The following is a 112,531-nucleotide window of genomic DNA, read 5'->3' as shown; positions in this document are numbered from 1 at the left end:
CCGTGGCCGAAGCGCCACCACGGACCAGGGACTCGCTCATCCCCGAGCTGACGGTACGGGCCGCCGCGCCGCACGTCCCCGACCATGTCGCGCTGGCCGCCGCCCGGTCCTTCGAGCCGGCCCAGGAGGCGCGGCTGGACCGGCAGTGGCGCGGGCTGTTCTCCTGGGCGCTGCTGCGTGCTCTCCACCGCCGTGGTGCCGCGGCCGGCTACCGCGACCTCATCGCGGCGGCGCAGACCGACGTGGAGCGCCGCTCCGGCCGGCAGGTGCCGCAGTTGCGTCCGCTCGCCTCGCCGCTGGCCGACCACGCGTTCCTGAACAGCACCCTGGCCCGGCCGGGCGCACCGATGCGGATGCGCTGGGTCCGGGACTCGTGGGAGATCGACGCCGGCGCGGTGCACGGTCTCCCGGTCGGCGACGGCGTCCGGGTCGGCGTCCGGGACAGCTCCCCGGCGCGCGAGGCGGAGGTGATCGAGGTGCACCCCGAGCGCAGCCTGGTCGTACCGCTGCACGGCTGGTCGCCCTCGGTGGACGACCAGTTCCCGGTGGTTCTGACCGCCGTCCCGCTGCCGCCCGTGGCGGTGGCTGTCACCGGCGATCCAGCCGGGGTGGCGAGCCTGCTCACGGCGGTCCGCACCGCGGGTCCCGGGCGGCAGTCGTCGCTGCACGTCCGGGCCCTCGCGGACAGCGACACCGGCGCGCACCAGGGCCTGCACGCCATGGTCGACCGCGACGGCGCGATGACGCTCACCGACCGCGACGGTGAGCAGATGGGCCGGCGGATTCCCGACGTCCGGGGCGCCGGTGCTCGCCGGGCCGTCGCCGTCCTCGAGCACATCGCCTGCTGGCAGCACGTGCTGGACCTGGAGAACGACGTGTCCCGGCTGGCCGGAGCGGTACGGATCGAGATCGTGGACGCCGAGCCGGGAGACATCCGGGCGCCGGCCATGCGCCCCGGGCGGCGACCGGACCGGGACGGCCGGCACCACCTGCGCTACCGCCGCACCGCCGGCGGATGGGAGCCGCCGGAGATCTTCGTCCGCCTGCACAACACCAGCGACCGGCGGTTGTACTGCGTCCTGCTCGACCTGAACTCACGTTTCCGCGTGGACCACAGCCTGTTCCCCGGCGACTTCATCGGGCCCGGCCGGCACGGCGCGGCCGTCAGCGGTCGGCGGATCCGGGCGGCACTGCCGGACGGCATGCGGCCCGAGCCGGGGATCCGGGTGCGGGACCGGCTGAAGCTCATCGTCGCCGAGAGGCAGTTCAGCGCCCAGCCGTTCCGCCTGCCCGCGTTGGGCGCCGGTCCGGAGCGTGCGGCGTTCGACGCTCCGGACTTGGCGGAGCGCCTCGGTGCCGTGGCGGCCTTCCGGGATCTCGTGGACGCCGGTGCCGGCGACGGCACGTACGACTGGACCACCGACACCGTCTCGCTGGTCACCGAGGTGCCCCTCAGTCGTCACCCGCACTGAGGATGGCTCGCACGGCCGCGACGATCCGGTCCTGGGTGGCCCGGTCGGCCAGCGCGCCGCCGGACGCGCCGGCGGCGGCCCCGAAGAGGTCGTGCACGACGTCGGCGACGACATCCCCGGGTTCCGCACCGGCGGCGAGCCCGCTGCTGATCGAGCTGACGGCAGCGGCCGCCAGCTGCCGCATCTCACCCTCCAGCCGGGCGTACGGATCCTGCACTGTGAGTGGCACAACGGCCTCCCCGGCATCTCGTCCACCGGCGGCCTCGCCACCGGAGCTGCTTCGCGTGGTGAAGCCTCGCGGAATCCTCCTCCCGGCGCGATGGCGCGAACGCGTGAAAACCTCGCTGCCGGCCGGATCGGAGGTCAGCCGGGTGCCCTGTCGTGCCGGTCGGCCAGCCGCACCATCACCCGCACCAGCGCCTCCCCGCTGGGCAGCGGCCGGCCGGCGGGCCGCCCCGCCGTGTAGCCGTCCATCGCCTCGTCCAGCAGACGCCGGGCGGCCGGTCGATCTCCGTCCGCGAGGGCCAGGACCGCGAGCGTGACGACACAGTTGGCCGCCCCTGGCAGGTCGTCGGCGTTGCGGTAGGTGGTCCGCAGCGACTCCATGTCGGCCCGCAGCTCGGCCGGGGCGGGCCGGCCCCGCAGCAGGGCGGCCAGCGACAGCAGCAGCGCCCGGTGCTGGCGGATCAGGGCCAGCCGGTTGCCGTTGCGGGCCAGCCCCGCGGCCCGGCGGCCCAGCGAGGCCGCGGCCCGGCACAGCAGGCCGAGCGCCGGCCGGCACCCGGCCGGCGCGAGGGAGGCCATCTGCTCCAGTAGGCGCAGCGAGGTCTGCTGCAGCGCCCGGTACGCGTCCCCCGCCTCCTCCGGCTGCCGGCGGCCGTTGCGCGTAGCCAGCAGCACCTGGGCGGGCCGGGCGTACGCCGCCAGGAGATCGGCCACGACGCGTACGCTGCCGGCGTGCCGTACCGCCCGGCCGCGCGCCACGTCGCCGAGCCGCAGCAGGCAGTGCAGCCGGGTGGAGGCGTCCGGGGTGCTCGCGGCCACCTCGCGGAACATGCCGGCGGCACGGTCGCGGTCGTCGTCGCGGGCCCGGGTGTAGAGGATCTCGGCGTGTCGTAGGTGGGCCCCGGGCGCGCCGGCCGGCAGGGCGCGGAACATGGCCTCGGCGGTGTCCAGGTCGCCCAGGTCCGCGAGCAGCCAGGCCCAGGACTGGGCGGTCAGCTCCGGCGGGTGGGCCGCGTGGAGCTCGCTCCGCCACCGGGTGAAGAGCTCGGCGAATCCGTCACCGGGCAGGGGCACGGCCGGCCACGGCGGCGGGCTGCCGAGCAGCGTGCGCAGCGCTGTGACAGCCAGTCCGTCCGGATCGCCCAGCACCAGCTCGATCCCGTGGGCGGCGGCGTCGGCCGGCACCGAGGAGCCCACCGGCAGGGACAGGCAGCACCAGCGTGCGGACGTGCGCAGGGCCGCGGTCAGCAGCGGGCCGTACACGTCGGGGTCACCGCCCGAATAGCCGGTGACGAGCAGACTCGTCGCGTCGCCGAGACCGGCCACCGCCGTGGCCCGGTCCGCGGTCAGCTGGGAGAGCTCCTCGATGTCGACCACGACGACGTCGGCCAGGCCGGTCTGGTCCCGGTCGAGCCCACCGTGCACCTTGAGCAGCGCGGCGGGCCGGCCGGCCCGCTCCCACCGGGCGAACTCCTCGTGGCGTGACACGGTCAGCAGCGGGGGTGGATCGGCCGGGGCGAGCGCCCGCCAGGCCGGCAGCGCGTCATGGTAGGCCCGCGGCGCGTCCGGCGGCAGGCCGGCCCGGCCGGTGATCAGGTCGTAGGCCAGTTCGATGCCCACATCGAAGTTCACGGTCACGTGCGTGCCGCCCGCCAGCAGATGCAGGGCCGCCAGCAGGTGCGCCTCACCGGGTACGCGCAGGCGCAGGGCGAGGACGCACTTCAGCGCGTCCGGGCCGACCGTGCCCCACAACCGTCCGAGCACGACCTCGAGCTTGTTCCCGGACTTCAGCAGTTCCTCGAGCTGGCTGCCGGAGACCAGGGTGCCCAGGCACGCGGCGGCCGCTTCGTGCATCGTGCCGAGTACGGCGTCCCGCAGTCCGAAGCCCCGCGGCAGCGCGGCGGGCTGGTCACCGCTGATCCCGGCACCGGTGAAGACGGCGACGGCGGGCCCCGGAGTCACGGGCGGCCGGCGGGCAGCGTCGAGCGCCAGATCTCCTCGAACTGCTCGAGCCAGTACCGGTACCACTGCCCGTCGTCGCGGGTCAGGCGGATGTGCATGCGAGAGCCGATCGCGTCGTTGCGGAAGCCGTGGAACTCGACGTTGGCGTACCCGTCGGGCGACTGCGGGTTGACCGCCACGATGCTGAAGCCGGGGTTGAAGGCGATCTCGCCGTACCCGAAGGTGCCCTTGACCTGCCACCGGGCCATCGCCCGCAGCCGGCCGAGGGTCTCCCGCAGGGAGGTCGCGGCGGTCTGCACGGGATGGTCGAGCAGCGCGTCGAGCTGGGCCGAGATCGGGTCCCCGGGGTCGAACGCCCGCAGCACGACGACCCGCACCGAGCCGTCGTCCCGGGCGAGCGGCCCCCGGCGCAGCAGGTCACAGCGTTCGTCGGTGAGCAGGTTCGTCCCCACCGGCGCGAAGATCCACACGTCCTTCGCGGCCAGCAGATCCTCGGTGATCGGGTGGCGGTCGTAGGCGCTGCGGTCGAGGAACCGCTCCTCGGTGTGGCCGGCCAGCGCGATCCGGAGCAGCAGGAACCCGAGGGCGGCGAACAGCAGCGACCAGCGGACGCTGTCCGGCAGGTCGGCGCCGACCACGAGCAGGGCGGCGAAGACGAACGCGACCGCCGTGGTGGCGTACAGGTCGAGAAAACGCCGCTGCCGGAAGTCCTCGAGAATCTGCCGGAGAAACCGCCGCACCCCGCCCCCGATCACCGCCGATCCCGTCCGCTCATGATGGCGTCCTATGTGTCCGGACGCGTTCCCCCGTTCGGATGACGCGGCGGTCGGGCCGGATAGGCTGGCGCCTCACCGTCGTGCGGGGGAACCACATGTTGATGGGCCAGGTCGACATCCCGGCCGAGCTTCTCGAGGCCCACGCGGCGGGCCGCCTGCTGCTGTTCGTCGGCGCGGGCGCCTCGGTGGATCCGCCCTCCGGGCTCCCCCTGTTCGACAAGCTGGCCGAGACGATCGCCGAAGAGGCGCATCAGGCTCCCGTGGCCGGTGATCGGCCTGACCGGCTCCTGGGCCGGATCGACGACCACAAGGTCGACGTTCATCTGCGCGTCCAGCAGATCGTGGGCGGAGTCGACTCCCGGCCCAACCGGCTGCACCGGGCCATCGTCGCCCTCGCGATGGCCCAGTCCCCGCTGCGCATCGTGACCACGAACTACGACAAGCACCTGTCGACCGTGCTCACCGCGCAGGGCGCGACGTTCGAGGAGTACGCGGGGCCGGCCGTGCCTCCCGGCGACGACATCGAGGGCGTCGTCCACCTCCACGGCCGCTTGGGTCAGTCGCCGAAGTACCTGATCGCGACGGACCGGGACTTCGGCCAGGCGTACCTGCGATCGGCCTGGGCCGCCCGGTTCCTGGAACAGATGTTCGCCGAGTACACGGTGCTCTTCATCGGCTACAGCCACACAGACGTCGTCATGACGTTCTTCGCCCGGGCACTCACCGCGAATCGCCGGCGCTACGTGCTGACCGACAAGCCCGACGATCCCGACTGGGAGGGCTACGGCGTCACGCCGATCCCGTACGTGTCGGTGGGCATCGACCACAGCGCCCTGTCCGAGGCGATCGAGAAGTGGGCCGCGCAGGCCGCCATGGGTCTGCTCGACCACCGCCAGCGGATCAAGGACCTGGTGACCGGAGCACCTTCCCTCGAGCCCGAGGACATGTCCTACCTGGAGAGCGTCCTGGCCGATCCGCTGCGGGTGGAGCTGTTCACCGAGCTGGCTGATGGCACGGAGTGGTTGCGGTGGGCGACCAACCGGCCCGAGTTCCAGCAGACGCTGGCTCCCCAACCGGCGTCTTCACCGAGCACCGAGCCCCTGGCCCGCTGGTTCGTCCGGAACTTCGTCCTGACCGAGCAGCACAACGACGAAGCGCTGCGGGTCGTGCAGCAGGCCGGTGGCCGGTTGAGCCCGGCGGTGGCCGCCGCGCTGGTGAACCGTCTCTACGGACTACCGACGCCCCTGCCGCCCTGGTTGGCGTTATGGGTGATCCTGCTGATGGACACGCCCACCGCCGCCGCCCACCGGCCCCTCGGTCACCTGCTGAACAAGTGCACGTGGCCGCGTGACCGCGACCTGGCCCTGCTGCTGTTCGACCACCTGGCCGAGCCGGTGCCCGTGCTGCGCGGCGGCTTCGGCGCCTATCTCGACCCCGAACCCCGCGGTGACCGGTGGTCGCTCGCCGAAGCCTGGAAACGGGTGTTCCGGCCCCATCTGAGCGAGGCGGCCGAGCCGGTCCTCGCTGTCGTCGAGCGACAGCTGCACCGCGCCTTCGTGCTGCTGCGGGCCGACGGATCAGCCGGCGAGAGGGGCGACCCCGTGTCGTCCCGCCGGGCGGCCATCCCGGCGCACGCGCAGGACACGATGCCCAAGGCCATGGACACTCTGATCGATGCCGCACGCGACTGCCTGGAGGCTCTCCTGGCCACTCCGGGTCCAGCCGACCGGGCCCGGCTGGACCGGTGGGCCGCCGCGGAGACCACGCTGCTGCGCCGGCTGGCGGTCCACGGCTGGACCGTCCGCACCGACGTGGACGCGACAGCCAAGATCAGATGGCTCCGGGAGAGGCAGTGGCTGTACGCCCATGAACTGCGCTTCGAGGTCTTCGCCCTGATCGAGGCCGCCCTCGCCGACGCCGAGCCGGCGGTCGCGGACGCCCTGGTCGCCGAGGCCGCTGCCGGTCCGGGCCGCACCGACCGGGAGAGCCTCGCCGGGTACGTGACCTTCAACGCGCTCGCCTGGATCACGCGCTGCGCGCCCGCTCTCGTCTCCGCGGCCGAGGCGTTCGCGGCCGTACGCGCGACCCACCCCACCTTCGTAGTCCGTGAGCACCCCGAGCTGCTGCGTACCTGGAGCTTCTCGGCCGCCGGCACACCGCCGGCACTCAGCGCGGCCGAACTGCACGAGGACATCTCCGCGGACGCGACGGCAGCACTGGGCCGGCTGCGAGCGGCGGCCGCCGAGGAGGACGAATTCTCCGCCGGCGTGCACGACGTCCTCACCGAGGCCGTCCGCGAGCGTCCGGAGGACGGCTTCGCGATCCTGGACGCCCATGCGGCGCCTGACCAATGGATCATCGACGCGGTCGTCGCCGGCTGGTCCGGCGCGACCATTCCCGAGAGCGGGATGGACACCGTCCTCGACCGGCTCGCCTCGTTGGACGTCCCCGCGACCGTCGATGCCATCAGTCGGCTCCTGGCCGACGGCGGCCAGAGCGACCAGCACCCGACGCACTGGTACCGCCGGCCGGCCGCCCGACGCCTGGCCACCGACGCCTGGAACGCCGCCCACGCGACGCCCGGACATGACTTCGACGACTGGCTGACCCGAGCGCTCAACCAGAATGCCGGCCGCATCGCGTTGTTCTGGGTCCATGCCGTAGCCGACGATTGGCGCCGCGCGGGCGACAGCTGGACCGGACTGGACCCGGCGGTCCGCACCACGCTGGAGGAGCTTCTCTCGGCCGGTGACTCCCGGTCGGCGCCGGCCGAGACGATCCTGGCCAGCCAGGCCCGGTTCTTCTTCGGCGCCGACCGGACGTGGAGCGAGGAACACATCCTGCCGCTGCTGGACTGGAGAGATCCGGTCCGGGCCCGGCACGCCTGGGACGGCCACCTCGTCTGGGGGCGATTCGACGACCAGATGCTCGAGACCGGACTCGCCGACGACTATGTCGGAGCCGCCCGGCACATCGGCGCCTTCCCCGAGGACATGCGCCGGCAACTGCACCAACACCTGGCGGCGGTCGCCGTCGGCAGCGACCTGCCCACGATCCACGACTGGGTGCACACCCTGACCGCCGAACTCTCCGTGGCGGATCGCGTGGAGTGGCTCCAGGCGATCGCCCACGTGCTGGCCGGTCTGCCCGGTGAGGCGGTCGAGCACCAATGGTCGCGGTGGATGAGCCGCTACTGGCAGGACCGCCTGGAGAGCAACCCGCGACTGCTGGAGATCGAGGAAGCCTCGGCCATGGCCGGCTGGACGGCGTACCTGACCGACTCGGCCGCGGACGGCGTCGCCCTGGCCACCAGGCACCCGGCCCGACTGCCGGTCGACAGCGGTGTGCTGCTCGACCTCGCTGACGAGAATCGACTACGCCGGGCCCCGGCCGCGTACGGCCGGCTGATCGGCCACCTGCTGAGCCACACCGAACCGCCGTTCCGGGACGGCTACCTCGTGCCCGACATCGTGGAGCGCCTCAAGGCGAACGGCGCCGTCGAGGACCTCCCGGTGATCGTCACCGCGGCCATCAGGCTAGGTGTCCCCGGCGCAGCGGAATGGATCTGAGTGGTGATCGACCTTGAAGCGGCCTTCGAAGCCGCACTCAACCGGGCCGAACGGACGTTGACCGGCGACGTCTTCCACTACACGGGCGCCGAGCCGGCGATCTCCGGCATCCTGCGCAGCGGGACCCTACGGCTCTCGCCCTTCGAATCGACCAATGATCTTTGGGAGTCGTGGCCGCTCCGACCGGGGATCAGCAGCTCTGCCGATGCTCCGGACCGCGGGCCGGAGCGGGGTCACTGGGACGACATCGATCGCATCATCCGGCTGCACGCGAAGGTTGCCTGCCTCACCCAGGACTATGAGATCGCGGATGCCTTCGGGCGGGACGCGTTGCGCGGCTGGAACCGCCTGGCGACGTGGAACCACTACGGTGCCGGGCACTCCGGCATCTGCCTACGGTTCGACCGGCAGGCGCTCATCAGCTCGTTCACCGTCGCCCCGGTCCCCGGGGCGCTCCTTCGCTTCCATGGTCCGGTGGAATACCGCGGCATCTCCCCGGGCGTCGGGCCGTCGCTCGTGGACCTCGACCAGATCGAGGAATTCGGCCTGGACGCCGTCGCCACCGCGTACGCGCGCGACAACCATCAGCAGCTCTTCTTCCGCAAGCACCGGGACTGGGGGAACGAGCTGGAGTACCGGCTGGTGCTGATCGACCGATCGACCCTGCCCGCCGAGATCCCGATCCGCGACGCACTGACCGGCGTCTACCTGGGCGTCAACTTTCCCGAGCGGCGGCGACCGGCGGTCCTGGCCGCACTGGAGTCGTACCCCGACGTGGAGATCTTCGACGTCGTCCACCACGGCCGGAACACCTTCGCCCATCCGGTAGACCGGAGCTCGCTCGCGGAGAAGACACTCGTCGTGACATCGCGACGGTCGGGTTCCCTGGAAGAACGCCTGGCCCAGCTCGATGCCGAGAACCAGAGGGAGAAGCACCGTCACGACCGGGCAGCAGAGATCCACGACAAGCCGAACAAGGCGATCACCGTCGCGCTGAAGGAGATCGCCACGACAACGCGGGCCTGGCCCCGGACCGAGGTCGGGCTGACCGGGCGAGTGGACGCGATCCCGCCTTCCCAGCGCGTGCGGCGACCCAATGTGCCCGGTAAGCAGGTCCTCCTGCAGACGGGAGTGACCTGCGTCGTGGAGAACCTCCCCCGACAGTCGCACACACTCGTCGCCGGCCTGGCGCTGCAGACTCTGGAGGACGATCGCGTCCGGGTGCACGCCGTCATCACGATGGAACACTGGCGGCCGGACACCCATGAACGCGTGGAGTGCTGGCAGGCGTCGGAGGAAGTGCCGCCGGACGACGCATCCGCCACCGTCGAGCACCTCGCTGAACGCCTGATGACCGCCCTCGCGGACACCCGGGCCGACTTCGACCGGGCTCGTGGCGGCTGACGACAAGCCCGGACGGCCGGACGACGACGAGGCCATGGCGACCTGGCGGGCCGCGGCCGCCGCCATCGACGAGCACCGGCTGGCCGACGCGCACCGCCTGCTCAGCCCGCTGATCGACCGCGACGACCTGGCCCCTGAGACGCTTGCTCGGATCCTGCTCGACTGGGGCTGGCTGCTCGGCGCCACCCAGCGTTACCGGGAAGCCGCCGCGTCCCTCGACCGGGTGATCGCCCTGACCGCCGAGATGCCGGCCCTGCGTGCCGAAGCCCTGCTGGAGTCCGGGATCGTGGCCCGCTACGAGGGCCGCTTCGCCGACGCCGAGGCGCTGCTGGCCGAGGCGTCCGAGATGTCCACCGAGCAGCAGGACCGGCTCCGCACCGGACAGTGCCTGGCCCAGCTCGCCGCGGTCGCCCATCAACGGCACCGCTTCGCCGACGCCGCGGCCCGCCTCACCGACCTCGCCGCCGTGCTCGACCGGTGCCCGCCCGGCGACCGTACCGAGCAGTTGCGCGCCGACCTGAGCCACCGGCTGGGCGTTTCCGCGCGTATCGCCCACGACTTCGACCGGGCCCGCGAGCTGCTCGTCGAGGCCGAGGACCGGTACGCCCGCCTGGGCCGGCGGATCGGGGTCGCCAACGCCGGCCGGGAACTCGCCGCTGTCCTCGACCAGCTCGGCGACCGGCCCGGCGCGGAGCGGGCCTATCACCGGGCCTTCGCCGGTTACCTGCGAGCCGGGCGCCGGCTCGGGGCGGCGCACGTGGCCCGCCGGCTGGGCCAGCTGCGGATGGTGGACGTCGACCAGGATGATCCGGCCGCGGCCGCGTACGCCCGGCGGCGGTTCCGGCAGGCGCTGCGGCTGGGGGCCGGCGAACCGGCGAACCTCGCGTTGTGCGAACTGTTGCTGGCCCGTGTCGACCGGCTCAGCGGCGACCTCGACGCGGCCGAGGCCCGGCTCGCCGCCCTGCCGTACGGCGAAGGCCCGGACGCCGCCTGGGACCTTTCCCAGGCCGCGCTCGAGTGGGGCATGGTCGCCCGGGCCCGCGGTGACCGTCGGTCAGCGCTCGAGTTCTTCGCCCAGGCCCTGCTCCCGCTCGACGAGGACTCCGACCCGAGCGCCACGTCGATCGCGCACTACCAGCTCGCCCACGATCTGATCCTCGACGACCAGGTCGAGGCCGCCCGCGATCACGCCGTCGCTGCGTTCACCCTCAGTGAGCGGGCCGGTCGCCGGTTGCGTGACCCGTCCGACCGGGAGACGTTCTACCGCGATCAACGGCAGACGTACATCCTGGCCATGCACTGCGCCGCCCGGGCCGGTGACGGCTCCGCCGCGTTCTCCGTCGCGACCGCGGCGCGGGCGGAGGCGGTCGCCGGCTTCATCCGCTCCGGCGCCCGGTTCACCGACGAGCTGCGGGATCTGGTGGCCCAGATCAGGGTGGCCGGCACCGGGGAGTTGCCCCGGCTGTACGGCGACCTGGACCGGCTGACCTCCGTCGAGCTGCGCCGCAGCCTCACCCCCGAGCCGGCCGGTCTTGCCGAGACCCGCGCCGCGCTCCCGCCCGGTGGCCACGCGCTGCTCATCGACGTCCTCGAGGACGAGAACACCATCTGCAGCCGGATCTGGCTGCCGCCGGACGGGCCGCCACACGTCGACGAGGTGGTGCTGCCCGCCGCCGTCCGGCACTGGCTCGACCGGTATCACGCCGCGGAGGAATCGCTCGCGGCCGCCCCGCAGAACGACGAGCTCACCGCGCTGGGCGCCGCCATCATCCCGCCCGGACTGGCCGAGGCGCTCCGGGCCGGTGACGCCCCGCCGCTGGTGGTGTCGACCGGCGGGTTGCTCGGCCCGGTGCCGGTGGCCGCGGTCCGGGTCGGCTCACGGTATCTCGCGGAACTGGCCCGCGTCGTGGTCGTTCCGGCGATCACGCTGTGGACCGCGATCCGGTCCCGCCCGGTGCGGGCGGGAACGGGTTTCCTGGCGTACCTGGATCCGGAGCTGGACGGGACGCGGCGGGAGCGGACCGCGCTCGCGGCAGCCTTCCCGCAGGCCCGGCTCCTGCCCCGCGATCAGGTGCGTCCCGAGCTGGCCGGCGCGGCGGACCGCGCGGCGGTCCTGCTGAGCGTGCACGGTACGGCGGTCAGCGGGCTCGGGCAGTCCCTGATGCTGGCCCCGGACGACCCTCTGACGGCCGCCGAGCTGCTCACCTGCCGGCTGCCCGAGGCGGTGCTGATGCCCGCGTGCTGGGCCGGCCGGCTGCATCTGCGGACGGCGACCGAACCGCTCGGACTGCCGACGGCCGCGCTGCTCGCCGGGGCCCGCTGGGTGCTCGCCGGCACGGTGGACGTGAACGCCACCACGACCGCGACCCTGCTCGGCGCTTTCTACCGGCGGCTGGCGGTGGGCCGGGCGCCGATCGACGCCCTGCGGGAGGTCCAGCTCGGCTACCTGCACCGCCGGGGAGGCGCGGCGCCCCCGAGCCTGTGGGCGGGGCTGTCCATCGTCGGGGACGGCTTCGTCAGAGGTTCTTGAACCGGTCCAGGTCCAACCACTCCACGCCGTCGGTGTGCACCGCGCAGCCGGCGGTGCGCAGCCGCTGGGCGACCTGGTGCAGCCCGGTGGCGTTCGCGCCGTCGATGCGCACGGTCGCGCGACCGGTCAGCCCGGCGAAGGCCAGCACGTCGCCCACCTCGACGATGACCGTGCGATCGGGTTGCCGGGCGAGGGCCATCCCCGCCGTCACCAGCACGGCGGGCGCTGCCGCGTCGGCCGGGGTGAGCAGGACGACCGCGGCGGCGTTCGCGGCGAACGCCCGGGTGATCACCTCCGCCTCGTCCGGCGCCGCGCTGCCGGTACGGGCGATCAGTTCCTCCCATTCCAGCGGCCGCAGTCCGAGCGCCCGCAGGAAGTCGAACATCGCGGCCCGGGCCGGCTCGGCACCACCATGGATCACGAACACGTCGCGGGCCGGCGTGGCGGTCCCGGCGGCCTCGCCGCGGTCCGGCGTCGGTGTCACCGCCGCGCCCGTCCACAACCAGGCCTGCTTCCGGTACGTCTTGACCCGTACCTCGTAGGGCTGGAAGTGGGCCGGGTCCAGGCCGGGCCAGCCCTCCCCGACGACATCGGCGTGCAGCCGGTCCGAGACCAGCGCGACCAGGTCGGCGTCGGGGTGGTCGACGACGGCACGCCGCAGGACCGGGCTGTCGAGCAGCCGACCGATCTCGATGATGGTGGCGCCGGTGAAGCCGATGGCCGAGTGCGCGAACGGTCCCGCCCCGACGGACAGCCGCAGCCGGATGCGGTCGCCGGGATGCGCGGCGTTGTCGGCCACCAGCCGGAACCGCCAGCCGTGCAGCAGTGCCGGCAGCAGGCGGTGCAGCTCCAGCCCGGGCGGCAGCACGACCATCATGCCGTCGCCCGCGTCCTGCCGGTCGGTGTCGTGCACCCGCACGCCGACGTCCGTCAGGACCCGCCGCACGATCATGGCCAGCCGGCGCTGCACGTCGAACTGCTGCGGAGTGCTCCGGCTGCTGTACTCGACGACGTCGACGCCGAAGCCCAGCCGTTGCTCGACCCGGCCGTCCCGGGCGCGCACGGGTTCCGGAGGCACCGCTGTCCCGGTCACCGCCGAGGGGTCCGGTGGCGGCACCGGCACGCTGACGATCTTCAGGGTCTCGGTGGCGCGGTCGCGGACCTGCTCCAGCAGAAACCTGTCGTCGTCGAGCCGGCGGGCGACGACCTCGGCCAGGCGGACGTCGGAGGGCAGCAGGTCGGGCAGGGCAGCCGCCATGTTGTCCCGGGCGATCTCGACGGTCTGCCGCATCGTCTGCAGGGCCTGCAGCGCGCCGAGCAACGAGGCCGTCTCCGCGGTCACCGTGGCCCGCGCGCCGGCCACCTCCGCGGCGGCGGCCGGGTCACCGAGAAGCGTGACGAGCCGGTCGAGGCCGGCACCGGCGCGCTGCCGCACCCGGGCCAGACCGCCGCCGTCGCCGCGGACCCGGGACTGGTAGCGCAGTTTCGCGGCGTGCATCAGGTAGCGGCCGAGCGGGGGCAGGGCGACGCCGCCGGCGCTCCAGGTGAAGCCGCTGAGCTCGGCGTCCTGCTCCGGGTCGGCCAGCACGACGAACCGGCGGACAGCACGGTCACCGCCCGGGGTGACCTCCCAGAACGGGAAACCACCGACGGTCGTGCCGCGGGTCTGCCAGTCCGTCGCGTCGTCGTCCTGCGCCGGCAGCGCCGCCGCCACGTCGGTCCGCGGGCCGTCGACCGACTTGGCCTGGAAGACGGTCGCCTCGCCGAGCAGAGCGCCGAGGCCACCAGCGGTGATTTTGCGCCACCAGCGGGCGTACTCCCACCAACCGGGCGGGGTCGCCGCAGCGACCCCTCGACGCCGCTCGGGCGGGGCCTGCGGTGCGGCCATGACCAGCGAGAGATTCAGGATGTCGTGCTCGCGCCGGACGAGCGCCTGGAAGTTCACCGCGGGATCCTGCAGACCGGCGAGCGCCCCTTCCGGCGCGGCCCGCGGATCAGTGGGCAGCTCCCCGGTCAGCCCGGCGCCGACGATCGGCTGGGTCATCCCCAGATCGGTCCGGCACGCCTGCCACAGCTCGTCGAGCTGCCGCCGGGCCGGATCCGCGGCGGGCCCGTCGAGCGGCGCGAACACGTGGGCGACGAACTCCTGCTCACCGGGCGGGCTCGGCACCATGACCCGCCTCCGGCCCCGCGCTGTGCTCCTGGGTCAGCGCGTGCACCAACGTGTTGCGGCGTTCGAGGACCGGCTCCGGAATTCCGCGCTCGACCCGGCTGCCGATCCGCAGGGCCCGGCTCGGCGCGCTCAATTCCAGGTCGGCGACGGCCTCGGCGAGGCTCTCGAGGTCGCGCGTGGCGAGCGCCGAACCGATACGGTCCAGGATCGCTCCGACCCCCTCCCAACCTTCGGGCGGAAGCTCCCAGAACGCGAGATCCTGCACCACGTCGAGCGCGTCGCCGACGGTCTCGGTGTCCCAGTCCTGCGGCGGTCTCATCGCGACCACGATAAGACAGCCGGGCGGCGGCGGTAAGTCACCCGAACACCTGACAGGTTCCGGCTCCACACGCGACTTTCTGTCCGGTCGGGCACCCCAGCGCCGGTTACCATCGGTCGCATGCCCGATTCGGACGGTCCCCGTTCCCTGCCCCCCGAGCTGGTCGAGGACTTCCTCGCGGTCCTCGACGACACGGACAGCTGGGAGCGCGACGCGGCGTCGTGGACGGCGATCGACCAGGTCGTCCAACGGGCCCGCGCCGCTGCCCTGGCCGGGGACGCGGCTGCCTTCCAGGACGCCACCACGGAGCTCGATCTGCTGGGCGGCGGCCGGGGCAACGACGCCGGCAGCGGCGCCAAGGGCAAGCCGTCGGCCGAGCAGCGTGGGTCGACGGCCGAGCTCAAGCACACGCTGACGGCGGCGCAGCAGACCGGCGCGGGTAAGTCGAGTGGTGATTCCCGTAAGGGTCGCTGACCAGGAGCTGGTCGTCCACCTCTTCGCACCGGTCGACGGCCCGCACGCCACCGGCGCGTACGCCCAGCTCCGGCAGACGTGGCAGCACTGCCGGGAGTTGCTCGGCATGACCGCGCCGCTGCGGCGGCCGGGACCACCCCGGGACCTGCCCGGCACTCTCGCCGAGGTGCCCCGCGACCCCGGCGGACGGGACCTGCTCGTGGCCGCCCAGCGCCATCCCGGGCAGCTGCACCAGGCGATCCTCCGCCGCTTCCATGCCGTGCTGAACCTCTCGGTGATCCTCTCCCCCGGCGTCGGCCCGGACCGCCCGGCCGGAGCACCGGGCTGGATGGAGCTGGCGCGGATGTGGTCGCGGGCCGCCGGTCCCCTGCCGCACCACCTGATCGGCACGGCGTCGCTGTTCCTCGGCAAGGCCCCGGAGGATCACCTGCTCGCCACGGCCGACCCCGGCCTGGCCGAACGGTCCGCCGTGGACCTGCCGCGCGGGGACCTGCTCGGAGGGCCGGCGGACGGCTGGTGGCACGACGGCGTCGGCACGACCGGCGGCTTCGCGCTCTGGGAGACCAGCCGGCACGACCCCGACGACCGGCGCGAACGCCGCTTCCTCATCCTGGCGCGCCCGGACCGCGACGAGCAGCTCAGCGACTGGACCTGGTCCAACGGTGACCCGGTGATGCCACCGCTGGGCCGCTACCTGCTGTACGCCGCCATGCTCCGCTACCAGCTCGGAGTGTGGAGCGGGGCGGACGACCTGCGCCAGGTCCAGGCCCGGCTCGATCGCAGCAGCGCCGGAGAACTGCCCGGCATCCGGTCCGACCTCGCGGCCTGGCGGGCGTCGGTGACCGACCTCCGCGAGACGATGAAGGCCATCCGGGGCGACATGCACCAGGCGCTCGGCCCCGACCTCCCCGGGCTCACCGCGACCGGCCCGTTCGCCGACGACCTGCGCCTGCTCGCCTGGTTCCGGCGCGAACTCAAGAACGATCTCGCCCACCTGGCCACTGCCGACAGACGGGCCCGCGCCCTGAGCCGGATCCCCACCACCGCACCGCACAAGGAGAACTCGCCGATGCCCGACCCCCGTGACGTCTTCGTGATCCACGGCCGCGACGACGAGGCCCGCCGGGCGCTGTGGACGTTCCTGCAGGCCATCGATCTGCACCCGCTCGACTGGGAGGAGGTCGTGCAGCGCACCGGCACACCCACCCCGTCGATCGGCCAGATCCTGCGGAAGGCGTTCGAGCACAACCAGGCCGCGATCGTGCTGCTCACCCCGGACGACGGCGCGTCGCTGCACCCGAGCCTGCGGGGGCACGACGAGCCCGCGTACGAGACGGAGGTGACCGGTCAGGCCCGCCCGAACGTCCTGCTCGAGGCGGGCATGGCCCTCGGCCTGCAACCCGAGCGCACGGTCATCGTCGAGATCGGCAAGCTCCGCCCGGTCTCCGACATGGCCGGTCTCAACGTCGTCCGCTTCAACGGCACGGTGGAGAGCCTGAACAAGATCGCCGTCCGGCTGGCGGGTGCGGGCTGCTCGGTGAACACCCGCGGATCGGACTGGCTGAACGTGAGCCGCTTCGAGAAGCTGACGGCGTACACCCGGACCTTCAACCGGCCCTAGGTTTCGGCGCCGGTCCGCGGGCGGTTCCCGTCGCGCCCGGCGCTGGCGTACCGGATGACCTCCTCCTGGGTCAGGGGACTTTTGGGATGGTGGCTCAGGCACAGTGACGTGCGCACCTTGTCGAACGAGGTGCCCTCCAGGGCGATGTAGAACTCGCCGCCGCGCAGTTGCGAGATGCCGGGCAGGTCGCCGCCCTTGGCCCGGGCGACCTCCCGGGCCGCCTCGATCTGGACCGGCGCGTTGAGCAGGCCGAAGAACTGGGTGGCGGCGTTGCCCGGGATCTGGTTGTGCAGGCCCTTCGGCGACTGGGTCGCGAAGATCAGGCCGAGCCCGTACTTACGGGCCTGGGAAGCGAGCGACAGTGTGCTGCCGGTGCAGGCGGTCATCGCCCCGGAGGGAGCGAACGTCTGCGCCTCGTCCATGACGAACAGCCCGCCCAACGGCCGATCGCCGGCCGGGTTCCTCTTGATCCAGGCGAACAGGGCCATCTGCAGCTGGTTGACGAAGCTCTGTTTCTGATCGTCGTTCGGCAGCCCGATCAGGCTGATCACCGAGACGCGGGCGCGTTTGCCCCCCTCGGGCGTGAGCAGCTCACCGGGGTCCACCGGCTGTCCGACCCCGCCGAACAGCGGGTCGATCACGGTGGCGGCGATCAGCGACTGGCCCAGGTCGGCCGCGATCTTGGTGGCGTCGGCGCCGAATTCGCTGGCTTCGTCCGGGAGGTCGCCGAGCATGCCGATGAAACCGCGCAGTGACGTCTCCCGGTGGCGCCGGGCGTAGTACACGAGGGCCTCCTTGAGAACGGCTCGGCCCTTCTGCGCCTTGGCGGTGCTGCCGTCCACCTTCGCTCGTGGCGCCAGCGCGGCGAGGGCGGCGTCCACCGCCGCCTCGAACTCGTCGACGTCATCGATGAGCTGGCCGAAGTCCGGGAGCGGCTGGAAGGTGATCGGCCGCCCGGCCGCCCGGCGGGGCGTGTAGATCACCACGTCGGTGTGCTCCAGATACTCCCGCGCCTTGTCGGCGTCGCCCGGACGCCAGGCGGCCGGCGTCTCCGGCCACGGGTCACCGAGCCGGGCGAGGTCGTTGTTGGGGTCGAGCACGATCGTCGAGACGCCCTGCAGCGCGCATTCCTCGATGATGCGGCGCAGCAGGACGGTCTTGCCGGAACCCGAGCCGGCGAAGATCGCCGTGTGCTTCCGGAGCGCCTCGAGTTCCACCGTCACCGGCTCGGTCGTGTCGAAGGTGACGCCGAGCGAGATGGCGGGCCGGAGCGGCGTCCTGACCGGTGAGACCGACGCCGGCACCGGTTCATCGGCCGATGCCTGTCCCTCTGCCTGCGCGGGCTCATCGACCGGCGCCGGCTCGGTCGCCGGTGCGGGCACCGTCGCCGGTGCGGGTGGGGCCAGTTCGGGCGTCGGCAGGTCGCTCGCCGCGTCGGCCAGAGCTTCGCGCAGGAACGCGACCTCTCCGGTGGGTTGCCGCGCCACGAGCCAGGCGGACAGGTCCGGTGACGCCTTGGCGAGCAGATCCCGCAGCGCCCACAGGACACGGAGATCGTTGTGGCTCACCGTCAGGCGCCGGCCACCGGCCTGCTCGAAAGCGGCCACGGCCTCCCGGTTCTTGGTGCTGGTGGGCCAACCGGCGTTGCGGAGCAGGAACAACCGCCGACTCGGTACGCCGTTGGCCAGGCCCGCCTCGGTGCAAGCGGCACGAACCCGGTTGAGCACGGCATTGGCGTGATACTCGGCCGAGACACCACGGAATCCCCAGTGGGCCTCTACTTCCGCCTCGTCATCGAGCGTGCGGCGGAGCCGGGCGTGCAGCGCTGGTTTGGTGCTCGGCAGCGGGTCCTGCTCGAAGTGCCGGCCCGCGGCACCGCGCTCGCCGATCCAGGCCCTCAGCCCGGCCGACAGCAGACCGGGCAGCTCCAGGTCCTCATTGCCGGGGTCGAGCACGTCGTCGACCGTGGCTGCCGCCTTGAGCTCGGCGAAACGCTGGTCGAGCGCGCTCAGCTCGGCGTCGGGTGGCCGCACGACGACAGGGGTGTCGGTGGCGCCGGCGCGCGGCAGGCGCAACTCGGCCAGCTCGCTGACCACCCCGTCCCCGACACACGTACGGATGTGGTCGTCCACGATCTGCAGGAGCTGGCGGGGCTTGTAGTTCACCGCGTCGTCGAACGCCTGTGTCTTGATCGGCCAGGTGTCGTAGGGCGCGGTGAAACCGGCTGCCTCGTAGAAGGGTTGCAACCGTCGCGCCACCAGTTCCCGGCCGATCGTCGCGGTGGGCACCGAGCCGAGGTGCCGGCGGGCGACGAAGCGGTCCTGGACCGACGCGATCGCGTACTTCTGGATGACTTCCCAGGTCGCGTGCTGGGCGGCGATCACGGTCAGTGTCTTGTGGGTACGCTCGCGCAGGTCCATCAGCCCGTTGGCGATCTGGTCGAGCTGCAGGGAGTCCTGCCACTCGGCGTCCTGCCCGGCCTGCATCGCCTTGGCCACAGGAGCGAGCAGCCCGTCGATCTGGTCCACGGCGATCACCGACGGGCCGGTCAGCGACAGCAGCCGGGAGATCTCACTGACGACCTTCTCCGGCGGATGCACCTCGCGGGGCAGGCCCCACGGTGCTCGCTCGCCCGGCTCACATTCCTCACCGGACTGCAGGAAGTTGCTCCCCACCTCCCGGGCGCGGAAGTCACCGACGCTGGAGAGGGCGAGGGCCCGGACCGTGTGCCGGCATTCCATGGCGACCTCGGGCGCGTGCGCGTAGATGGCGTTGAGGAGCGCCTCGACGGCGGGGCGGTCCAGGGGTGTGGCGCCGATGAGCGCCTGTCGCTCCGCGAACGACACCCCGGTCAACAGGGTGAGCCGGCGCATGAACACCTGCGCCTGGGTCTCGTGTCCGTCGACCCGGCGGGCCAGACCGGTCAGCATGGAGTGCGCCACGCTGTGCCAGAAGCGGGTGCCGTCCAGCAGGCTGACCAGGAAGAAGTAGCCGTCCTGGCTCTGCACCTGCTCGCGTACCCAGCCGAGGAGATGGGTCTTGCCGGTGCCCCGCTGGCCCTGCACCACCACGCCGACCGGGCTGCCCGACGGGCGTTCCCGGGCGTCCTCGATCGCGTCGAGAATGCCTCGGGACACCTCACGGTTCAACGTGTCGACGTGGAACTCCGAGCGACGCCACACGTCGTCGGCGGTCGGGGTGACGTTGATCCGGAGGCCGGACAGCGCTTTGAGGCCGGCTTCCATCACAGTTCCTCGATCATCAGCGTGTGGTGATCCCGGCTGCCGATGACGACGGCGGCGGCCCGGTCGCGGCCGGTCAGGCCCTTCTGATTGGTCTCCTCCTCGACCAGCACCCCCGGCATCCGCGCCATCAACCGCAGCACGCCGTCGACGTCCTCCCTGGGCACGTCGCCCAGGTGAGCTCGAAGGTCGGCGAGTCCGACCCAGCTGCCGACCGGATCTGCCAGCTCCCGGTAAGCGCGGCGGACCCGCTTCTCCACCTCGTCCGCCGGCACGTGCGTGACCGCTGCCGGCATCGCGACCGCGGGGCGCTCGTCGCTCTCGATGTGTTCGCCGAGCACCTGAGCCAGGCTGCGGCCGGTCTTGTCGAGGTAGTGCTCCAGCCGGCGCAGGACGGCGTACAGAGCCTGGCCGGCCGAGCCGGAACCAGGCGGCACCTCCCGGGTCAGCTCCTCACGGCCCCACCGCCAGCCACCATCGGCCAGCGAGAAGAGAAAGGATCTCTTCTCCTTGCGGCAATCGATCAACTTCGCGTCGACCAGCTTGAGCCGGGACTTTCCCGTCAATGTCAGGCCGGGCGCGTACTTCTCCTCGATCTGTTTGTTGGAGAGCTCGGCATTCTCGGCCAGGAGAATCAACAACAGCGCGCGTTCCGGCAGAGACAGCTTCACGTCATTCATGGATCGCCCTTTCACGGTTTACGGCCCGACGCCCGTCAAGGAATTGACGAAGTTGTGACATGACCAGGTCGCGATGGTGGACGACCTGCGTATTGGTGAATCTGAGGACGGCGTAGCCGGCGAGCTGCAGCTGCACGTCACGCTGCCGGTCGTCGGCGAATCGCAGCGGTTCGCGGTGCTCGGCGCCGTCGATCTCCACGACGCATCGCTCCGCGCGCCAGAGCAGATCGACACGGACCGGATTGGTCAGCGGGTGTGCCTGGTGGATCTGGTTCCATTCCCGGCCGACTGCCCAGTCCACGCGAGCGAGAGCGTCCTCCAGCGACTGCTCGGCCCGACTGGCCGGGTGCGGCCGTCCGGCGATCGCGGGATATCCGACCACGCCTGCCGTGGGCTCATCGGGGCCGGCCTCCTCGATGGGCGCGACGCCCCCGGCCGGCGGCCGGAACGGCACGCGCGCCAGCTCGTCGATCGCACCGGGTGGGCCTCCGGCGAACCAGATCCCCATCCGGCCGTTGTCGGCGAGCCACCGCCCGGCAGACCCGAGGGCCTGCTCGTTCTCCGAGGTCAGCGGCGATGGCAGCAGGACCAGGACAGCCAGGCGCCGACGGTCGAAGCTTCGGGCGATCACCTTCGACAGTTCGGCCGCACGGACCTCCGCGGTGAAGCGTTCCGGTGCCCGGGCTGCACCGAGAGCCCGCTCGGACAGGTCGGCCAGGAACGGCCCGAAGTGGTCGCCGTCCCGGGCGGCCCGCAGCGCGATCGACCGCACGGCGACCGCTCCGGCACCGGCCGGACCGTCGAGCATGGCGGCGGCCGGCAACCAGGCCGGGAACAACTCGCGGGCCACCTGGTCCAACCGGTCCAGCAGATCGGCGATGAGGTGGTTCGCGCGGCGTGGTGCGACGGCCTCGTACGTGATGATCGCGGGCGCGCCCGCCGGCAACGGTTCTGTCGACAACGCCAACGCGGGTCCGGCCGCTCCCTCGATGACAATCGGCTGATCAAGCGGTAGATCCGTCCAGGCCTGCGCCACACCACATCCTTGCCGTACGGGTCCATGGATTGTCGTGGCACATTCAAGATCAAGGCAAGACCATTCATCCTGTCGGATACTGCCGCAGCCGGCAAAAAATTCCGCCGACCGCCCCTTCAGCGGATATGTCATTTCGGCTAAGGGACCGCGGCAGTCACGGCCATCGAGAAACCCGCATGGTCTGGCGAGCCGGCGTGGACCTTTCTAGACTGCTTGCCGTGTCTCTCACCGGGTCCGACAAAATGCGGGTGACCAGCCGCGGGCAGGACGCCGTTCGGATTCTCTTGATCATTTCTGCGAGCGCCACACCGATCCCGCCGCCCGCCGGCGATCCGGCCCTGGCCGACGTGGTGGCGGTGCTGGAGAGCCAGGTGCTGCTGCAGAAGCTCGACTTCTGGGTGCGCAACCCCGACTTCCTCGCCGACGAGCTGCTCAACGAGTACGAGCGCGGTGGCGGCGCCGAGTTCCTCGAACTGGCCGGGGACATCCTCGCCTCCGACGAGCCCGAGGTGCGGCGCTACCCGATGGTGCGGTACCTGTTCGGCGCCTTCGAGCCGCTGGACGACGCGCTGGCCGTGCTCCGCAGCGCCCACCTGGTGGTGCCGCGCAAGCGAGCCTCCGCCGCCGGCCGGATCCAGCGACACGACTATTACCTGACCCGAGCGGGACGATCAGCCGCCGACCAGATCGTGCACGAAGTACCCGAGTTCACGTACTTCGTCGACCGTACGCGGCTGGTGGCCCGTCTGGCCGACGGCCACGGCGGCAGCCGGCTGAAGGCACGGCAGTATCAACAGGACGAATATCGCGACGCGGTGATCGGTGACCGGATCGCCACGATCGCGCCGCGCGTCCAGGAGCGCTGGCGCCGGTGCGCCGACGGACGCCGGCCACCAGCGGCACCTGCCGCATGAGGTGCGCCCCGTGAACGCCGACGAGCTCACGACACGCATCGCGGTTCGCGCCGAGGTGCCGGTGCCCTTGGTGGAGCGCCTGTTCGAGGAGCACGATCTCTCGCCGGTCCTGTCCGGTGCCCTGCCCCGACCGATCCACTTGCGCCGGCTGCGCATCGCCGGTACGCGGTCGGTCGAGCCGGTGGGCCCCTTCGACCGGGTCCTGGAGTTCGGCGACGGGCTGACTGTGCTGGCGGCCGACAACCTCCGGGGCAAGACCAGCGTGCTCGAGCTGATCACCTGGTGCCTGCGCGGTTCGCCCCGCGACGGTCTTCAGGGCGTTGTCCGCGGCTGGCTGGACCGGCTCGAATGCGACGTCACGGTGGCGGGACGCCCCCTCGGGTTCCGCCTGCTCATCCGGGGCGGGCAGCTCGCCGAGGGCCGGGTCCTGTCGGCGGCTGACGAGGCGAGCCTGGCCGAGGGCGGCCCGACGGTCGTCGAACTCCTGCACACGCACCAACCGGACACGTTCGCCGCCATGGTGGGGAACCTGATGATGGAGTTGCTGGATCTGGAACGGCTGGAGGCGTCATCCAGCCGCAGCGCCTCCGGCCGCACCACGTATGGCTGGCCGGCGTACTTCGGCGCCCTCTACCTGCCGCCGGGCGGCGACTCGGCCCTGCTGGGTGACGTGGTCGTCGGTGGTCTACCTGGCCGGCTGCTGCAGGTGTTCCTGGATCTGCCGGGCGCCGCCCTGCTGACCCGGATGAGAACTGCCCGCGATCAACTGGCGGAGGCCGGTCGGGCGGCCGAGGCGGATGCCGCCCGCATCCGGAACCTGTTCGTGGACCAGCGCGCCGAGGCGGAACGCCGGTTGGCCGAAGCGCGGGCCGAACTGGCGGCCCTCGGTGAACCGGCCGGTGCCGCGTCGTTGGTCGGCGACGTCTCCCAGCTCACCACTGCGGCGGTGACGGCGGAAGGCACCCTCCGCGAGGCCCGGGAGACCTACGAACTGCTCCGCTGGCAGCGTCGGCTCGACGAGAAACGACTCGCCGATCTGAGCGAGCACGAGGCGGCGCGGCTCTTCTTCCACGCCCTCGACCCTCAGGTGTGCCCGCGCTGCGAGGCGCCGATCAGTCCAGCCCGGCGTGCGGCCGAACGGACATCCGCGATCTGCGCGGTGTGTACCGAGCCCGCCGCATCGGTGGCTCCCGACCCCGCGGAGGCCGAGGCCGTCCGGCAGGAGGTGCACTGGCGTCTGGTGGCCGGCCAGCACGCCGAGGAACTGGCCCGGCGCCACCTGGAGGACACCGCCACGTACGCCGGGGACCGCCGGCGTGCCCTGGCCGATGCCGAGGCCGCCCTGGCCAGGGCCCGGACCGGAGACACCGAGGAGCGACGGCGCGCGCTCGTCGGCCGGACAGCCCGGCTGGAGGGCGCCGTCGAGGCGTGGCAGTCGCCGCCGACACCGACGTGGCACCCGCCTGCCGATCTGCGGGCGGTGCTGGACGCGGCGGTGGCCGAGCTGACGGACCTGCAGGCGGCCGCCAGCGACACCCTGTTCGAGGAGCTCAACGCGGACATCGCGGAGCTCGTCCGCGACTTCGGCTTCCGCAACCTCGACCGGGTCGTCGCCGACCGGGCCGGACGACTTCAGGTCTACAAGAGCGGCGGTCCGCGGGAGTGGTTCAGTACGCAGTCGGCGGGTGAAAGGCTCCGGCTCCGGATCGCGGTGGTGGTCGCCCTGCTCCGGATCGGTCACCGCCACCGCGTGGCCACCCATCCGGGCCTGCTCCTCATCGACAGTCCACGGTCCGAGGAGGTGCAGGACGAGAACGCCGCCGCGCTGCTGAGCGCCCTGGAGCAACTCTGCGAAGCGACACCCGGGCTGCAGGTGCTGGTCACCACCGCGGACGAAGAACTGGTCAGAACCACCCTCACCGCGTCGACCATCATCTCTCCGCCCGGCCCCGGCCAGCCGTTGTGGTGACGGGCGGTGAGCTCGACCGGTTGCTCCTGGCGACCGGAGGGCGGCCGTCGCCTCTCGACGACCTCATCGGGCGCCTTACCGGGCCCGCGGTCGCGGAGATCGAATCGTGTGCGGCCGGTCCGTTGGCGCCGCTGCTGTGTGCCGCATTGACCGAGCAGCTGCGTGAGCGCGGTGACGCTTCCGACGACGTCGTCACCGCTGTTCTGCACGGGCTCACCGGACAGCAGAGCGCCCTGGCCCTGCTGGACGCCACCGACGAACTGCTCAGCTCGGACGTGTTCGTCGCGTCGTACGGTGTGCGCCTGCACAAAGCGTTTCTGGCCGGCGTCCGGACGCCGCGGCCAGTGGTCGCAGCGGCCTTCGCCGAAGGCGCGCTGCGTCTGGCCCTCGCCGGTTTCGGTGACGTCGCGCGAACCGTGGTGATGCTGACGCCGGACGACCCGCACGGCCTCGACCCGGACTACGTGGCGCGGCTGCCGCGGCTGCTCGGTGCGGCCCTCGACCGGTGGGGCCTGGGGCAATCCGTCGGCGGGTCGTTGCGGGACACGCTGGCGGAACTCCAGCTGATACCGGCGGCGGCCGCGGCCGCGGCTTTCGAATCCGGCTTGCACCAGATCCGCTCGGCGGCCGATCCGGGCACCGACGACCCGGTCGCGCTGCTGGTCGCGGCCCGGAAGAATTTCGCCCACGCCGAGGCCGGCGAGGAGTCCGGCAGCGATGCCGCCTTGTACGGCAGCGGAATAGACGCCGTGATGGCCTTCCGACGCGGCGACGAGCTCGCGCTCCGACAAGCGCGCCAGTCGCTGCACCGTCGGCTCGGCGATCGCGCCGACGGACTTCGGGGCGGGCATCTCCCGGCCTGGCGCCGTCCCCGCGCCGAGGCCGGCTTCGCCTGGAACCGGCTGGTGATGATCCTGACGCGGGCGCTGGACGCGGCCACTCGACCGGCATGGCTGGACGCCTGGTCGATGATCGATGCGGTCGTCGACGCGTACGTCCTGGACCGTGCCGTGGTGCCGCTGGCCGGACCAGCCGACGCGGATAGCTTCGGCCGGGTGCTCCGGCCGGTCATCACGTCGTCCCTGCACGGACGCGAGACGTTGCTCATGCAGCTGCGGGTCGCGGCGACGGACGACGCCGATCGCGTCGGCCGGCTACGGGAAGTCGTCGCACATCTCGACGCGCCGGCGGCTGTCACTTACGACGACGACAATTCCCGGCTCCTCTCGCTGGCACCGTCCATGGTGGCCGAGCTGGGGCTGCCCGACGCCGCCCGCCTCGCCCACCAGGTCGACGACGACACGCTCCGCCTGGTGGAGGGCATGGCGTACAACGCCATCGTCCGCCGCGGCAGCCTGCGCGATCCGGTCATCGCCGACCTCCTGGAGCGGCTCACCACTGATCTGCGGCCCTGCGCCGACTACACCGGGTTCGTCCGGCAGTATTTCGACGCGCTGATCGCCGAGACGGTCGCCTTTCTGGCCACCCGGCATGACCTCCAGCGTTCCGCGGCGGTCGACTATCTGTTTCCGGCCCGCCCGCCGCCCCGCGAAGTCCGCCTCCAGGACGACTTCGCCGACTGGCTGCGCCGGGGTCTGCTGGCCGGCCACATCGATGTCGAGGTACCGAACGTGGCCACCGGACGGGCCGACATCAAGGTGGGGTTCGGGGCGACGCGCTTCTTCGTCGAGGTCAAACGTGAGCTCCGGACCAGCGCCCGGGCCGAGCTGGAACGCTCGTACCTGACTCAGGCCGCCGACTATTCGGGCACGAGCGCCACGCTCGGTATGTTGCTGGTGCTCGACCTGACGTCGCATCGGGCGGGCGTGCCGCACCTGAGCGAATGCGCCTGGGTGACCCGCCGGCGACCCCCGGGAAGCGGCGTCGACCGCTATCTCGTGGTCGGCCGGGTGGTCGGCAACCGCCCGACCCCAAGCACGTACTCGCAGCCGGCGAACCATCCGGCCACCTCTGACCCGGCGACGGGAAGCTGAGCGCCCACAGCGTCACTCTTCCGGGTGATCCACCGATGCGGCGTCCGTCTCTGTCAGGCGGAGTCCGACCGTTCTCGTCCGTCAGTACATGGCGTGCCTCCCAGGACACTCGAACATCCACGATTGACGGCAACCTCCCCGGAGAGGTCATGACCCAGCGCGACAGCGATCTCAGAAGAAGTGTCTATTCCCGTACGGCGGTGGGGCGTGCCGGATATGCGGCCCGTCCGCCGTACGTGATGCCTACGTGGTTGCGCCGCCTGCTCTTGGTCCTGCTGTGCTTGCTCCTGTTGCTGCTGGCGCTGGTCGCCTGTCACGAGGAGCAGAAGCCGGAGACCCTGTCCGGTTCGACGCTGACCGGCGCGCGGCTCACCACCGGCCCGATCTGCCTGGAGGAGGCGGTCGACGTCTCCGGATCGATGCTGGAGTACACCGCGCAGCGCGAGCGGGCCGAACGTGAGCTCTTCGCCTTCGCCAAGCGCGAGCTCCAGCCGACCGACTCGCTGGCCACGGCCTTCTTCGCCGGCTCGGCGCAGGTCACCCTCCCGCCCACCGGACTGCAGTCGCTGACCACCCCGGCGCCGCCGCCGGGTCAGCTGAAGGACGACACGTTCCTGGTCCCCGCCGTGGTCGAGCTGGTGAAGGCCCGCCTGACCAACCCGCAGCCCTGCGCCTCGCGCGCCCTCGTGATGATCACGGACGGCGTGGTCAGCGACATCCCGGCCGAGCTCGAGACCGTCCTGAACGCGGCGAGCTACACCCGCATCTATGCCGTTTCGCCGACGAGCGGGCGCGGCGCTCTCAGTGGAGGTCTGCTCGACTCGGTCAGCGTCTACGAGTTCCACGGCGGTGGCACCTCGGGACGCATCGCCTCGGTGCTCAACGACGCCCGCCCGCTCGACGTGATCTTCGGCGACATCCTGGCCGATCTCACCGGCCAGCGCCTCACCAAGTCCGATCCCGACGCCTAGAGACAGTGGCCGCCCACGGCCGCGGAAAGTCAGTTTCGACATGAGCAAGAACGAGGTGGAGCGGCGCAGCCGGCGCTGGACACGCCGCTCCGAGAAGCCCATCCGGTACGGCCCCCTGGCCCGCTGCGCCGACTGGTGGTGCGCCACCCGCGACGCCCGCAAGGGCCTGCCCGAACTGCCCGAGGACGACCGCCGGACACTGGACGCGGACATCCCCACCGGTACGCCGCACATGTCGTTCCTCGGCCATCAGGGCATCGAGCGGATGGCCAAGGAGTGGATCGTCTACCAGTCCGAGGTGGCCGACCCGATGGCCCACCAGAGCGACCTGCAGGCCAAGCGGGAGGCGCTGCGGGACGAGCTGACGATCGCCACCGAGCGGTTCCAGACACTCGACCGGGGCGCGGCCGATTCCTCCCGGGTGGCCGGCGAGGAACGGACCGACGCCGGGGTCGTCGCTCAGCGTCGCGCCAAGGCCTACGCCGCCAAACGCGCGGAGGCGAAGGCGAAGGTCGACCGGCTCACCGCGGACCTCAACCGGATGACCGCGGAGATCGCCCAGATCGCCAAGCAGGTCGCGATCCGCAGGGAGATCCACGAACGCCGGGCCGACATCATCGAGGCCCACATCCGCCGCCGCCGGGCCGCCTACGAGACCCGCCTGGTCCGCAAGCACCCGCACGGCCTGTTCCTCAACCGGCTGCTCCGACCGGAATGGCCGGAGGTCCCGACGTGGGCCGCCGCCCCGGCTCGGGTGCCGCAGGCGCGGGTGGAGGACGGGGAGCACAGTCTCGCCGATCAGAGCGGAGGTAACCGATCATGAAGCGCATCCCCGGCTTCGGCCGCCGCGCGTACCAGTCCGGCAAACGGTCCCGAGCCACCTTCGCCGGCCCGCCCACCCATCCGCTCGATCTGGTGAAGCCGCCCGACTACGAGCTCGACGAGAGCTGGCGGGACACGACCCGGGCGGAGGTGAACGGCCTGATCGACTCGCTGAAGCCGAACGCGCTGGACGCCGGCACCCGCGAGGTCGTGCACAACTTCATCAACGCGCGGGTGCTCCGCTCGCTGAAGGAGATCGAGTCGCTGCGGGCCGAGCGCCGGGCGATCGCCCGGGTGCTGGTCGGCATGGCCAACGAAGAGGTCTCCCGGCGGGTGCCCGGCTACGAGGTGGACTTCGCCCGGGCGTCGCACGCCCGGACGGCGGTGGCTGACGCGTACGAGAAGCTGACCGGCCGTTCGGCCGCCGAGTTCCTCGCCGCCGCACCGGACCGGCCCGGTGGCCGCCCGCTGCACTCGACCGTCGGCGGCATCGACCTGCACCTGGACGATCCGCTGACCTGGCTGGAGAACAGTCGTGGTGAAGGCCGCAAGCGCGAGCCCCTGCGGGACCCGGACATCGATCTGCCACCCGACCCTGACATGACGCACGACGACGAGCCCGAGGGACGCCGAGATGGAAAGTAGCGCGCCGGTTCCCCCGGCTGAGAAACCGAATCGCTGGTCCTATCAGGGTGCGGCCGATGTCGGCGGGGCGCCCGTGGGCGACCTCGGGTACAAGGGCGCCCTGCTGATGGCGGCCGCGGCCGACGCGGCGGCCTTCAGCGCGGTCGTCTCGCTGATCATGGCGAAGCACCAGTGGTGGGAGATCTGGCTGATCGTCCTCGGCCTGACCGTGATCGCGCTGATGCTGGCGCACTTCGCCGGCCGGATGGCCCGCGACGACGCGGCCGCCCACGGCCGGGTGCGGTGGCCCGTCGTGCTGGTCTGCGGTATCCCGTGGCTCGCGCTCGGGGCGGCCGCCGTGTGGGTGCGGATGCGGAACGCGCCCAGCACCGGAGATCTGCTGGACGACTCCGCGAGCGCGAGCACCGACATGTTCTCCAACGCGCTGCTGTTCCTCGTCCTCTACATCGCGTCCGGGATGGTCGCGGGCGTCGGGGAGTTCCTGACCCGTAACCCGCTGCGCAGCTCCTACCGCAACCTGATGAAGGCCTACCGGAAAGCCCAGCAGAAGCTCGCGAAGACCCAGCCGCCGTTCGAGCGGGCCATGTTCGTCCGCGAGATCCATCGAGCCTCCTTCGAGGAGGACGACGAGGTGCTGCTGAACGCCAAGCTCGACCGGCTCGCCTTCGGCGAGGAGCTCAAGCAGTACGCCCAGATCACGATCGCCGCCCATCTGCAGGACCCGTCCGCGACCGACGGCATGACCGAGGGCGACTGGCGTCCGATGCGCCGCCCGCCGCGCCTGCATGTGGTGCGCGACGACCCGGAGGACCAGCAGACAACCGACGAGAAGACGACGCGGGCGCCCCGGCCGGACGGCGACGACCGTACCGCTCCGGACGAGCCGCCGGGCGCCGTCGCATGAGCCTCCCTCCCCATCACCATCGACTGCGCAAAGGTGACCTCGACATGCGTTCCTTCCTTGCCGGGCGCGCCATCACGGCCGCCATCGCAGCCGCGGGCCTGCTGGTGACCGCCGCGGCCTGCACCCGCACGCCGGAACCCGAGCCGTGCCCGACCATCGCCCAGCCCGGGGTGGCGGTCGCCGTCGGTGCCCGCGCCAACAGCCCGAAGCCGGCGATCCCGACGGCCGTGGCCGACTATCTCACCAGGATCGAGGACAAGAAGGGCATCACCGTCGTCCGCGTCGACGGCGCGCCCAGCATCTCGTGCGGGATCCGGTTCCACACCGAGGCGGTGAACGAGACGGCCAAGAAGCAGGACAAGTACGACTTCGGCAAGCGCGCCGTCAATGAGCTGCGGAAGGCCCGCGCCGCGCAGCCCGAGGCGGACACGTTGGGTGCCCTGACCCTGGCTGCCGACTCGGCCGGGCCGGGCGGCCTCGTCGTACTGGCCGACTCCGGCTTGCAGACCAAGGCGCCGCTCGACTTCCGCACCGAGGGGATCCTCTACCTCCCGCCGGACAAGATCGTCGAGCAGCTGCGATCGGACAACCTGCTGCCGGACACGAAGGGCAAACGAGTGGTGCTCTCCGGCATCGGCTACACCGCTGATCCGCAGAAGCAGCCGCACCCCGGTATCCAGCGCCGTCTCGTCGCGATCTGGACGGCCATCGCCCGGGCCGGCGGCAGCACCGACGTGCAGGTGGCCGACCAGGCCGACACCGGCGCCGCGGTCACCGACAAGCCCAAGGTCAGCACGGTCAAGCTGCCCGATCCCGACCCGGTCAGCGCCGCCTGCGGTTCGGTCATCGTACTCCCGGACGGCGGCGCGGTCGGTTTCCAGCCGGACCAGGCGGTCTACCGCGAACCGGCCCGCGCCAAGGCCACGCTGTCCACGGTGGCCGACTTCCTCGAGCAGAACTCGGGCGCGAAGGTCGAGGCCACCGGAACGATCGCCCACCACGGACCGAACGTGCAGGACGCGGGGCTGGCGCTGCACCGGGCCGAGGCGGTTCGCGACACCCTGCTGGAACTCGGCGCGAGCCAGGGTGACATCACCCCGCGCGGCGGCGGCTGGGGGCCGTACCCGGGGACGGGTGACGAGGTCGACCAGCGCAACCGGCGCGTCGTGCTGAAGATCAGCTGCTGATGGTGGCCCGACCGCCCCGCAGCATCCTGGCCCTGACCGAGGAGATCATCGAGGACCGGGCGCCGCGGGACGTGCCCATCCTGTCCGTGGTGAGCCAGGCCTTCTACGAGGTGCCGGCCGTGCGGCGGAAGATGGCCGCGACGGTGGAGGCGATCTACCGCAGACAGTCACCGACCGCGTTCGACGCGAGCGATGGATCACTCGTCCTGCAGCTCACCCTGGTCCTCCTGAACGGTGCCGCCACCGGCGCCTTCGACGACGCCACCGTCGAGCGTGGGCGTCCGGTGGCGGACTGGCTGGCTCGGCGCCGGTTGTCGTGGCGACTACGCCGGCGCCGGGCCGCCCAGGGGGCGGACACCCCGATACCGGCCCTGCCGCCGGTCCGGGCGTCCCAGATCGCCGGGCACGCGCGCCGGCTGGCCGGCCGGTGCGGTCTCACCGAGGCGGAGGCCGAGATGTACGCCGGCCGCCTGGTCAGCGTGCTGGAGGAAGCGCCGGTGTGAGGCGCGGGTCGTCGCCGGTCAGGGCGAGCATCACCGTCAGCACGGCGGGATGCCGCCGGGCGAGGGCCGCGCCGGCGCGCAGCAGGTCGCCGACCGGGCCGGGCCGCCCGGTCAGGTGCCCGACGTCGGGGGGAAGGCCGACGACCACGCGGCCCGCGGCACGGTAGAAGTCCGCGGTCAGCCGCTCGCCGCCGGTCGTCGCCACGGCCGCGAGCACCTCGGCCGTGGGACCGATCGTGAGATCGTCCTCAGCGGTGGCGAGCAGGCCCATGAGGGCCGCCTCCCGGTCCGGACGGTCGAGGGCGGCGAGAACGGGCCCATGGGCGTCCCGCTCGGCCAGGTCCAGGACGGCGGCGCCGAGGGTGTCCCGGGCCCGGACGAGCTCGCGGCAGACCGGAGCCAGCAGGTCCGCGCGTTCGGTCCGGATCAGGGCCTGCTGACCGGCCGGGCCGGCGGCGACGAACCGGTCGGCGAGTTCCCGGCCGCGACGGCCGCGATAGGCGGCGGCGATCCCACCGGCCGCGGCCGCCGCCCGCAGGTCCGCCATCTCCTGGGCCTCCTCCGGCGTCAACGCCAGCAACGCTTCGCGGACGGCGAGGTCTGCCTCCGCGGCGAGCAATCCGGGATGGGCCGCCAGGTAGTCGCCGGAGTCGACGGCGACCCACTCGGCCGCCGCGGCGAGCAGATCGACGTCCACGACCAGCCAGTCCGGTACCGGTCCGCCCCAGCCGCTGTCGAAGGCCCGCGGATCCGGCGCCCGATGCCGCCGCGCCTGCTCATGCAGCAGCGCGATGTCGGCCCGGTCGAGGCCGGGCTGTCCGGCCACGGTAGCGAGCCAGCCCGCGGCCCGTGGATCGGCGGTCCTGGCCGCCACGGAACGGCTCAGCAACGTCCGTACCGGATCCTGGGTGATCAACCGTGCCCACAGCTCCTCGACTCTCGCGCGTGCCGATGGGATCGACTCGTAGACGGTCAGCACCTCCGCCATGTCCTCGGTGCCGAGGTCGATCGATCTCTCGAGCGCCGTGGCGGCCGCGTCGGTCTCGTCGAGCCCCAGATGAGCCTGCGCGGCCACGACCAGGGCTTGGGCGAGCACCGCCTGATCCGGGCTGAGGTCCATGACCTCCCCCACCGCCGTCAGCGCCGGCCCGGGTCGGTCCGCCTGCAGGCAGGCCCAGGCGAGACGGATCAGCGCCGGCGCGACAGCCCCGGCCGGACCGAGCTCCCGGTGACGTTCGACCGCCTCGGTGGCGATGTCGATCGCCTCCGCGGGCCGGCCGAGGCCCTCGAGGTGGAGGATGGTCAGCCGGTCCAGCGCCGCGGCCAGCGACCGTAGGCCGGCCTGGCCGCGGGCGAGACGCCGTCGCACTCCGACAGCCTCCTCGAGGCTGACGGCCGCGTCTCCGAGCAGGCCTGCCTCGCGCTGAGCGACTGCCAGATTGCCCAGAGCCGCCGCCAACGTCGTCCTTCTGCCCGGCTGGGTCGCGACCAGCGCGCGCAGCAGCTCGACCGCCTTCGCCGCGGCCGGGACGGCGCTGCGGGGCCGGCCGCTCCGGCGGCGGACCGTCGCGAGTGCCGACCACGCGGCGGCCGAGGTGGGGTCGGCGCCCACGGCCCGCAGCGTCAGAGCTTCCGCATCCGGCAGGTCTCCCTCGGTGAGGCGGCACAGCGCCAGCCGCAGCAGGGCCTCGGCCAGGTCGGGTCGGCCGGGCAAGGTCTCGATCAGGTCGACGGCCTGCCGGGCGGCACTCTCGGCTGTCGCCCGGACCGTCACCGGCAAGGCGGATTCCGAGGGCGGCGGGACCAGCAGGCTCCGGGTCCAGGCGAGGTGGGCGCGCAGGAACCCATCGGCGCCGAGCCCCGGGCTCGACCGGGGATGCCCGGCGACGATCGCCCGGCCGACCTCCGGGTCGTCCGGCGCGCTGGACAGGGTGGCACTGAACAACGTGAGGGCACGGGCCCAGTGCGGCCGGAAGGAAGGCTCCCGCCCGGCCGCGACCCAGAACAGCGTCAGCGCCTCCCGCGCCGAGACGACCGCGGCGGCCTCATGCCCGAGTGCGAGCTGGGACTCGGCCAACGCGGTCAGAGCGACGGCCAGATTGGGCTGCACCGCTGTGTCCCCGTCGGTGATCGCCCGGCTGAGCCGCACCGATTCCTCCGCGGCGGCGTACGCGTCGACCGGCCGGTCCATCAGCCTCAGGCATTCGCTCAGACCGCCCAACGCGCTCGCCAGGCCGGCCTCGGGACCGCCGGCGGCACGATAGAGGGACACCGCCTCACGTACCGTCTCGAGAGCGGAACTGATCACCCCCGCCCGCCGCCGGGCGATCGCCAGATCGGTCAGGGCCATCGCGACCTCGGCGCGGTAGGCCGCATGACGTTCGGCCAGTCGCCGGTAGAGGCCGACTGCCTCGACGCCGGCGGCGACGGCCTCCCCGGCCGGCCCGGCTTCCGCCCAGCAGACAGCCAGATTGGTGAGGGCCCCGGCGAGATCGGCCAGGGAGCCGGGATCGTCGGTGAGCAGCCGCCGGAAGAGGTCGACCGCCCTGCTCGCCGCCTCGGCTCCCGGCGCCGGCCGGCCGAAGTCCCGGAGGATCACCCCCAGGCTGTCGAGCGCCGTCGCCAACGCGTGCGACTGCTCGGGCAGCGCGGAATAGAGGCGTACGGCCGCCTCCGCATGAGCGACGGCGGCGGATCTCTGCCCGGCCGACCGCAGGACCGCGGCCCGTCCGGCCTCGGCGAGCGCCACCCGGGACCGCAGCTCCGGCGCCGACGAGGCCAGGCGGTGCAGCAGGCTCATCGCCGTGTCCCCCGCGTCGATCGCGTGCCGCCAGGCGTACTCCCACAGGTAGACCGGGTCGTCGGCGGGCGTGCCACCGTCGATGATCGCGCGGTAGCGATCCAGCAGGGCGACCGCCACCGTGATCGCCCTCGCATCGCCCGGCACGAGTCGCACGTCGAGGTGCCCGGCCAGCGACTCGTGGGCGAGACGGTAGGTGGCCACGCCGGCGGTGCGGTCCTGGATCACGAGGTGGCCGAGCCGGCCGAGCAGCCAGAACACGTCGTCGCGGTCGACGGTCAGGCCGGCCGGCGCGGTGGCCGCGGCGACGACGATCCACTCCTGTTCGGGGAAGCCGGAGCCGTAGGACCAGGTGAGCGTGGCCAGCAGGTGACGGCCGAGCGCACCGGGAGTCATCCCGGGCGGCAGGGGCGCCCGGGACCCGGGTGGCTCGACGGCGGCCAGCTCGGCGGCCAGCAGAGCCCGTACGGACGTGTGCAGATCGTCACCGTCGCCGCCCCGGACATGCGCGGTCAGCCGGTGCGCGAGCAGGAACGTGGGCGCCGCGCTCATCACGAGATCGGTCAGGTGGGCGGCCTTCCCGGGCTCCAGCACCTCGACGAGTCGTCCCCGCACGTACTCCCGCAGGTCCCTCTCGGCCTCGGTGCGGTGCTCCGGATCGTCGAGGTCGAGCAGGGCGACCGGTTCGAGGACGGCGATCAGGTCGCCGGTGTCCCGGGTCCCGACGATGACGCAGGCCTCGGTGGCCAGGGGGACAAGAACCTGCTCGGCGATCGCCCGGCTGTGCTCGCCGGCCTCGTCGAGCCCGTCGAGCACGAGGACCGGACACCGGCCGAGTCCCCGCAGGTGCTGCCGGACCTGGTCGGCGGTGCGACCGCGCGCGTCGACGTATGCAGCCGCGATCTTCCTGACGACAGCGATCAGGATCGCTGTCTTGCCGGAGGCCGGGGGTCCGGTCAGGACCCGCAGACCCCGCTCCCCCGCACCGGCCCACGACCGCACGACCTCGACGGCGCCCGCGCGGCCGAGCAAAGTGAAGTCCTCGCCGGCGATGATCCGATCGACCGGGCGGGCCGGCACCCCGGATGTCGCGTCGACCCGGCGGTTCCGCAACAGGTCCGCGGACAGGCCGACCCGCGCGAAGACGACCTGTTGCACCGGCCGGTCGTCGCGGCTCGAGGGCATCGCGAGCAACATCCCGTTGCCGATCGCGTCGCCGGTGACGTAGGCGCCCGACCATGAAGGCCGCAGCGACGGGTCGGTGGGGCCCCGTTTCAGCAGCCGGCGGAGGCGACGGCCGAACAGGCCGTCCACCGCGGTCCCGTCCGGTCCGGTCGAGGCCAGCATCCCGGCCCACGGCTGGGCGCCCGGCCGCTGCTGATGGAAGACGTGCGCGGCGGCCTGCAGCGCGCTGAACGCTCCCGTGCCGGCGAAGCACACGTCGATGACGCAGAGCAGCTGGGTGGTTCCCGACGCGGCGATGGCCAGGACCAGCTCCGACAGCAGCAGTCCCGCGCCGGGATGCCCTCCGCTGTTCTCGGCCAGCAACCGGACTTCACCGTTGAAGATCCGGCCGTGTCCGCTCCAGGCGAGGATGACCGGCTGCGGATCGTCCGCCTGCCGGACCTGCTCGAGCAGCTCGCGCACCTCGTGCTCGGTGGGATCGCCGAGGACCGTGCCGTCGACCTGGTCCGCGAGCAGCTCGTGCAGCCGTTCGGTCTCCCGCCGCGCTGCCGGGAGCCGGTCGTGACCATGGCGGTAGTGCTCGACCCCGATCCCGATGAAACGGGGTCGCAGCCAGGTGGACATCCGCGCCTCCGCTGCCTCGGCGGCATCGATCGTCGCACGGGGAACGCTCGATCGAGGGACACCGCACCGGTTCTGACCGAAGGGCTGAATCGTTCCGAGCGGTCTCCCCCGGAGACTGCAAGACGCCTCGCCCCGCGTCGAAGGACGGACTCATGACTGCGAGCCGGCTCGAACCGCTCGCCCTGCCACCCGCCACGACCGGGCGGTTCCTGCTGCTCATGGCGACCGGGGTCGCGGCGTCGGTCCAGGTCTACGGGTGGTTGGTGGCCCGGCTGGCCACCGTCAGCGAAGCGCCCGCCCAATGTGTCCGCGCGGCCCGCACGATCACCGGCGCCGTCCGGCCCGACGACCTCATCGACTGGTACGCGGGGTGCGAGGTCTGGGCGAGCGTCCGCGAGGCGCGCTTCGTGGGGTTGATGATCGCCGTTTTCGTCGCGGTCACGCTGGTCATCTACCTCGCCATGCCCGTGTGGGCGCGGCGCAGCCTGGTCCCGTTGCAGCGGTACGCCGGCGACCCCGTCCTCGGCGCCACCGTCGCGAGGATCGAGCCGCTCGTCGGTCCCCGCATCCGTGTCTACGTGGCCGTCGCCGCGGGCCGCGGAGTCGACCGCGCGTTCGGGCGGATCGGCCGGTACGCGATCGTGCTCAACAGCAGTCGCCTGTCCGAAGCCGCCCGCGATCCGGATGATCCCGGGTTGCTCAGCGTGCTGCGCCACGAACTGGCGCATCTGCGCAACCGGGACATCGACCTCACCTACCTCACCGTCGCCGTGTGGTGGGGCTTTCTGGGTGCGGTCGTTGCGCTTCCCCTGGCATACGTGGCTTTCACAGCGCCGGCGGCACTGGCCGGCCTGTCCTGGCGGCTCGGCGTCCTGCTCTTCCTGTTCTGGCTGCAGCGCGCCTCGGTGCTGCGGGTCCGGGAGCTCTATGCCGACGTCGGCTCGGGCGGCGGGGAGGATCTGGTGCGGACACTCCGCGCGTCGCCGGGCCGGTACGCGGGATCACGGGTTCGCGGCTGGTTCCGCCTGCACCCGTACACGAAGGTCCGGATCGAGGTGCTGCACGGCACCGACCGGCTGTTCGAGCTTGCGCCGGGTGTCGCGGCCGCCGTAGGGGCACTCATCGGCCTGGGCTTCCCGCCGGCCCGTTACCTGGCCGGGCTGCTGTTGCCGGACTGGACCTACCTGCCCGGCTGGATCTGTGGCCTGACCTTCGGTTCGTTCGCGGCCGCCGTCCTGGCCGGCGCTGTCTGGCGGGCCGCGCTGTGGGCCGCCGCCGCGCCCGGACGGACGGTGCGCATGCTGCCGTCCGCCCTGGCCTTCACGACGGCCCTGACGGGCGGGCTGTTGCTCACGCCCGATCTGCCGGAGACCACGTCGTTCTGGCGGGTGGCCCGGGAATCGCCGCACATCGCCGTCGTGGTGAGCCTGACTCTGCTGGCGCTGGTCTGGATCTTCCTGCGCTGGACGCTGTTCTGCGCGGCCAGCCACCTGCCGGTCGCGGCCCGCCCGCGACGGGCCTACCGCTTCGGGGTGCTTCAGGCCGCACTCGTGTTCGGCGTCTGGCTGTCGGTCTGGTTCCACGTCGGCGAACTGGTGCCGAGCGTCGGTTTCAGCGCGACAGCCCTGCTGGTCGTGCACATCTCAGTCCTGTTCGACCCGCTGCTCGCGGTGTCGATGCTGTGGGTGTTCTGGTATCCGCTGGCCACCTGGCGCGCTCGTGACCGGGTCTCCGTCTGGCGCGATCCCGCCGACGACACTCCTGTTCCGGGCGTACGCACGCCCCTCGGCCTGGTCCACGTGGCCGCGGCGGGCATCCTGGCCGCGTACGGGATCGTGCTGTTCGTCTTCCGGCACCAGCTCCGCATCGCGCTGGAGGAGCGGCTGGACGACCTCACCCCGTCCGTGTCCGAACTGCTGCCGATGTTCCTGCTCGTGGTGCTGCCCGCGCTCATCACGACCGCCGCCGGGCTGTTCGGCCTGGGGCTGGTGACCGGGGGCCGGAGCGGGTTGGAACGTGCGGTGACCGCGGCCGGCGCGACGGCCCTGCCCGTCTCGACCGGCGTCGTGGTGCTGTCGCTGCTCGCCGTCAGCCTCGCCTCACCGCGGGCCCGGGATCTGCTGGAGCTGCTGGTCGGGTTGTCGCTGGGCGGCGGCTCCGCCGACATCGACCGGCCCGCCCGAGCGGCGCTGGGCCTGATGGTCCTGCTGACGTTCGGCCTGCTGCTGGTGGTCGGCCTGCCCTCGGCCGCCCTGGGGAGCCTGGTCCGCTCGCTGCGACCGGCAGCCCGGTCACGCCGCGGCCCGGCCCGACCCGGCTGGTCCGCGGTCGTCCTGCTGCTGCCGATACTGCTGCTCGGCGGCACGGTCGCCGGGTCCAGCGCGTCCGAGTGGCGGGTGCCGGACACCCTCGCCGTTCCCGAGTCGATCGACATCGGACAGGTGGAGCAGGTCCTCGCCGAGCCGTGGCCGATCGACCTCCCCCTCTCCGACGCGTGCACCAGCATGATCGGAGGCGCCGCGTCGTCCCTGGACACGATGAGCACGGCCACCGCCAGTGGTGGCTTCGACATCGTGCTCACCCGGGCGGCCGCCGGCGCCCGCTCAGCCGCCGACCCGACGCTGCGCTCGATGGGCGAGGGCGCCGTCGAGGCCCTCCGCCGCGAGCAACTGCTCCGCGCCCGGCGGGGTGTGACCGCCGCCCTGCGTTACTGCGCCACCGCCTTGACCCTCACCTGAGTTCGGCCCGGGCCTTCGTGACGGCCGCCTCGACCATCTTCTCGGTGACGGTGACGTCCGGTGAGGTCATCTGCATCAGGCTGAGCAGGACGACGAGGTTGCCGGCCCGGGCGGTGACCAGGTGGGCGTACAGAGCGGCGCCGGCTCCGGGCACGGTGGCCGTCAGGCGGTAGGCCACAGTGTCGTCGCCGACCTTGGCCACGGTCAGGTCGTCGATCGTGACCTGCATCTTGATGCCCCCGGCCATCTCGCCGTCGAACTGGTGACAGTTCTTCTTTACCGTGCGCAGCCGGTCCATCAGCGCGGCGGCCTGCGCGGTCTGGGTGACGGTGATCGTCTCCACCACGAACGGACCGACGGCGCCGCCCTGATAAACCTGGTGGGCGCTCACCGCGCTGGCGTCGCTCGAGGCCTCGGCGCAGTCGAGCAGGCTCGTGTTCATGCCGTTGGCCGGGTTGTTGCCGGCCAACGCCGGGTTGGTCGAGTAGCCGGCACCCAGTTCCGCCGGCGTCAGCAGAGCAGCGGTCACGGCACTCTTGCCCGGCGGCTTCATGCTCGCCGGTCCGGAGGAGGGAGCGGACGCCGACGCGTCGGTGGTCGGTCCCGCGGCCGTCGGCCCGGGCAGCGGCGGCGGGTCGGTGCAGGCGGTGGCGGTGGCGGTCAGACCGACCACCAGGAACAGCGTCACAATCCTCAACGCAGCGCGCAAAATACCCTCCAGGTGCCGAAGCTATGCCAAGGGTGCCAACGACCCAGCCGGACTGCATCGGACGTGTGTCCACAGCGGTGTGGCGGCCTGCTGCTGTCCGGCGCCGACCGGTCACGCTCACGGCACGCCGTGGACGATGACGGTACGGGCGTGACGGCACCCGGCGACGCACAAAATCGGCGCATGGTGGACGGCTGACCGGACCGGCGCCGTCACTCTCGATGGCCGAGGCGCACCAGGTGCTCGCGCAGGGCGGCGGCGATGCCAGCCGCGGCTTCGATCTGGGCGGGGGTGAGCGCGTCGACGAACAGCTCCCGGACGGCGCGCAGGTGGGGTGCGGTGGCTTCGCGGAAGGCCGTCCGGCCGGCCGGGGCCAGGACGATCTGGGCGCCGCGGCTGTCGGTGGCCGCCTTCTCCCGCCTGATCAACTGCCGGCGCTCCATCCGGCCCAGGTGGTGCGACAGCCGGCTGCGTTCCCAGCCGACCTGGGCGGCCAGCTCGGACGATCGCATCCGGCCGTGCTCGGTCTCGCTCAGGGCCAGCAGTACGGCGTAGTCGCCCGGCGACAGCCCGGTGTCGCTCTGCAGCCGGCCGGCGAGCACCGTACGCAGCACCTCGGTGGTCTCGATGAAGTCCCGCCACGCCCGCAGCTCGGCGCGATCGGGCAGTTGACGCGTCCGCGGCATAAGTCGGCGCCCTCCTGTGTTTGATGTGTCAATCATACTGACTGACATGTCAATTACTGGAGGACAGCACCATGAGTGAGCTCGTGCTCGGTCTCGACACCTTCGGCGACGTGCCGGTGGACGACGCCGGCGTACCCGTCTCCCACGCCGTCGCGATCCGGCAGGTCATCGACGAGGCCGTGCTGGCCGACCAGCTCGGCGTCGACGTGATCGCCCTCGGCGAGCACCACCGCCCGGAGTACTCGATCTCCACCCCGGAGACCGTGCTGGCCGGGATCGCCGCGCGCACCTCGCGGATCAAGCTCGCCTCGGGCGTCACCGTGCTCAGCTCCGACGATCCGGTCCGGGTGTTCCAGCGGTTCGCCACGGTCGACGCCATCTCGCAGGGCCGGGCCCAGGCGATCCTGGGCCGCGGGTCGTTCACCGAGTCGTTCCCGTTGTTCGGCTACGACCTGAGCGACTACGACGTGCTGTTCGAGGAGAAGCTCGAGCTGTTCGTCAAGCTGCTCGACGAGGAGCCGGTGACCTGGAGCGGCACCACCCGGGCGGCGCTGGAGAACGCCGACGTGTTCCCCAAGACGGAGTCCGGCCGCCTCGACACCTGGGTCGGCGTCGGTGGCTCCCCGCAGTCGGTGGTCCGCACCGCGCGCCACGGACTGCCGCTCATGCTGGCCGTCATCGGTGGCTCCCCGGCCCGCTTCGCGCCCTACCTGGACCTCTACCGCCGCGCCACCGAGCAGCTGGGCACGGTCGCGCACCCGGTGGGGATGCACTCCCCCGGGTTCGTGGGGGACACCGACGAGCAGGCCAAGGAGTTGTTCTACCCGGCGTACAAGGTCATCCGGGACCGGATCGGCGCCCTGCGCGGCTGGCCGCCGCTGCGCCGCTCCGAGTTCGACGACGAGGTCGCGCACGGCTCGCTGTACCTCGGCTCGCCGGAGACGGTGGCCCGCAAGATCGCCGGCGCGATAAGCACGCTGGGCGTTGGCCGCTTCGACCTGATCTACACCGCGGGTGCCCAGCCGATCAGTGCCCGCACGCGCGCCGTCGAGCTGTTCGGCGCGAAGGTGGCTCCCCTGGTCCGCGAGATTCTGGAGGGTTGAGACGTGACCACCATCGGCATTCTCGGCGCCGGCAAGGTCGGTACCGTGCTGGCCCGGCTGGCCCTGGCCGCCGGCCACCGGGTGCTCATCGCCGGCTCCGGTGACCCGGCCCGGATCGCGCTGATCGTCGAGGTCATCACGCCCGGCGCGATCGCCGTGACCGCGGCCGAGGCGGCCGCGGGCGCCGACATCGTCGTGCTGGCGCTGCCGCTCGGCAAGCACCGCGACGTGCCCGTGGACGCGCTGGGCGGCAAGCTGGTCGTCGACGCGATGAACTACTGGTGGGAGGTCGACGGGATCCGGGACGACCTGACCGACCCGCGTACCTCCTCCAGTGAGATCGTGCGGGAATTCCTGCCGGAGTCGCGGATCGTGAAGGCCTTCAACCACATGGGCTACCACGATCTCGAGAGCGGTGCCCGGCCGGCGGGCACGGCCGGGCGCAAGGCCATCGCGATCGCCGGGGACGACCCCGCCGACCTCGCCGCGGTCGAGGCTCTGGTCGACGCCCTCGGCTTCGACCCGGTCGTCGCCGGGCCGCTGGCCGAAGGCGTCCGGATGGAGCCCGGCACCGAGCTGTTCGGGGCCAACGCCGACGCCACCGAGGTACGGGCGATGCTCGACCGCTTCCCCGCCTCGGACCGCGGCCGGCTCGTCGCCGCGGCCCGTACCACCGGAGCGTGACGGTGTGCGCGGGCGGCCGGCTCCGGCAGCCCGCGCGGTGACGTAAGGTCGCAGAAGCGGAACGCTCTTCCAGAAGAGCCCGGAGCTAGGTGAGGCGTCGTGGGCGAGAACGGTGGCCGGCGCGTACGGGTCGACGCGCAGCGCAACATCGACGCGTTGCTCGACGCCGCCAAGGTGGTCTTCAGCACCTCCGGGGTGGACGCCCCGGTGCGCGAGATCGCCGCCAAGGCCGGGGTCGGGGTCGGCACCTTCTACCGGCACTTTCCCCTGCGCTCCGACCTGGTCACGGCCGTGTTCCGCCGCGAGGTCGACGCCTGCGCCGACGCCGCCCCCGCGCTGGCGGCCGAGTACGAGCCCGGCGAGGCCCTGAGCCGCTGGATCTACCGGTTCACCGACTTCATCGCCACCAAGCGTGGCCTGGCCGCGGCCCTGCACTCGGGCGATCCGGCCTTCAACGTCCTGCCGGACTACTTCCTGCAAAGGCTCGGCCCCGCCCTCGGCGGGCTGCTGGACGCCGCCACGGCGGCGGGCGCGGTGCGGGCGGAGGTCAGCCCGCAGGATCTGCTCTACGCCGTGAGCAATCTGTGCATTTCCGGCGAGGACGGCGGCAACCACGGCCGGCGCATGGTCGCGCTGCTGATCGACGGCCTCAAGTACGGCGCGATGAAAACCTCCTGACCTGCGGTACAACCCGTGCCCTCGATCACACCGCTTGCTAAACGGGACACTCCTCCATATTGTCGGTAACGGAACAACGTTCCGCTTCTGCTCTCAGCCGTCGAGGAGTCACCGCCATGTCCACCATCAGCACCCCCGTCGTCTCCCTGCGCCCGGTTGTCCTCCCGGCCCCCGGCCGCGGTGAGGATCTGCAGGTGCGCGTGTCCGCCCCGGCCACCGGCGACGCGCTGCCGATCATCGTCTTCTCCCACGGCTTCGGCTCGTCGATGACCGAGTACGAGCCGCTGGCCGGTTACTGGGCCGCCCACGGGTTCGTGGTGATCCAGCCGACGCACCTCGACTCGACGACCCTGGCCGTCACCCCGGACGACCCGCGCTACCCGGACATCTGGCGCATCCGGATCGCCGACCTCCGGCGGGTCCTCGACCAGCTCGACCACATCGAGCGGTCCGTGCCGGGCCTCGCCGGGCGGCTCGACCGCAGCCGGATCGCCGTGGCCGGTCACTCCTGGGGCGGGCAGACGGCGAGCACGCTGCTGGGCGCGCGGGTGCTGGACGCCGGCGGCGTGCCGGGCGAGGACCTGAGCGATCCGCGCATCAAGGCGGGCGTCCTGCTCGCCACCACGGGTACGGGCGGAGCCGACCTCTCGCCGTTCGCCGCGGAGCACTTCCCGTTCATGAGCCCGGATTTCGCCGCCATGACGAAGCCGGCACTGATCGTCGCGGGCGACAAGGACCAGTCCGCGCTGTCCGTACGGGGGCCGGACTGGTTCGTCGACCCGTACCTGCTCAGCCCGGGACCCAAGAGCCTGCTCACCCTGTTCGGGGCCGAGCACTCGCTCGGCGGCATCCTCGGCCGGGCCGTGACGTCCACGACGGACGAGAGCCCCGAACGGGTAGCCCTGATCCAGCAGCTCACCTGGGCGTACCTGCGCAGCGCGCTCTACCCCGCCGACCCGAGCTGGGCCGAGGCGAGCGCCGAGCTGACGACCGGCACGCACCCGCTGGGCCGGATCGAGGCGAAGTGACCAGCTTCGGCATCATGACAGCCCCGCAGCAGGTCGGCTACGGCGACATCCTGCGGGTCTGGCAGGAGGCGGACGCGATCCCGGAGATCGCCCACGCCTGGCTGTTCGACCACCTGATGCCGATCGGCGGCGACCCGGCCGGACCGGCCTTCGAGGGCTGGACCCTGCTGTCGGTCCTGGCCGCGCTGACCACCCGGCTGCACCTGGGCCTGCTGGTGACCAGCAACCGCTTCCGGCCGCCGGCGGTGCTGGCCAAGATGGCCACGACCGTGGACATCGTCTCGGGCGGGCGGCTCACCCTCGGCATCGGCGTGGGCTCCCGGCCGGGCCACCCGCTCGCCCGGCGCGAGTACGAGGCCCACGGCCTGCCCTTCCACGACACCGCGCACGCGGTGGGCAGCCTCGCCGAGTCCTGCACGGTGATCCGGCGGCTGTGGACCGGGACCGAGCCGTTCGACTTCCCCGGCGAGTACGTGCGGCTGACCGGCGCGTACGGCAACCCGAAGCCGGTCCAGCGCCCGCACCCGCCGATTCTCATCGGCGGCCGGTCCTCGGCGACGCTCCGGGTGGTCGCCGAGCACGCCGATGTCTGGAACATCCCCGGCGGCGACCTCAACGACGTGATCGCCCGCAGCGCGCTGCTCGACCGGTACTGCGCCGACATCGGCCGCGATCCCGCCTCGATCACCCGCTCGATCCACCTGCCGGTCAGCTACGACGAGCCGGCGAGCACCCGTACCGCGATCGACGAAGCCGTCGCCGCCGGCTTCGGGCACATCGTGCTCGGGCTCCCGGCGCCCTACCCGCCGGGCGTCGCCCGATGGGTCACCACCGAGCTGATTCAGCGGCGGAGCTCAGCGGACTGAAGCCGGAACAGGGTGGCCTCGGCACCGTAGAAGACGCCGTCGCGTTCGGGCCGCATACCGAGCTTCTCCAGCACGTGCCGCGAAGCGCGTTCTCATGCCGCACGACCGCAACGATGGAGGACACCCGCACCGGTCGAAGCCGTACGCCAGGCCGGCGCGGGCGGCCTCGGTGGCGTACCCCTGCCCCCAGGCCGTACGGCCGAGGTAGTAGCCGACCTCGACCTCGTCGCCACCCTCCAGCCGCTGCAGACCACAGTGGCCGATGATCTGGCCGGTGGCGGCGACCTCGGCGATCCACATGCCGAAGCCGTCCCGCTGCCACTCCTCAAGGCGATCGGCCCGGGCGCGCAGACTCGCGGCGAGCGGCCGGCGCTCATGGGCCCAGGTCACGGCGGGATCATCATCGACCGCAGCCCGATGCGGGACGAGATCCTCGGCCCGGAACTGCCGCAACCGCAACCGCGCGGTACTGATCTCAGGACCACTCATACGCGTCCCGGCAACAGCACCGTCTCGGGCAACGCCCACATCGAGGACCCGGCCTGGGTCCACAGCGGCGCGACGGTGACCGGCAACGCGGTGGTGAAGAACAACGTGCTGGTGCAGGGCGGTTTCCAGGCCGAGGTGACCGTGACGGCCGGCCCGGCCGCGATCACCGGCTGGCAGGTGGGTCAGGCCGTCGCCGCCCGGCCCCGATGCCGTCACCCGTCAGGCGCCGCCGGTCACCGAGATCACCTGGCCGGTGATGCCGGTGTTGGCGGCCGAGCCCAGATACACCACCGGGGCGGCGACCTCGGCCGCGTCCAGCAACCGCCCGAGGGGTGCCAGCGCGCTGTAGTGGTGCCCGTACTCGTCGGCCAGCGCGGTGTTGGTGTCCGTACGGGTCAGGCCGGGCATGACCACGTTGGTCAGGATGTCGCCGTCGCGGCCCAGCGAGAAGGCCGCCGAGCGGCTGAAGCCGTGCAGTGCCGCCTTGGCGGCCGCGTAATACTCCGCGCCCGCCATGCCGTCCACGGCGATGTTCGACGAGATGTGCACCAGCCGACCCCAGCGGCGTTCGCGCAGGACCGGTGCGACTGCGCGGGTCAGCCGCAAGCCGCCCTCGAGGTTGTGCCGCAGCGTGTCGATCCAGTCGGCCTCGGCGACGTCCTCGAACGGGCGGTCCGCGGGTCCGCCGGTGCTGCCCCAGTGCACCGCGTTGTTGACCAGCACGTCGATCCGGCCGGTCCAGCCCAGCACCGCTTCGACCAGTTCGCCGGCGGCGCCGGGATCCTCCATCGCGTACGGGATCAGCAGGGCCCGGTCGCCGATCTCCTTGGCCACCCGCTCGGCGTCGGACCGGTTGGTGCGGTAGGTGAGCACCACGTCGGCGTGCTCGGCGGCGAAGCCGAGGGCGAGCCGGCGCCCGATGCCGCCGGAGGCCCCGGTCACGATCACGGTACGGCCGGTCAGTCCCAGGTCCATGTCGACTCCTCGCAGGTGTGCAGCCGCCTCGTGCGGCACCGACCACGCTGGCCGGTTCCGCGCCGCCGAGGGAGACCGGGCGAAGGCTGGCCCTCGCAGGGCCACGATCGGCGGCTGCGCCGGAGGTACGCTGCACCCGGTGAGCGACAATGCGTTGAGTTCCTTCCTGCGTGGTCGCCGCGAGGCTGTCACGCCGGCCGAGGTCGGGTTGCCGTCCGGAGGCCGCCGCCGCACGCCCGGCCTGCGCCGCGCTGAGCTCGCCACCATCGCCGGCGTCAGCGTCGAATACCTCACCCGGCTCGAGCAGGGACGCGACCGCCACCCGTCGCCGCAGATCCTCGGCGCGCTCGCCGAGGCGCTGCGGCTGTCCGGGCCGGAGCGCATCCACCTGGTCATGCTGGCCAAGACCAGCGGCGGCTCGGGGCTGCCCTGCGGAGCCGTCGAGCCCCCGGCCCGCGTGGTGCGCCCGACAGTCCGGGCACTGCTCGACCGGCTCGAACCGGCGCCGGCGTACGTGGCCAACCGGCTGGGCGACGTGCTCGCCTGCACCACCGGCTACGAGCTGCTCGCCGAGCCGGTGGGCCTGCTGGACGGCGACCCGCCGAACCTGCTCCGGTTCGTGTTCACCGACCCGCGGGCCCGTACGGCGTACCCGCAGTGGGAACGCGTCGCGAGCGAGCGGGTGGCGAGCCTGCCCGTCGCCACCCGGCAGGCCGACCCCCACCTGGCCGCGCTCGTGGACGAGCTGACCGTGACCGGCGGGGCGACGTTCGCGGAGCTGGTGAAGGCGGCGCACCCCCCACAGCCGACCGGGGTCGAACGGCTGGCCCATCCCGGCGTCGGCGAGCTCCGGCTCGCGTACGAGACGCTGGAGCTGGCCGACGCGGACGACCAGCGGCTGGTCGTCCTCCTGCCGGCGGACGAGGCCACCTCGGCCGCGCTGGCCCGCCTCGCCTGAGCAGCACGGCTAAGATCGGCACCGTCCGATCCGGAACAGAGTCGACCCGATGGAGGCTGGATGACGCCGGCCCGACCGGCGCCCCCGGTCCACGCCACGCTCGCCGACGCGGCCACCGCGCGGCTCCACGAGGCGATCCTCGTCGGGGAGCTCGCGGGCGGTGCCGCCCTGCGCCTCACCGACCTGGCGACCAGCATGGGCATGAGCATGATGCCGGTGCGCGAGGCGATCCGCCGGCTGGAGGCGCTCGGCCTGGTCGAGGTGATCCCGCACCGGGGCGCCTGGGTGCGCGAGCTGAGCATCGAGGACGCCCACGACACCCACGACATGCGGATGCTGCTGGAGGTCACCGCGATCGAACGGGCGGCAGCGCGGTTCACCGACCAGGACGCCGAGCGGGCCCGGGCCTTCCTGCAGCGGAACATCCAGGCGCTGGAGCTCGGCGACCAGGCCGCGGCCCGGCAGGCCCACACCGACTACCACTTCGCGATGTACGCCGCGGCCCGGTCACGCTGGCTGCTGCGCGCGCTGGAGCCGGTCTGGCAGAACGGCGAGAGGTACCGCTTCGCGGGCACCCGCTCCCCCGGCGCCCGGGCGCAGATCATGCGGGAACACGAGGCGATCCTCGCGGCCTGCGTGGCGCACGACCCGGCTGCCGCGGCGACCGCGCTGCGCGGGCACATCGACAACGCCCACGCCCGGGTCATTGAGAAGATGACCCCCGGCGACGGCGATCGCCCGGCGTGAAGGGCGCTCAGCTCACCGCGAGATAGATCAGGGCGCCGATCGCGACGACGAACACCACGAGCAGCCCGCCGACGAGCACCATCTCACGCCCGGCGCCCCGATCCTCGTCCTCTGTCATCCCGCCGCCTCCACGAAGATTTGATATTTGATAAGACGACCGATCATAGAGCGGGACATCGACAGGAACGACGGCACCGTCCCCTTTCGGGTGATGACCACGCACCGGAGCCGGACGCTGACGGGGAGCTTGCTCAGCGGCGGTGGCCCTTGACAGGCGGGTGACCGCGTTGTAAATCAGAAGTAAGTTGAGTCGTAGGGACTCAACCCCGGGAGCAGTCCCGGACCGGGAGCTTTGGTGAAGGAGCACCAAGGAGGACGACCATGCTCATGCGTACCGACCCCTTCCGCGACATCGACCGCATGTTCGAGCAGATCACCGGGACCGCGAGCCGGCCCGGCGTCATGCACGTCGACGCCGAACGCGACGGTGACTGGTTCCACGTCTATTTCGACCTCCCCGGCGTCGACCCCGAGTCGATCGACCTCACCGTGGAACGCAACGTCCTGTCGGTCAAGGCCGAACGCCGGCGTCAGAACAAGGACGGTGTGGAAAGCGTCATCGCCGAACGGCCGATGGGCGTGTTCAGCCGCCAGCTGTTCCTCGGCGACACCCTCGACACCGACAACCTGCAGGCCACGTACGACAACGGCGTGCTGGCCCTGCGCATCCCGGTGTCCGAGCAGGCCAAGCCCCGCAAGATCAGCGTCGGGGCCGGTCCCGGCCGCAAGCAGATCAAGGGCTGACCTCACCACTGACCTCGTTCCTGGTCACCTCCGAAGCGGCCCGGCGCTCCCGCCCGGAGCGCCGGGCCGTGACCCACGTCCCGCAGCGATGGGAGGACACGATGAGCCTGTCTGTGCTTCGACCCGCCCTCTTCGGCAACGACACGACCGAAACCGACGACGCCTACCTCGTCGACATCGAGGTGCCCGGGGTGCGCCGCAGAGACCTCACCGTCGAGGTCACCGGCGGGGAACTGCGCGTCAGCGGCGAGATCGTGGAGAAGGAGAAGATCGGCTGGCTGCGGCACCGCACCCGCCGCACCGGCCGGTTCGCCTACCGCAGGAGCCTGCCCGCCGGTATCGACACCGAGCACATCAGCGCCGACCTGACCGACGGCGTCCTGACCGTACGCGTACCCAAGACCGAGGCCGCCCGCCGGCGCCGTATCACCGTTCAGGCCGCCCACTCGCCGGCGCGCTGATCGACCCCCACCGGTTCCGCGCACTCCACCCTGTAGGCAATGGTGGCGGCGGCCATCACGGCGACGATGGGCAGGCGCCGGCGTAGGTCCGCAGCCGGGAGGGCCGCCCGGCCCGCCGGCCCGGTCGCCCGCGCGGGGCCGGTGCAACTGCGCCGGCGGCGGGCGCACCGCGCGATGCGGCACCCGAGCGTCCGGCGCACCACCCGTCTCCTGCCCGCCACCACCCAGCAGACGACCGGCGGCGACACCCGCACCTAACGCGCGAGCGGGGGCCGGACCCGGAACGAGGCGTCGGCCCGGAACGCCGGGCTGCCGTCGGACTGGTCCACCCAGATCTGGCCCTCGCGGTGGCGGACGAACCAGCCGGGGTAGTTCGAGGACTCCAGCGTCACCGAATCCGGGGCCGTCCCGGGGCGCGGGCAGAAGGTGGCGTCCCCGCGGAACAGTTCGGTCCCCTGATTGGGGCTCAGTTGCACCCGCCACGAGGCGTGGCGCAGGTAGCGGCCGTCGGAGTACCGGAACGAGAAGCAATTGATGTCCGCGAGCCCTTCGATCGCGGAGAACGTGGTCCGGGCCCGGGTGGCGCCGTCGGCGCCCGCGCCGGCCGGGACGAGGACACCGAGGCCGTCCTCGGTCGCGACGTATCGGCCGGCGGAGTTCCGCGACTCGAACGACAGCGGACCGAGATTCACCGTGGCGGTGCTGGTCACGCTCGGCCGGGCGGTCGTCGGTGTGGCCGGCACCGGTACGGCCGTTGTCGGCGCGGCGGTGGACCCACCCGGCGTGGCTGTGGTCCGGACCGGTCCCGCGATGACCCGTGGCGATGGTGGAGGCGCGGGCGGCGGCACGAGCTGCACCGTCGTGACGGTCGCACCGGCTGCCAGCGTTCCGGCGGCGACCGTGGAGAGGACCGGGTGCAGGGTGGCCGTCTGGATCAGCTGGCTGAGCACCCCGGCCTTGGCTCCGGCGGTGCCCGTCAGCGCCGCCGGTGCGACCGTGCCGATCGCGGCGCCGTCGAGCGCGAACTTGCCGAGCAGGGGCAGGCCGATGCCGGCGGGGACCGGCAACAGGGTGAACATCGGCAGCAGCCGGTCGGTGAGGACCAGGCCCTCGGCGGCGCGGCTGCAGTACGGGCAGGTCCGGACGTGGCGCGACAGCCGCTTGCGCCACAGTGGACTCGGCCGGCCGTCCCAGCCCTCGGCCACCGCGGCGAGGTTCGGGCAGCGCGGACGCATGTCCAGTGCGGCGACCAGGGCGCGGCTCGCTTCGAGCTGGGTGCGCATGCGTTGCACGCGGACGCCGGCGTGGGCGACGCTCAGGCCCAGGGCGGACGCGAGGTCGGCGCGGGACAGCTGATCCGCGACCTCCAGCCACCACAACGACAGCAGGGCCCGCTCGTCCGGGCCGAGCCAATGGCTCGCCCGCTCGACCTGCCGGCGCTGCCGCGACAGATCAGCCCGCAGCACCGAGACGTCCTCGGACGGGCTGTGCGCGTCGGGGATCCCGGCGGCCTCCTCGATGCCGGTGGTCCGCGCGGCGTTGCGGTCGCGGCGACGCAGGTGCGTGCCGACCTGCCTGATCGCGATCGCGGCCAGCCAGGCCCGGAACGTGGTCGGGGTCCGGAGTTTCGGCAGCTGCCGCAGCGCCCGCAGCATCACGTCCTGGACGATGTCGTCGACATCCGGGTGGGCGCCGAGACCGCGGCGCACAACCGTGTAGACCAGCGGGAGGTAGGTGGCGGCGAGCTCTTCCAGCGCCCTGCGGTCACCGGCCTGCGCGGCGGTGACGAGGGCGGCTTCGTCGGTGCGTGTGCTTCGCATCTCCCCCTCACTGTCGTCCGGGCAACGCATCGTACGCCGATGACCGTGTGCCCGACGTCGCCGCCCTTTCCCCTTTTCGCATTCTCACGAAGTTCTCCAAAAAAGCGTTATGACGGCCGCACTCAGAGAGTCGCACACCATTCTTCACCCTTTCTCTGTCCTTAAAAGTGTTATGAGAAGGATTTCGCTGTGCCCGGCAAAACGACCCTTGAGTGGCCGGAAACAATCTGGCAACATTGGCGGATCTGAATGTATGTTAACGCTCACATCGCCGGAGGAGTTCACGTGCAGGTCCTACGTCATGCCGGTCTTCAAGCCCTGCGGGTCCTGGTGATGCTGGCCCTGGTCGTCGCCGGCGCGACGATCACGGGCCCGGCCGCGCACGCCGAGTCCAACGGCGGCGTGCGCGTGATGCCGCTGGGCGACTCGATCACCGAGGGCACCCAGGTGCCGGGCGGCTACCGCATCGGCCTGTGGCAGCGCCTGGCCGCCGCCGGCTACCGCAACGATTTCGTCGGTTCGCAGTTCAACGGGCCGGGCGCTCTCGGCGACCACGATCACGAGGGCCACCCCGGCTGGCGCATCGACCAGATCGACGCCTCGGTCACCGGCTGGCTGAACACCACCCGGCCGCGCACCGTCCTGCTGCACATCGGCACCAACGACATCCTGCAGAACTACAACGTGTCCGGCGCACCGGCCCGGCTGTCCACCCTCATCGACCGCATCACCGCGGCCGCCCCGGAGGCCGACGTCTTCGTGGCCACGATCATCCCGCTGGCGTCGGCCGGCCAGGCGGCAGCCGCGCGCACCTTCAACGCCGCGGTCCCCGGCATCGTGCAGAGCAAGGTCAACGCCGGCCGGCGGGTCCACCTCGTCAACATGCACGCCGCGCTGAGCACCGCGGACCTCATCGACGGTGTCCACCCCACCGCCGGCGGTTACGACAAGATGGCCGCCACCTGGTACGCCGCCCTGCGCGCGGTGCCCGGCAGCATCGGCAACCCCGGCGGCGGCAACCTGCTCGCCAACGGCGACATGGAGAACGGCACCGCGGACTGGACCCCGTTCGGCAGCGCGACCCTGTCGTCGGTCACCGGCACGGCCCACGGCGGCTCCCGGTCCCTGCTGGTCGCCGGGCGCACCGCGGCCTGGAACGGCCCCGGCCAGGCCGTGGCCGCGAAACTGACCAACGGCAGGAGCTATACCACCGCGGTCTGGGCCCGGACCCAGAGCGGTACGGCGACCGTCAAGACCACTCTGGCCCTCACCGCGAACGGCACCACGAGCTACCTGCGGCTGACGCCGGACGCCGCGGTCACCGCCACCGGCTGGACGCTGCTGACCGGGACCGCAACCGCGTCCTGGGCCGGCACCCTCTCCGCCGCCACCCTCTACGTCGAGACCACGTCCGGGACGACGCCGTTGCTGATCGACGACGCCTCGCTGCAGTGACCCGGCCGACGCTTTCCTTTAGGAGTGCCGTGAGACCCCCTTCCGCACACCCCGCAACCGGCCGGCCGCGGCGCGGCATCGCCTGGGTCACCGCCCTGCTGTGCGCCTTGGCGCTGGTGCCCGCGGTCGCCGGGCCGGCCCGGGCCGACAACCCGATCGTGCAGACCGTCTACACCGCCGATCCGGCCCCGCTGGTCCACAACGGCCGGGTGTACCTCTACACCGGACACGACGAGGACGCCTCGACCTGGTTCACCATGCGCGACTGGCGGGCCTACTCCTCGGCGGACATGGTGAACTGGACCGACCACGGGTCCCCGATGAGCCTGGCCACCTTCAGCTGGGCCAGCAAGGACGCGTGGGCCGGTCAGGTCACCCACCGCAACGGCAAGTTCTACTGGTACGTCCCCGTCGTCAACCGGGCCACCGGCCGGATGGCCATCGGGGTCGGCGTGTCGAACAGCCCCACCGGCCCCTTCACCGACGCCCTCGGCCGGCCGCTGGTGGAGAACGGCGAGATCGACCCGTCGGTCTTCATCGACGACGACGGGCAGGCTTATCTGTACTGGGGAAACCCGAACCTCTGGTACGTGCGGCTGAACGCCGACATGATCTCGTACTCCGGCGGCCCGACCCAGATCCCGCTGACCACCGCCGGCTTCGGCGCCCGCCCCGGCAACGTCGCGAACCGGCCCACCCTGTACGAGGAGGGCCCCTGGGTCTACAAGCGCAACGGGCTGTACTACAACGTCTTCGCCGCGCAATGCTGCTCCGAGTTCATCGGCTACTCGACCGCACCCGGGCCGACCGGGCCGTGGACCTACCGCGGCACCGTCATGCCGGCCCAGGGCAGCAGCTTCACCAACCACGCCGGCATCGTCGACTTCAACGGCAACTCGTACTTCTTCTACCACAACGGCGCGTTGCCGGGCGGCGGCGGTTTCACCCGTTCGGTCGCCGTGGAACGGTTCACCTACCGGGCCGACGGCACGATCCCGACGATGTCCATGACGACGGCCGGTCCGCCGCAGATCGCCCCCGTGGATCCGTTCGTGCGTCAGGAGGCGGAGACCATCGCCTGGGCGTCCGGGGTCGAGACCGAACCGTCCAGCGAGGGCGGGATGAACGTCGCCAACATCGAGAACCGCGACCACATCAAGGTGAAGGGCGTGGCCTTCGGCAGTGGCGCCACCTCGTTCACCGCCCGGGTGGCCTCCGCCACCAGCGGCGGCCGCATCGAGGTGCGGCTGGGCAGCCCCACCGGCACCCTGGCCGGGACCTGCACCGCCCCGGGCACCGGCGGCTGGCAGAGCTGGACCACGGTTTCCTGCGGGGTAAGCGGGGCGACCGGCACGCAGGACCTCTACCTGGTCTTCACCGGGGGCAGCGGCTTCCTGTTCAACGTGAACTGGTGGCAGTTCACCTCAACCTCCACCGGCGGCGGCGGGAACGTGCTCACCAATCCGGGCCTGGAGGACGGCACGACCGGTTGGCAGCCGCGCGGCAGCGGCACGCTCGCGGCCGGCACCGGCGTGGTGCGCAGCGGCACCCGGGCGCTCACCGTCACCGGCCGCACCGGGGCGTGGAACGGTCCGGGCCAGGACGTGACCTCCCGGCTGACCAACGGCAAGGCGTACACCACCGAGGTGTGGGTGCGGTCGACGAGCGGCACACCGAGCGCGAAGGCGACGCTGGCGCTGACGGCCAACGGGACCACGAGCTACGTCCAGCTGACCCCGGCCGCCACGGTGAACACGGGCGGCTGGACCCTGCTGTCCGGCACGGCGAACGTGTCCTGGACCGGAACGTTGTCGCAGGCCACCTTCTTCGTCGAGACCATGGCGGGCACCGACGGCTTCACCATCGACGACGCTTCGTTCCGGTAAACCCCGCAGCAGCATCTTGCTATGCACTTAGTTGCATAGCAAGATGCTCTGTCATGGCCCTCGAACACGCGATCCTGGTGTCCCTGCTGGAGCAGCCGGGCTCCGGATACGAGCTGGCCCGGCGCTTCGAACGGTCCATCGGCCGGTTCTGGACCGCCACCCACCAGCAGATCTACCGCGTCCTCAAGCGGATGGAGGCCGACGGCTGGGTCACCGCGGAGGAGATCGGGCAGGGCGGACGGCCGGACAAGCGGTGCTACTCCGTGGCCGCGTCAGGCCGGGTCGTCCTCGCCTCGTGGCTGCGCGATCCCGTGCAGCCCGAGGCGGTCCGGCACGAGCTGGCCGTCAAGATCCGCGGCGCCGCCTTCACCGACGCCGACGGGCGGGCGACCCTGATCGCCGAGGTCGAGCGCTACCGCGTCACCCACGAGGCCACCCTGCAGCGCTACCTGACCGGTGAGCGCCGGGACTTCCCCGATACCGCGACCCTCGACGCCGGCCGGCGGCTGCAGCACACGGTGCTGCGCGGCGGCATCGCGTACGAGCGGATGGTGCTCGACTGGCTCGACGACGTCCTCGACACCCTGCGTGGCCTGGACCGCTGATCCCGCCCACCGAGAGAGGGGACGCCGCCATGGCCGACTCGCTGCTGTTCAACCCGACCACGTACGACCCGGCGCACCTCGATCCCGAGACCCGCCGGCTGCTGCGCGCCACCGCGGAGTTCTTCGAGAGCAGGGGCAAGAAGGCGCTCATCGACAGCCACATCGACCGGGCCTGGTACGGCGACTTCCTGGACTTCGCCGCCAAGGAGGGCCTGTTCGCCACGTTCCTCACCCCGGCCGCCGACGGCGCGGGTGATCCCGCCAAGCGCTGGGACACCGCCCGCAACGCCGCGCTCAGCGAGGTTCTCGGCTTCTACGGCCTCGGCTACTGGTACACCTGGCAGGTGACCGTGCTGGGTCTCGGCCCGGTGTGGCAGAGCGACAACCGGGCCGTCCGCGCCCACGCCGCGCAGCTGCTCGCCGACGGGCACGTCATGGCCTTCGGTCTGTCCGAGCGGAGCCACGGCGCCGACATCTACGCCACCGACATGATCCTCACCCCCGACGGCGCGGGCGGGTTCCGGGCGGACGGCACGAAGTACTACATCGGCAACGGCAACGTCGCCGGCCTGGTCTCGGTCTTCGGCCGGCGCGCCGACGTCGAGGGACCCGACGGGTACGTGTTCTTCGCCGCCGACAGCCGGCACCCGGCGTACCACCTGGTCAAGAACGTGGTGAACATGCAGATGTTCGTCAGCGAGTTCCGGCTCGAGGACTACCCGGTGCGCGAGCGGGACGTGCTGCACACCGGCCGGGCCGCCTTCGACGCCGCGCTCAACACCGTCAACGTCGGCAAGTTCAACCTCTGCACCGCCGCCATCGGCATCTGCGAGCACGCGATGTACGAGGCGGTGACCCACGCCCACCGGCGCGTGCTCTACGGCAAGCCGGTCACCGACTTCCCGCACGTGCGGCGGGAACTCACCGACGCGTACGTACGGCTGGTGGCCATGAAGCTCTTCAGCGACCGCGCGGTCGACTACCTGCGCTCAGCGGGTCCGGAGGACCGCCGGTATCTGCTGTTCAACCCGATGACGAAGATGAAGGTCACCACCGAGGGCGAGAAGGTCATCGACCTGCTCTGGGACGTGATCGCCGCCAAGGGCTTCGAGGCCGACACCTACTTCGACAAGGCCGCCAAGGACATCCGCGGCCTGCCCAAGCTCGAAGGTACGGTGCACGTCAACCTCGCCCTGATCCTCAAGTTCATGCCCGGCTATCTGTTCGAGCCGGCCGCTTTCGCGCCCGTACCGCAGCGCCACGATGCCGCCGACGACGAGTTCCTGTTCCGCCAGGGCCCGGCCCGCGGTCTCGGGTCCATCCGCTTCCACGACTGGCGCATCGCCTACGACGCCCACGCCGGCGTGCCCAACGTCGCGCGTTTCCGGGAGCAGGCCGACGGGCTGTGCGCGCTGCTGCGCGCGCACGCCCCCGACGCGGAGCAGCAGAGTGACCTCGACTTCCTGCTCGCGCTCGGCCAGCTCTTCGCCCTCGTGGTCTACGGCCAGCTGATTCTGGAGCAGGCGGACCTGACCGGTCTGGACAGCGGGCTGCTGGACGAGATGTTCGGGCTCCTGGTCCAGGACTTCTCCGCGTACGCCACCGAGCTGGGCGGCAAGGCGGCCACCACCGAGGAGCAGGCCGCCTGGGCGCTGGCCCACGTCCGCCGCCCGGTATGGGATGCCGCTCGTACTGCCGCGGTGTGGGAGGACGTGGTCGCGCTCTGCGGCGCGTACGAGATGCGGCCCTAGCCGAAGATCGAGGTGGCCCACTCCGGGTGGTCGATGAACGGGTTGCGGTTGCGCTGGTAGCTGCTGTAGATGAGCTCGTTGCGGCGCTTCTCGAAGGCGTCCGGCGGGTCCTGCTGGTTCCACTGCCGCAGCGCGGAGAGCCGGCCCAGCCGCGGCGCGGTGCCGCTGCCGGTGGCGTCGTCCACCTCGAGGTCGGGCCACGCGTCGCCGCCCTCGTAGCGCACCGCCATGTAGAAGATCATGCGCGCCACGTCGCCCTTGACCGCCGCCCGCGGCTCCCACGAGTCGGCGTCGGTGCGGTTGCCGGGAGCGTCGGAGACGGCGGCGCCGCCGTTGTCGAAGTCCTTGTTGTCGCGCGTGGAGTTCACCCGTACGTCCTCGGGGCGCAAGTGGTGCAGGTCCGTGCCCGGACCGGCGGCCGTGCCGAAGTCGCCGTGCGATTTCGCCCAGACGTGCTCGCGGTTCCAGTCCCCCGCGTCGCCGCCGTTGAGCGACTTCGACCGGCTGGTGCCGGAGTAGAGCAGGATGACGTTGGCCGAGTTGGCCGGATCCTGATCGGTGGCCTTGAGCGCGTTCCAGACCGCGTCGTACGACAGCGTGGTGACACCGCTGGAAATGATGACGTGCAGCGCGTTCTTCAGGCTCTCGCCGGACTTGCCGGCCGCGGCGGCGTAATAGCTGCCGGTGGAACCGGTCGGTGTCGGCGTGGGCGTACTGCCGCCGAGGGTCATCGCGGACGGTGACTTGAGGCCCGGGTGCGTGAAGTAGGCGGTCAGGGCGCCGGTGACGGTGATCGGGTCACGCATCAGGCCCGGATTGCTGCGCAGCCCGAAGGTGGTCCGGTAGGCGCTGGTGACCTGCACGTACAACATGTCGCCGGGATCGGTCTCGCTGCTGCTGTCAGCGATCGCGATGGCGGTGTCACCGGTGAAGGCGCTGAAGAGCACCGTGGTGGTGGCGGTGGGCTGGCCGACGACGTACCCGTGGACGGTGCCGGTGCCGCTCTGAGCGCTGATCGCCTGCGCGACCGTGAGGGTGCTCGCGGCCGCCGGGAGCATCCCGGCGGGCACCCGGACCATCGTGACGACCAGCGCGAGCACGGCGAGCAGGGCAGGCATCGTGAGCGCCGCGGCGCGCCGACGTGACGACGGTCCGGACATGGGCGACTCCGCTCGGCAGGCCACATCGACGTTGATCAGATTATGGCCGACCGGGCAGCTCACGGGTCCATATCAGCAGCGTCATACGCCGACGGGCGACGCCACGGGGTCAGCCGCCGGTGATGGACCAGTGCCACGGCTCGGAGGGCAGGTTCACGAAGCCGTACCGGCCCGCATTGGCGACCAGCCACCGGAATGCCGGGGTCGTCGCGGTGAGCGTCCGGCCGCCCGAGGTGATGTCGACGGCCAGGCCCAGTTCGTGCAGTGAGCGGCCCGGGATCGCCGTCGGGACGCGGCAGGACGAGGCCGGCGCGGTCCAGACGTCGGGGCAGCCGTTGATCTTGCGGAGCTCGATCTGCCGCTGCTTGGTGCGGAAGCCGCCGCCGGAGATCAGGATGCCGGCGGCCTTCGCGTCGGCGACCATCCGGCGGAACGCGAACGCGACGTTCTTGTGCACGGTGACGCCGTTGACCGAGGTGGTGTCCGCGACGGAGAACCGGGCCCGGACCTCGGTGACGACGGTCCGGCTGAGGGCGGCGGCCTGGCGGGCCAGCTCGGCCGACTTGTCCAGGGCGATGAGCTTCTGCTGGTTGGTCCGCACCGTCGCCGAGGAGGTCTGCCACGCGACGATCGCCTTGTCCAGGCCCACGGTGGCGGTCCGGGCCGCGGTCTGCGCCGTCTTCAGCTCGGTCGCGGCCTGGCGCGCCTCCGTGCGGCGCAGGGTCACCGTCCTGGCCGCGGCGGCGATGGCGTTCTTCGCCCCGGTCACCGCCGCGCCGGCGCGCGGGCGCTGCAGCGACACCACGGTCAGCGTGTTTCTCGCGCTGGTCAGGGCCTCCCCCGCGACCGCATACCGGGTACGGGCGGCAGCGTCGGCGGTGACGGCCGTGGTGAGCCGGCTCTGCGCCGAGGACTGGGTGACCTTGCCCTTCTGGACCTGGGCCGACCGGGCGGCGAGCGTGGCCCGCTGAGCGGCGAGAGTCTTGCGCAGCTGGACGTACTTCGGGCTGGGCGTGAGGCTGTGGTACATCAGCGACGACCAGCTCTGCGCGACGCGCGGGACGGCAGCGGAGGCCGGGCTGGGCACGCCGGCGACGGTCAGGGTCACGGCGAGGGCGGCCAGGATCGCCGCGGCGCGGGACCGCAGGGGCCGCGGGAAATGTCGGGATTGCTGTCGGGTCGTCATCTGGGTGCGCTCCTCGGCCTCAAGCGGTCAGGGCGGGTGGGCGGAGGCACGCGTCAGCCTCCGGGAAGTGGTGTCCAGATGACTCTCGTGCCCCACAGGTGCAGCCGCGGCTCGGTGCCGGAGCGGACAGGTTGCCGGCGCCCGCGCCCGGGTTACTGCCCGGCGGGCGAAGGGGCGAGCAGAGCGCGGGCCGCCTGCACGGCCCGGACGGCGATCGCGTCGACGGTGCCGCCGTTGCGGGCGAAGAAGCCGTCGGTGAACAGCGAGGCGTAGCCGTGGGCCACGGCGATCGTCGCCTCGACGAACAGGACGTCCTCCTCGTACGAGGGTGAGCCGGTCGCGCTGGCCAGGTCGAGCAGCGTGGTCATCAGGGCCCGGGTCTGCTCGCGGCGGGTGTCGTCGGGGATCTTGTAGAGGTCGGCGGCGTAGATGACGTGGAAGCCGGCCCCGGTACGCACGACGTACCGCACGTAGGCACCCGCCACCGCGGCCAGGCGGTCGGCCGGGTCGGGACCGGCCGCGTCGGCGGCGGCCGTGATCGCGGCCCGCAGGTCGCGGGCCGCGGTGGCCGAGATCGCGCTGAGCAGGTGGTCGCGGTCCGGGAAGTGCCGGTACGGCGCCGCCGAGCTGACCCCGAGCCGGCGTGCGACCGCAGCGACCGAGAAGCGCTGCAGGCCGGCCTCGGCGAGCAGGTCGAAGCTGGCCTCGATCAGCGCGGCGCGCAGGTCGCCGTGGTGGTACTTGCGGACCGCCGACACACCTGCCTCCTGACTTGCGATCGAGTAAGAGGGCTCTTACATTAGCAAGTGATAGCCCTCTTACATGGTGGAGGCACTGTGAGCATCCGGCTCGGGTACCAGATTCCGAACTTCACCTACCCCGGCGTCCCGGTCGAGGACACCTTCGGCACGGTCGCCGCGCAGGCCCGGGAGGCCGAGGCGGCCGGCTTCGACACGGTGCTGGTGATGGACCACTTCTACCAGCTGCCCGGCATCGGCGCGCCGGAGAACGCGATGCTGGAGGCGTACACGACGCTCGGGGCGCTGGCCTCGCTGACCTCGACGGTCCAGCTGTCCACCTTGGTCACCGGGAACACGTACCGCAATCCCGCCCTGCTGGCCAAGACCGTGACCACCCTCGACGTGGTCTCCCGGGGCCGGGCGATCCTCGGGATCGGCGCCGGCTGGTTCGAGCGCGAGCACCACGACTACGGCTTCGAGTTCGGCACCTTCGGACAGCGTTTCGAGCGGCTGGAGGAGGCGCTGACCATCATCACGCCGATGCTCAAGGGTGAGCCGGCGACCCTGGACGGCAAGTGGTACACGGCGCGCGGCGCCATGAACAACCCGCGGGTGCGCCCGACCGTGCCGATCATGCTGGGCGGCAGCGGCGAGCAGAAGACGTTCCGGCTGGCCGCGCGCTTCGCCGACCACATGAACATCATCTGCGACGTCGAGGACCTGGCCCGCAAGGTGGCCGTGCTGCGGCAGCGGTGCGAGGAGATCGGCCGTGATCCCGCCACGCTCGCGACCAGCTACCTGAGCATGGGCATGGTCGGCGAGACCGAGCAGGAAGTGAAGGAGCTCGCCGAGACCGTGCCCGAGGACCGCCGCAACCGCGCGTTCCTCGGCACCCCGGAGCAGGTCGCCGAGCAGCTGCAGGAGAAGGTGCTCGGGGCCGGCATCGACGGGATCACCATCAACCTGATGCGCAACGGTCACCGCCCCGGCGTCGTCTCGGCGGTCGGCGCCGCCCTCAAGCCGCTCGTCGCGGCCTGAGGTCACGCGGTCAGGGCGATGTACTTCTCTTCGAGGAACTCCAGGATGCCCTCGGAGCCGCCCTCCCGGCCGAGCCCGCTCTGCTTGACACCGCCGAACGGGGCGGCCGGGTCGCTGATCACGCCACGGTTGACCGCGACCATGCCGGCCTCGAGGCGCCGGGCGACCGCGACCGCCTCGCGCTCCGCACCGAAGACGTACGCCATCAGCCCATAGACGGTGTCGTTGGCCATCCGGACGGCCTCGTCGACGTCGCTGAAGCGGACCACCGCCGTGACCGGCCCGAAGATCTCGGTCGTGGTGATCGTCGACCCGTGCTCGACGCCGGTGAGCAGCGTGGCGTCGTAGAAAGCGCCGTCGGCGGACGCGTGGCCGCCGCGCAGCAGGGTGGCGCCCTCGGCCACGGCGTTGTCCACGAGGGCGGCCACCTTGTCGCGCTCGCCGACCGAGACGAGCGCGCCGAGGTCGTTCGCGCGGTCGAGCCCGGGGCCGACCGAGATCGCGGCCAGCGCGGCGTCCATCCGGGCGACGAATTCGTCGTGCACGGATTCGTGCACGTAGAAGCGGTTGGCCGCGGTACAGGCAGAGCCGCCGTTGCGCATCTTGGCCAGCAGCGCGCCCTCGACCGCGACGGCCGGGTCGGCACCGGGCAGCACGATCAGCGGGGCGTTGCCGCCGAGCTCCATCGACGCGCTGACCACGCTGTCGGCGCACGCGCGCAGCAGCTCGCGGCCGACCTCGGTCGAGCCGGTGAAGGAGAGCTTGCGGACCTCGGGGCGGTCGATCATCCGCCGCACCGCCGGGCCGGTCGGTACGGGCGTCACCAGGTTCACCACGCCGCGCGGCACCCCGGCCCGGAACAGCACCTCGACGACGTACGCCGCGGTGAGCGGGGTCTCGCGGGCCGGCTTGAGGATGGTGGTGCAACCCGCGGCGAGGGCGGGTGCGAGCTTGCGTGTCGCCATCGCCGCCGGGAAGTTCCAGGGGGTGATCAGCAGCGACACCCCGATCGGCTGCCGGTCCACGATGATCCGCTTGTCGCCGGCCGGTGAGAGCCGATAGTCCCCCGGCACCCGGACCGCCTCCTCGGCGAACCAGCGGAAGAACTCCTTGGCGTACGTGGCCTCACCGATCGCGTCAGCCCAGGACTTCCCGTTCTCGCGCACCATCACCTCGGCGAAGTCCTCGAGTTCGGCGGTGAGGATCTCGTACGCGGCACGCAGCAGCTCGCCCCGCTCACGCGGAGCCGTGGCCGCCCACCCCGGCTGTGCCGCGGCCGCCGCGTCGACCGCGTCCAGGCAGTCCTGTTCCTCAGCGATCGCGAAGCGGGCGACGGTCGACAGGTCGGCGGGGTCGACGACGTCGAAACGCCGGCCGCCCGCGCCGGGCCGCCACTGTCCGTCGATGAACAGATCGGCGCGCAAGGTCATGTGCTGACTCCTGATCTCAGGCAAGGAAGCCGCCGTCCACCGGCAGCACGACGCCGCTGATGTGACTGGCCCGGTCGCTCAGCAGGAAAGACGCCGCGGCGCCGACCTCCGCGCCGGTGCCCGCCTTGCGCAGCGGGGTCGCCGCGATGCGCGCCTCGACCCCGCCGGGGATGGCCAGCCGGGTGCGGTCGAGCATGGGCGATTCGGTGGGGCCGGGCGCGATGGCGTTGACCCGGATGCCGTACGGGCCGAAGTCGTGGGCGGCGGTGCGGGTGAGGCCGATGACGGCGTGCTTGCTGGCCTGGTACGCGCCCATTCCGGAGCTCCCGCGCAGCCCGCCGATGCTGCTCATGGTGACGATCGAGCCGGCGCCCCGCTCCCGCATGACCCGCGCCTGTTCCCGCAGGCACAGCCAGGTGCCCTTCACGTTCACGGCCATGAGCCGGTCGAAGTCGCTCTCCGCGACCTCGTCCAGGCGTCCGCCCTGGCTCGTCGCCGCGTTGTTGAGGGCCCCGTCGAGCCGGCCGAACCGTTCGACGGTCGCGGCGACGAAGGCGGCGACGTCGGCCGCCTGCGAGACATCACCGGTCGTGCACTCGACGTCGTGTCCGGCCAGCCGGAGCTCGGCGGTGATCCCGGCGAGCGGCCCGGCGCTGCGGGCGACCAGCATCAGGGCGGCGCCGTCGCCGGCCAGGACGCGGGCGGCGTCGGCGCCGATCCCCGCGCTCGCGCCCACGACGAGGACGACCTTGCCGGTCAGCGATCCGCTCATCGCTTGAGGCTATCGTCATACCGTCATACAATTCAAGCCATGGAGCCGACCGCTGACCTGCTCGCCGCCGCCCAGCCCGAGGGTTTCGACCGGTTGCTGCGCGGGGCCGTCGACGTCCACGTGCACGGTCAGCCGGACCTGTCGGCCGGGCTGCCCAACCGCGGCGCCGACCTCGCCGTGGCCCGGCTGGCGCACGCGTACGGGATGGCGGGCTGGGTCCTCAAGTCCCACCTGTGGGCGACCACCGACCGGGCCCGGGCCGTCCGGGAGGCGATGACCGGCACCGGCTTCGAGGTGTACGGCAGCATCACCCTCAATCCCCCGGCCGGCGGCCTCGAGCCCGGCGTCGTCGAGCTCGCCGCCGCCCACGGGGCCCGCGTGGTGTTCCTGCCGACCTGGGGTGCCGCCGCCGACGCCGCCCGCGGCGGTTACATCTCCACGCTGCTGGGACGCGTGGCGCCGTCCTTCCCCGAGTACGCCGCCCGCACCGCCGTCAGCCTCTGCGATCCGGACGGGGCTCTCTCGGGCCGGACCCGGGCGGTCATCGACGCCTGCCGGGCGCTCGATCTGGCGCTGGCCACCGGGCACGCCTCGGTCGAGGAGAGCCGCGCGGTCGCCGCGTACTGCGCCGAGGTGGGACAGCGTCTGCTCATCACCCACCCGCTGCACTACACGACGGATCCGGCCGAGTTGCGCGAGTTCACCGACATGGGCGCGTACCTGGAGTTCTGCAACGCGCCGCTGGTGCATCCGGACGGACACCTGAGCGTGCGGGACGTGCACGAGGCGCTCGCCGGCGTCGGGTCCGAGCGGGCGATCCTGACCACCGACGTGTTCTCCCGATGGGTGCCGCCCGAGCCGGAGTGCCTGCGTATGTTCCTCGAACAGCTCGCCTACCTCGGCTGGACCGCCGGGCAGCTCGCCACCATGGTGTCCACCAATCCCCGCGCCTTCCTGGGAGAACCGGCATGAGAATCGACGACGTCGATCCCGCGGACCTGACCGACGCCCAGCGGGAGCTGTACGACCTGTACACCACCGGGCCGCGCGTGGCCCCGCAGAGCGCGTTCTCCCTCGTCGGCGCGGACGGGCGGTTGCTGGGCCCGCCCGCGGTCTGGATCATCAGCCCGGTCTTCGGCAAGGCGCTGCAACAGATCGGCAGCGCGGTGCGCTTCGGCTCCCAGCTGCCGGTGCGGGCCCGCGAGATCGCGATCCTGCTGGTCGGCCACCATCACCGCAGCGCCTTCGAGCTCTACGCGCATGAGCGGGCCGGGGCCGCCGCCGGACTCACCGGCGCGGACCTGACCGCCCTGGCGGAGAGAACGGAGCCGGCGGACGTGTCCGAAGTGGAGTCCTGCATCTTCCGGACGACTCTGCGGATCCTGGGCCGCGGCACGCTGGACGACGACGAGTACCGCGACGCTGCCGGGGTGCTCGGTGCGCCGGGACTGCTCGAACTGGTCACCATCGTCGGCTACTACAACATGGTGGCCTGGCAGCTCGCCGTCTTCGACATCCAGCCGCCGGCCGCGTCGTGAACCACTCCATCTGGATCCTGGAGTACGGCTACGTCGACCGGTTCCCGGCGAGCAACCTGTTCGCCGGGCAACCCCACGAGGGGCACCGGCGCATGCCGTACTGCTTCGGGCTGGTCCGCTCGGCCGACCGGTGTGTGCTGGTCGACACCGGCTTCGCGGACCAGGCGATCTACGACCGGCTCACCGCCAAGTACGGCGACACCCGGTGGCGCGCGCCGGTCGACGTGCTGCGGCGGGCCGGCGTACGGCCCGAGCAGGTCGACACCGTCCTGCTGACCCACAACCACTTCGACCACGCCGGCTGTGTCGACGCGTTCCCGGCCGCGCACGTGTGGATCCAGCGACGCGAGATCGAGAGCTATCTCGCCGCGGCCGCACGGCCCGCCCGGTTCGAGTTCCTGACCAGGTCCTGCCAGGCGGATCTGCCCGAGCAGCTGGCGGCGCGCGCCTGCACGCTGGTCGACGGTGCGGCCGAGGTGGCGCCGGGTATCGAGCTGCGGCCCGCACCCGGCACCCACACCGCCGGTTCCCAGCTGGTCGCGGTCACCAACGCCGCCGACGGCACGTGGGTGTTCGCCGGCGACAACGTCTACAGCTACGAGAATCTCGAAGGGCTGCGCGGCGACGGCGTGCTGGCCCCGATCGCGATGACGACGGGCAGCGCCACCGCCTGGCTCGACTTCGCCGACGGGCTGCTGGCCGGGGTCGGCGGTGACACCCGGCGGATCCTGCCGTTCCACGAGGCGGCCGTGTGGGACCGGTTCCCCTCCACCACCTACGACGACGGCCTGCACGTGGCGGAGGTGTCGCTGGCCGGTGGGCACCCTAGCGTGGTGTCCGCAGGCCGAACCGGGCGATGAGCCGGGTGGCCAGCGCGTAGGAGAGGTGCCCGCCCGGCCACTGCGTGACGTTGTGACCGGCCGGGTCGTGGTAGTAGTTGTGGCAGCCGGCGTTCATGGCCGAGGCGCTGCCGGCCATCCGCCGGTCGATCCACCGGGTGAAGCGACGGGCCGCGGCCGGGGACGTGTCGATGCGGCGCCGCCGGGTGCGCTCGAGCCGCCGCACGGACTGCACGACCACCTCGGCCTGCCGTTCCAGCTGGGCGATGACGGAGACGCCGCCGTTGGTGTTCGGGCCGTACAGGATGAAGAAGTTGGGGAAACCGGGCACGGTGATGCCCATGAAGGCGCTGGCGCGCTCGCGCCAGACGTCGTGGATGCTGCGCCCGTCGCGGCCCTTCACGTCCAGGCCGGCCAGGAACTTCGTCGGCTGGAAACCGGTGCTCAGGATGAGCACGTCGATGTCGCGGGGGGTCCCGGTCGCGTCGACCACCCCGGTCTCGGTCACCCGGTCCACCGCGTGCGGCACGAGTTCCACGTTGGCCCGGTTCAGCGCCGGGTAGAAGGTGGACGAGATGACCGGCCGCTTGCAGCCCCACGGATAGCCGGGAGTGACGGCGGCGCGGGTCGCCGGGTCGGTGATGCTGGCGGCGATGAACCGTTCGCACGCCTCGCGCATCCGCCGCTGGCGGCGCGACCCGACGTCGTAGCCCTTGAACCGCCGGTTGCCCTGATGGAAGATCCGGGCCCGGTTCAGCCGCTGGGCCAGCGGGACGTGCCGGTAGACCCACCGCTCGCGCGCGGTGAACTCGCGCTCGTTCTTGGGCTCGACCCAGCCCGGTTCGCGCTGGAAGACGTGCACCCGGCCGGCCACCGGGGCGATGGACGGAACGATCTGCACCGCGGTCGAGCCAGTGCCGACCACAGCCACCGACTTGCCGGTGAGGTCGTGCTCCTCCCAGCGGGAGGTGTGGAAACACGGCCCGGTGAAGGTGTCGAGCCCGGGCCAGTCCGGGAAACGCGGCACGCTGAGCAGTCCCAGCGCGGAGATGACGACGTCGTACTCCGCGCTGTCACCGTGCTCGGTGGACAGCGTGTAGGTGCTGGTGGACTCCTCCCAGACCAGATCGGTGACCCGGGTGTTCAGCCGCAGGTACGGGGTGAGCCCGAAGTGCCGCACCACGTGCTCGGCGTAGGCCAGCAGCTCCGGCTGGGTCGCGTGGGTCCGCGGCCAGTCGTACTTGAGGAATGAGAACGAGTACGCGTGCGAGGGGACGTCGACCTCGCACCCGGGATACCGGTTGTCGTACCAGGTGCCGCCGACGCCGGCCGACTGCTCGTAGATGACCACCGAGGCTCCGGTCCGCTTGCGCAGCTTCACCGCAGCCGCGATGCCGCCCAGCCCGGCGCCGATGACGGCGACCCGGAGCGGTTCCCGCCGCCCGGTCATCGGGGCTCCGGGGCCGGGTAGTCGGCCGCGTTGAACACCCAGCCGTCCATGGCGGAGAAGTCGGAGCGCGGCGGGCAGAACACGTCGATGAGGTGGTTGGTCGCCGGGCCGACCGCCTCGCTGGTGTGCAGCGACGGCGGCGGGATGACGGTGACCGACGGCGCGACGACCGAGTAGTGCTCGTCCTCGCGCCAGTTGGCCTTGTTCGTCGTCCAGGGCCAGCGGATGTGGTGCACGTACTCCCCCGCCAGCACGATCGAGCACTGCTCGAAGTCGTCGTGCTTGTGCGGCGAGAGCTTGGCCGGGTCGCGCGGCCCCTGCTTGGGATCGATGAAGTTGACCATGAAGGTGGTGCAGCGGTACAGCCGGAACGGGGGGTTGGCCAGCGGCGCCACGGTCAGGTCGTAGGTGCGTACGCGGTAACCGCCGACCGGCTCGGGCCAGGGCTGGAACGGCGGGATGTTCTCGTGCGGCTCGGTGTAGGAGTCCGCGTTGGCGGCGAGCGCGGCCACGTCCGCCGACCGGGTGGTGAGCAGCCGCAGCACGCGGCCCCGTCCGGTGACGGTCACGGTGCTGTCGCCCGGTGGCACGACGATCATCGTGCGGCCGGTCGCCGTGACCTCCTCACCCGGCGCCTGGACGCGGGCCTCGAGGTCGTCGTCGGCCAGCAGCACCACGTACTCGTCCGGCTGCCCGGTGCGCGCGAAGGCGGCCGGACCGTCCACCTCGGAGTAGCCGACGACGAAGTTCTGGCCGCGGGCGTACCAGGTCGAGACGCTCTCGGTCTTCTCCACCGGGGCCCGGTCGCGGAACTGGACGTGCTCGGAGCCGGAGAACCGTTCGGGGGCGGTGGCGGTCGCCGCGTTCGACGGCAGGGTGGAGCGCAGATCGGTGGGGTCAAACGCCATGGGGGGCTCCTTCGGCGAATCGGCTGCCGAGGTCGGCGACGACGGACGTCGCGGCGCTCCTCAGCAGGCTGGTGTCGTTGCTGACCATCACGTACCGGTAGCCGCGGTCGGCGGCCTCGCGGGCCTGCGCCGCGTTCTGCACCGCGGTGCCGGCGGGCACGCCGCGCGCCTGCGCGGCGGTCAGCAACCGGTCGACCAGCTTCTGGAACTCGGGATCGGACGGGGCGAGGCCGGACGACAGCTGCAGGTCGCCCAGGCCGAGGAACACGCCGTTGAGCCCGGCGACGTCGAGGATCTCGTCGGCCGCCTCGAGCGCGGCCCGGTCCTCCAGCTGGACCGCACGCATGACTTCCTCGTCGCCGAAGCGCAGATACTCCGCCCGCGGCGTGCCGCCCCAGCGGCCGGCCCGCGACGTGGTGCCCAGGCCGCGGTCGCCGCCGGGCGAGAAGAGCATCTGCCGGACCGCCGCGGACGCCTCCGCCACCGAGGTCACCCGCGGCACCAGGATCCCGTCGACGCCGGCGTCGAGCAGCCGCTGCAGGTGGCTGCCGCTGCGGTCGGGCACGCGGACCAGCACCGACAGGCCGGCGCCCTGGGCCACCACCGTGGCCTGGTAGGCGAACTCGAAGGTCAGCGGCGCGTGCTCCTGGTCGATCACGATGAAGTCGAACCCGGCGTCGGCCAGGATCTCCACCGGCTCCAGGGCCGGGATCTTGACCCAGGTGCCGACCAGGCAACGCCGTGCCGAGGCCAGTCTGCGAGCGAAACCCAACCGCGTCATAGCGCTCCTCACGAGGGGTTTTGGGTTTCAAAAATGTAGCATCGTCATACGATCTGAAACAACCGTCCGGCGGTCGTCGGTGGCTGGGTACGATGTCAGGCAACGGCGACGGACGAGGGTGGCGAGGGGGCGGCGGTGACGCGAGCCAATGCGTTGCGCGTGGAGCGCACCCCGGCCCTGATCCGTTCCCAGGTCCTGGAGAATCTGCGCCAGGCCATCCTGGACCGCCGGCTCGCCCCCGGGCAGCGGCTGATCGAGCGCGAGCTGGTCGAGCTGACCGGCGTCTCGCGCACCAGCGTCCGCGAGGCGCTGCGCGAGCTGGCCGCCGAGGGCCTGGTCACCGCGATCCCCAACAAGGGCACCGTCGTGACCAGCGTCAGCGCCGAGGAGGCCCGCCAGCTCTACCAGGTGCGTTCGGTGCTGGAGGCGCTCGCCGGCCGGCTCTTCGTCGAGCACGCCGGCCCGGCCCAGCGCAAGGCCCTGGCCCGCGCCCTGGAACGCGTCGAGCGGCAGTTCGCCAAGGGCGCGCCGATCCTCGCCGCCAAGGACGCCTTCTACGACGTGCTGTTCGAGGGCGGCGGCAACGACGCGCTGCGGTCGGTCGTCGGCAGCCTGCACGCCCGGGTGAGCGTGCTGCGCTCGCTGTCGCTGTCGGTCCCGGGCCGGATCGAGCACAGCGTCGCCGAGCTGCGCGCGATCGTCGACGCGGTCCAGGCCGGTGACGCCGACGCGGCCGCGGCCGCCTGCGCCCGGCACGTCGAAGAGGCCGGTCGCGCCGGGCTGCAGGCGCTCTCCGAGCAGAACGGCGCCTGACCCCGCCCACGGCAGCACCATTTCCCTGGCCGTCACGTGTTCCCTCGGATTGTATGATCGTCGTACGCTGAGCCGGTCCCGGTCGACAGATGAGGAGCGGTCCATGAGTGACGATGAGAGCCGGCTGGAACGCGGCAACCGGATGCGGCGTGAGGTGCTCGGCGACGCGCACGTCGACCGCTCGATGCTGCGGGCCACCGACTTCACCCGGGTGTTGCAGGAGTACGTGACGGCGAGCTGCTGGGGCGACGTCTGGTCCCGGCCCGGACTCGACCGGCGCACCCGCAGCCTGCTCAACCTCGCGATGCTGACCGCGCTGAACCGTCCGCACGAGTTCTCGGTGCACGTCCGCGGCGCGCTGCGCAACGGCTGCACCGAGGCGGAGATCCAGGAAGTGCTGTTGCAGACCGCCCCGTACTGCGGCGCACCGGCGGCCCTGGAGGCGTTCCGGCTCGCCGAGCAGGTGCTGCAGGAGACCCGGCAGGAAGCCGCGGCCGCCGGATGACGCGGCGGACCGGCGCCCGGGTCGTCGCCGACATGCTCGACGGCTACGGCGTGACCCACCTGTTCCTGGTGCCGGCGATCCTGCGCCGCACCCTGGCCGAGCTGGAACTGCACCACCCGCACATCGAGCGGGTGGTCACCCACGGCGAGAAGGCCGCCGCCTACATGGCCGACGGGTACGCGCGGGTGTCCGGGCGCCCCGGGGTCGCCGCCGCCCAGGTGGTCGGGGCGCTGAATCTGGCCGCCGGCCTGCGTGAGCCGTTCCTGGCCGGTTCCCCGGTGCTCGCGCTCACCGGCGGGCGGTCCCCGGCCACCAAGTTCCGACAGGTCTACCAGGAGATCGACGACCTGCCCGCGTTCGAGCCGGTGACCAAGTTCAACGCGAGCATCGACGACGCCGATCGCTTCCCCGACATGCTGCGGCACGCGTTCCGGGTCGCCACCACCGGCGTCCCGGGCCCTGTCCACCTGCAGATCCAGGGCAACGAGGGGCAGCTCGACACGCAGGAGACCGACGCCGAGCCGCTCGTCGAGCCGGGCTTCGCCCGGGTGCCGGCCGTACGCCCGGCGCCCGACGACGACAGCATCTCAGCGGCCCTGCGGTTGCTGGCCGCGGCGGCGCGGCCGGTTCTCGTCGCCGGTGGCGGGGTGCGGTCGTCCGGCGCCGGTGCCGAGCTGGTGGCCCTGGCCGAGGCGCTGCGCATTCCGGTGGCGACCTCGGCCAACGGCAAGGACACGATCCCGGGCACGCATCCGCTGTCGGCCGGAGTGGTCGGGACCTACTCGCGCGAGAGCGCCAACCAGGTCGTCGCCCGCGCGGACCTGGTCTGCTTCATCGGTACGGCCACCGGCAGCATGACCACGCACTTCTGGGCCGTCCCGCCCAGCGGCACTCCCGCGATCCAGATCGACATCGAGGCGTCCCGGCTCGGGCGCAACTATCCGCTGCGTACCGGTATCGCCGCGGACGCCAAGCTGGCCCTGGCCCGCATGCTGGCGCTGGCCGGCCGGTTCCCGGGGGTCGACCGCACCGCCTGGCTGGCCGAGGTGGCGGGACTGAAACGGGATTGGCGGGCGCGCTACCGCGAGGTGCTGACCAGCGACGCGGTGCCGGTCCGCCCGGAACGCATCGCCGCCGGGCTCACCGCGGGCCTGCCGGACGACGCCGTCCTGCTGGTCGACACCGGCCACGCCGGGATGTGGATGGCCCAGTTCCACGACATCACCGCGCCGGGGCAGAGCTATCTGCGCAGCGCCGGGCACCTGGGCTGGGCCTTCTCCGCGGGCGTGGGTGCCAAGTGCGCCGCGCCGGACCGGCCGGTGGTGGTCTTCACCGGTGACGCCGGGCTGTACTACCACCTCGGGGAGATCGAGACCGCCGTACGCCGGCGGGTCAACCTGATCACCGTGGTCAACAACAACCACGGCGGCAACCAGAGCCGGCGCGGCTTCGACCGGGCCTACGGCGGGCAGGCCACCGAGCAGGCGCGGGAGCTGTGGACGTACCAGGAGGTGGACTTCGCCCGGGTCGCCGAGGAGATGGGTGCTCTGGGCATCCGGGTGGACAAGCCCAGCGAACTGGCGCCGGCCCTGGACCGGGCACTGTCGGCCGGCCGCCCGGTGGTGATCGACGTGCACACCGACATCGGGGTGGCCGCCCCGCTGCCGGTCAGCTCGTAGGACCGCCGTAGAGGGACGCGTCGTAGGCGGCGAAGTCCCAGGCTCCGGCGCCGCCCGAGGGCCGGACCGTGCTCACGATGCCGGCGCCGCCGTCCACCGAGACCACCTCGCCGGTCATGTAGGCGGCGTCGTCGCTGAGCAGGAACGCCACCACGGCGGCCACGTCCTCGCCGGTGCCGGCGCGGCGCAACGGCGTGCTGCTCGCACGCCGGGACATGTCGTCCTTGCCGCCGGACACGTCGGGCGTCGCGGCGAAGAGCTCGGTGGGCACGATGCCGGGGGCGACGGCGTTCACCCGTACGCCCAGCGGGCCGCCGTACATCGCGGCGCCGCGCAGGATGCCCAGCACCGCGTGCTTGGAGGTCTGGTACGCCAGCAGGTCGGCACTGCCGCGCAGGCTGCCGATCGAGCCGGTGAGCACGATGCTGCCGGCGGTGCCCTGGGCGGCGTACTGCCGGAAGGCGGCGCGCACGCCCAGGAAGACGCCGCGCACGTTCACGGCCATGACCCGGTCGAACTCGGCCACGGTGAGCTCGGGCAGGGTGGCGAAGGAGCCGGGGATGCCGGCGTTGAGGTGGTGCAGGTCGACCCGGCCGAAACGCTCGACGGCCGCCGCCAGGTATCCGGCCACGCCGTCCTCGGCGGACACGTCGGCCCGGACGCCGATGCTCTCGGTCGGCAGCGTTCCGGCCACCGCGCGCGCCCGGTCCTCGTCGAGGTCCACGGCAACCACGTGCGCGCCCTCCTCGGCCAGCCGGCGGGCCGTGGCCGCACCGATCCCGCCCGCGGCCCCGGTCACCACCGCGACCCTGCCCGTGAGTCCGCGCATGTCCACACCTCCGCATCGCCTGGTCACACCGTCGACGGATTGTAGGTCAATCATACAATGCTGTCACCCGCCGGATTTAACTTGCGGGAAGTACGGAGGAAATCTGTTCCGACCCTTGACATGCCGCGGGATGGATCACCTACATTCCTCGGTACCGGATATCCGGATGGCCACCCCGCAATGCGGGACGGGCCGGACCTGTGAGGGAGGTTCGCATGACCAGCACCTCCCGGGGTCCGCGCGCCGCAGCCGACGGACTGGAGATCGCCAGCGGTGACCTCCAGGTGGTCGCGCGGGTGGTCCAGCTGCTCCGGCTGCTCGCGGCCCACGACACCATCGACCTGGTGTCCGCGGCCGAGGAGCTCGGCGTCGGCAAGTCCACCGCCCACCGCTACCTGGCGTCGATGGAGAACCACGGACTCCTGCAGCGCCGGGACCGCAACCAGTACGAATTCGGTGTCCTGCTCGCCGAGCTGGGCACGATGGCCCTGTCCCGGCTAGGGGTGCTCGACCTGGCCGGTCCGGTGATGGAGGACATCAGCGTGCGCGTCCGCCTCACGGTCGTGCTCAGCGTGTGGAACGGCAGCTCCCCCGTGGTGGCCCAGGTGCGGGAGGACAGCAGCCGTACGGCACACGTCTCGATAGCCGTCGGCAGTCAGCTCGGCCCCGACGCCGCGCAGACGGTCGCCTTCTGGGCCTTCCGCGACGAGTCCTTCTACCGCTTCCGCGAGGGCGCGCCGCCCGTGCACGCCAGTGAGGCGGAGCTCGCGGAGGTCCGCCGCACCGGGATCGCGTTCCGCGGGAGCCCGCAGAACGGCATCAGCGCGGTGGCCACCGTGGTCCGCGACCCGGCCGGCCAGGTGGTGGCCACCCTGGCCGCCGTCGACATCGCCCAGTTCGTACCCGAAGGAAGCGACAGCCCGGTGGCCCGCGCCCTGCTGGCGGGGGCCGAGACGATCAGCCGGCGCATGGTCAGCCCGCTCGACGGCGGAGCGGACTGACCGGCGCGGTCCGAGCGCCCCGGCCGGCGCCGGGCACCACCTCAACGGCACCCGCGGGGAGCGCCGTCCCAGATTCATCGTGCGCGGGAACAGGTGACGGTTCCCGCATCGAGAAAAGGCGATACCCATGAAGACATATCGATTTCTCACGACGATAGCGCTCGGCGCCCTGCTGATCTCCTCCTGCGGTGTGGGCGGGGACTCCGGCGGCGGTGGCGCCGACGAGAAGGCACTGACCTGGGCCAGCACCGGCGGCCAGTTCCAGGAGGACGAGAAGAAGGCGCTCCAGGAGCCGTTCACCACCAAGACCGGGACCAAGTTCACCAACATCAGCCCGGCCGAGCAGGCCCAGGTCCGCACGATGGTCAAAGCCGGCAAGACCATCTGGGACCTGGCCAACATGAGCTGGATCTACGCCGGCGCCTACTGCGGTGAGCTGTTCGAGAAGCTGGACGACCCGGCCCTGGACCGCAGCAAGTTCCCCCCGGGCACCACCGGCGACTGCTTCGTGCCGACCTATCGCTACGCCAACATCTTCAGCTACAACGCCGACCTCTACCCCGGCGAGAAGCCCACCACCATCAAGGACTTCTTCGACGTCAAGCGCTTCCCCGGCAAGCGGGTCATCTACGACTACCCGAAGGCCGGACTGTTCGAGGCCGCCCTGGTCGCCGACGGGGTGGCGCCGGAGCAGGTCTACCCGATCGACCTGGACCGGGCCTTCAAGAAGATCGACACGATCAAGGACTCGCTGGTCTTCGCGCCCAGCTACGGCGCGATCCAGCAGATGATGGTCGACAAGCAGGCCAGCATGGTGCTCACCGTGACCGCCCGCACGATCGTATCGGCGCAGAGCGGCGCGAACCTGGTGCCGGTCTGGGATTTCAACACCACTGACATCGGTGCCCTGGTCATCCCCAAGGGCGCGCCGCACAAGGCGCTGGCCCAGCAGATGCTCGCGTTCGTCACCGAGCCGGCCCAGTCCATCGCCTACGCCAAGCTGACCGGCACCGCACCGGCGCGACCCGACGTCGATCTCAACTCGGTCGGCTACACCGAGCAGCAGAAGAAGTTCAACGCCTTCCTGCCCGAGCGCGGCCGCACCCTCGAGCAGGACAAGAAGTGGTGGATCGAGAACACCGACGCGCTGGTCAAGCGCTGGACGAGCTGGAAGGTCGGCTGAGGATGGCCGTCTCGACCGCCACGCCGGAGGCGCCCGCGACCGGGCGCCCCGGCCCGGCCCGGACGGCGAGGAAACGCCCGTCCGGCTGGCTGTTCCTGGCGCCGGCCCTGCTCGCGCTGGTGGTCCTGTTCGTCCTGCCGCTGGCCGGCCTGGTGGTGGACAGCTTCACCGAACCGGAGACCGGCCTGGGCAACTACGCGTCGCTGTTCACCGACGGGTACACCATCCGGGTCCTGGGCCGCACGCTGGTCATCGCGCTCATCGTCTCGGTGATCGGGGCGCTGCTGGCCTACCCGTACGCGTACGCGATGACCCTGGCCGGCCCCACCATGCGCGCCCTGCTGGTCACCATCGTGCTGATCCCGTTCTGGACGAGCATGCTGGCCCGCAACTTCGCCTGGCTGGTGCTGCTGCAGGACGGCGGCGTCGTGCAGAAGATTCTCACGCCGGTGGGGCTCGGCGACGTACGGCTGCTCGGCACCCCGATCGCCGTCGGCATCTCGATGACCCAGGTGCTGCTGCCGTTCCTGGTACTGCCGATGTACAGCGCGATGTCACAGATCGACGGCCGCCTGGTCGCGGCCGGGCAGAGCCTGGGCGCGCCCCGCTCGCGGGCGTTCCGCCGCATCTACCTGCCGCTGTCCGCCCCCGGGGTGGTCGCCGGCATGTCGCTGGTCTTCGTGCTGGCCCTGGGTTTCTACGTCACTCCGGCGCTGCTCGGCTCGACCCGCAGCGCGATGATCGCCCAGGTCATCAACGTGCGCGCCCGGGAGCTGCTGGACTTCGGCGGCGCCGGCGCGATGGGCATGTTCCTGCTCGTCGTCACCCTGGTCGTGCTCGCCCTCAGCCGCCGGCTGGCCGGCCAGAACGTCGCCGTCACCGCGGCCGGCGGTCAGCCGCGCCGCACCGGCGGGACCGCGGACAGCTCGGCACCCGTACGGCCCTGGCTCAAGGTGCACACCACGATCGTCGCGATCATCCTGGTCGCGCCGACCCTGGTGGTCATCCCGATGAGCTTCTCGTCGTCGGAGACCTTCCGCTTCCCGCCCGACACCTGGTCGCTGCGCTGGTACGAGAACCTGTTCACCTCGCCGGAGTGGACCGCCGCGATCCTTAACACCCTGCAGGTCGGCATCTACACCGCGGTGATCGCGACCGTGCTCGGCACGATGGCCGCCTTCGGCCTGGCCCGGCTGCGTCCCCGGTGGCGCGGCCCGGTCAACGGTTTCCTGCTCTCACCGATGATCGTCCCGCACATCCTGGTGGCACTGGTCGTCTTCTCCGCGTTCCTGCAGCTCGGCCTGAACGGGACGCTGATCGGCATCATCCTGGCCCACACCGCGATGGCGCTGCCGTTCGTGGTGATCGCGGTGACCGCGCGGCTGCAGGGCATGGACGGCCGGCTGCCCGCGGTGGCGGCGAGCCTGGGGGCGAGCCCGCTGTCGGCGTTCCGGCGGGTGACCCTCCCCCTGGTCCTGCCCGGCATCCTCTCCGGCGCCGTGCTGGCCTTCGTCACCTCGCTCGACGAGGTCGTCATCGCCCTGTTCCTGCAGGCGCCCGGGGCGATCACGCTGCCGGTACAGATGTTCAACAGCATCACCGTCCAGATCGACCCGACCATCTCCGCGGCCTCGAGCCTCATGGTCGTGCTGGTCAGCGTTCCCATCCTGCTCGCCCAGGTCGTCGGCGCGCGGCGCGGAAAGAAAGGCACCCGATGAGCAACCCCGCGATCGGCGCCAGCGGCGCCCGGGTCGAGCTGGTCGACCTCAGCAAGCGGTACGGCACGGCCGAGCCGCCCGCCGTCGACCACATCAACCTCGATATCAAGCCCGGTGAGTTCATCACATTGCTGGGCCCGAGCGGCTCGGGCAAGACGACCACGCTCAACATGATCGTCGGTTTCACCGAGCCGACCTCCGGGCGCATCGAGCTCAACGGCGCCGACATCTCCCGTACGCCGGCGCACAAGCGCAACTTCGGCATGGTGTTCCAGAACTACGCGCTGTTCCCGCACCTCACCGTGGCGCAGAACGTGGCGTTCCCGTTGCGTGAGCGGAAGGTGCCGGCCGCGGCGACGGCGAAGCTGGTCGGCGACGCGCTGGAGCTGGTCGACCTGGGCGGGATGGGCAACCGGCGCCCGCACGAGCTCTCCGGCGGGCAGCAGCAGCGCGTCGCCCTGGCCCGTGCGGTGGTCTTCTCCCCCGGCGTGCTGCTGCTCGACGAGCCGCTGAGCGCGCTCGACCGCAAGCTGCGCCAGTCGCTGCAGCGCGAGATCAAGCGCCTGCACGACGAGCTGGGGCTGACCTTCGTCTTCGTCACGCACGACCAGGACGAGGCGATGACCCTCTCGGACCGGATCGCCATCTTCGACCGCGGCCGGATCGTCGCCGTCGGTACGCCGGCCGAGCTCTATCACCGGCCCACCACCCAGTTCGTCGCCCGGTTCCTCGGCGAGTCCAACGTCTTCGCCGGGCGATACCGCTCGGCCGACGTCTACGAGTGGCACGACCGCAAGTGGACCGTGCGCGAGCCGGGCGACGGCAGCGAGCAGCAGGCGCTGATCGTGCGGCCGGAACGCATGCGCGTCGCCTCCGACGAGGAATCGGTGCCGGCCGGGAGCAACGCCGCTTCCGCCACGGTCACCGATGTCTCCTTCTACGGCACGTACTACCGCATCGAGCTCGCCTTCGACGACGACTCGGTCGGCTGTGCGGTACTGCCCGTCGGCGTGCCGGCGGCGGACGGCCCGGGCACCCGGGTCATCGCCCACTGGCAGCCCGAAGACCAAGTCCTGGTTTCCCAGTGACGGTGAGGAAAGCCCCATGATGACAGTCGACTACGGCTTCGACCGCGACGCCGACGAGGACCGCAAAGTGCCGGATGAGCAGGCCGACAGCCTGCTGGTCGGGGCGGTGGACCTGCACCAGCACCCCGGGCCGAGCCCGTTCCCGCGGCGGATGAGCATTCTCGACGCGGCGCGCGACGCCGCGAGCGCGGGCTTCCGGGCCATCGTGGCGAAGTCGCACCACCACAGCATGGTCACCGACATCCTGGCGCTGCGCTCGGCCGGGCTGGCCGAGGTGTCGACCGAGGTCTACGGCGGGGTCGCGCTCAACCGGACGGTGGGCGGGCTCAACCCGTACGCCGTGGAGCTGGCGCTGCGGATGGGCGGGCGGATGGTGTGGTTCCCGACGCTGTCGTCCGCCGCCCACGTCCGGCACCACGAGCACCACGACACGGGCTTCCCCACGTCGGAGGTGGAGCTGCGGCCCAACGAGATCATCTCGATCGTCGACGACCGGGGTGCCGTGCTCCCGGAGGTCCGCGACATCCTGTCGGTGATCGCCGCCGAGGACGCCGTGCTGACCTGCGGCCACCTGGGCGTCGAGGAGTCCCAGGCGCTGATCGGCGCCGCGCTCGAGGCCGGGGTGAGCCGGATCGTGGTCAACCACCCCATCTTCGTGGTCGGGGCGTCCGTGGAGCAGGCGGTGGCCTGGGCCCGGCAGGGGGTCACCATCGAGCACTGCATCGTCATGTACTTCGGCCGCCCGGAGCGCCGGCGCGACCTGGACGAGCTGCTGACCTTCATCAAGGAGGTCGGTGTCGAACGGACCATCCTGTCCTCGGACTCGGGCCAGAAGACCAACCCGCTGCCGGTGACGCTGTTCCGCCGGGCCGCCCGCGGGCTGCTCGACGCGGGCCTGGCCGAGGACGACATCCGGCGGCTGGTCGGGGTGAACGCCGGGCGACTGCTCCTGCCATGACCGCGCGCTACCAGGTCACCATCGTCAAGTACGGCACCCGGCAGACCGTGCGCAGCGACGTCTTCCTCAACCACCACCTGTACGGCGAGCCGGACGGCCCGATCGCGATGGACTACTTCTTCTGGATCGTCCGCAACGCCGACCGGACGATCGTGGTGGACACCGGCTTCTCGGCGACCGGCGGCGCCAACCGCAGACGCACCACCCTGATCGAGCCGGCGGCCGCGTTCGACGCCCTCGGCGTGGACCGGTCCGCCGGGCCGCCGGTCGTGGTCACGCACGCGCACTACGACCACATCGGCAACCTCGACCTGTTCCGCGCGTCGCCGCTCACCATCGCCGCCGCCGAGTACGACTTCTGGACCGGCCCGTACGCGGACCGCACGCTGCTGCACCACTCGGTGGAGGACGCGGAGATCGAGCACCTGCGGCAGGCCGAGCGGGAGGGCCGGCTGCGGACCTTCACCGACGAGGTGGAGCTCGCCCCCGGGGTCCGCGTGCTGCGGCTCGGCGGGCACACCCCGGGGCAGAGCATCGTCACCGTGCCGACCAGCGCGGGCGTCGTCCTGCTCGCCTCGGACGCCGTGCACTACTACGAGGAACTGGCCCGGAGCATGCCGTTCACCCAGGTCGCCAACCTGATCGACATGTACGCGGGCTTCGAACGGATCCGCGCGATGCCCGCCGACCACCTGGTCTGCGGCCACGACCCGGACACCCTCGGCCGGTTCACCCCGGCCGGCGGCGCCCTGGCCGGTCTCGCGGCCACCATCGGAGAGGGGTGCTGATGCGGATCGGCTTCGTCGGCCTGGGCAACATGGGTGGCCGGATGGCCGCCTGCGTCGTGCGCGCCGGGCAAAAGGTGCTGGGCTACGACGTCCGTACGGAGAACGTCACCGCGGCCGGCGCCAAGGTGGCGGGCTCGGCCGGCGAGGTGACCGGCGGCAGCGACATCGTGCTGCTATCACTGCCGGACAGCCGGATCGTCGAGGCCGTGGTCCTGGGCGAGGACGGGCTGCTGGCCCACGCTCGCCCGGGTCAGATCGTGGTGGACCTGTCCACGGCCGCGCCGGACTCGACCACGCGCATCCACGGGCTGCTCGCCGAGCGCGGTGCGGCGTACCTGGATGCCGGCATCTCCGGTGGCGCGGCCGCCGCCGAGACGGGCGCGCTGACGCTGATGGTGGGCGGCGACGCCGAGGTGCTCGACCGGGCCCGCCCGGTTCTGGATCTGTTCTCCGCCAACGTCTTCCACTGTGGACCGAGCGGTGCCGGGCACACGGTGAAGCTGCTGAACAACTTCCTCAACGCGATCGCGTTGTCGGCCACGGCCGAGGTGATGGTGGCCGGCAAGAAGGCCGGTCTCGACCTGGAGGTGCTGCTCGCCGTGCTCAACGCGAGCTCCGGCGTCAACTTCGCCACCCTGAACCGGTTCCCGAAGATCATCCACGGGGACTACCTCAAGGGCGGGCTCACCAACACCCTGATGCTCAAGGACGTGAACCTCTACGTCGAGCTGGTGGCCCGGCTGGGCGTGGCCAGTCCGAACTCCGCCGGTCCGCTGGCCAGCTTCGGCCTGGCCCGTGCGCTCGGCTACGCCGACGAGATCAGCAACACCGTCGTCGACGCCATCGGGGACCTGTCCGGCGGCGTCCGCCTGCACACCGAGGAGGCCCCATGAAGATCGTCCACGGCCGCACCGAGCGGGCCCCGTCGGCGCAACGCGCGACGGTCACCGGCGAGGCGTGGTTCGACCAGGTCCTTCCGGCCACCGACGGCACCACGATCGCCACGGTGTTCTTCGCCCCGGGAGCGCGCACCTACTGGCACAGCCACGAGAACGGCCAGATCCTGCAAGTGCTCGCCGGGCGCGGGCTGATCTGTACCGCCGGCGGGAAACCCCAGGTGATCCAGGCCGGCGACACCGTGTGGGTGCCGCCCGGCGAACGGCACTGGCACGGCGCCACCCAGGACTCGTTCATGACGCACACCGCCATCTCGCTCGGCGAGACCCGCTGGGCCGAGGAGGTGGCCGGTGATGACTGAGACCGTCGCCTTCATCGGGCTGGGCAACATGGGCGCGCCGATGTCGGCCCGGCTGGTCCGGGCGGGCTACGCCGTGCGCGGTTACGACCTGGCCGAGCCGGCCCGGCAGGCACTGGCCGACCTGGGCGGGACGGCCGCTGCGGAGCTGGCCGACGCGGTCCGTGGCGCGTCCGTGGTCGTGCTCATGCTGCCCACCTCGGCCATCGTCGAGGCGACGGTCCGCGACGCCGGTTTCGTGGTGGAGCGGGGGACGACCGTCGTCGACATGAGCTCGTCGGAGCCGATGCGTACCCGGGCGTTGGCCGCCGAGCTGGCCGAACGCGGCGTCACCCTGGTGGATGCCCCGGTCTCCGGTGGCGTGGCGCGGGCCCGTACCGGCGAGCTGACCATCATGGCCGGCGGCGAGCCGGCCGACCTCGACCGGATCGGCCCGGTCCTGGCCCAGCTGGGCACGGTCACCCGGGCCGGCGCGGTCGGCAGCGGCCACGCCGTCAAAGCCCTCAACAACCTGCTCTCCGCCACCCACCTGCTGGTCACCTGCGAGGCGATCCTGGCCGGTGAACGCTTCGGCCTCGAACCGGAGACCATGCTGGCCATCTTCAACAGCTCCAGCGGGCGCAGCGGTTCGACCGAGACCAAGTGGCCCAGTTTCATCCTGCCCGGCAGCTACGACTCCGGCTTCGGGCTGCGGCTGATGCTCAAGGACATGCGGATCGCCACCGGGCTCGCCGACCAGGTCGGTGCACCGGATCCGCTCGGGCACGCCGCCGCCGAGCTGTGGGCGCGGGCCGCCGAGGCGCTGGAAGCCACCGCCGACCACACCGAAATCGTCAACTGGCTGCGAAAGGACCTGACCCGATGAACCTGACCGCACGGCAGGAAGAGATCAAGCAGGAATTCATCCGGGTACGCGGCGCGTGGAGCGACACCTGGGAGGGGGTGCTGCGGCTCGATCCCGAGTTCCTTCAGGCGTACCTGAACTTCTCCGCCGTGCCGTGGCGTTCCGGTGTGCTGGAGCCGAAGGTGAAGGAGTTCATCTACATCGCGATCGACGCCAACGCCACCCACATGTACCTGCCCGGGGTACGCCAGCACATCAAGGCCGCCCTGAAGCTGGGCGCCACCCCGCAGGAGATCATGGAGGTGCTCGAACTCTCCGCGACGCTGGGCATCCACGCGATGAACATCGGCGTGCCGATCCTGGTCGAGGTGCTCCAGGAGAAGGGCCTGCGCACCGGGCCGGCGCCGCTCACCGAGCAGCAGGAACAGCTCAAGGCGGACTTCACCGAGACCCGCGGCTACTGGCACGCCTTCTGGGACGAGATCCTCGAACTGGATCCGGAGATGTTCGCCGCGTACACCGAGTTCTCGGCGGTGCCGTGGCGCACCGGCACGCTGGAGCCGAAGGTGAAGGAGTTCATCTACATCGCATTCGACACGGCCGCGACGCACCTGTACGTCAGCGGGCTCAAGCTGCACATCGAGAACGCGATCGACCACGGTGCGACGCCGCGGGAGATCCTGGAGGTCATGGAGATCGCGTCGGTGCTCGGCATCCACGGGGTCACCGCGGCCGCGCCGATCCTGCTGGAGGAGGTTGCGGAGGCTCAGCGGGCAACGTAGCCGCGCCGATCCTGGCGGAGGAGCTCGCGCAGGCTTCAGCGGGCGACGTAGCCGCCGTCCACGCTCAGGATCGTGCCGGTGATGCCGGCCGATTCGGGCGCGGCCAGGAAGACGATCGCGCGGGCCACCTCGTCGGGCGCCGACATGCGCCCGATCGGGTGGTTGGCCAGGGTCACGGCCAGGCTCGCCGCGGGGTCGGGGTCGGCCGCGCGGGCCTCGGCCATGAAACCGGTGTCCACCGCGCCGGGCGCGACGGCGTTGACCCGTACGCCCAGCGCGGCGCACTCGATCGCCAGCTGCCGGGTCAGCTGGACGATCGCGCCCTTGGTCATCGCGTAGACACTCTGGTTCGCCACCCCGATCAGCCCCGAGATCGAGGCCGTGTTGACGATGCAGCCGCGCGTCCCGATCAAATGCGGCAGCGCGGCGCGGGAGAACCGGAACACGGGCCGCACGTTGATCGCGAACAACGCGTCGAAATCCTCGTCGGTGGTGTCGAGAATCGGCCGGCGCAGGAACCGTCCCGCGTTGTTGACCAGCACATCGAGCCGCCCGAACTCGGCGACGGCCAGCTCGATCGCGGCGCCCGCCGTCGCGTCGGCACTCACGTCGGCGGTCATCGGGACCACCCACCCGTCCTCGGCCAGCTCGGCCACCAGCGGCGAGACGTCGACCGCGACGACCCGGTAGCCCGCGGCCCGCAACCGCGTCACCACATCGCGGCCGATCCCCCGAGCAGCACCGGTCACCACGGCGGTCATATCCACGATCGCATCCCCTCGCCGGCTCGTATGATTGTCATACAATACCGCGGGATCACACCTCAGGTGAAGAAGAGCATGCGCACGATCGCCGCAACCCCCACCACGACGATCAGCGCCCGCATCGGCCAGGGCGGCAGCCGACGGCCGAACCGCGCACCGACCACGCCACCGGCGGTGGCGCCCACCGACCAGGCCGATGTTGTTGGAGACGTTGGCGACCAGCGGCGGATACCCGAACAGCAGCAGGGTCGGGAACGTCACGAGCGTGCCCGAACCGACCACTACGTTGATCATTCCTGCCCAGAACCCGGCGGCCAGGATCGCCGGTGTCTCCACCACACCGACCATGATCCCGCCTGCGGTCCGCGGTTCCTGCGTCGCGGCCGGGCGCTCTGTGCGGGCCACCCGGCGCGGGCCACCCGAGGCAGGCGGCTCGCCCGTGTCTAGGTTGAGCGCCTGGGTCGTGGGCCGGTGGCGGAACGGGTCGGCTCGCCGGTCGCCGCGGCCTGCGTACCGTCGCGATCGCCGGCCGGGAGCCGGAGCGTGAAGCATGCGCCGGTCGGGTTCCGGGGCCGGTAGGTGATCGTCCCGCCGTTGGCGTGCGCGAGCTTCCGCACGATGTACAGGCCGAGGCCGGTGCCCTTCTGGGCGCTCGCGCTGCCGGTGGCGGCCCGGGTGAAACGGTCGAACAGCTGCGGCACGAACTCTTCAGGTACACCTTCACCTGAATCGAGGACCTCGATGCACGCTTCGCCGGCGTGCCCGGTGGCGCGGACCACGACCGGCGGGCTGCCGTACTTCAGGCCGTTGGAGATCAGATTGACCAGGATCTGTTGCAGCTGCCGGGGATCGCAGCGCACGGTCAGGCCGGGGTCCGCTTCGGCGGTGACGTCACGGCGCTGATCGGGCAGCAGATGCGTGAGCGCGTCGGCGACAGCCGAGCCCGCGTTGAGGACGGTGGGACGCGAGAGCAGTGTGTCCGCGTCGACCTGGGTCAGGGTGAGGATCTCCTCGACGTAGCCGTTCATGCTGGCCGCCGTCGCGGCGATCCGGTCGAGGTCGTGGCGCCGACTCTTGTCGTCCTGCTCGTCCCACTCCTCGGTCAGGAGCTCGCAGTACCCGGTGATCATCGCGATGGGCTGGCGGACGTCATGGGTGAGCATCGCGACGAGGTCGGCGACCCGCTGGTTGGCCGCCTCCAGTTGCTCGTTCGCCCGCGCGAGAGCCGCCGCGCGCGCCGCGACCTCTTCGGCGTGACGCTGTTCCGCCTGCTGGAGCGTGCGCTGCTCGGTCACGTCGACGAGTTGGGTGGCGATCTCGTCCGGGCGGTCCTCCCGGCCGGTCAGCAGCGTGCTGGTCTGGTTCACCCACACCGGGTGCCCGTCGGCGCGCAGATACCGGCTGGTGACCGTGAAGCCCGGGATGCTGCCCGCACCGGTCCGACGCATCAGCTCAGTGACAGCCTCGCGACCGTCCGGCTCCAGCAGCTCGCTCCAGGCGCGGCCGGCCAGGTCGTCGGGACGACGGCCGAGCAACCGGTCCAGGGCCGCGTTCGTCCGGCTCACCCGCCCGTCCGTGCCGGTGATCGCCATCCCGACGAGCGAGTTCTCGAACACGTCGCGCAGCTGCTTCTCGGTGGCGTGCAGCGCCGCCCGGTTCCGCGCCGCGCGGGCCCGGAGAACAACGGCGAGCCCGCCGAAACCCAGCAACCCGGCGGCGGCGGCCATCGTGCCGATGTTCGCCCCCGTCACCGGTCGCTGCAGCACGCTGTACGGCACGGTGGCCAGCAGACGCCACGGACTGCCTCGCACCGGCCCGACCACGTAGTAGTAACGCCTGCCGTCCTCAAGGGACAGCAGGCCGCTCGGCCGCTGCTGCATCGCAGCTGCCAGCGCGGGATTCCGGTCGGCGATCGTGTCGAGGCCCGTGTGCGCTTCCCGGCTGCCGCCGACCACGGTGCCGGCGGCGTCGATCAGAGAGATGTCGGTGCCGGGAAGGTCGACGGCGTGCTGCAGGTACCCACCCAGCGGGCTGGTGGCCACCTCGACGGCCCCGGAGAACACCCGCCGGCCGTACGGGGTGGTGAACGGCACCGCGAATCCGACCACCGGCACGCCCCGGGCGGCCGACCGCACCACCGGCGACACAGCAGGACGGCCCTCCCGGACCGCGGTACGCAGATGCGAATAGCGCGGGGTGAGGTCCTGGCCGATCAGATCAGGGTTGGCCGGCACCACCTGCAACAACCGGCCGTCCCCGTCGAGCAGCACCGCGGCGGGATAACCGAACGCGGCCACGGACTGGGCGAAGGTGCGCTCGTCGACCGTGGCGGCGGACAGGAACTGCACGGCCTGCGCCCGCTCGCGCTCGATCAGATCGGCGACGTAGCGGGAGACGAAATCGGCGCCGATGGCGATCCGCAGCTCGAACCGCTGCCGCAGCTCGCGTTCGGAGGAACGCTGTGCCCACAGCACGGCCGAGACCAATCCGGCGCACAGCAGCAGCCACGCGACGAGCGGCCAGGCAACAAAGCGCCACCAGCCCCTGACCCGCCGAGGACGACCCATGAACCGACTATGCGCCCAACTCTGCGCTCACATCTCGGGGATTGTTGAGCCCGTCCTCCCCAGGAACCCCACTGCCGTCGTTCCGTCTCACCGGTCATGGATCCGGTCCGGATCCTTGTCTCGACATCACCCGGCTCACCCGGGACTCAGAATTCACACCCGGCGTTCGACGTCGCCGCGACTGTTGTGGGTTCAGGACCGGTACTCGGAAGAGATCTCGGTGGCGTACTTCTTCCAGAGCGGCGTCATGGTTTCGGCCGTCATCGGTTGTCCGGACTCGACCATCTTCTTGAGGTCGCGGAAGTACTCCACGTACAGGTCGGGCGTGAACGTGGAGAGCATGACCGCCGGGTCATCGCCCACGTTGGCGAAGGTGTGCGGTGCGCCCGGCGGGACGATGACCCAGGTGCCGGGCCCGGCGTCGTAGTCGTCCTGGCCCACGGTGAACCGCACGTCACCCGAGAGCACGTAGAAGCCTTCGTCGTGCTGGGCGTGACGGTGCTGGATGGGGCCGGGGGTGTGCGGCTGCAGGTGATCTCGCCGATCCCCAGGCGATGCTCGGTGTTGCTGCCGTCCTCGAGGATGCGGATCTGTGACGGCCCGTTGTTGGTGATGAGCTCACCTTCGCCGGGACGCACGATCTTGACCGGAGCCATGGAGAAGCCTCCCTGATAAGGGTCACTGCGACGATGATGTCGCACCGTGACACCACGATAGCATTGATGTCGCGGCATGACATCAGTGTGCCGAGGCCCGGCTCGAAGAGGCCGACCGATCAGGCCGGGCGCGGACCGGGCACGCCCATCGGATTGGGATACGGAATGACCACCGCAACCGCACCGGCCAACGGTGCCAGCAACTCCGCCAGCCGGACGCGATCGGCCGCTCGCAGCGCGGACCAGGGCCGCCCGGCCAGCCGGTCGGTATGGTCCTCGACCGCACGGTGAACGTCCGCCGCCTCCGCGGTAGGCCGGCCACTGGCGTCCAACCACCCCCGCTCCGCCAGCTCCCGACCCGCCGCGTCCCACTCGGCATCGGACCAGCCCCGGTTCGGCTGCAGCTGGTCCCGGCCGCCGTACAGGGCGTCCCGGAGTACCAGCGCCTGGCAGCCGTTCACCTCAGCATGAACCAGCGCGGCGATGTGGCCGTCACCGCGGTGCTCGCGCAACACCGTGGCGGCGTGCCACAGCCGGGCGAGCGGATCGGCCGGGCGCGGCACGGCGGCGTTGGCGGCACCGAGCGCCCGGCCGTCCGTCACCGCCGCCTGCGCCGCGATCTCCAGCAGATTCGCCGCCTCGGCCCAGCGCGCCGGCTCCGGTGGCAGCACAGCCCGTAGCGCAGCGACAGCACCCTCGAGGCGCGCGGCCAGGGCCTGCTCCGGCGACGCCCGCTGCCACACATCGGGCAGGGCCTGGGCCACCATCGCCGGCGCGAAGGAGAAGAACAACGCGGTCACCGGCGCTGCCGGCACGGCTCCGAGCGGAGCGGCCCGACCGGCGAAATAGCCGCGCCAGAACCCCCGCAGACCTGCGCTCTCGAACGCGGTCCGGGCCTCCGGCGCGAAGTAGGTGACCGCGTGCAACGGCTCGTACAGCTGCCACAGGTCTCGGGCCACAGCGTCGGTAGGCATACCGTCGATTCAAGGTCCGGGGACCCCGAGCCGTAAACGGCCAATCGCCGGGAAGCGGCTACTGCGTGAAGTAGGCGGCGCTCTCCGCGTCCGCCGGGTAGTACGACTCGATCGCGACCTCGTCCAGGGTGATGTCCATCGGCGTGCCGAACGTGGTGATGGTCGAGAACATCCGCAGCTCCCGCCCGGCGACGCGGAGGATCATCGGGATCACGACGTCGGCGTCGGCCCGATCGCCCGGGGTGTCCCCCGCGGCGGGGGCCAGCAGCTCCTCGTAGAGCGCGGTCAGCTCGGGGTCGGGCGCGGCGGCGAGCTGGCGGGAGATCCGGGTACGGAACACAGCCCGCACGTCGGCCAGATTGACGACCAGCGGCGCGAACCCGCGCGGGTCCAGGCCCAGCCGCACCAGGTTGACCGGCGGCCGCAGCAGGTCCGGGGAAACCTGGGCGAAGAACGGCTCGACCGCACGGTTGGTCATGACGATGTTCCAGCGGCGGTCGAAGACCAGCGCCGGATACGGCTCGTGCGCGTGCAGCACCCGGCGAACGGCGTCGCGTGCGGCGGACAGTGCGGTGTCGTCGAGCGGGCGTTCCGCGTACCGGGGAGCGAAGCCGGCGGCGAGCAGCAGCCTGTTGCGATCGCGCAGCGGCACCTGAAGCTGATCCGCGAGCCGCAGGATCATGTCGGCGCTGGGCCGGGACTTGCCGGTCTCGACCAGGCTGACGTGCCGGGCCGAGACGTCCGCGGCGATGGCGAGGTCCAGCTGGCTGAGCCCCCGGCGGTGCCGCCAGTGCCGCAGCAGTTCCCCGACCGTGTCCACGAACGTGCAGCGTACTCATCGTGGCGCCGGGCGCCATGAACTCCCGTTTCATCGACAATCGCGACGACCGCGGAAACACTCCGGCCATGACCAACGACAACAAGGCCATCATCCAGCGGGCATTGACCGCACTGCTCGAGACGCGCGACGTCGGCACGCTCGCACCGTTCCTCAGCGACGACTTCATCCACCGCCGGCCTGACTCCACCTCCGCCACGAAGACGGAATGGCTGGCCGCTGTCCGGGCGGCGCTGGTGCCCCTGGCCGACATGCGGGTCGAGGTCCTGCAGCTACTGGCCGACGGCGATCGGGTGGTGCTGTGCACCCGCCGCCGGCTGCCCGACGGACCCGAGGTCACGGTCGTCGAGATCTGGCTGATCCGCGACGGCCTGATCGCCGAGGGGTGGGAGATCATCGAGCCGGCGGCCCGGGCGGCCGCCAATCTGACCTGGTGGGAGCCCACTTCAAGCTGACCTGACCCAGAGGTGGTGAACCCGACGGCCCGCCGGGCGCGGGCGGCGTTGCTGCGCCGCCGGAACGAGCTTGCCGCCGCCGATAACGGGCACTGAGGATCCGGGTACGCAGAGAAGGGGGTCCGGTGCCGGACAAGCAGAGACCGCCGCTCACCGAGGACGGGCACTTCGTCGTCATCTCGGGGCGGCGGTGGCGGGCCACCGATCCCGCCATCCCCGAGGACGTGGCCGCGCAGCTGCGCCGGGCGTTGATGGCCGCGCGGCGGGACGTCGGCAGCGCGCTGCGTACGGGCGTGGACCCGGCACCGGCGCGCGCCCGCGTGCAGCTGGCCAAGGTGGCGCTGGGCGAACGCGGCGTCCCCTGGTGGGAGCAGACCGAGGAGCAACGGCGGCAGCGCTGGGAGCAGGGCCTGGACGAGCTGTCCCCCGTGCGAGCTACCGCAGAGTGTCCACCGGGCGGTGACGATTCCGGCGCGACGAATCCATAGCGTTCAACGCAGCCCGCCGGCGCTCGAGCCGCGGGACTCATGGAGGAGTCAACATGCGTCTGGTGAAGCAGTTCCTGGCGGTTGCGGTGGTCGCCTTCATCGGTGGTCAGGGTGTCGCCGCGGTGCAGGGGAACCCGTGGCTCACCCTGGTCCTCGGCCTCGCGACAGCGGTGCTCGCGGTTCTGGTCTACGCGTGGGTGGTCCGGCGCACCGAGCGCCGCGCACCCACGGAGGTGGCCCGGTCGGGGGCCGTCGCGCGGCTCTGCCGGGGAGCACTGATCGGGGCCGGCATGTTCGCGGCCGTCATCGCCAACATCGCCTTCCTCGACGGCTATCACGTCCAGGGCCTGGGTTCGGTGACCGGCGCGCTCGGGCTGGTCGGGTTCATGGCCGCCGCCGCCGTGACCGAGGAGCTGCTGTTCCGCGGCGTGCTGTTCCGGATCATCGAGGAACGGATCGGCACCTGGATCTCGCTGCTGCTGACCGGCGTCGTGTTCGGCCTGATGCACCTGGTCAACCCGGACGCGACCCTGTGGGGCGCGACCGCCATCGCGATCGAGGCCGGATTCATGCTCGCCGCCTGCTACGCCGCCACCCGCAACCTGTGGGTGCCGATCGGGCTGCACTTCGGCTGGAACGTCGCCGCCGGGGCCGTCTTCAGCGTCGTGGTCTCCGGCAACGGCGAGTCGAAAGGGCTGCTGGACGCCACGATGTCGGGCCCGGCGGTGCTGACCGGCGGCGACTTCGGCCCCGAGGGCAGCCTGTACTCGGTGGCGGCGGGCCTGGCATTGACCGTCGTGTTCATGTGGCTGGCCCACCGCCGCGGTCACATCGTCCCGCGTCGCCGTCGTTCGGCCGGTGACCCGGCGGCGACCGCTACAGTTTCCCGATGATCGACCTCCGGCGGGTCCCGGAGCGGTGGCGGCACTGGGACGTCACCGTCCGGGACCTCCCGTTCGCGCTGCTGCTCGTGCTGATGTCGGCGGTGCCGGCGCTGCACCACCGGGGCACGCAGCTCGGCGATCTACCGACCCGTCCGTTCGACGCGCTGACCGTCATGGTGGTCGCCCTGCAGTGCCTGCCGCTGGCCGTACGGCGGCGGTGGCCGGCTCTCTGCCTCGCCCTGGTCTCGGTGGGCTTCGCGATCGACCAGCTCCGCGCCTACCACACGGTCGCCAGCACGGCTCTGCCCATCGCTCTGGTGAGCACGGCGCTGCACCTGGCACACCACCGGCGTACCGCCGTGGTGCTGCTCACGGTCGCCTACGTCCCGCTGGCCGTGGCCATCGGCCGGAGCGGATCGATCGAGACCGTCGCCGATTTCACGACCTTCTACCTGGCGCTGGCCATCGCCTGGGGCATCGGGGCCTGGATGCGGCGGACCCGGGCCGCCGAGGCGGAGCAGCGCCGGCACGTCGCCGAGGCCACCCGCACCGCCGAACGCACCCGCATCGCCCGCGAACTGCACGACGTCGTGACCCACCACGTGACCGCGATGGTGGTGCAGGCCGAGGCGGCGCGCTATCTGACCGCCGCCCCCGACCGGCTCGACGAGAGCCTGACCGCGATCACCGACACCGGCCGGCGGGCCATCACGGACCTGCGGCACCTGCTCGATCTGCTCAATCCCGACCACAGCACCGAGCCGCGTCTGCCGTCGGTCGGCGAACTGCACACCCTGGTGGAGCAGACCCGGCTGGCCGGGCAGCCGGTCGAGTTCACCGAGGACGGCACCCCGGCGGCGAGCACGGGCAGCGCCGAGGTCGCGGCGTACCGGGTCGTGCAGGAGGCGTTGACCAACGCCCTCAAATACGCCCACGGCAGCCGCACCACCGTGCACGTGCGCCATGGCGAGAAGGAGACCACCGTGGAGGTCAGCACCGAGGGTCCGGGGCCGGGCAGCGCATCCCCCGGCGGCAGCGGGCGTGGCCTGGCCGGGCTGCGGGAACGGGTCGGGGTGCTCGGCGGTGAGTTCAGCGCGGGCCAGGGCACCGGCGGCGGCTTCGTCGTGCGGGCCCGCATCCCCGGCGGGAGCCCGTCGTGACCACGCCGCTGCGCGTGCTGATCTGCGACGACCAGCCGCTGATCCGTACCGGCTTCACCACCATCATCGGCGCCCAGCCCGACCTCGAGGTGGTCGGCGAATGCGGGAACGGCCGCGAAGCGGTCGAGCTCGCCGGCCGGCTGCGGCCGGACGTCGTGGTGATGGACGTACGGATGCCCGTGCTCGACGGCATCGAGGCGACCCGCCTGCTGGCCGGCGCCGGGGTGACCGACCCGGTGAAGGTGCTCGTGGTGACGACGTTCAACCTCGACGAATACGTCTACGAGGCTCTGCGCGCCGGAGCGAGCGGGTTCCTGCTCAAGGACGCCCCGCCGGCGCAGCTGCTGCACGGCATCCGCACCGTCGCGAGCGGTGCCGCGCTGCTGGCGCCCGAGGTGACCCGGCAGCTCGTGGGCCGGTACGCCGCCCGGATCCGCCCGGCCGAGGACACCCCGGACGACGTGGCGCTGACCCCGCGCGAACTCGAGGTCCTGCGCCTGATCGCCGACGGCCGGTCCAACAGCGAGATCGCCGCCACCCTGGTGATCAGCCACGAGACCGTGAAGACGTACGTGTCGCGCATCCTCACCAAGCTCGACCTGCGCGACCGCGTGCAGGCGGTGGTCTACGCCTACCGCAGAGGCCTGGTGACCTGAGCGCCGGCGGGCGGCTGCTGCTGAGTCGCCCAGAGCGCCAGCAGCCGCAGGTTGTCGTGCGAGGCGCTGCCCGGATCGGTGGTGTAGATGAACAGCGTCTGCTCGTCGTCGCCGGGCAGGGCCAGGGCCTCGTACCTGATGGTGATCGGCCCGACCGCGGGATGCACCATGTGTTTGCTGCCGTGGGTGCGCTCGTGCACCCGGTGGGCGTTCCACCAGGTGCGGAACTCCGCGCTCTTGATGGTCAGCTCCCCCACCAGCTCGCTGAGCAGCGGGTCGTCGGGGAACCGCCCGGCGTAGAGCCGCAGGGTGCCCACCACCTCGGCCGCCACGGCCGGCCAGTTGACGAAGGCTGCCCGGGCGGCGGGGTCGAGGAAGACCCACCGGGTGTAGTTGCGGTGCCGGGGCGGCAGCCGGGTCCAGTCGGTGAGCAGGGCGCGGGCGAGCGTGTTCGAGGCCAGGACGTCCGTGCGCCGGCCGATGATGAAAGCCGGGTGGTCGGTCATCGAGGCGATCATCTGCTGCAGGGCGGGCCGCACCCGCTGCACCGGTACGGGCTGAGCGCGACGCCGGGCCGGCCGGGCCAGATCGGCCAGGTGGGCCCGGGCCGCCGCGTCGAGCTGGAACACCCGGGCCAGGGCGTCGAGGACCGCTTCGGAGGGGCTGGTGTGCCGGCCCTGTTCCAGCCGGGTGTAGTAGTCGACGCTCACCCCGGCGAGCTGGGCCACCTCCTCGCGGCGCAGACCTCGTACCCGTCGACCGGTCTGACCGGCATGGCCGGTGAGGCCCACCGCCTCCGGTGTCGTGTCCGCCCGGCACTGCCTGAGGAACTCACCCAGCTCCGCGCGTCCCGCCATGCCTCCATGATTGCCCACCGGCGGGGCGCCGCCCAGCGGCTGGGTGGGCATGGCGTTCCCAGGCAGGGCTGGGCCGGGCTGACCGTGTCCGGACCCCGGTGCGCCGCCGCAGCATGGGAACCGTTCCCCGGCCGGGGAACGTCATCGACCGGCACGCACCCGAGGAGTCATCCCATGCCGTACCCCACCACCGGACCCGCGACCTGGTTCGTCACCGGCGCCTCGCACGGCCTCGGCCGGGAGCTGGTCCAGCAGCTGCTGGACCGCGGTCACCGGGTCGCCGCGACCACCCGCTCCCCCGAACGGCTGACCGAGTCCCTGGCCGGCACCGACACGTCGCAGCTGCTGGTCATGCCCGTCGATCTGGCGAACGAGAAGGAGGTCAGCAGCGCCGTGGCGACCGCGGAGGAACGCTTCGGCGCCATCGACGTCGTGGTCAACAACGCCGGCTACGGCCTGCTCGGCGCCGTCGAGGAGGTCACCGACGCCGAAGCCCGGGAGCTGTTCGACGTGCAGCTGTTCGGGGCGTGGAACGTGCTGCGGGCCGCCCTGCCCGGCATGCGGGCACGCCGCAGCGGCCACATCATCAACGTCTCGTCGATCCTGGGACTGACCGCCTTCCCCGGCTGGGGCCTGTACTGCGCGGCCAAGTACGCCCTGGAGGGCCTGACCGGATCACTGGCCGGCGAGGTCGCGGACTTCGGCATCCGGGTCAACCTGGTCGAGCCCGGCTACATGCGGACCGACTTCCTGCGTACCGGAAGCCTGCGCCTGCCGGTGCGCACCGCCGACGGCTACGAAGCCGTCCGCGAGATGACGGATGCTCACCTGGCCATGCCCGGCACCCAGCTCGGCGACCCGGCCCGCGCCGCCACCGCGATCATCACCGTCGCGGAGTCCGGCTCGGCGCCGCTGCACCAGCTCCTCGGCTCGGACTCCTACGCGCTGGCCACCACCCGCATCGAGAGCCTGACCGCCGACATCGAGGCCGGCCGGGCGCTCGCCACCACCACCGACATCACCGCGGCCGCCTGAGGCGACGGCCGGGTCGCTGACCCTTCCGGTCGGCATGGTCATCCGGCGAGGCTCGGTGCGCGCCGCGACCAGCGGGGCCGGTCGGCGAGCACGTCGTGCAGAACCCTGACGCCGTACCGGTTCGCGGCGTTCGCGGTCGCCGCGGGAAACCCCGCGGCGACCGCCGGCTCTCAACCCTCGGTGAGCGCCGCTTCCAGAACGCGTTCATAGGTCGCCCGGGACGGCAGGTGCGTGAGCAGGTGCCGGACGTTGCGGTCGGTGTACCTCACGTCCTCCGCAGCGCGCGCCTCGAGCGCCAGCTCGATCTGGCCCGACACGTAGTTCTGCAAGGCGATCGCCGTGCCGCCGAACGCGTCCAGGCTCAGCGGTGGCAGGCAGCCGGCCCGCGCCCGATAACCGTCGGCCAGAGCCCGCGCCCCCGCGGCGTTGATCCCCCCGCCGGGATCACCGCCCAGCTGACCAGCGCCGCGGCCAGCTCCCAGGCCGGCGGCAGCCCGTCGGCGTGTTCCCATCCGGTGAGGATGAGCCGCCCGTCCGGCCCGACCCGTACGTTGCCCGGGCTCACGTTGTTGTGGCACAGCACCGCTGCGGCCGGTGCGGCCCGGTTCCCGACCGATTCGAGCTCGGCCAGCGTGGGCACCGCAGCAGCCAGGACGGGCGCCCAGCCGGCTCCCTCGGCGGCGGCCACCTCCGCAAGTTCAGGCCAGCTCGAAGAGGCCAACCGCACGGAACTCCACGGGCAGGTGCCGTCCACCGGCACCCGGAGCCCGTGCAGCGTGGCGAGCATGTCGCCGACCTTGCCGGTGACGGTCGCGCTGACCGGGGCGGCCAACGGCGGCCCGGACCGCAGCCACTCGTACACCCGCCACTGGCTGCCGTCGATCACCTCGACCACGGCGCCGGAGACACTGCGGACCGGGGCCGGCAGCGTCACCCCCGCCCGCGCGGCGGCCTCCTGGAACCGGGCGTTGTCTTCGCCGTCGGTCACGGGATAGACGTCGTCCACAGTGCGTGGTGCCCAGCGGCCGCGGCCGGTCTGCAGCAGCCAGCGCCGTCCCATCTCGTCCGGGCGGGACACGGACCGCATCTCGCCGACGACGTCACCGAGCCCGAACCGGCCGGCGATGCGCCGGGCGAGCGCCGGATCAGCGACCTCGGCGTGCCCCCGCCGGCGGTCGGCCTCGGCCTTGAGGTCGGTCCACGTGCGGAAACCGTACTGCTCGGCGAGCGACGCCTGCGCGTCGGCGAGCGTCGCGTCCGGCCGGATGTCGCGCAGGCCGGTGAGCAGATCCTTGGCCTGCCGGCGCAGATGGTCGAGGTTCGGGTTGTCGGGCAGCGTCTTCATGGTGCACCTCGCTCAGCGCCCGGACTCGCACGGGCGGACAGAGCGTCGGTGACCGTCGCCCAGCCTGACATCACACGGGGTGGCTTCGAGCCTTCCGGCGAGTCGCGGCGCGTACCCAACGCGCGGAACCGAGGCTGACGGAGAGCACCGCGGCGCTGTCAACCCCGCCCGGTTCCGGACCTTCAGGTGCCCCTGACGAATCCGCTGTCGTCTTTAAGGATCTCTTATGAAAGTGCGGGCTACGGTCCTGTCGTCAGTAGTCCGATGAGCCGATCGAGGTAGTCATGTTGCCAGTCATGGTCGCCGACTTGGACGCCGGACGGCGTCCGCGGCAGGGACGGTCGATCGATCTGCTGCGCGGGCGCAAGCTGGAGTACGTGCGGCTCGGCCACGCCATCGTCCTGGGCCTCTCCGGCGGGTGCCAGGTGCTGATCGAGACCGTCACCCAGCTGCACGGGCCGGCCGGGCGGGCCGAAGTGGAGCCGGGCGAGAACCCGTCGGACATCCTCGCGACCCTGCTCGGCGACGTCATCCGCACGGCCTGCATCCGCGACACCGGGGAACTGCTGGTCACCTTCCACAGCGGGTCGCAGCTGCTGGTCGGCGTGGACCCGGACTTCGAGTCCTGGGCGGTCGCGGGTCCGGACGGCTTCCTGATCGTGTGCCTGGCCCACGGCGAGCTGGCCGTGTGGGGCGACGCATCGGGCCGGACCGGGACGGCGCGGGGTGCGCGGTCGTGGGCGAGCGATGACGAGAGGCTGCGGTAGGGGTCGGCTTGCAGCTGCGCCGCAGGAGCGCACCTCGACTTCGAGCCACGGTGACCACCCGTACCGCTCCTCCAGCATCCTAGGATCCTGGTTCAAAGGGATGTGTGGCCGTCAGGATTGCGTCGAGGCCGCGTTCGAAGAGGATGTCGTCGTCCCAGCGGTCCGCGTCGAGGTGGCCGGAGGCGTTGAGGGTCGGGTAGGCGGCGGGGTCGGCCGTCACGCGCCGGCGGGCTTCGCCCTGGGCCCGGGCATCCGCGGTGCCGCGCCAGGTCGCCTCGGTGAGAGCCGCCCCGATCACGTAGTTGGCCAGCAGCCGGGTGGTCACTGCGAGCTCGAGATCGGCGAGGCCACCGCGACTGAGGGCGGACTGCAGGAACTCGGTCCGAGCCAGGACGTTGGGTCCGAGCATCGGCCGGCCGATCAGGGCCGGGGCCCACGGATGACGCAGCATCGCGGTACGCCAGTGACGGATCAGCGCCCGGGCGTCGTCGCGCCAGTCGGCGGTGACCGCCGGGATCGGCACGTCGCCGAAGATGTGGTCGAGGGCCAGGTCCAGCACGTCGTCCTTGGTCTTGACGTGCCAGTACAGCGCGGTCGGTGTGACGTCGAGCTGCTGGGCGAGGCGGCGCATCGTGAGGCCGTCGGCGCCGTGCTCGTCGAGCAGGGTCGCCGCCGCGGCGACGATGCGTTCCCGGCTCAGTGGGACGGGGCGGGGCCGCTCCGGTTCATCGCGCAGCCAGACCGAGCCGGGGCCGAATGCTGTTTCGCTCACCGCCTGACCCTAGTACGGTCGACAGCGAATGTAACGCCGTTAAGTTGATAGGACAGCGTTCAGGAAGGGTGGCGAGAGATGCCGCTGGTTCGCGTACAGCTGGCCAGTGATCGGACCACCGCGCGGAAGGTGCTCGCGTTGCACCAGGCCGACAAGGTTCATCGCCCGTCGCGGGAGGCCGCCCGGGCGCAGGTGTGGCGGCTCGGCCGCACGCCGGCCGGCGAGCCGGTCTTCGTCGGCGTCTCGGACGGCGAGCCCGTCCGACTGCTCTACGACGTGGAGGTCTACCCGGATACGGCATAGGAGCGACGTACGGCCATCACGCAGCGGTAGGCCCCGTTCGATATGTATCGACGGGCATCACTATGTCGCTACGGTTTGTCCGGGCAACCGCCCGCCGTCACCCCCTACGGCACAGACAGGACGACCGTATGCGTAACCTCGCCCGGACACTCCTCACCGCCGCCACCATCACTGCCGCCGGGCTGCTCATGCCGGCCGCCGCGGTCGCAGCCCCCTCCCCTGAGCCGCCGCCCGTCACCCAGGTCGTCAACGGCCGGCCCGCCACCGAGAACTACTCGTTCATGGTGTACGTCTCCGGCTGCACCGGTTCCCTCATCAAGGGCAACTGGGCCGTCACCGCCAAACACTGCTCGACGCCCAGCTCCGTCCGCGTCGGCAGCATCGACCGCAGCAGCGGCGGCACCGTGGTCACCGTCCGGCGGGCGGTCAACCATCCGCGGATCGACGTCAAGCTGCTCGAGCTGACCTCATCCGTGTCCTACACCCCCGCACCCATCCCGACGGCGTCCGGTGCCGTCGGGACGGCAACCCGCATCATCGGCTGGGGCCAGACCTGCCCCACCCGCGGATGCGGCTCCACTCCCCGGGTTGCCAACGAGCTCGACACCTCGATCGTGGCCGACAGCCGCTGCTCCGGCATCGACGCGGCCTACGAGATCTGCACGAACAACACCAACGGCAACGCCGGCGCCTGCTACGGCGACTCCGGTGGCCCGCAGGTGCGCATGGTCAGCGGCCGCTGGGCCCTGATCGGTGTGACGAGCCGTGCCGGCAACAACAGCTCCACCTGCGCGACCGCGCCGTCCATCTACGGCGATCTGCCCTCGATCCGCACCTGGGTCAACCAGCAGGTCGGCGGGCTGCCGGCCTGATCTCCGCCGGACGGGCCGGTGCGACCTCGTCGCGCCGGCCCGTGGCGTGAAAAGGATCAGCGCCAACCCCTATACCGTTGTTATGTAACGATGGTATGTTACGGGCATGAGCCCTCGTACCGCTGACCCCAGGACACGAACGATGCTGGTCGAGGCGGCCGCCCGGATCCTGGCCGAGGAGGGTCCGGCCGCGCTGACCAGTCGCCGGTTGGCGGCCGAGATCGGTTCCTCGACGATGGCCGTCTTCAGCCGCTTCGAGAACATGGCCGCCGTTCGCCGGGCCGTCCGGCAAGAGGGTTTCGCCCGGCTGGACGCCCGGTTGGACGCCTTGCCGGCCTCGGACGACCCGGTCGCCGACCTGGCCGCGGCCGGAATGCTGTTCTTCGCCGCCGGCGTGGCGAGTCCCCACCTGTACCGGGCGATGTTCCTCGACCGCCCGCCGACGGAGGACGACCTCGGCGCCGGGACCTACGAGCGGCTGGTCGCCCTGGTACGCCGGTGCGTGAGCGCCGGCCGCTTCCCGGCCGCGCAGGAGTCCCTCATCGCCGTCTGGGCCGCCCAGCTGTGGAGCATGCGCCACGGCATGGTCACCATGGCCGTCGCCGGACTCCTCCCGGAGGAGCAGGCCCGGTTCGTCCTCGACGACATGATGTTCCGGCTGCTGGTCGGCTACGGCGACGACCCCGGCCGGGCCCGGCAGTCGATCGAGCAGGGCAGCCGCACCGCTGCCGGGACCAGCCCGTCGTGAGAGGAGACCCGATGCCGTCCGACGAAGATCGTCCCGCCCCGAGGACCCGGCACCCACGCTGTGGGAGCGCACCGGCGGCCTGACCGGACTCATCCAATCGTCCCTGCCACCGACCGTGCTGGTGGTGACCAACTCGTGGTGGGGCCTGTACCCGGCGGTGGCCACCGCCGTCGGCACGGGCGCGCTGATCGCGCTGTTCCGTGCGGTACGGCGGCAGCCCCTGCGCCCGGCGTTCGGCGGGTTCGTCGGCGTTGCCGTCTCCGGATTCCTGGCCGCCCGCAGTGGCGAGGCCCGGGACTTCTTCCTGGCCGACATCTGGTGGTACTTCGTGGCCTCCGTCGTCCTGATCGCGTCGATTCTGCTCCGCCGGCCGCTGGTCGGCGTGCTCTGGAGCGGCCTGCAGGGAGTCGGCATGTGGTGGCGCCACGACCGCCCGTCGCTGCGACGGTACGACATCGCCACCGCCGCGCTCGCGGCCGTCTTCGCCGCCCGGTTCCTCGTGCTGCACCGGCTCTACGAGAACAACGAGGTCGGCTGGCTGACGGTCTCGAAGATCGCGATGAACTATCCGCTGTGGGCGGTGGCTCTGGTCGTCGTCGTGTGGGCCGCGCGCCGTGCGGACCACCGCCTCGCCTACTGCGGCAGCCGTTGACCGCGGCACCGGCCCGCCGGCCGGTTTCTAGGACGTCCGACGGGCGAGCAGGGTGGAGTCAGCGATCTCGACCGTGACACCGTCACGGACCGCGGTGCGCGGGCGTTGCTCGACCACCAGCGGTTCGAAGTTCTCCGGCAGGGCCGGCAGCAACTCCTCGGCGACGAACATCGCCTTGCGGTGGCTGGCCGACAGTTGCGTGAACACCTCGGACGGCGCGTGGCCGACCACGAGCAGGTGGCCACCCGGCGCGACAGCGTCGGTCAGCCGGCGGGTCACCTCCACCATCCCGCCGTCCGGCGGATGCAGGAAGTGGCTGGTGACCAGGTCGAAAGTCCGGCCCTCGGCCGCGAAGGCGCGGGCGTCCACCTGCCAGAAGTCGACCCGGTCGGCCACCCCGGCCTGCTCGGCGTGCCGGGCGGCGCGGGCCAGGCCGTTGGCCGAGAAGTCCGCGCCGGTGACCTTCCAGCCCTGCTGGGCCAGCCAGATCACGTCGCCACCCTCGCCGCAGCCGACGTCCAGCGCGGTGCCCGGGGTCAGCCGGGTCACCTCGGCGACGAGCTGCGGGTTGGGCTGCCCGCTCCAGACCTTCTCCGGGCCCGAGTAGCGCTCGTCCCAGCTCGGCGGTTCGAACATGGCCGTCGCCTCGGCCTCGGACTGATGCCCGTGGGCGTGACCGCTCATCGGGCCGTACCCCGGTCCGTCGCGGCGGTCCCGCCGTACAAATTGTTGATGTCCATGCTCATCAGCGTGCGCACCGGCCCTCGGAATGACAAGTTCCGTTGCCGGAACGGCAAACGGACGGATGCCGGCCCCGCGCCTTGGCGGCATGATCGGCCCATGGCTTCACCTTGGCACAACCGCGACGTGGACTGGGACCGATGGCCGGTCACCGACTACCTGGATGAGATCTACCGGGACGTGCAGCCCGACGACGACGCCGTGCTCGTGCACCACTCGGCGTTCTACCGGCGGTTCTCGCCCGGCCATTTCGGGCGGTCGCTGGAGCTCGGCGCGGGGCCGAACCTGTATCCGCTGATGCTGGCGGCCGCGGTCAGCCGGGACATCGAGGTGGTCGAGCCCAGCGCGGCCAGCGTCGGGTATCTCACGCGACAGCTTCGCGACGGGGCGGAGGAGAGCTGGCAGCGCTTCTACCGGCGGTGCCGTGAGCTGCAGCCCGAGCTGCCGGCCACCCTGGCCGAGGCGCTCGCCCGGGTGCGCGTACGCCGGGGCAGCACCGCCGATCTCACGCCGGACACCTACGATCTGGCCTCCATGCACTTCGTCGCGGAGAGCGCCACCGAGGTCGCCGGTGAGTTCCGCGACCTGTGCCTGGCCTTCATCGGCTCGGTCCGCCCGGGTGGGTGGCTCGTCGCCGCATTCATGGAGAACATGGGCCGCTACCGGATCGGCGACGGGCCGCACTGGCCGGGCTACCCGGTGGATCCGGCCATCGTGCGCTCGGTGTTCGCGCCGGTGACGACCGAGCTGACGATCGAGCGGATCGACTCGGCCGCGACCAGCGACGGATACGAGACCACCGGCATGGTGCTGCTCACCGCGCGCCGGCCCGGTCGAGCAGCTCCTGCAGCATGAGGCCGCGGCGCACGTCGAGGTCGTGCGGCACCCCGGAGCGTACGGCCGCGGCGAACTCGGCGCGCAGCACCGGCCAGCACTGGTCGTGGTCGATGGTGCCGAAGTCCAGCGCCAGCGTCCCCGCCGGGCCGTACAGCTCGATCCCGGCCTGTGAGGACGACAGTCCGACGGCACCAGACAGCGACAGCTGGCTGACCGTCCCGCCGCGGTGCACGCAGGTCAGCTCGATCCACCGGCGGCTGTCGCCGCAGGCCCGCAGCTCCTCGATCGGCCCGAGGGCGGCGTCGGCCAGGTCCAGCAGGTGCGGGCCGAGGTCGTACAGCGCGCCGCGGGCCAGCCGCCAGCCGGTGGCCATCGCGCCGCCCAGGAACGCGCCGTGCAGGTAGCGGGCCCGGGCCCCGGCCGTGTCGAACGTGGCCGCCGCGGCGAGGAACGCTCGCGTGGCGTGGTGGTAGCGCTTGGTCAGCACGAGCTGGGTGACCACGCCGTGCTCGGCGACGGTGTCGGCCAGCGCGCGGGCCGCGTCCAGGTCGAGCGCGACGGGCTTTTCCAAGAGCAGGGCCTTGCCGGCCCGGGCGGCGCGGGGAGCGAGCACGGCCTGCGCATCCGGCGGTACGGCGAAAGCGACGGCCTCGCAGCGGTCGAGTAGTTCCTCGTACGAGCCGGCGGGGTGCGCGCCCAGCCGGGCCGCGAGCTGCGCGGTGGCCTCCGGACGGCGTGACCAGACGGCCGCGAGCCGGGTCTGCGGGCCGGCGGCGAGCACCGGCCCGTGCATCGTCGCCGCCCACGGCCCGGCGCCCACCAGGCCCATCGCCACCGGCCGCGGGTAGTCCTCAGTCTCCATATCGGATCACTATCGGCCAGAACCGGCGAGATCGGCGGGCACCATGCGGGCCAGCTCCGCGTCGACGGCGGCCGGGGCGTACACCTGGTCGACCACCATCGCGTACCCGCCGGCCACGGCCGACTGGGCACCCAGCCGGCTCGTGGTCACCTCCAGGTGGCGGGTCGAGCGCGGCAGCGCGCTCTGGTAGAGCACCTCGCGCACGCCGGTGACGAAGTGGATGTCGGCCAGGTCACCGGCGATGATCAGCACGGCGGGATTGAGCATGCAGACGACCGTGGACAGCACCTCGCCGACCAGCTTGCCCGCCGTACGGGCCAGGTGCACCGCCTCCACGTGCCCGGAGCGGATCCGCTCGACCAGTTCGGCGCCCGAGGAGGTGGGCGTGCCCCCGGCGGTGAGCCGCTGGGCCAGCGCCAGTCCGCTGGCCACCGCGGCCAGGCAGCCGTAGAGACCACACTCGCAGCGGGCCTCGGGATGGCCGTGCAGCCGGATGTGGCCGATGTCGCCGGCGCCGCCGTCGATGCCGCGGTAGACCTGCCCGTCGATGACCACGCCGGCGCCGATCCCGGTGGCCACCTTGACCAGCACCAGAGCCGGGCAGCCGGGGTAGTGCACCGTCTGCTCGCCCAGCGCCATGAGGTTCGCGTCGTTGTCCACGAAGACCGGCCGGTTCCAGGTACGGCGCAACGCCTCGGCGATCGGGTAGCCGTCCCAGCCCGGCATGATCGGCGGCTGGGTGACCACGCCGACGTCGAACTCGACCGGGCCGGGGACGCCGACGCCGATCCCCCGTACCCGGTCGGGATCCCACCCGGTCTCGGCCAGCAGCCGCCGGAACGCGCCGTCGACCCAGCCCAGCACCGATTCGGGCCCCCGGCCGATCTTGATCGGCTCGTGCTCCTCGGCCAGCGGCTGCCCGCCCAGATCGACGACCGCGGCCCGGGCGTGGTTGCCGCCGAGATCGGCCACCAGCACGACGCCGTGGCCGGTGTCGACCTCGAGCAGTTCGGCGGGCCGTCCGCCGGTCGAGCCCTCGACGCCGGAGGCGCGCAGGTAGCCGGTGGCGCGCAGCAGGTCGAGGCGCTGCGTGATGGTCGAGCGGGCCAGGCCGGTGTAGCTCTGCAGCTCGCCGCGTGTGCGGGCGCGCCCGGTGCGCACCAGCCACAGCAGGTGCCCGGCCGAGTTCTGGTTGCCACCAGCCCTATCCCTGATCAGCACTGACGGTCAGCCCTTCGGTCGGGACGCGCTTCGCGGAGGTCACGATCAGTAGCGTAAACACCACAGAAGCGCAGGAGTGGTCACGAAGAGGGTGATTTCGCCGCACTATTGCCCGCCGGTGAGGCATAAGTAGGTCAACGATCAGCCGGAACAATGGGCGTTCTGCCACGAATGACCAGACTAATGCGGTGAAATGTCGGGGTGCCGCAGACAGTTCAGTTCACCTCTCCGCGCTGCGTCGAGGTGGTCGACCAGCCCACCGCGAAACTCGGCCCCGGCCAGATTCGCGTGCACACCAGCTTCTCCGGCATCTCGGCCGGCACGGAGCTGACCGCGTACCGGGGGACGAACCCGTACCTGAACAAGTCCTGGGACCCGGACCTGCGGTTGTTCGTCGACGACACAACCGGGCTCAGCTATCCCATCGCCGGGCTGGGCTACTCGGAGGTCGGCGAGGTCGTCGAGGTCGCCGCGGACGTGGCCGATGACCCGGGTATCCCCGCGGTCGGCGCGCAGGTGTGGGGCATCTGGGGCCACCGCGCCGAAGCCGTGCTGCCCGCCGAGAAGCTGCGCGGCTGCACGATCCCGGCGGGCCTGGACCCGGTCGCGGCCACCTTCGCCCGGGTCGGGGCGGTCGCCCTCAACGCCGTGCTGGCCGCGGACGTACATCTGGGTGAGACCGTCGCCGTCTTCGGCCAGGGTGTGCTGGGCCTGCTCACCACCCGGCTCGTCCAGCTCTCCGGCGGTTCGGTCGTGGCGGTCGACGCGGTTCCGGGCCGCCTGGAGAAAGCCCTGGAGTACGGCGCCGACGCCATCGTCGACGTGCGCGAGGGCACGGTCGGCCCGCAGCTGCGTCAGCTCACCGAGGGCCGGGGCGCCGACGTGGCGATCGAGATCAGCGGCTCGTACCCGGCGCTGCACGAGGCGATCCGCGCGGTCGCGGTCAACGGCCGGGTGGTCGCGGCCGGGTTCTACCAGGGCGACGGCGTCGGGCTGCGGCTCGGCGACGAGTTCCACCACAACCGCGTACGGCTGATCTGCTCGCAGATCGGCGGGGTGCCGCCGGACGTCGCGGGGCGCTGGGATCAGGGTCGCCTGAACCGCACGTTCCTGAGGCTGGCCGTGGAGCGCCAGATCGACCCGGCCGGGCTCGTCTCCCATGTCATCCCGGTGGAAGAGGCGGCGGCCGCGTACCGCATGCTCGACCGCCGTCCCCACGAGGCACTCCAGGTGGTGTTGAAGTTCCCGTGATCAGAATTTCCTGCCAGGAGCAGTTGCTGCCCGGCGAGACGCTGCAGAAGAAGTTCGAGTTCGCCCGGCGCGCCGGTTACGACGCCATCGAGCTGCGCGGCCACGGCGGCTTCGCGTTCCGCGACCGGCTCGGCGAGTTGCGCCGGGCGGCCCGCGACGGGGTGCCCATGCCGTCGGTGTGTGTCGACATGCGGCACTTCTTCGGCGCCTTCGACCCGGAGCTGCGCCGCGACGCCGTCGCCCAGCTCAAGTCGCAGCTGTCGGTGATCGCCGAGGTGGGCGGCCCCGGCGCGGTGGCGTGCACCCCGGCGTCCTGGGGCATGTTCTCCCGGCGGCTGCCGCCGTTCGAGCCACCCCGCAGCGAGGAGCAGGACCGGGCCGTGCTGCTGGACGGCCTCGCCGAGCTGGGTGAGCACGCCGCGCGCGAGGGGGCGACGCTCGTCCTAGAGCCGCTCAACCGCTACGAGGACCACATGGTGAACCGGCTGGAGCAGGCGGTGGACCTCATCGGTGCGGTCGGGCTGCCGTCGCTGAAGGTGCTGGCCGACACGTACCACATGAACATCGAGGAGGACGAGCCCACTTCGGCGCTGGTCAAGGCGGCCGCCCACCTCGGTCACGTGCAGGTCAGCGACTCCAACCGCTTTCAGCCGGGCGCCGGGCACCTCGACTGGGCGGCGTTGCTGGGCACCCTCGACGCCATCGGTTACGACGGTCACCTGGCGCTGGAGTGCCGGCTGCGCGGCGAGCCGGCCGCCGCCGTGGCTGCTGTGCCGGGCTTCCTGCGCCGCCACGACGTCAGCGTGCCGGCGTGATCGACAATCTGGACCGGGATGCCCGGCGGGCGCCGGCCGTGAGAGGGGCCGGCGTGATCGACGACCTGCACCGGGGTGCCCGGCAGGTGCCGGCCGTGAGAGGGGCCGGCGTGGTCGACGACCTGGACCGGGGCGCCCGGCGGGTGCTGGCCGCGAACTGGCGGCAGTGCGCCACCGTGCCGGCCGCCGCGCTCTATCCGCACCAGTGGAGCTGGGACTCGGCCTTCATCGCGATCGGGCTGCGCCACCTGTCCCCCGCCCGGGCCCAGCGGGAGCTGGAGTCGTTGCTGGGCGCGCAGTGGCGCGACGGGCGCGTGCCGCACATCGTGTTCGACCCGCACGTGCGGGCCGACGCCTACTTCCCCGGGCCCGCGTTCTGGCGTTCCGGGGCCGTGCCCGGCGCGCCGGGCGTGCCGACCTCCGGCATCGTCCAGCCGCCCGCGCACGCGCTCGCCGCCTGGTCGACCTACCTGACGGACCCCGCGACGGCCCGCGCCCGCGGCTTCCTGCCCCGGATCTACCCCCGGCTGGTGCGGTGGCACCGCTACCTCACGACCCGGCGCGACCTCACCGGCAGCGGGCTGATGTCGGTCGTGCACCCGTGGGAATCCGGCATGGACAACAGCCCGGCCTGGGATTCGCCACTTTCGCGGGTGATCCCGGTGCCGGCGACCGCATTCACCCGCCGCGACCTCAACCACGGCGTCGCCGCGGAACGCCCCACCGACGAGGACTACGGTCGCTACGTCCGGCTGGCGCGCGACTATCGCGACGCCGGCTACGCCGATTCGTTGCAGGTGCACGGTTTCGCGGTGGAGGACCCGCTGTGCAACGCCCTGCTGGCCGCCGGCGAGCACGCACTGGCCTCGATGGCGGCGGAGCTGGGCCGCGACCCGCAGCCCCACCTGGCGGCCGCCGCCCGCCTCACGGCCGCCTTGGTGTCCACTCTGTACGATCCGGCCGCCGGGATGTTCTTTCCTCGTGACGCGCACACCAGCCACCTCATCCGAACCTATTCCGTAGGAGGACTGGCTCCGCTCGTCGTGCCGGACCTGCCGGTCGCCGCCGAGCTGGTGAGAACCGCGCTCAGTGACCGGTTCCGGCTGCACGAGGCGTGTCCGCTGCCGTCGTACGACCTCACCGCCGCCGACCACGACCCGGGCCGCTACTGGCGCGGGCCGGGGTGGATCAACACCAGCTGGCTGTTCTGGCACGGGCTGCGGCTGCACGGCGAGACGGCCCTCGCCGACGACCTGCGTCGGCGCCTGCTGGACCGGGTACGCACCGCCGGCTTCCGGGAGTACCTCGACCCGCTGACCGGCGCGGGCCACGGTGCGAGCGATTTCAGCTGGACCGCGGCCCTGACCCTCGACCTGCTCCGGGCGGCGTGAGCGGACACTCGGTGGTCGCGGGCACCACGTGTCTGCTGACCACCGCCGCCGGCGCGGACGTCGGGGGCTCGGCGGTGGACGGATTCTTCGTCGACGACTGCCGTCACCTGTCGCGACTGGTGCTGTGGGTCCCGGGCGCACGCTTGCGGGCGCTGCGCACCGATGCGGCCTCGACGGTCTACGCGCCGGAGACGGCCCGGCATGAGGATCCGCCCTATGCGGTGGTCCGGCGGCGGCGGTTGGAGCCCGGCCGTCTGGTCGAGTCGCTGACGCTGACCAGTTACCTGGGCGCAGCGCAGACCGTTGAGGTCGGCTACGAGGTGGCGGCCGACTTCGCCGACCAGTTCGAGCTGCGTTCGGCGCGCACCTTCGACAAGTCGGATGCGGTCCGCCGGGCCGAGGTGGTGAACGGCCGGCTGGTCTTGTCCTACGCTCGGCGGGGATTCGAGCGCACCACTACGATTCGGGCCTCTCCGACCGCTCAGCTGTCCGCTGGCCGTCTGGAGTGGATGGTCGTGGTGCCGCCGCTGGCTTCGGTGACGCTGGAGGTCACGGTGTCAGGCGGGGCGGTGGCGGCTGGCGGGTTCGTCGAGGACGTAGGCGCGGCCATTGCGACCGGTACCGGCGAGGTGGCCGGTGCGGTCAAAGTCGGCGACGCCGCCGAGCTCGGCGAGGCGGGTGCGTCATCCTGGACCGACACCGCAGGTTCACCTTCGGCGCCTCAGGATGACCTGAACCGCTGCGTACGGCAGGGCCTCGCCGACCTCGACGCCCTCTGCATGCCGGCGCCCGGCGTGCCCGGGGCCGTCGTGCCGGCCGCGGGTGCGCCGTGGTTCCTCACGGTCTTCGGCCGCGACAGCCTCCTCGCCTCGCTGTTCGCCCTGTCCCACCGCCCCGAGCTGGCCGCCGGCACCCTGCGGGTCCTGGCCGCGGCCCAGGGCCGCACGACCGACGACTCCCGGATCGAGGAGCCGGGCAAGGTGCTCCACGAGATGCGCCACGGCGAGCTCGCCACCACCGGCGAAGTGCCGTACGCCCGCTACTACGGGTCCGTCGACGCCACCCCGCTGTTCCTCATGCTGCTCGCCGCCCACCACGAGGTGACCGGTGACGACCTGCCGGCCAAGGAGCTGGAGCAGGCGGCCCGGGCCGCGGTCGGCTGGATGTTCGGGCCGGGCGGGCTGGCGGCCGGGTATCTGCGGTACCGCACCGACCTGCCGGGCCTGGTCCACCACTGCTGGAAGGACTCCGCCGACTCGATCGTCTTCTCGGACGGCACCCCGGCCACCGGCCCGATCGCGGTGGCCGAGGCCCAGGGGTACGCGTACCGCGCGCTGCTGGGCACCGCCCGGCTCGCCACGCACGTCTGGGGTGACCCGGCGTGGGCGGCCATGCTCACCACGGCCGCGGCCGGACTGCGCGACCGGTTCGCCCGCGACTTCCGGCTGCCGGACGGCTTCGTGGCGCTGGCCCTCGACGGCACGGGCACCGCCGTCGACGCGGCGGCGTCCGACGCCGGTCATCTGCTGTGGTGCGGACTGCTCGCCGACGACTGGGCGGCCACGGTGGCTGACCGGCTGGCGGGCGACGACTTCTTCTCCGGCTGGGGCGTACGGACCCTGGCCGCGGGACAGACGCCGTACCACCCGATGTCCTACCACCGCGGCGGGGTGTGGCCGCACGACACGGCGATCGCAGTCGCCGGCCTGGCCGCCGCCGGGCGCCGGGCCGAGGCGGCGCGGATCGCCGACGGGTTGCTCGCTGCCGCGTCCTTCGGCGACGGCCGGCTGCCCGAGGTGATGACCGGGCTGGCCCGTGAGCGGGGGTACGGGCCGGTGCCGTACCCGCACTCGTGCTCGCCGCAGGCGTGGGCCGCCGCCGCTCCCCTGCTGCTGTTGTCGCTGTGAGCCGGTGTCCTGGCGGGGTCAGGGTGCCGACGTGGCGAGGTGCACCCGTTCGCCCTGGATGCCGATCAGGGTGAGCAGCTCGGCCGGATTCTCGTCGGCGCTGCCGATCCAGTGCGGGACACCGGTGTCGAACTCGGCCGCCTCGCCCGGACCCAGCCGCAGGCGCCGTTTGCCCAGCAGCAGGGTGACGTATCCGTTCATGACGTAGAGCCACTCGTAGCCCTCGTGGGTGCGCGGCACCGGCTCGCCCCAGCGCGACGCCGGCGGGTAGATCACCTTGAACGCCTGAATGCCGCCCGCCCGCCGGGTCAGCGGCACGAACGTCATGCCGCGGTACGTGACCGGGCGAAGGTGGATGCGGGGATCGCCGGTGTCGCGGGCGCCCACCAGCTCGTCCAGCGTGGTGCCGTACGCGCGGGCCAGCGGCAGCAGCTGCTCCAGCGTGGGCCGCCGCTTGCCGGTCTCCAGCCGGGACAGCGTGCTCGGCGTCAGGCCCGTCTGCTGCGCCACGTCGGTCAGCTTGGCCCCGCGCGAGCGGCGCAGCTCCCGGAGCCGTCCGGCCACGCCCGCCAGCACGTCGTGCTCGACCTCGTCCATCACCGCAGCTTGCCATTTGGCAATGGACTTTGCACCCGGCGGCCGCGATCCGGATGCTCGGTCCATCGCCCACCACCGACGGGAGCTGCCATGGGTCAACCGCCGTGGACCCTCGACCTCCGTACCCGCCTCGACCAGCTGCTCGACGAGCACCGCTGGGCCGCGCACGACAGCCTCCGGGCCCTGAGCGAGGCCGAGACGCGCGCCTCCCTCGTACCGTCCCGCACGACGCTGCTCGGCCTGGTGAAGCACCTGACGTACGTCGAGAGGTTCTACTTCGGCCACGTCCTGACCGGCCGGTCGCTCAAGGAACTCGGCGTGGCCGCCACCCCGGGCCGCTCCTTCATCCTCACCTCGAGGGACACCATCGCGTCGGTCCAGGCGGCGCACCGCGCCGCGTGCGAGGATTCCCGTACGGCGGCACGGACGCTCGGCCTCGACCACGTGCTCACCGGCCGGAAGGTGCGGTCGATGTGGGCGTTGTACGTGCAGGTGCTGCGGGAGCTGGCCCAGCACTGCGGCCACGCCGACATCCTGCGCGAGCAGCTCCTCGCGGCCAGGCCGGGCCGAACCCGAGCGCCGTCCGCCTGAGCGGCAACCAGCCCCGGGCGACAACCAGCCCGGGCGGCCACCAGGCCGGGCGGCCACCAGGCCGGGCGGCCACCAGGCCGGGCGGCCACCAGGCCGGGCGGCGACCTCGGCGACAACCAGGCCGGTTTCCGCCGGGTTTCCGGTGTCGAGCATTCTGACCTGGTGGAATCGAGCGATGAACTGGCGGTGTCCGTCACGGACGGGATAGGGCTGCTCGAACTGCGGCGCCCGCCGAACAACCATGTCGACGCCGAGCTGATCGGACGGCTCGCCGATGCCGCCGCCGCCCTGGACGACGACGCCGGCTGCCGGGTGATCGTGCTGGCGGCCGAGGGCAAGAACTTCTGCGGGGGTGCGGATCTGGGTTCGGCGGGCTTCGTCGAGGACAAGGTGGCCGCCGCCGAGGGTCTGTACCGGCGGGCGGCCCAGCTTTTCGACGTGCGTACCCCGATCATCGCCGCGGTGCAGGGCACGGCGGTCGGCGGTGGCCTCGGGCTGGCCTGCGCCGCGGACTTCCGGGTGGCCGAGCCGTCGACCCGGTTCGTCGCCAACTTCGCCCGGCTGGGTTTCCACCAGGGCTTCGGGCTCAGCGTCACCCTGCCGGAGCTGGTGGGCCGGCAGCTGGCCACCGATCTGCTGCTGACCGCCCGCCGGGTGGGTGGCGAGGAGGCGGTCGCCATCGGGCTGGCCGACCGGCTGGCCGAGCCGGGGCAGGTGCGCGAGACGGCCCTGCAATGGGCGCGCTCGATCGCGGCGGTCGCGCCGCTGGCCGTACGGTCGATCCGCGCGACCCTGCGCGGTGACCTGCCGCAGCGGGTCCGCCGGGCCCTGGAGCACGAGCTCGCCGAGCAGGCCGCCCTGTGGCAGACCCGCGACAGCGCCGAAGGTATCGCCGCGAGCCTGCAGCGGCGCACTCCGGTGTTCCGGGGCGAGTAGGCATTGACTATTAACAATATGTGTACTTTATTAACAGTTACCGAGTGCACCCACCGCACGGAGGTAACCCATGCGCGCCAAGTCGATCGCCGTCCTCACGGTCGCCGCCACCGTCCTCCTCCAGGCCCAGACCGTCTCCCCCGCTCAGGCCGCCACCGTCTGCAACCGCTACTGCGACGCCCGCGACCCGGCCCTCTCCCCCGGCGACCGCGTCGCCACCAGCACCACCCTGTACGGCCGCTCGTTCCAGGTGCACGTCAACGACACCGACGCGATGATCTGGGCGACCGTCGAGAACGGCCGGGCCGGCGACCAGGTGTGGCTGGACCGTTCCTTCGACGGCGGACGCACCTGGTCGGGCGACAGCCGCCTCGGTGACACCACGGTCCCGGCCGGCTCCGCCGGCACACGCACCACCATGTTCAATGTGGACAACTGGGGTTCGCGCGGCGTCGGCGTGCTGCGCGCCTGCGGCAAGGCCGGCGACCGGCCCGAGCTCACCTGCACCGGCTGGGCCCGCAGCAACTGGAACGCCGGGGACCGGCGCACCGCCGCGGCGACCGCGCTGATGATGCGCTTCGACCAGGGCACCGGGCTCTTCGACACCAACGGCTGGTGGACCGGCGCGAACGCGCTCACCGCGCTGATCGACACCAGCCGGGTCAGCGGCATGCGCAGCTATGACTACGCGATCGCGGCCACCTACGACAAGAACATCAACTCGCGGCAGGGCCAGTTCCGCAACGAGTATCTGGACGACACCGGCTGGTGGGCGCTCGCCTGGGTGGCCGCGTACGACCGGACCGGCGACAGCCGCTACCTGAACACCGCCCGGGCCGGCGCCGACCACATGTTCGGCTACTGGGACACCCGCTGTGGCGGCGGCGTCTACTGGCGCACCGACCGGACGGTCAAGAACGCCATCGCCAACAGCCTCTACATCCAGCTCAACGCCGCCCTGTCCCAGCGCATCGGCGGCGACAGCGTCTACCGCGGCCGGGCCCAGGCCGGCTGGACGTGGTTCCAGAGCACCGGGATGCTCAACAGCTCCAACCTGGTCAACGACGGGGTCAACCTCGGCACCTGCCGCAACAACGGCGACGTCACCTGGACCTACAACCAGGGCGTGCTGATCAACGCGCTGGTCCAGCTCCACAAGCTGACCGGCGACGCGAACGCGCTGACCGTGGCCCGCCGGGTCGCCGACGCGGCCACCACGAGTACGTACCTCAACAACAACGGCATCCTGCGCGAGCCCAACGAGCCGGATCAGTGCAGTGGCGACGGGGTCTCGTTCAAGGGCGCGTTCATCCGCGGGCTCGGTGTGCTGAACGCGGCGGTCGGTCGGCCTTACGACGGGTACCTGCGACGGCAGGCCGATTCGGCGTACGCCCGCAGCCGGACGAGTTTCGACGCTTACGGCAGCCATTGGGCCGGGCCGTACGTCAACACGAACCACTCCTGCCAGCACAGCGTGCTCGACCTGCTGAACGCGGCTCCCTGACGGGGCGGTGGCAGGATGACCGTCGATGGTGAACGACGACGCGTGGCAGAGGATCTCCCCGGTCCGGCTCTCGTGGGCCGACGTCGATCCGGCACGGCATCCGTTCGACGCCGGCGGGGCGCTCGGGGTGGTCCGGGCCGTCGCGCCGCCGGTGCCCCCGCGCCCGAGGTGGACCCCGTCGGGGCAGGTCGGCCGGGACGACGCCGAACGGTGGCGGAACGCCGTGAGCCACGCCCTCGTCGACCGGTACGGACGCTGGGCGTGCGGCTGGTGCTGGGCGGGCGGCGAGGGCGACTACGACGGCGGTCCGGTCGGCTCCTGGTGCTGCGTCTCGGACTCGATCGCCGGCCCGGAGGAGACCCTGGCCCTGGTCGCCACCTCGCTGTGCGAATGGCGGGGCTGGCTGGAACACCTGGCCGAGCGGTTCGACCGGTTCCTGCCCCTGCCCGACGGCGACGACGACCCGGACGGCCTCGTCGTCGCCTGGGAGATCGCCGTCGCCCGGCTGGTGACCACCACGGTGGACCGCACCGGCAGCGACAGCGGTTGGTACGGCCACTGCGAGCAGGTCCTCGGCTGGTTCCTCACCGCCGCCGGCGTAGCCGAGGAGCGCCGTCAAGCTCTGATCAACAGCGCCATCGGCGGGCGGTTCGAGAGCTGGGTGCAGCCCTCCCCGCTCGTCGTCAGGGACATCGCCGAGCGCCTCGCCCGGGAGGTCACCGGGCAGCCGGCGGCCGCACTGGTCACCCTGGCCGACCCGGCCGGGGACTGGCCTGACACCTGGCCGCAGGACTGGCCCTCCGCGCGGGGCAACACTGTGCCCACCGTGCTGCAGCCGCCCGGCCGGCCGAGATACGAGGGGCGCGACGACGATCTGACGGCGTGGCAGGCGGTACGGGCCCGGGTCGACTGGGCGGCGGTGACCCGCCCGGTGACCGGCCCGGTCCGCGGCGACCGGGACGGGATCGCCGAGCACGTCGCCCGGCGGCCGGCCGGCAGCGCCCAGCTCTCCGCGGCACTCGAGCAGGCCAGGCGCGATGCCGCGGACGGTGGCCCGCTCACCTTCTCCCGGCTCGAGCAGTGGCAGCGCACCGTGCTCGGGGTCCCGGAGGCGCCGTTCCGCACCGGCCCGGCGTCGGCCAAGGGCGGCCGCGAGAGCTACTACTGGCGGGACGATCTCCCGGAAGTGTTCGAGCGGTGCCTGCTCGAGGCCACCGACGACACCGTTCCGTTGCCCTCGCGGGCCGCGCGCGTCTATCTCGACGTGGCGTTCTTCCACCCCTTCGCCGACGGCAACGCGCGCGCGGCGATGCTCGCGCTGGCCTACGTGCTGGCCCGCGACGGCGTGCTGATCGA

104 protein-coding genes (2 of these 104 only partly in view) are annotated in these 112,531 nt (G+C 72.0%); 67 read left to right on the top strand and 37 right to left on the bottom strand.

All coding sequences use genetic code 11. The features are described 5' to 3' along the window. A protein-coding gene (locus tag Aau02nite_RS12605; RefSeq protein ID WP_212988562.1) for a caspase family protein crosses the window boundary here: on the top strand, window positions 1-1,472 show its 3' portion. Its footprint begins 505 nt before the window's first position; only the last 1,472 of its 1,977 coding nucleotides appear in the window; the start codon falls outside the window, past its left edge; its stop codon occupies window positions 1,470-1,472. Here Aau02nite_RS12605 and Aau02nite_RS12600 read toward each other — a convergent pair. The 3 genes from Aau02nite_RS12600 to Aau02nite_RS12590 all read right to left on the bottom strand — a co-directional run bounded on the left by Aau02nite_RS12600 (window position 1,453) and on the right by Aau02nite_RS12590 (window position 4,399). Continuing rightward, window positions 1,453-1,701: a hypothetical protein gene (locus tag Aau02nite_RS12600; protein ID WP_212988561.1), complete on the bottom strand. Its 249-nt coding sequence runs from the start codon at window positions 1,699-1,701 to the stop codon at window positions 1,453-1,455. The two genes, Aau02nite_RS12605 and Aau02nite_RS12600, sit on opposite strands and share 20 nt — an antisense overlap. 134 nt (window positions 1,702-1,835) lie before the next feature. Continuing rightward, window positions 1,836-3,659, bottom strand: a complete 1,824-nt coding sequence (locus Aau02nite_RS12595; RefSeq protein WP_212988560.1) for a hypothetical protein — start codon at window positions 3,657-3,659, stop codon at window positions 1,836-1,838. Beyond that, entirely contained in the window at window positions 3,656-4,399 is a 744-nt protein-coding gene (locus Aau02nite_RS12590) for a hypothetical protein (protein ID WP_212988559.1), read from the bottom strand. Before Aau02nite_RS12590 ends, Aau02nite_RS12595 begins: the two co-directional genes overlap by 4 nt. Window positions 4,400-4,530: 131 nt before the next feature. Here Aau02nite_RS12590 and Aau02nite_RS12585 point away from each other — a divergent pair, with 131 nt between their 5' ends. The 3 genes from Aau02nite_RS12585 to Aau02nite_RS12575 are packed head-to-tail and all read left to right on the top strand — an operon-like array spanning window position 4,531 to window position 11,938. Next, a complete protein-coding gene (locus Aau02nite_RS12585; RefSeq protein ID WP_212988558.1) occupies window positions 4,531-8,004 on the top strand; it encodes a DUF4020 domain-containing protein in 3,474 nt (1,157 codons plus the stop codon). Window positions 8,005-8,007: 3 nt separating this feature from the next. Continuing rightward, window positions 8,008-9,408, top strand: coding sequence for a DUF2971 domain-containing protein (locus tag Aau02nite_RS12580; RefSeq protein WP_212988557.1), 1,401 nt, complete (start codon window positions 8,008-8,010; stop codon window positions 9,406-9,408). Next, on the top strand, window positions 9,398-11,938 hold the full coding sequence (locus tag Aau02nite_RS12575; protein ID WP_212988556.1) for a CHAT domain-containing protein: 2,541 nt from the start codon (window positions 9,398-9,400) through the stop codon (window positions 11,936-11,938). The genes Aau02nite_RS12580 and Aau02nite_RS12575 overlap by 11 nt, the downstream gene beginning before the upstream one ends. On the opposite strand, the gene Aau02nite_RS12570 is transcribed toward Aau02nite_RS12575, so the two are convergent. Together Aau02nite_RS12570 and Aau02nite_RS12565 are read right to left on the bottom strand one after the other, a co-directional pair. Continuing rightward, on the bottom strand, window positions 11,925-14,111 hold the full coding sequence (locus tag Aau02nite_RS12570; RefSeq protein WP_212988555.1) for a CATRA conflict system CASPASE/TPR repeat-associated protein: 2,187 nt from the start codon (window positions 14,109-14,111) through the stop codon (window positions 11,925-11,927). The genes Aau02nite_RS12575 and Aau02nite_RS12570 overlap by 14 nt on opposite strands. Beyond that, window positions 14,089-14,430, bottom strand: a complete 342-nt coding sequence (locus Aau02nite_RS12565) for a CATRA system-associated protein (RefSeq protein ID WP_212988554.1) — start codon at window positions 14,428-14,430, stop codon at window positions 14,089-14,091. Before Aau02nite_RS12565 ends, Aau02nite_RS12570 begins: the two co-directional genes overlap by 23 nt. A gap of 120 nt (window positions 14,431-14,550) precedes the next feature. On the opposite strand from Aau02nite_RS12565, the gene Aau02nite_RS12560 reads away from it, so the two are divergent. Together Aau02nite_RS12560 and Aau02nite_RS12555 are read left to right on the top strand one after the other, a co-directional pair. Next, entirely contained in the window at window positions 14,551-14,904 is a 354-nt protein-coding gene (locus tag Aau02nite_RS12560; protein WP_212988553.1) for a CATRA system-associated protein, read from the top strand. Then, the gene (locus Aau02nite_RS12555) at window positions 14,879-16,525 is read left to right on the top strand and encodes a CATRA conflict system CASPASE/TPR repeat-associated protein (RefSeq protein WP_212988552.1); all 1,647 of its coding nucleotides are present in this window, start codon (window positions 14,879-14,881) and stop codon (window positions 16,523-16,525) included. Before Aau02nite_RS12560 ends, Aau02nite_RS12555 begins: the two co-directional genes overlap by 26 nt. Here Aau02nite_RS12555 and Aau02nite_RS12550 read toward each other — a convergent pair. The 3 genes from Aau02nite_RS12550 to Aau02nite_RS12540 are packed head-to-tail and all read right to left on the bottom strand — an operon-like array spanning window position 16,522 to window position 21,615. After that, window positions 16,522-19,770, bottom strand: coding sequence for a helicase HerA domain-containing protein (locus tag Aau02nite_RS12550; RefSeq protein WP_212988551.1), 3,249 nt, complete (start codon window positions 19,768-19,770; stop codon window positions 16,522-16,524). The genes Aau02nite_RS12555 and Aau02nite_RS12550 overlap by 4 nt on opposite strands. Then, on the bottom strand, window positions 19,770-20,447 hold the full coding sequence (locus tag Aau02nite_RS12545; RefSeq protein ID WP_212988550.1) for a hypothetical protein: 678 nt from the start codon (window positions 20,445-20,447) through the stop codon (window positions 19,770-19,772). The genes Aau02nite_RS12550 and Aau02nite_RS12545 overlap by 1 nt, the downstream gene beginning before the upstream one ends. Beyond that, on the bottom strand, window positions 20,440-21,615 hold the full coding sequence (locus tag Aau02nite_RS12540) for an endonuclease domain-containing protein (RefSeq protein WP_212988549.1): 1,176 nt from the start codon (window positions 21,613-21,615) through the stop codon (window positions 20,440-20,442). Before Aau02nite_RS12540 ends, Aau02nite_RS12545 begins: the two co-directional genes overlap by 8 nt. 86 nt (window positions 21,616-21,701) lie before the next feature. On the opposite strand from Aau02nite_RS12540, the gene Aau02nite_RS12535 reads away from it, so the two are divergent. From Aau02nite_RS12535 to Aau02nite_RS12495, 9 genes are all read left to right on the top strand, one after another. Next, complete coding sequence (locus tag Aau02nite_RS12535; protein WP_246595083.1) at window positions 21,702-22,397, top strand: hypothetical protein; 696 nt, start codon at window positions 21,702-21,704, stop codon at window positions 22,395-22,397. A gap of 10 nt (window positions 22,398-22,407) precedes the next feature. After that, entirely contained in the window at window positions 22,408-24,366 is a 1,959-nt protein-coding gene (locus tag Aau02nite_RS12530; protein WP_212988548.1) for an ATP-binding protein, read from the top strand. A 146-nt stretch (window positions 24,367-24,512) separates the two neighbouring features. Continuing rightward, the gene (locus Aau02nite_RS12525; RefSeq protein ID WP_212988547.1) at window positions 24,513-26,360 is read left to right on the top strand and encodes a hypothetical protein; all 1,848 of its coding nucleotides are present in this window, start codon (window positions 24,513-24,515) and stop codon (window positions 26,358-26,360) included. Between the two features lie 149 nt (window positions 26,361-26,509). Further along, the gene (locus Aau02nite_RS12520) at window positions 26,510-27,331 is read left to right on the top strand and encodes a vWA domain-containing protein (protein WP_212988546.1); all 822 of its coding nucleotides are present in this window, start codon (window positions 26,510-26,512) and stop codon (window positions 27,329-27,331) included. A gap of 40 nt (window positions 27,332-27,371) precedes the next feature. Beyond that, the gene (locus Aau02nite_RS12515; RefSeq protein WP_212988545.1) at window positions 27,372-28,154 is read left to right on the top strand and encodes a hypothetical protein; all 783 of its coding nucleotides are present in this window, start codon (window positions 27,372-27,374) and stop codon (window positions 28,152-28,154) included. After that, a complete protein-coding gene (locus tag Aau02nite_RS12510) occupies window positions 28,151-28,798 on the top strand; it encodes a hypothetical protein (RefSeq protein ID WP_212988544.1) in 648 nt (215 codons plus the stop codon). Before Aau02nite_RS12515 ends, Aau02nite_RS12510 begins: the two co-directional genes overlap by 4 nt. Before the next feature lie 73 nt (window positions 28,799-28,871). Further along, the gene (locus Aau02nite_RS12505) at window positions 28,872-29,702 is read left to right on the top strand and encodes a hypothetical protein (RefSeq protein WP_212988543.1); all 831 of its coding nucleotides are present in this window, start codon (window positions 28,872-28,874) and stop codon (window positions 29,700-29,702) included. A gap of 44 nt (window positions 29,703-29,746) precedes the next feature. Continuing rightward, complete coding sequence (locus Aau02nite_RS12500; protein WP_212988542.1) at window positions 29,747-30,889, top strand: OmpA family protein; 1,143 nt, start codon at window positions 29,747-29,749, stop codon at window positions 30,887-30,889. Continuing rightward, window positions 30,889-31,392, top strand: a complete 504-nt coding sequence (locus Aau02nite_RS12495; protein ID WP_212988541.1) for a hypothetical protein — start codon at window positions 30,889-30,891, stop codon at window positions 31,390-31,392. The genes Aau02nite_RS12500 and Aau02nite_RS12495 overlap by 1 nt, the downstream gene beginning before the upstream one ends. Here the strand turns inward: Aau02nite_RS12495 and Aau02nite_RS12490 are convergent. Beyond that, window positions 31,364-36,001 (bottom strand): hypothetical protein, encoded by a 4,638-nt coding sequence (locus tag Aau02nite_RS12490; protein WP_212988540.1) that lies wholly within the window; start codon window positions 35,999-36,001, stop codon window positions 31,364-31,366. The genes Aau02nite_RS12495 and Aau02nite_RS12490 overlap by 29 nt on opposite strands. 152 nt (window positions 36,002-36,153) lie before the next feature. Between Aau02nite_RS12490 and Aau02nite_RS12485 the strand changes: the two genes are divergently transcribed. Further along, the gene (locus tag Aau02nite_RS12485) at window positions 36,154-38,739 is read left to right on the top strand and encodes a M48 family metalloprotease (protein ID WP_212988539.1); all 2,586 of its coding nucleotides are present in this window, start codon (window positions 36,154-36,156) and stop codon (window positions 38,737-38,739) included. Here the strand turns inward: Aau02nite_RS12485 and Aau02nite_RS12480 are convergent. Both Aau02nite_RS12480 and Aau02nite_RS12475 read right to left on the bottom strand, forming a co-directional pair. Further along, window positions 38,732-39,436: a hypothetical protein gene (locus Aau02nite_RS12480; protein ID WP_212988538.1), complete on the bottom strand. Its 705-nt coding sequence runs from the start codon at window positions 39,434-39,436 to the stop codon at window positions 38,732-38,734. The two genes, Aau02nite_RS12485 and Aau02nite_RS12480, sit on opposite strands and share 8 nt — an antisense overlap. A 224-nt stretch (window positions 39,437-39,660) precedes the next feature. Further along, on the bottom strand, window positions 39,661-40,134 hold the full coding sequence (locus Aau02nite_RS12475; RefSeq protein ID WP_212988537.1) for a MarR family winged helix-turn-helix transcriptional regulator: 474 nt from the start codon (window positions 40,132-40,134) through the stop codon (window positions 39,661-39,663). 71 nt (window positions 40,135-40,205) lie between these two features. Here Aau02nite_RS12475 and Aau02nite_RS12470 point away from each other — a divergent pair, with 71 nt between their 5' ends. The 5 genes from Aau02nite_RS12470 to Aau02nite_RS12450 all read left to right on the top strand — a co-directional run bounded on the left by Aau02nite_RS12470 (window position 40,206) and on the right by Aau02nite_RS12450 (window position 44,493). After that, complete coding sequence (locus Aau02nite_RS12470; RefSeq protein WP_212988536.1) at window positions 40,206-41,237, top strand: LLM class flavin-dependent oxidoreductase; 1,032 nt, start codon at window positions 40,206-40,208, stop codon at window positions 41,235-41,237. A 3-nt stretch (window positions 41,238-41,240) separates the two neighbouring features. Next, a complete protein-coding gene (locus Aau02nite_RS12465; RefSeq protein ID WP_212988535.1) occupies window positions 41,241-41,921 on the top strand; it encodes an NADPH-dependent F420 reductase in 681 nt (226 codons plus the stop codon). Between the two features lie 99 nt (window positions 41,922-42,020). After that, window positions 42,021-42,599, top strand: a complete 579-nt coding sequence (locus Aau02nite_RS12460; RefSeq protein WP_212988534.1) for a TetR/AcrR family transcriptional regulator — start codon at window positions 42,021-42,023, stop codon at window positions 42,597-42,599. A gap of 116 nt (window positions 42,600-42,715) precedes the next feature. Next, the gene (locus Aau02nite_RS12455; protein ID WP_212988533.1) at window positions 42,716-43,627 is read left to right on the top strand and encodes an alpha/beta hydrolase family protein; all 912 of its coding nucleotides are present in this window, start codon (window positions 42,716-42,718) and stop codon (window positions 43,625-43,627) included. Window positions 43,628-43,641: 14 nt separating this feature from the next. Then, window positions 43,642-44,493, top strand: a complete 852-nt coding sequence (locus tag Aau02nite_RS12450) for an LLM class flavin-dependent oxidoreductase (protein ID WP_246595082.1) — start codon at window positions 43,642-43,644, stop codon at window positions 44,491-44,493. Here Aau02nite_RS12450 and Aau02nite_RS12445 read toward each other — a convergent pair. Genes Aau02nite_RS12445 through Aau02nite_RS12435 form a run of 3 tightly spaced genes read right to left on the bottom strand, consistent with a single transcriptional unit; the run spans window position 44,482 to window position 45,957 of the window. Next, window positions 44,482-44,982: a GNAT family N-acetyltransferase gene (locus Aau02nite_RS12445; protein WP_212988531.1), complete on the bottom strand. Its 501-nt coding sequence runs from the start codon at window positions 44,980-44,982 to the stop codon at window positions 44,482-44,484. The two genes, Aau02nite_RS12450 and Aau02nite_RS12445, sit on opposite strands and share 12 nt — an antisense overlap. Then, window positions 44,979-45,149, bottom strand: a complete 171-nt coding sequence (locus Aau02nite_RS12440; RefSeq protein ID WP_212988530.1) for a hypothetical protein — start codon at window positions 45,147-45,149, stop codon at window positions 44,979-44,981. Before Aau02nite_RS12440 ends, Aau02nite_RS12445 begins: the two co-directional genes overlap by 4 nt. 52 nt (window positions 45,150-45,201) lie before the next feature. Next, a complete protein-coding gene (locus Aau02nite_RS12435; RefSeq protein WP_212988529.1) occupies window positions 45,202-45,957 on the bottom strand; it encodes an SDR family NAD(P)-dependent oxidoreductase in 756 nt (251 codons plus the stop codon). Window positions 45,958-46,096: 139 nt separating this feature from the next. Between Aau02nite_RS12435 and Aau02nite_RS12430 the strand changes: the two genes are divergently transcribed. From Aau02nite_RS12430 to Aau02nite_RS12410, 5 genes are all read left to right on the top strand, one after another. Further along, window positions 46,097-46,915 (top strand): helix-turn-helix domain-containing protein, encoded by an 819-nt coding sequence (locus Aau02nite_RS12430; protein ID WP_212988528.1) that lies wholly within the window; start codon window positions 46,097-46,099, stop codon window positions 46,913-46,915. A 60-nt stretch (window positions 46,916-46,975) separates the two neighbouring features. Beyond that, entirely contained in the window at window positions 46,976-47,662 is a 687-nt protein-coding gene (locus Aau02nite_RS12425; protein WP_212988527.1) for a GntR family transcriptional regulator, read from the top strand. 381 nt (window positions 47,663-48,043) lie between these two features. After that, window positions 48,044-48,466 (top strand): Hsp20/alpha crystallin family protein, encoded by a 423-nt coding sequence (locus Aau02nite_RS12420; protein WP_212988526.1) that lies wholly within the window; start codon window positions 48,044-48,046, stop codon window positions 48,464-48,466. Window positions 48,467-48,567: 101 nt separating this feature from the next. Continuing rightward, the gene (locus Aau02nite_RS12415) at window positions 48,568-48,927 is read left to right on the top strand and encodes an Hsp20/alpha crystallin family protein (protein WP_212988525.1); all 360 of its coding nucleotides are present in this window, start codon (window positions 48,568-48,570) and stop codon (window positions 48,925-48,927) included. Window positions 48,928-48,966: 39 nt separating this feature from the next. Continuing rightward, complete coding sequence (locus Aau02nite_RS12410; protein WP_212988524.1) at window positions 48,967-49,185, top strand: hypothetical protein; 219 nt, start codon at window positions 48,967-48,969, stop codon at window positions 49,183-49,185. Here Aau02nite_RS12410 and Aau02nite_RS12405 read toward each other — a convergent pair. After that, on the bottom strand, window positions 49,182-50,747 hold the full coding sequence (locus Aau02nite_RS12405) for a sigma-70 family RNA polymerase sigma factor (protein ID WP_212988523.1): 1,566 nt from the start codon (window positions 50,745-50,747) through the stop codon (window positions 49,182-49,184). The genes Aau02nite_RS12410 and Aau02nite_RS12405 overlap by 4 nt on opposite strands. A 285-nt stretch (window positions 50,748-51,032) precedes the next feature. On the opposite strand from Aau02nite_RS12405, the gene Aau02nite_RS12400 reads away from it, so the two are divergent. The 4 genes from Aau02nite_RS12400 (at window position 51,033) to Aau02nite_RS12385 (ending at window position 56,444) form a co-directional block, all read left to right on the top strand. Further along, on the top strand, window positions 51,033-52,202 hold the full coding sequence (locus Aau02nite_RS12400) for a carbohydrate binding domain-containing protein (protein WP_438841125.1): 1,170 nt from the start codon (window positions 51,033-51,035) through the stop codon (window positions 52,200-52,202). A 95-nt stretch (window positions 52,203-52,297) separates the two neighbouring features. After that, on the top strand, window positions 52,298-54,088 hold the full coding sequence (locus Aau02nite_RS12395) for a family 43 glycosylhydrolase (protein ID WP_438841126.1): 1,791 nt from the start codon (window positions 52,298-52,300) through the stop codon (window positions 54,086-54,088). 53 nt (window positions 54,089-54,141) lie between these two features. Next, window positions 54,142-54,693 (top strand): PadR family transcriptional regulator, encoded by a 552-nt coding sequence (locus tag Aau02nite_RS12390; protein WP_212988520.1) that lies wholly within the window; start codon window positions 54,142-54,144, stop codon window positions 54,691-54,693. Window positions 54,694-54,722: 29 nt separating this feature from the next. Then, a complete protein-coding gene (locus Aau02nite_RS12385) occupies window positions 54,723-56,444 on the top strand; it encodes an acyl-CoA dehydrogenase family protein (protein WP_246595081.1) in 1,722 nt (573 codons plus the stop codon). On the opposite strand, the gene Aau02nite_RS12380 is transcribed toward Aau02nite_RS12385, so the two are convergent. The 3 genes from Aau02nite_RS12380 to Aau02nite_RS12370 form a co-directional block, all read right to left on the bottom strand. Beyond that, complete coding sequence (locus Aau02nite_RS12380; RefSeq protein WP_212988519.1) at window positions 56,441-57,604, bottom strand: endonuclease; 1,164 nt, start codon at window positions 57,602-57,604, stop codon at window positions 56,441-56,443. The two genes, Aau02nite_RS12385 and Aau02nite_RS12380, sit on opposite strands and share 4 nt — an antisense overlap. 109 nt (window positions 57,605-57,713) lie before the next feature. Beyond that, window positions 57,714-58,790: a M15 family metallopeptidase gene (locus Aau02nite_RS12375; protein WP_212988518.1), complete on the bottom strand. Its 1,077-nt coding sequence runs from the start codon at window positions 58,788-58,790 to the stop codon at window positions 57,714-57,716. Window positions 58,791-58,942: 152 nt separating this feature from the next. Continuing rightward, window positions 58,943-59,548, bottom strand: coding sequence for a TetR/AcrR family transcriptional regulator (locus Aau02nite_RS12370; RefSeq protein ID WP_212988517.1), 606 nt, complete (start codon window positions 59,546-59,548; stop codon window positions 58,943-58,945). Between the two features lie 78 nt (window positions 59,549-59,626). Between Aau02nite_RS12370 and Aau02nite_RS12365 the strand changes: the two genes are divergently transcribed. Continuing rightward, a complete protein-coding gene (locus Aau02nite_RS12365; RefSeq protein ID WP_212988516.1) occupies window positions 59,627-60,568 on the top strand; it encodes an LLM class F420-dependent oxidoreductase in 942 nt (313 codons plus the stop codon). A gap of 2 nt (window positions 60,569-60,570) precedes the next feature. Here the strand turns inward: Aau02nite_RS12365 and Aau02nite_RS12360 are convergent, their stop codons facing one another. Beyond that, window positions 60,571-61,998, bottom strand: coding sequence for an NAD-dependent succinate-semialdehyde dehydrogenase (locus Aau02nite_RS12360; protein ID WP_212988515.1), 1,428 nt, complete (start codon window positions 61,996-61,998; stop codon window positions 60,571-60,573). Window positions 61,999-62,014: 16 nt separating this feature from the next. Then, a complete protein-coding gene (locus Aau02nite_RS12355; RefSeq protein ID WP_212988514.1) occupies window positions 62,015-62,770 on the bottom strand; it encodes an SDR family NAD(P)-dependent oxidoreductase in 756 nt (251 codons plus the stop codon). A gap of 39 nt (window positions 62,771-62,809) precedes the next feature. On the opposite strand from Aau02nite_RS12355, the gene Aau02nite_RS12350 reads away from it, so the two are divergent. From Aau02nite_RS12350 to Aau02nite_RS12340, 3 genes are read left to right on the top strand one after another with little or no spacing between them, the layout of a single operon-like run. Further along, entirely contained in the window at window positions 62,810-63,742 is a 933-nt protein-coding gene (locus Aau02nite_RS12350; RefSeq protein WP_212988513.1) for a DUF6282 family protein, read from the top strand. Continuing rightward, a complete protein-coding gene (locus Aau02nite_RS12345) occupies window positions 63,739-64,308 on the top strand; it encodes a carboxymuconolactone decarboxylase family protein (RefSeq protein WP_212988512.1) in 570 nt (189 codons plus the stop codon). Before Aau02nite_RS12350 ends, Aau02nite_RS12345 begins: the two co-directional genes overlap by 4 nt. Continuing rightward, complete coding sequence (locus Aau02nite_RS12340; protein WP_212988511.1) at window positions 64,305-65,168, top strand: N-acyl homoserine lactonase family protein; 864 nt, start codon at window positions 64,305-64,307, stop codon at window positions 65,166-65,168. Before Aau02nite_RS12345 ends, Aau02nite_RS12340 begins: the two co-directional genes overlap by 4 nt. On the opposite strand, the gene Aau02nite_RS12335 is transcribed toward Aau02nite_RS12340, so the two are convergent. Genes Aau02nite_RS12335 through Aau02nite_RS12325 form a run of 3 tightly spaced genes read right to left on the bottom strand, consistent with a single transcriptional unit; the run spans window position 65,134 to window position 68,286 of the window. Further along, the gene (locus Aau02nite_RS12335) at window positions 65,134-66,597 is read right to left on the bottom strand and encodes a flavin-containing monooxygenase (RefSeq protein ID WP_212988510.1); all 1,464 of its coding nucleotides are present in this window, start codon (window positions 66,595-66,597) and stop codon (window positions 65,134-65,136) included. The two genes, Aau02nite_RS12340 and Aau02nite_RS12335, sit on opposite strands and share 35 nt — an antisense overlap. Continuing rightward, the gene (locus Aau02nite_RS12330; protein ID WP_212988509.1) at window positions 66,594-67,505 is read right to left on the bottom strand and encodes a cupin domain-containing protein; all 912 of its coding nucleotides are present in this window, start codon (window positions 67,503-67,505) and stop codon (window positions 66,594-66,596) included. The genes Aau02nite_RS12335 and Aau02nite_RS12330 overlap by 4 nt, the downstream gene beginning before the upstream one ends. Next, window positions 67,495-68,286, bottom strand: a complete 792-nt coding sequence (locus tag Aau02nite_RS12325; RefSeq protein WP_246595080.1) for an HpcH/HpaI aldolase family protein — start codon at window positions 68,284-68,286, stop codon at window positions 67,495-67,497. Before Aau02nite_RS12325 ends, Aau02nite_RS12330 begins: the two co-directional genes overlap by 11 nt. Window positions 68,287-68,421: 135 nt before the next feature. Between Aau02nite_RS12325 and Aau02nite_RS12320 the strand changes: the two genes are divergently transcribed. The 3 genes from Aau02nite_RS12320 (at window position 68,422) to Aau02nite_RS12310 (ending at window position 71,283) form a co-directional block, all read left to right on the top strand. Further along, window positions 68,422-69,099, top strand: coding sequence for a GntR family transcriptional regulator (locus Aau02nite_RS12320; RefSeq protein ID WP_212988508.1), 678 nt, complete (start codon window positions 68,422-68,424; stop codon window positions 69,097-69,099). A gap of 103 nt (window positions 69,100-69,202) precedes the next feature. After that, on the top strand, window positions 69,203-69,604 hold the full coding sequence (locus Aau02nite_RS12315; RefSeq protein ID WP_212988507.1) for a carboxymuconolactone decarboxylase family protein: 402 nt from the start codon (window positions 69,203-69,205) through the stop codon (window positions 69,602-69,604). Further along, window positions 69,601-71,283, top strand: coding sequence for a thiamine pyrophosphate-binding protein (locus tag Aau02nite_RS12310; RefSeq protein ID WP_212988506.1), 1,683 nt, complete (start codon window positions 69,601-69,603; stop codon window positions 71,281-71,283). The genes Aau02nite_RS12315 and Aau02nite_RS12310 overlap by 4 nt, the downstream gene beginning before the upstream one ends. Here the strand turns inward: Aau02nite_RS12310 and Aau02nite_RS12305 are convergent. Continuing rightward, window positions 71,273-72,112, bottom strand: a complete 840-nt coding sequence (locus tag Aau02nite_RS12305) for an SDR family NAD(P)-dependent oxidoreductase (protein ID WP_212988505.1) — start codon at window positions 72,110-72,112, stop codon at window positions 71,273-71,275. The genes Aau02nite_RS12310 and Aau02nite_RS12305 overlap by 11 nt on opposite strands. Before the next feature lie 215 nt (window positions 72,113-72,327). Here Aau02nite_RS12305 and Aau02nite_RS12300 point away from each other — a divergent pair, with 215 nt between their 5' ends. The 10 genes from Aau02nite_RS12300 to Aau02nite_RS12255 all read left to right on the top strand — a co-directional run bounded on the left by Aau02nite_RS12300 (window position 72,328) and on the right by Aau02nite_RS12255 (window position 81,729). After that, window positions 72,328-73,113, top strand: a complete 786-nt coding sequence (locus Aau02nite_RS12300; RefSeq protein ID WP_212988504.1) for an IclR family transcriptional regulator — start codon at window positions 72,328-72,330, stop codon at window positions 73,111-73,113. A gap of 127 nt (window positions 73,114-73,240) precedes the next feature. Then, on the top strand, window positions 73,241-74,296 hold the full coding sequence (locus tag Aau02nite_RS12295) for an extracellular solute-binding protein (RefSeq protein WP_212988503.1): 1,056 nt from the start codon (window positions 73,241-73,243) through the stop codon (window positions 74,294-74,296). A gap of 2 nt (window positions 74,297-74,298) precedes the next feature. Continuing rightward, a complete protein-coding gene (locus Aau02nite_RS12290; RefSeq protein WP_212988502.1) occupies window positions 74,299-76,014 on the top strand; it encodes an ABC transporter permease subunit in 1,716 nt (571 codons plus the stop codon). After that, entirely contained in the window at window positions 76,011-77,102 is a 1,092-nt protein-coding gene (locus Aau02nite_RS12285) for an ABC transporter ATP-binding protein (RefSeq protein WP_212988501.1), read from the top strand. Before Aau02nite_RS12290 ends, Aau02nite_RS12285 begins: the two co-directional genes overlap by 4 nt. A 16-nt stretch (window positions 77,103-77,118) precedes the next feature. After that, on the top strand, window positions 77,119-78,060 hold the full coding sequence (locus Aau02nite_RS12280; protein WP_212988500.1) for a DUF6282 family protein: 942 nt from the start codon (window positions 77,119-77,121) through the stop codon (window positions 78,058-78,060). Continuing rightward, window positions 78,057-78,848, top strand: coding sequence for an N-acyl homoserine lactonase family protein (locus Aau02nite_RS12275; RefSeq protein ID WP_212988499.1), 792 nt, complete (start codon window positions 78,057-78,059; stop codon window positions 78,846-78,848). The genes Aau02nite_RS12280 and Aau02nite_RS12275 overlap by 4 nt, the downstream gene beginning before the upstream one ends. Then, window positions 78,848-79,741: an NAD(P)-dependent oxidoreductase gene (locus tag Aau02nite_RS12270; protein ID WP_212988498.1), complete on the top strand. Its 894-nt coding sequence runs from the start codon at window positions 78,848-78,850 to the stop codon at window positions 79,739-79,741. Before Aau02nite_RS12275 ends, Aau02nite_RS12270 begins: the two co-directional genes overlap by 1 nt. Next, complete coding sequence (locus Aau02nite_RS12265; protein WP_212988497.1) at window positions 79,738-80,106, top strand: cupin domain-containing protein; 369 nt, start codon at window positions 79,738-79,740, stop codon at window positions 80,104-80,106. Before Aau02nite_RS12270 ends, Aau02nite_RS12265 begins: the two co-directional genes overlap by 4 nt. After that, window positions 80,099-80,968 (top strand): NAD(P)-dependent oxidoreductase, encoded by an 870-nt coding sequence (locus Aau02nite_RS12260; RefSeq protein ID WP_212988496.1) that lies wholly within the window; start codon window positions 80,099-80,101, stop codon window positions 80,966-80,968. Before Aau02nite_RS12265 ends, Aau02nite_RS12260 begins: the two co-directional genes overlap by 8 nt. After that, a complete protein-coding gene (locus Aau02nite_RS12255; RefSeq protein ID WP_212988495.1) occupies window positions 80,965-81,729 on the top strand; it encodes a carboxymuconolactone decarboxylase family protein in 765 nt (254 codons plus the stop codon). The genes Aau02nite_RS12260 and Aau02nite_RS12255 overlap by 4 nt, the downstream gene beginning before the upstream one ends. A 35-nt stretch (window positions 81,730-81,764) precedes the next feature. Here the strand turns inward: Aau02nite_RS12255 and Aau02nite_RS12250 are convergent, their stop codons facing one another. From Aau02nite_RS12250 to Aau02nite_RS12230, 5 genes are all read right to left on the bottom strand, one after another. Continuing rightward, entirely contained in the window at window positions 81,765-82,841 is a 1,077-nt protein-coding gene (locus tag Aau02nite_RS12250; RefSeq protein ID WP_212988494.1) for an SDR family NAD(P)-dependent oxidoreductase, read from the bottom strand. 95 nt (window positions 82,842-82,936) lie between these two features. Further along, entirely contained in the window at window positions 82,937-85,060 is a 2,124-nt protein-coding gene (locus tag Aau02nite_RS12245) for a sensor histidine kinase (protein WP_212988493.1), read from the bottom strand. A gap of 192 nt (window positions 85,061-85,252) precedes the next feature. Then, window positions 85,253-85,567: a cupin domain-containing protein gene (locus Aau02nite_RS12240; RefSeq protein ID WP_246595109.1), complete on the bottom strand. Its 315-nt coding sequence runs from the start codon at window positions 85,565-85,567 to the stop codon at window positions 85,253-85,255. Window positions 85,568-85,835: 268 nt separating this feature from the next. Continuing rightward, window positions 85,836-86,690, bottom strand: coding sequence for an SCO6745 family protein (locus Aau02nite_RS12235; protein ID WP_212988492.1), 855 nt, complete (start codon window positions 86,688-86,690; stop codon window positions 85,836-85,838). A 58-nt stretch (window positions 86,691-86,748) separates the two neighbouring features. Continuing rightward, complete coding sequence (locus Aau02nite_RS12230; protein ID WP_212988491.1) at window positions 86,749-87,510, bottom strand: helix-turn-helix domain-containing protein; 762 nt, start codon at window positions 87,508-87,510, stop codon at window positions 86,749-86,751. Between the two features lie 86 nt (window positions 87,511-87,596). Between Aau02nite_RS12230 and Aau02nite_RS12225 the strand changes: the two genes are divergently transcribed. From Aau02nite_RS12225 to Aau02nite_RS12205, 5 genes are all read left to right on the top strand, one after another. After that, the gene (locus tag Aau02nite_RS12225; RefSeq protein ID WP_246595079.1) at window positions 87,597-87,983 is read left to right on the top strand and encodes a nuclear transport factor 2 family protein; all 387 of its coding nucleotides are present in this window, start codon (window positions 87,597-87,599) and stop codon (window positions 87,981-87,983) included. Between the two features lie 125 nt (window positions 87,984-88,108). Then, on the top strand, window positions 88,109-88,471 hold the full coding sequence (locus tag Aau02nite_RS12220) for a hypothetical protein (RefSeq protein ID WP_246595078.1): 363 nt from the start codon (window positions 88,109-88,111) through the stop codon (window positions 88,469-88,471). A 53-nt stretch (window positions 88,472-88,524) separates the two neighbouring features. Beyond that, entirely contained in the window at window positions 88,525-89,364 is an 840-nt protein-coding gene (locus Aau02nite_RS12215) for a CPBP family intramembrane glutamic endopeptidase (RefSeq protein ID WP_212988489.1), read from the top strand. Beyond that, window positions 89,361-90,515: a sensor histidine kinase gene (locus Aau02nite_RS12210; protein WP_212988488.1), complete on the top strand. Its 1,155-nt coding sequence runs from the start codon at window positions 89,361-89,363 to the stop codon at window positions 90,513-90,515. Before Aau02nite_RS12215 ends, Aau02nite_RS12210 begins: the two co-directional genes overlap by 4 nt. Further along, on the top strand, window positions 90,512-91,171 hold the full coding sequence (locus tag Aau02nite_RS12205; protein ID WP_212988487.1) for a response regulator: 660 nt from the start codon (window positions 90,512-90,514) through the stop codon (window positions 91,169-91,171). Before Aau02nite_RS12210 ends, Aau02nite_RS12205 begins: the two co-directional genes overlap by 4 nt. Here the strand turns inward: Aau02nite_RS12205 and Aau02nite_RS12200 are convergent. After that, the gene (locus Aau02nite_RS12200) at window positions 91,147-92,028 is read right to left on the bottom strand and encodes a helix-turn-helix transcriptional regulator (RefSeq protein ID WP_212988486.1); all 882 of its coding nucleotides are present in this window, start codon (window positions 92,026-92,028) and stop codon (window positions 91,147-91,149) included. The genes Aau02nite_RS12205 and Aau02nite_RS12200 overlap by 25 nt on opposite strands. 174 nt (window positions 92,029-92,202) lie before the next feature. Here Aau02nite_RS12200 and Aau02nite_RS12195 point away from each other — a divergent pair, with 174 nt between their 5' ends. After that, the gene (locus tag Aau02nite_RS12195; RefSeq protein ID WP_212988485.1) at window positions 92,203-93,063 is read left to right on the top strand and encodes an SDR family NAD(P)-dependent oxidoreductase; all 861 of its coding nucleotides are present in this window, start codon (window positions 92,203-92,205) and stop codon (window positions 93,061-93,063) included. A 170-nt stretch (window positions 93,064-93,233) separates the two neighbouring features. Here Aau02nite_RS12195 and Aau02nite_RS12190 read toward each other — a convergent pair whose 3' ends face one another. Both Aau02nite_RS12190 and Aau02nite_RS12185 read right to left on the bottom strand, forming a co-directional pair. Further along, window positions 93,234-93,392, bottom strand: coding sequence for a hypothetical protein (locus Aau02nite_RS12190; protein ID WP_212988484.1), 159 nt, complete (start codon window positions 93,390-93,392; stop codon window positions 93,234-93,236). A gap of 32 nt (window positions 93,393-93,424) precedes the next feature. Next, complete coding sequence (locus Aau02nite_RS12185; protein WP_212988483.1) at window positions 93,425-94,408, bottom strand: aminoglycoside phosphotransferase family protein; 984 nt, start codon at window positions 94,406-94,408, stop codon at window positions 93,425-93,427. Window positions 94,409-94,704: 296 nt separating this feature from the next. Here Aau02nite_RS12185 and Aau02nite_RS12180 point away from each other — a divergent pair, with 296 nt between their 5' ends. After that, on the top strand, window positions 94,705-95,175 hold the full coding sequence (locus Aau02nite_RS12180) for a DUF6188 family protein (RefSeq protein ID WP_212988482.1): 471 nt from the start codon (window positions 94,705-94,707) through the stop codon (window positions 95,173-95,175). A 79-nt stretch (window positions 95,176-95,254) separates the two neighbouring features. Here the strand turns inward: Aau02nite_RS12180 and Aau02nite_RS12175 are convergent, their stop codons facing one another. Continuing rightward, entirely contained in the window at window positions 95,255-95,947 is a 693-nt protein-coding gene (locus tag Aau02nite_RS12175) for a TetR/AcrR family transcriptional regulator (protein WP_212988481.1), read from the bottom strand. 78 nt (window positions 95,948-96,025) lie between these two features. Here Aau02nite_RS12175 and Aau02nite_RS12170 point away from each other — a divergent pair, with 78 nt between their 5' ends. The 4 genes from Aau02nite_RS12170 to Aau02nite_RS12155 all read left to right on the top strand — a co-directional run bounded on the left by Aau02nite_RS12170 (window position 96,026) and on the right by Aau02nite_RS12155 (window position 98,522). Beyond that, window positions 96,026-96,250, top strand: coding sequence for a hypothetical protein (locus tag Aau02nite_RS12170; RefSeq protein ID WP_212988480.1), 225 nt, complete (start codon window positions 96,026-96,028; stop codon window positions 96,248-96,250). 188 nt (window positions 96,251-96,438) lie between these two features. Next, entirely contained in the window at window positions 96,439-97,122 is a 684-nt protein-coding gene (locus Aau02nite_RS12165; RefSeq protein ID WP_246595108.1) for a S1 family peptidase, read from the top strand. Window positions 97,123-97,228: 106 nt separating this feature from the next. Next, window positions 97,229-97,870, top strand: coding sequence for a TetR/AcrR family transcriptional regulator (locus Aau02nite_RS12160; RefSeq protein ID WP_212988478.1), 642 nt, complete (start codon window positions 97,229-97,231; stop codon window positions 97,868-97,870). Beyond that, window positions 97,848-98,522, top strand: coding sequence for a DUF3159 domain-containing protein (locus Aau02nite_RS12155; protein WP_212988720.1), 675 nt, complete (start codon window positions 97,848-97,850; stop codon window positions 98,520-98,522). The genes Aau02nite_RS12160 and Aau02nite_RS12155 overlap by 23 nt, the downstream gene beginning before the upstream one ends. A 27-nt stretch (window positions 98,523-98,549) precedes the next feature. Here the strand turns inward: Aau02nite_RS12155 and Aau02nite_RS12150 are convergent, their stop codons facing one another. Further along, window positions 98,550-99,206, bottom strand: a complete 657-nt coding sequence (locus tag Aau02nite_RS12150) for an SAM-dependent methyltransferase (RefSeq protein ID WP_212988477.1) — start codon at window positions 99,204-99,206, stop codon at window positions 98,550-98,552. Between the two features lie 156 nt (window positions 99,207-99,362). On the opposite strand from Aau02nite_RS12150, the gene Aau02nite_RS12145 reads away from it, so the two are divergent. Further along, window positions 99,363-100,118: a hypothetical protein gene (locus tag Aau02nite_RS12145; RefSeq protein ID WP_212988476.1), complete on the top strand. Its 756-nt coding sequence runs from the start codon at window positions 99,363-99,365 to the stop codon at window positions 100,116-100,118. Here the strand turns inward: Aau02nite_RS12145 and Aau02nite_RS12140 are convergent. Together Aau02nite_RS12140 and Aau02nite_RS12135 are read right to left on the bottom strand one after the other, a co-directional pair. Beyond that, entirely contained in the window at window positions 100,078-100,962 is an 885-nt protein-coding gene (locus Aau02nite_RS12140) for a Gfo/Idh/MocA family protein (RefSeq protein ID WP_212988475.1), read from the bottom strand. The two genes, Aau02nite_RS12145 and Aau02nite_RS12140, sit on opposite strands and share 41 nt — an antisense overlap. Before the next feature lie 9 nt (window positions 100,963-100,971). Next, a complete protein-coding gene (locus Aau02nite_RS12135) occupies window positions 100,972-102,183 on the bottom strand; it encodes an ROK family protein (protein WP_212988474.1) in 1,212 nt (403 codons plus the stop codon). Window positions 102,184-102,384: 201 nt separating this feature from the next. Here Aau02nite_RS12135 and Aau02nite_RS12130 point away from each other — a divergent pair, with 201 nt between their 5' ends. From Aau02nite_RS12130 to Aau02nite_RS12115, 4 genes are read left to right on the top strand one after another with little or no spacing between them, the layout of a single operon-like run. Beyond that, a complete protein-coding gene (locus Aau02nite_RS12130; protein WP_212988473.1) occupies window positions 102,385-103,434 on the top strand; it encodes a zinc-dependent alcohol dehydrogenase in 1,050 nt (349 codons plus the stop codon). Beyond that, the gene (locus tag Aau02nite_RS12125; protein ID WP_212988472.1) at window positions 103,431-104,249 is read left to right on the top strand and encodes a sugar phosphate isomerase/epimerase family protein; all 819 of its coding nucleotides are present in this window, start codon (window positions 103,431-103,433) and stop codon (window positions 104,247-104,249) included. The genes Aau02nite_RS12130 and Aau02nite_RS12125 overlap by 4 nt, the downstream gene beginning before the upstream one ends. Then, window positions 104,246-105,640 carry an MGH1-like glycoside hydrolase domain-containing protein gene (locus Aau02nite_RS12120; RefSeq protein WP_246595076.1) on the top strand — a complete coding sequence of 465 codons (1,395 nt, stop codon included), beginning with the start codon at window positions 104,246-104,248 and terminating at the stop codon, window positions 105,638-105,640. Before Aau02nite_RS12125 ends, Aau02nite_RS12120 begins: the two co-directional genes overlap by 4 nt. Continuing rightward, window positions 105,637-107,547, top strand: a complete 1,911-nt coding sequence (locus Aau02nite_RS12115; protein ID WP_212988471.1) for an amylo-alpha-1,6-glucosidase — start codon at window positions 105,637-105,639, stop codon at window positions 107,545-107,547. The genes Aau02nite_RS12120 and Aau02nite_RS12115 overlap by 4 nt, the downstream gene beginning before the upstream one ends. 18 nt (window positions 107,548-107,565) lie before the next feature. Here the strand turns inward: Aau02nite_RS12115 and Aau02nite_RS12110 are convergent, their stop codons facing one another. Then, window positions 107,566-108,144, bottom strand: a complete 579-nt coding sequence (locus Aau02nite_RS12110) for a helix-turn-helix domain-containing protein (RefSeq protein WP_212988470.1) — start codon at window positions 108,142-108,144, stop codon at window positions 107,566-107,568. A 90-nt stretch (window positions 108,145-108,234) separates the two neighbouring features. Here Aau02nite_RS12110 and Aau02nite_RS12105 point away from each other — a divergent pair, with 90 nt between their 5' ends. The 4 genes from Aau02nite_RS12105 to Aau02nite_RS12090 form a co-directional block, all read left to right on the top strand. Beyond that, complete coding sequence (locus Aau02nite_RS12105; protein WP_212988469.1) at window positions 108,235-108,735, top strand: DinB family protein; 501 nt, start codon at window positions 108,235-108,237, stop codon at window positions 108,733-108,735. A gap of 162 nt (window positions 108,736-108,897) precedes the next feature. Next, window positions 108,898-109,671, top strand: a complete 774-nt coding sequence (locus Aau02nite_RS12100) for an enoyl-CoA hydratase/isomerase family protein (protein ID WP_246595075.1) — start codon at window positions 108,898-108,900, stop codon at window positions 109,669-109,671. Window positions 109,672-109,741: 70 nt separating this feature from the next. After that, entirely contained in the window at window positions 109,742-111,175 is a 1,434-nt protein-coding gene (locus Aau02nite_RS12095; protein ID WP_212988468.1) for a glycoside hydrolase family 76 protein, read from the top strand. 25 nt (window positions 111,176-111,200) lie between these two features. Beyond that, on the top strand, window positions 111,201-112,531 hold the 5' portion of the coding sequence (locus tag Aau02nite_RS12090) for a Fic family protein (protein WP_212988467.1). It continues 127 nt past the right edge of the window; only the first 1,331 of its 1,458 coding nucleotides appear in the window; it begins with the start codon at window positions 111,201-111,203; its stop codon lies beyond the right edge, outside the window.

Source organism: Actinoplanes auranticolor (genome assembly GCF_018332655.1).
Lineage (GTDB): Bacteria > Actinomycetota > Actinomycetes > Mycobacteriales > Micromonosporaceae > Actinoplanes > Actinoplanes auranticolor.
Note: the sequence above shows the minus strand (reverse complement) of the source record. Positions and strands in the feature narration are given on the sequence as shown.

Excerpts from the sequence above, each read along its gene's own strand:
- Aau02nite_RS12585 (WP_212988558.1), top strand. The coding sequence starts at position 4,531 with ATGTTGATGGGCCAGGTCGACATCCCGGCCGAGCTTCTCGAGGCCCAC.
- Aau02nite_RS12570 (WP_212988555.1), bottom strand. The coding sequence starts at position 14,111 with ATGGTGCCGAGCCCGCCCGGTGAGCAGGAGTTCGTCGCCCACGTGTTC.
- Aau02nite_RS12565 (WP_212988554.1), bottom strand. The coding sequence starts at position 14,430 with ATGAGACCGCCGCAGGACTGGGACACCGAGACCGTCGGCGACGCGCTC.
- Aau02nite_RS12560 (WP_212988553.1), top strand. The coding sequence starts at position 14,551 with ATGCCCGATTCGGACGGTCCCCGTTCCCTGCCCCCCGAGCTGGTCGAG.
- Aau02nite_RS12550 (WP_212988551.1), bottom strand. The coding sequence starts at position 19,770 with ATGGAAGCCGGCCTCAAAGCGCTGTCCGGCCTCCGGATCAACGTCACC.
- Aau02nite_RS12545 (WP_212988550.1), bottom strand. The coding sequence starts at position 20,447 with ATGAATGACGTGAAGCTGTCTCTGCCGGAACGCGCGCTGTTGTTGATT.
- Aau02nite_RS12540 (WP_212988549.1), bottom strand. The coding sequence starts at position 21,615 with ATGACATATCCGCTGAAGGGGCGGTCGGCGGAATTTTTTGCCGGCTGC.
- Aau02nite_RS12520 (WP_212988546.1), top strand. The coding sequence starts at position 26,510 with ATGACCCAGCGCGACAGCGATCTCAGAAGAAGTGTCTATTCCCGTACG.
- Aau02nite_RS12515 (WP_212988545.1), top strand. The coding sequence starts at position 27,372 with ATGAGCAAGAACGAGGTGGAGCGGCGCAGCCGGCGCTGGACACGCCGC.
- Aau02nite_RS12510 (WP_212988544.1), top strand. The coding sequence starts at position 28,151 with ATGAAGCGCATCCCCGGCTTCGGCCGCCGCGCGTACCAGTCCGGCAAA.
- Aau02nite_RS12500 (WP_212988542.1), top strand. The coding sequence starts at position 29,747 with ATGCGTTCCTTCCTTGCCGGGCGCGCCATCACGGCCGCCATCGCAGCC.
- Aau02nite_RS12495 (WP_212988541.1), top strand. The coding sequence starts at position 30,889 with ATGGTGGCCCGACCGCCCCGCAGCATCCTGGCCCTGACCGAGGAGATC.
- Aau02nite_RS12490 (WP_212988540.1), bottom strand. The coding sequence starts at position 36,001 with ATGTCCACCTGGCTGCGACCCCGTTTCATCGGGATCGGGGTCGAGCAC.
- Aau02nite_RS12485 (WP_212988539.1), top strand. The coding sequence starts at position 36,154 with ATGACTGCGAGCCGGCTCGAACCGCTCGCCCTGCCACCCGCCACGACC.
- Aau02nite_RS12475 (WP_212988537.1), bottom strand. The coding sequence starts at position 40,134 with ATGCCGCGGACGCGTCAACTGCCCGATCGCGCCGAGCTGCGGGCGTGG.
- Aau02nite_RS12470 (WP_212988536.1), top strand. The coding sequence starts at position 40,206 with ATGAGTGAGCTCGTGCTCGGTCTCGACACCTTCGGCGACGTGCCGGTG.
- Aau02nite_RS12455 (WP_212988533.1), top strand. The coding sequence starts at position 42,716 with ATGTCCACCATCAGCACCCCCGTCGTCTCCCTGCGCCCGGTTGTCCTC.
- Aau02nite_RS12450 (WP_246595082.1), top strand. The coding sequence starts at position 43,642 with ATGACAGCCCCGCAGCAGGTCGGCTACGGCGACATCCTGCGGGTCTGG.
- Aau02nite_RS12445 (WP_212988531.1), bottom strand. The coding sequence starts at position 44,982 with ATGAGTGGTCCTGAGATCAGTACCGCGCGGTTGCGGTTGCGGCAGTTC.
- Aau02nite_RS12435 (WP_212988529.1), bottom strand. The coding sequence starts at position 45,957 with ATGGACCTGGGACTGACCGGCCGTACCGTGATCGTGACCGGGGCCTCC.
- Aau02nite_RS12425 (WP_212988527.1), top strand. The coding sequence starts at position 46,976 with ATGACGCCGGCCCGACCGGCGCCCCCGGTCCACGCCACGCTCGCCGAC.
- Aau02nite_RS12420 (WP_212988526.1), top strand. The coding sequence starts at position 48,044 with ATGCTCATGCGTACCGACCCCTTCCGCGACATCGACCGCATGTTCGAG.
- Aau02nite_RS12415 (WP_212988525.1), top strand. The coding sequence starts at position 48,568 with ATGAGCCTGTCTGTGCTTCGACCCGCCCTCTTCGGCAACGACACGACC.
- Aau02nite_RS12410 (WP_212988524.1), top strand. The coding sequence starts at position 48,967 with ATGGTGGCGGCGGCCATCACGGCGACGATGGGCAGGCGCCGGCGTAGG.
- Aau02nite_RS12405 (WP_212988523.1), bottom strand. The coding sequence starts at position 50,747 with ATGCGAAGCACACGCACCGACGAAGCCGCCCTCGTCACCGCCGCGCAG.
- Aau02nite_RS12390 (WP_212988520.1), top strand. The coding sequence starts at position 54,142 with ATGGCCCTCGAACACGCGATCCTGGTGTCCCTGCTGGAGCAGCCGGGC.
- Aau02nite_RS12385 (WP_246595081.1), top strand. The coding sequence starts at position 54,723 with ATGGCCGACTCGCTGCTGTTCAACCCGACCACGTACGACCCGGCGCAC.
- Aau02nite_RS12380 (WP_212988519.1), bottom strand. The coding sequence starts at position 57,604 with ATGTCCGGACCGTCGTCACGTCGGCGCGCCGCGGCGCTCACGATGCCT.
- Aau02nite_RS12375 (WP_212988518.1), bottom strand. The coding sequence starts at position 58,790 with ATGACGACCCGACAGCAATCCCGACATTTCCCGCGGCCCCTGCGGTCC.
- Aau02nite_RS12360 (WP_212988515.1), bottom strand. The coding sequence starts at position 61,998 with ATGACCTTGCGCGCCGATCTGTTCATCGACGGACAGTGGCGGCCCGGC.
- Aau02nite_RS12355 (WP_212988514.1), bottom strand. The coding sequence starts at position 62,770 with ATGAGCGGATCGCTGACCGGCAAGGTCGTCCTCGTCGTGGGCGCGAGC.
- Aau02nite_RS12350 (WP_212988513.1), top strand. The coding sequence starts at position 62,810 with ATGGAGCCGACCGCTGACCTGCTCGCCGCCGCCCAGCCCGAGGGTTTC.
- Aau02nite_RS12345 (WP_212988512.1), top strand. The coding sequence starts at position 63,739 with ATGAGAATCGACGACGTCGATCCCGCGGACCTGACCGACGCCCAGCGG.
- Aau02nite_RS12335 (WP_212988510.1), bottom strand. The coding sequence starts at position 66,597 with ATGACCGGGCGGCGGGAACCGCTCCGGGTCGCCGTCATCGGCGCCGGG.
- Aau02nite_RS12330 (WP_212988509.1), bottom strand. The coding sequence starts at position 67,505 with ATGGCGTTTGACCCCACCGATCTGCGCTCCACCCTGCCGTCGAACGCG.
- Aau02nite_RS12325 (WP_246595080.1), bottom strand. The coding sequence starts at position 68,286 with ATGACGCGGTTGGGTTTCGCTCGCAGACTGGCCTCGGCACGGCGTTGC.
- Aau02nite_RS12315 (WP_212988507.1), top strand. The coding sequence starts at position 69,203 with ATGAGTGACGATGAGAGCCGGCTGGAACGCGGCAACCGGATGCGGCGT.
- Aau02nite_RS12310 (WP_212988506.1), top strand. The coding sequence starts at position 69,601 with ATGACGCGGCGGACCGGCGCCCGGGTCGTCGCCGACATGCTCGACGGC.
- Aau02nite_RS12305 (WP_212988505.1), bottom strand. The coding sequence starts at position 72,112 with ATGCGCGGACTCACGGGCAGGGTCGCGGTGGTGACCGGGGCCGCGGGC.
- Aau02nite_RS12300 (WP_212988504.1), top strand. The coding sequence starts at position 72,328 with ATGACCAGCACCTCCCGGGGTCCGCGCGCCGCAGCCGACGGACTGGAG.
- Aau02nite_RS12295 (WP_212988503.1), top strand. The coding sequence starts at position 73,241 with ATGAAGACATATCGATTTCTCACGACGATAGCGCTCGGCGCCCTGCTG.
- Aau02nite_RS12290 (WP_212988502.1), top strand. The coding sequence starts at position 74,299 with ATGGCCGTCTCGACCGCCACGCCGGAGGCGCCCGCGACCGGGCGCCCC.
- Aau02nite_RS12285 (WP_212988501.1), top strand. The coding sequence starts at position 76,011 with ATGAGCAACCCCGCGATCGGCGCCAGCGGCGCCCGGGTCGAGCTGGTC.
- Aau02nite_RS12280 (WP_212988500.1), top strand. The coding sequence starts at position 77,119 with ATGATGACAGTCGACTACGGCTTCGACCGCGACGCCGACGAGGACCGC.
- Aau02nite_RS12275 (WP_212988499.1), top strand. The coding sequence starts at position 78,057 with ATGACCGCGCGCTACCAGGTCACCATCGTCAAGTACGGCACCCGGCAG.
- Aau02nite_RS12270 (WP_212988498.1), top strand. The coding sequence starts at position 78,848 with ATGCGGATCGGCTTCGTCGGCCTGGGCAACATGGGTGGCCGGATGGCC.
- Aau02nite_RS12265 (WP_212988497.1), top strand. The coding sequence starts at position 79,738 with ATGAAGATCGTCCACGGCCGCACCGAGCGGGCCCCGTCGGCGCAACGC.
- Aau02nite_RS12260 (WP_212988496.1), top strand. The coding sequence starts at position 80,099 with ATGACTGAGACCGTCGCCTTCATCGGGCTGGGCAACATGGGCGCGCCG.
- Aau02nite_RS12255 (WP_212988495.1), top strand. The coding sequence starts at position 80,965 with ATGAACCTGACCGCACGGCAGGAAGAGATCAAGCAGGAATTCATCCGG.
- Aau02nite_RS12250 (WP_212988494.1), bottom strand. The coding sequence starts at position 82,841 with ATGGTCGGTGTGGTGGAGACACCGGCGATCCTGGCCGCCGGGTTCTGG.
- Aau02nite_RS12245 (WP_212988493.1), bottom strand. The coding sequence starts at position 85,060 with ATGGGTCGTCCTCGGCGGGTCAGGGGCTGGTGGCGCTTTGTTGCCTGG.
- Aau02nite_RS12235 (WP_212988492.1), bottom strand. The coding sequence starts at position 86,690 with ATGCCTACCGACGCTGTGGCCCGAGACCTGTGGCAGCTGTACGAGCCG.
- Aau02nite_RS12225 (WP_246595079.1), top strand. The coding sequence starts at position 87,597 with ATGACCAACGACAACAAGGCCATCATCCAGCGGGCATTGACCGCACTG.
- Aau02nite_RS12215 (WP_212988489.1), top strand. The coding sequence starts at position 88,525 with ATGCGTCTGGTGAAGCAGTTCCTGGCGGTTGCGGTGGTCGCCTTCATC.
- Aau02nite_RS12210 (WP_212988488.1), top strand. The coding sequence starts at position 89,361 with ATGATCGACCTCCGGCGGGTCCCGGAGCGGTGGCGGCACTGGGACGTC.
- Aau02nite_RS12200 (WP_212988486.1), bottom strand. The coding sequence starts at position 92,028 with ATGGCGGGACGCGCGGAGCTGGGTGAGTTCCTCAGGCAGTGCCGGGCG.
- Aau02nite_RS12195 (WP_212988485.1), top strand. The coding sequence starts at position 92,203 with ATGCCGTACCCCACCACCGGACCCGCGACCTGGTTCGTCACCGGCGCC.
- Aau02nite_RS12185 (WP_212988483.1), bottom strand. The coding sequence starts at position 94,408 with ATGAAGACGCTGCCCGACAACCCGAACCTCGACCATCTGCGCCGGCAG.
- Aau02nite_RS12180 (WP_212988482.1), top strand. The coding sequence starts at position 94,705 with ATGGTCGCCGACTTGGACGCCGGACGGCGTCCGCGGCAGGGACGGTCG.
- Aau02nite_RS12170 (WP_212988480.1), top strand. The coding sequence starts at position 96,026 with ATGCCGCTGGTTCGCGTACAGCTGGCCAGTGATCGGACCACCGCGCGG.
- Aau02nite_RS12165 (WP_246595108.1), top strand. The coding sequence starts at position 96,439 with ATGCCGGCCGCCGCGGTCGCAGCCCCCTCCCCTGAGCCGCCGCCCGTC.
- Aau02nite_RS12160 (WP_212988478.1), top strand. The coding sequence starts at position 97,229 with ATGAGCCCTCGTACCGCTGACCCCAGGACACGAACGATGCTGGTCGAG.
- Aau02nite_RS12150 (WP_212988477.1), bottom strand. The coding sequence starts at position 99,206 with ATGAGCGGTCACGCCCACGGGCATCAGTCCGAGGCCGAGGCGACGGCC.
- Aau02nite_RS12145 (WP_212988476.1), top strand. The coding sequence starts at position 99,363 with ATGGCTTCACCTTGGCACAACCGCGACGTGGACTGGGACCGATGGCCG.
- Aau02nite_RS12140 (WP_212988475.1), bottom strand. The coding sequence starts at position 100,962 with ATGGAGACTGAGGACTACCCGCGGCCGGTGGCGATGGGCCTGGTGGGC.
- Aau02nite_RS12110 (WP_212988470.1), bottom strand. The coding sequence starts at position 108,144 with ATGGACGAGGTCGAGCACGACGTGCTGGCGGGCGTGGCCGGACGGCTC.
- Aau02nite_RS12105 (WP_212988469.1), top strand. The coding sequence starts at position 108,235 with ATGGGTCAACCGCCGTGGACCCTCGACCTCCGTACCCGCCTCGACCAG.
- Aau02nite_RS12095 (WP_212988468.1), top strand. The coding sequence starts at position 109,742 with ATGCGCGCCAAGTCGATCGCCGTCCTCACGGTCGCCGCCACCGTCCTC.